The 115,343-nt window shown below is 39.8% G+C and carries 94 protein-coding genes, 1 pseudogene and 1 other annotated feature (2 of these 96 only partly in view); of the genes and pseudogenes, 45 read left to right on the top strand and 50 right to left on the bottom strand.

All coding sequences use genetic code 11. From position 1 onward, the window contains the following. The 5 genes from C9J38_RS02655 to C9J38_RS02635 all read left to right on the top strand — a co-directional run. Positions 1-507 carry the 3' portion of a PilZ domain-containing protein gene (locus C9J38_RS02655; protein WP_107205744.1) on the top strand. 78 nt of this gene lie to the left of the window's left edge, so the window shows 507 of its 585 coding nt (coding positions 79-585); its start codon lies beyond the left edge, outside the window; its stop codon occupies positions 505-507. After that, on the top strand, positions 500-3,961 hold the full coding sequence (mfd, locus tag C9J38_RS02650) for a transcription-repair coupling factor (protein ID WP_107205743.1): 3,462 nt from the start codon (positions 500-502) through the stop codon (positions 3,959-3,961). The genes C9J38_RS02655 and mfd overlap by 8 nt, the downstream gene beginning before the upstream one ends. 81 nt (positions 3,962-4,042) lie before the next feature. After that, complete coding sequence (locus tag C9J38_RS02645; protein WP_107205742.1) at positions 4,043-4,597, top strand: GNAT family N-acetyltransferase; 555 nt, start codon at positions 4,043-4,045, stop codon at positions 4,595-4,597. 106 nt (positions 4,598-4,703) lie between these two features. Next, entirely contained in the window at positions 4,704-4,943 is a 240-nt protein-coding gene (locus tag C9J38_RS02640; RefSeq protein ID WP_107205741.1) for a YecH family metal-binding protein, read from the top strand. Between the two features lie 91 nt (positions 4,944-5,034). Then, a complete protein-coding gene (locus C9J38_RS02635; RefSeq protein ID WP_005367112.1) occupies positions 5,035-5,508 on the top strand; it encodes an FKBP-type peptidyl-prolyl cis-trans isomerase in 474 nt (157 codons plus the stop codon). Between the two features lie 78 nt (positions 5,509-5,586). Here C9J38_RS02635 and C9J38_RS02630 read toward each other — a convergent pair whose 3' ends face one another. The 7 genes from C9J38_RS02630 to hinT all read right to left on the bottom strand — a co-directional run bounded on the left by C9J38_RS02630 (position 5,587) and on the right by hinT (position 11,284). Beyond that, on the bottom strand, positions 5,587-6,876 hold the full coding sequence (locus tag C9J38_RS02630) for an NAD(P)/FAD-dependent oxidoreductase (protein WP_107205740.1): 1,290 nt from the start codon (positions 6,874-6,876) through the stop codon (positions 5,587-5,589). A gap of 191 nt (positions 6,877-7,067) precedes the next feature. After that, positions 7,068-7,607, bottom strand: coding sequence for an alpha/beta hydrolase YcfP (gene ycfP, locus C9J38_RS02625; protein ID WP_107205739.1), 540 nt, complete (start codon positions 7,605-7,607; stop codon positions 7,068-7,070). A gap of 148 nt (positions 7,608-7,755) precedes the next feature. After that, on the bottom strand, positions 7,756-8,595 hold the full coding sequence (locus tag C9J38_RS02620) for a DUF6279 family lipoprotein (RefSeq protein WP_107205738.1): 840 nt from the start codon (positions 8,593-8,595) through the stop codon (positions 7,756-7,758). Between the two features lie 45 nt (positions 8,596-8,640). Continuing rightward, positions 8,641-9,549 carry a phosphotransferase gene (locus tag C9J38_RS02615; RefSeq protein WP_107205737.1) on the bottom strand — a complete coding sequence of 303 codons (909 nt, stop codon included), beginning with the start codon at positions 9,547-9,549 and terminating at the stop codon, positions 8,641-8,643. A 38-nt stretch (positions 9,550-9,587) separates the two neighbouring features. After that, positions 9,588-10,178, bottom strand: coding sequence for a penicillin-binding protein activator LpoB (gene lpoB / locus C9J38_RS02610; RefSeq protein WP_107205736.1), 591 nt, complete (start codon positions 10,176-10,178; stop codon positions 9,588-9,590). Positions 10,179-10,208: 30 nt separating this feature from the next. After that, positions 10,209-10,583 (bottom strand): YcfL family protein, encoded by a 375-nt coding sequence (locus C9J38_RS02605; protein WP_233217595.1) that lies wholly within the window; start codon positions 10,581-10,583, stop codon positions 10,209-10,211. A gap of 350 nt (positions 10,584-10,933) precedes the next feature. Next, the gene (gene hinT / locus C9J38_RS02600) at positions 10,934-11,284 is read right to left on the bottom strand and encodes a purine nucleoside phosphoramidase (RefSeq protein ID WP_005367093.1); all 351 of its coding nucleotides are present in this window, start codon (positions 11,282-11,284) and stop codon (positions 10,934-10,936) included. 377 nt (positions 11,285-11,661) lie between these two features. Between hinT and C9J38_RS02595 the strand changes: the two genes are divergently transcribed. Then, the gene (locus tag C9J38_RS02595; RefSeq protein WP_107205930.1) at positions 11,662-13,629 is read left to right on the top strand and encodes a methyl-accepting chemotaxis protein; all 1,968 of its coding nucleotides are present in this window, start codon (positions 11,662-11,664) and stop codon (positions 13,627-13,629) included. 31 nt (positions 13,630-13,660) lie between these two features. Here the strand turns inward: C9J38_RS02595 and C9J38_RS02590 are convergent, their stop codons facing one another. Then, a complete protein-coding gene (locus C9J38_RS02590) occupies positions 13,661-14,590 on the bottom strand; it encodes a DMT family transporter (RefSeq protein WP_107205734.1) in 930 nt (309 codons plus the stop codon). A 109-nt stretch (positions 14,591-14,699) separates the two neighbouring features. On the opposite strand from C9J38_RS02590, the gene C9J38_RS02585 reads away from it, so the two are divergent. The 3 genes from C9J38_RS02585 to pyrC all read left to right on the top strand — a co-directional run bounded on the left by C9J38_RS02585 (position 14,700) and on the right by pyrC (position 17,984). Beyond that, on the top strand, positions 14,700-15,641 hold the full coding sequence (locus tag C9J38_RS02585; protein ID WP_107205733.1) for a LysR family transcriptional regulator: 942 nt from the start codon (positions 14,700-14,702) through the stop codon (positions 15,639-15,641). 219 nt (positions 15,642-15,860) lie between these two features. Further along, complete coding sequence (locus C9J38_RS02580) at positions 15,861-16,799, top strand: DMT family transporter (RefSeq protein ID WP_199189211.1); 939 nt, start codon at positions 15,861-15,863, stop codon at positions 16,797-16,799. A gap of 153 nt (positions 16,800-16,952) precedes the next feature. Next, entirely contained in the window at positions 16,953-17,984 is a 1,032-nt protein-coding gene (pyrC, locus tag C9J38_RS02575) for a dihydroorotase (protein WP_005367079.1), read from the top strand. A 91-nt stretch (positions 17,985-18,075) separates the two neighbouring features. Here pyrC and C9J38_RS02570 read toward each other — a convergent pair whose 3' ends face one another. From C9J38_RS02570 to C9J38_RS02555, 4 genes are all read right to left on the bottom strand, one after another. Continuing rightward, positions 18,076-21,150: an efflux RND transporter permease subunit gene (locus C9J38_RS02570; protein WP_107205732.1), complete on the bottom strand. Its 3,075-nt coding sequence runs from the start codon at positions 21,148-21,150 to the stop codon at positions 18,076-18,078. Then, complete coding sequence (locus tag C9J38_RS02565) at positions 21,150-22,244, bottom strand: efflux RND transporter periplasmic adaptor subunit (RefSeq protein WP_107205731.1); 1,095 nt, start codon at positions 22,242-22,244, stop codon at positions 21,150-21,152. The genes C9J38_RS02570 and C9J38_RS02565 overlap by 1 nt, the downstream gene beginning before the upstream one ends. Further along, positions 22,241-23,278, bottom strand: a complete 1,038-nt coding sequence (locus tag C9J38_RS02560; protein WP_107205730.1) for an efflux RND transporter periplasmic adaptor subunit — start codon at positions 23,276-23,278, stop codon at positions 22,241-22,243. Before C9J38_RS02560 ends, C9J38_RS02565 begins: the two co-directional genes overlap by 4 nt. A 207-nt stretch (positions 23,279-23,485) precedes the next feature. After that, positions 23,486-25,000, bottom strand: coding sequence for a fumarate hydratase (locus C9J38_RS02555; protein ID WP_045083029.1), 1,515 nt, complete (start codon positions 24,998-25,000; stop codon positions 23,486-23,488). Positions 25,001-25,174: 174 nt separating this feature from the next. On the opposite strand from C9J38_RS02555, the gene pabB reads away from it, so the two are divergent. From pabB to C9J38_RS02530, 5 genes are all read left to right on the top strand, one after another. After that, the gene (gene pabB, locus C9J38_RS02550; protein ID WP_199189312.1) at positions 25,175-26,575 is read left to right on the top strand and encodes an aminodeoxychorismate synthase component I; all 1,401 of its coding nucleotides are present in this window, start codon (positions 25,175-25,177) and stop codon (positions 26,573-26,575) included. Between the two features lie 81 nt (positions 26,576-26,656). Beyond that, on the top strand, positions 26,657-27,265 hold the full coding sequence (locus C9J38_RS02545) for a CoA pyrophosphatase (RefSeq protein ID WP_107205728.1): 609 nt from the start codon (positions 26,657-26,659) through the stop codon (positions 27,263-27,265). 187 nt (positions 27,266-27,452) lie between these two features. Continuing rightward, positions 27,453-28,706, top strand: a complete 1,254-nt coding sequence (locus C9J38_RS02540) for an amino acid permease (protein WP_107205727.1) — start codon at positions 27,453-27,455, stop codon at positions 28,704-28,706. Positions 28,707-28,943: 237 nt separating this feature from the next. Beyond that, complete coding sequence (locus tag C9J38_RS02535) at positions 28,944-30,305, top strand: L-serine ammonia-lyase (RefSeq protein ID WP_107205726.1); 1,362 nt, start codon at positions 28,944-28,946, stop codon at positions 30,303-30,305. Between the two features lie 358 nt (positions 30,306-30,663). Then, positions 30,664-31,545, top strand: coding sequence for an AraC family transcriptional regulator (locus tag C9J38_RS02530; RefSeq protein WP_107205725.1), 882 nt, complete (start codon positions 30,664-30,666; stop codon positions 31,543-31,545). Between the two features lie 101 nt (positions 31,546-31,646). Here C9J38_RS02530 and C9J38_RS02525 read toward each other — a convergent pair whose 3' ends face one another. Continuing rightward, the gene (locus C9J38_RS02525) at positions 31,647-32,237 is read right to left on the bottom strand and encodes a GPR1/FUN34/YaaH family transporter (protein WP_107205724.1); all 591 of its coding nucleotides are present in this window, start codon (positions 32,235-32,237) and stop codon (positions 31,647-31,649) included. Between the two features lie 718 nt (positions 32,238-32,955). Between C9J38_RS02525 and C9J38_RS02520 the strand changes: the two genes are divergently transcribed. From C9J38_RS02520 to C9J38_RS02500, 5 genes are all read left to right on the top strand, one after another. After that, positions 32,956-33,909 (top strand): porin, encoded by a 954-nt coding sequence (locus C9J38_RS02520; RefSeq protein ID WP_107205723.1) that lies wholly within the window; start codon positions 32,956-32,958, stop codon positions 33,907-33,909. Positions 33,910-34,085: 176 nt separating this feature from the next. Further along, entirely contained in the window at positions 34,086-34,349 is a 264-nt protein-coding gene (locus C9J38_RS02515; RefSeq protein ID WP_008986743.1) for a GrxA family glutaredoxin, read from the top strand. 266 nt (positions 34,350-34,615) lie between these two features. Continuing rightward, positions 34,616-36,298, top strand: a complete 1,683-nt coding sequence (locus tag C9J38_RS02510; RefSeq protein WP_045083035.1) for an aspartate:alanine antiporter — start codon at positions 34,616-34,618, stop codon at positions 36,296-36,298. A gap of 289 nt (positions 36,299-36,587) precedes the next feature. Then, a complete protein-coding gene (locus C9J38_RS02505; protein ID WP_005367047.1) occupies positions 36,588-37,262 on the top strand; it encodes a response regulator in 675 nt (224 codons plus the stop codon). After that, the gene (locus C9J38_RS02500) at positions 37,259-38,608 is read left to right on the top strand and encodes an ATP-binding protein (protein WP_107205722.1); all 1,350 of its coding nucleotides are present in this window, start codon (positions 37,259-37,261) and stop codon (positions 38,606-38,608) included. Before C9J38_RS02505 ends, C9J38_RS02500 begins: the two co-directional genes overlap by 4 nt. A 346-nt stretch (positions 38,609-38,954) precedes the next feature. Here the strand turns inward: C9J38_RS02500 and fabV are convergent, their stop codons facing one another. From fabV to C9J38_RS02485, 3 genes are all read right to left on the bottom strand, one after another. Continuing rightward, on the bottom strand, positions 38,955-40,157 hold the full coding sequence (gene fabV, locus C9J38_RS02495; protein WP_107205721.1) for an enoyl-ACP reductase FabV: 1,203 nt from the start codon (positions 40,155-40,157) through the stop codon (positions 38,955-38,957). Positions 40,158-40,344: 187 nt separating this feature from the next. Further along, positions 40,345-42,621, bottom strand: coding sequence for an acyl-CoA dehydrogenase (locus C9J38_RS02490; RefSeq protein ID WP_107205720.1), 2,277 nt, complete (start codon positions 42,619-42,621; stop codon positions 40,345-40,347). A gap of 66 nt (positions 42,622-42,687) precedes the next feature. Next, positions 42,688-43,347 (bottom strand): TetR/AcrR family transcriptional regulator, encoded by a 660-nt coding sequence (locus C9J38_RS02485; RefSeq protein ID WP_107205928.1) that lies wholly within the window; start codon positions 43,345-43,347, stop codon positions 42,688-42,690. An 845-nt stretch (positions 43,348-44,192) separates the two neighbouring features. On the opposite strand from C9J38_RS02485, the gene C9J38_RS02480 reads away from it, so the two are divergent. After that, a complete protein-coding gene (locus C9J38_RS02480; protein WP_107205719.1) occupies positions 44,193-45,446 on the top strand; it encodes an OFA family MFS transporter in 1,254 nt (417 codons plus the stop codon). A 730-nt stretch (positions 45,447-46,176) separates the two neighbouring features. Here C9J38_RS02480 and C9J38_RS02475 read toward each other — a convergent pair. After that, positions 46,177-46,995: a sugar nucleotide-binding protein gene (locus tag C9J38_RS02475; RefSeq protein WP_107205718.1), complete on the bottom strand. Its 819-nt coding sequence runs from the start codon at positions 46,993-46,995 to the stop codon at positions 46,177-46,179. Between the two features lie 371 nt (positions 46,996-47,366). Here C9J38_RS02475 and C9J38_RS02470 point away from each other — a divergent pair, with 371 nt between their 5' ends. Further along, positions 47,367-48,224, top strand: a complete 858-nt coding sequence (locus C9J38_RS02470) for a MurR/RpiR family transcriptional regulator (RefSeq protein ID WP_005367039.1) — start codon at positions 47,367-47,369, stop codon at positions 48,222-48,224. Between the two features lie 238 nt (positions 48,225-48,462). Further along, positions 48,463-49,908 carry a pyruvate kinase gene (pyk, locus tag C9J38_RS02465; protein WP_107205717.1) on the top strand — a complete coding sequence of 482 codons (1,446 nt, stop codon included), beginning with the start codon at positions 48,463-48,465 and terminating at the stop codon, positions 49,906-49,908. Between the two features lie 66 nt (positions 49,909-49,974). On the opposite strand, the gene rimJ is transcribed toward pyk, so the two are convergent. Next, the gene (gene rimJ / locus C9J38_RS02460; protein ID WP_107205716.1) at positions 49,975-50,571 is read right to left on the bottom strand and encodes a ribosomal protein S5-alanine N-acetyltransferase; all 597 of its coding nucleotides are present in this window, start codon (positions 50,569-50,571) and stop codon (positions 49,975-49,977) included. A 75-nt stretch (positions 50,572-50,646) separates the two neighbouring features. Here rimJ and C9J38_RS02455 point away from each other — a divergent pair, with 75 nt between their 5' ends. Continuing rightward, a complete protein-coding gene (locus tag C9J38_RS02455; protein WP_181316921.1) occupies positions 50,647-51,228 on the top strand; it encodes a methylated-DNA--[protein]-cysteine S-methyltransferase in 582 nt (193 codons plus the stop codon). Between the two features lie 79 nt (positions 51,229-51,307). Here C9J38_RS02455 and tyrR read toward each other — a convergent pair whose 3' ends face one another. From tyrR to C9J38_RS02440, 3 genes are all read right to left on the bottom strand, one after another. Beyond that, positions 51,308-52,846: a transcriptional regulator TyrR gene (gene tyrR / locus C9J38_RS02450; RefSeq protein WP_107205715.1), complete on the bottom strand. Its 1,539-nt coding sequence runs from the start codon at positions 52,844-52,846 to the stop codon at positions 51,308-51,310. Positions 52,847-53,136: 290 nt separating this feature from the next. After that, a complete protein-coding gene (locus tag C9J38_RS02445; RefSeq protein WP_107205714.1) occupies positions 53,137-54,291 on the bottom strand; it encodes a DUF1501 domain-containing protein in 1,155 nt (384 codons plus the stop codon). Between the two features lie 10 nt (positions 54,292-54,301). Next, complete coding sequence (locus tag C9J38_RS02440) at positions 54,302-55,663, bottom strand: DUF1800 family protein (RefSeq protein WP_107205713.1); 1,362 nt, start codon at positions 55,661-55,663, stop codon at positions 54,302-54,304. A 189-nt stretch (positions 55,664-55,852) separates the two neighbouring features. On the opposite strand from C9J38_RS02440, the gene C9J38_RS02435 reads away from it, so the two are divergent. Further along, positions 55,853-56,359 (top strand): hypothetical protein, encoded by a 507-nt coding sequence (locus tag C9J38_RS02435; protein ID WP_107205712.1) that lies wholly within the window; start codon positions 55,853-55,855, stop codon positions 56,357-56,359. Between the two features lie 80 nt (positions 56,360-56,439). On the opposite strand, the gene C9J38_RS02430 is transcribed toward C9J38_RS02435, so the two are convergent. The 5 genes from C9J38_RS02430 to pspA form a co-directional block, all read right to left on the bottom strand. After that, positions 56,440-57,465: a YcjF family protein gene (locus C9J38_RS02430; RefSeq protein WP_107205711.1), complete on the bottom strand. Its 1,026-nt coding sequence runs from the start codon at positions 57,463-57,465 to the stop codon at positions 56,440-56,442. After that, positions 57,462-58,859, bottom strand: a complete 1,398-nt coding sequence (locus C9J38_RS02425) for a YcjX family protein (protein WP_107205710.1) — start codon at positions 58,857-58,859, stop codon at positions 57,462-57,464. The genes C9J38_RS02430 and C9J38_RS02425 overlap by 4 nt, the downstream gene beginning before the upstream one ends. Before the next feature lie 157 nt (positions 58,860-59,016). Beyond that, entirely contained in the window at positions 59,017-59,403 is a 387-nt protein-coding gene (pspC, locus tag C9J38_RS02420; RefSeq protein ID WP_005367018.1) for an envelope stress response membrane protein PspC, read from the bottom strand. After that, positions 59,403-59,630: an envelope stress response membrane protein PspB gene (gene pspB / locus C9J38_RS02415; RefSeq protein WP_006646015.1), complete on the bottom strand. Its 228-nt coding sequence runs from the start codon at positions 59,628-59,630 to the stop codon at positions 59,403-59,405. The genes pspC and pspB overlap by 1 nt, the downstream gene beginning before the upstream one ends. Positions 59,631-59,686: 56 nt before the next feature. Continuing rightward, positions 59,687-60,352 (bottom strand): phage shock protein PspA, encoded by a 666-nt coding sequence (gene pspA / locus C9J38_RS02410; RefSeq protein ID WP_107205709.1) that lies wholly within the window; start codon positions 60,350-60,352, stop codon positions 59,687-59,689. Positions 60,353-60,561: 209 nt separating this feature from the next. Here pspA and pspF point away from each other — a divergent pair, with 209 nt between their 5' ends. From pspF to C9J38_RS02380, 6 genes are all read left to right on the top strand, one after another. Further along, positions 60,562-61,587 carry a phage shock protein operon transcriptional activator gene (gene pspF / locus C9J38_RS02405; RefSeq protein WP_107205708.1) on the top strand — a complete coding sequence of 342 codons (1,026 nt, stop codon included), beginning with the start codon at positions 60,562-60,564 and terminating at the stop codon, positions 61,585-61,587. A gap of 137 nt (positions 61,588-61,724) precedes the next feature. Beyond that, the gene (gene sapA / locus C9J38_RS02400) at positions 61,725-63,344 is read left to right on the top strand and encodes an ABC transporter substrate-binding protein SapA (RefSeq protein ID WP_107205707.1); all 1,620 of its coding nucleotides are present in this window, start codon (positions 61,725-61,727) and stop codon (positions 63,342-63,344) included. A 3-nt stretch (positions 63,345-63,347) separates the two neighbouring features. Continuing rightward, positions 63,348-64,310: an ABC transporter permease subunit gene (locus tag C9J38_RS02395; protein ID WP_107205706.1), complete on the top strand. Its 963-nt coding sequence runs from the start codon at positions 63,348-63,350 to the stop codon at positions 64,308-64,310. Then, a complete protein-coding gene (gene sapC / locus C9J38_RS02390; RefSeq protein WP_107205705.1) occupies positions 64,297-65,184 on the top strand; it encodes a putrescine export ABC transporter permease SapC in 888 nt (295 codons plus the stop codon). Before C9J38_RS02395 ends, sapC begins: the two co-directional genes overlap by 14 nt. Position 65,185: 1 nt before the next feature. Continuing rightward, a complete protein-coding gene (locus tag C9J38_RS02385; protein WP_107205704.1) occupies positions 65,186-66,187 on the top strand; it encodes an oligopeptide/dipeptide ABC transporter ATP-binding protein in 1,002 nt (333 codons plus the stop codon). Next, a complete protein-coding gene (locus tag C9J38_RS02380) occupies positions 66,184-67,008 on the top strand; it encodes an ATP-binding cassette domain-containing protein (protein WP_107205703.1) in 825 nt (274 codons plus the stop codon). The genes C9J38_RS02385 and C9J38_RS02380 overlap by 4 nt, the downstream gene beginning before the upstream one ends. Positions 67,009-67,075: 67 nt before the next feature. Here the strand turns inward: C9J38_RS02380 and pyrF are convergent, their stop codons facing one another. The 7 genes from pyrF to aroA form a co-directional block, all read right to left on the bottom strand. Further along, positions 67,076-67,786, bottom strand: a complete 711-nt coding sequence (gene pyrF, locus C9J38_RS02375) for an orotidine-5'-phosphate decarboxylase (protein ID WP_107205702.1) — start codon at positions 67,784-67,786, stop codon at positions 67,076-67,078. Between the two features lie 152 nt (positions 67,787-67,938). Beyond that, a complete protein-coding gene (gene lapB / locus C9J38_RS02370; RefSeq protein ID WP_107205701.1) occupies positions 67,939-69,108 on the bottom strand; it encodes a lipopolysaccharide assembly protein LapB in 1,170 nt (389 codons plus the stop codon). A 6-nt stretch (positions 69,109-69,114) separates the two neighbouring features. Beyond that, positions 69,115-69,399 carry a LapA family protein gene (locus C9J38_RS02365; protein ID WP_005366997.1) on the bottom strand — a complete coding sequence of 95 codons (285 nt, stop codon included), beginning with the start codon at positions 69,397-69,399 and terminating at the stop codon, positions 69,115-69,117. Between the two features lie 129 nt (positions 69,400-69,528). Beyond that, entirely contained in the window at positions 69,529-69,819 is a 291-nt protein-coding gene (ihfB, locus tag C9J38_RS02360; RefSeq protein WP_008986714.1) for an integration host factor subunit beta, read from the bottom strand. 79 nt (positions 69,820-69,898) lie between these two features. Further along, on the bottom strand, positions 69,899-71,569 hold the full coding sequence (gene rpsA, locus C9J38_RS02355) for a 30S ribosomal protein S1 (protein WP_005370867.1): 1,671 nt from the start codon (positions 71,567-71,569) through the stop codon (positions 69,899-69,901). Between the two features lie 123 nt (positions 71,570-71,692). Next, entirely contained in the window at positions 71,693-72,370 is a 678-nt protein-coding gene (gene cmk, locus C9J38_RS02350) for a (d)CMP kinase (protein WP_107205700.1), read from the bottom strand. 216 nt (positions 72,371-72,586) lie between these two features. Further along, entirely contained in the window at positions 72,587-73,867 is a 1,281-nt protein-coding gene (gene aroA, locus C9J38_RS02345) for a 3-phosphoshikimate 1-carboxyvinyltransferase (protein ID WP_107205927.1), read from the bottom strand. 162 nt (positions 73,868-74,029) lie between these two features. Here aroA and C9J38_RS02340 point away from each other — a divergent pair, with 162 nt between their 5' ends. Further along, positions 74,030-74,455, top strand: coding sequence for an NUDIX hydrolase (locus C9J38_RS02340; protein ID WP_107205699.1), 426 nt, complete (start codon positions 74,030-74,032; stop codon positions 74,453-74,455). Between the two features lie 43 nt (positions 74,456-74,498). Here the strand turns inward: C9J38_RS02340 and C9J38_RS02335 are convergent, their stop codons facing one another. Next, the gene (locus C9J38_RS02335) at positions 74,499-75,638 is read right to left on the bottom strand and encodes a DUF5666 domain-containing protein (RefSeq protein ID WP_107205698.1); all 1,140 of its coding nucleotides are present in this window, start codon (positions 75,636-75,638) and stop codon (positions 74,499-74,501) included. A gap of 91 nt (positions 75,639-75,729) precedes the next feature. On the opposite strand from C9J38_RS02335, the gene C9J38_RS02330 reads away from it, so the two are divergent. The 3 genes from C9J38_RS02330 to C9J38_RS02320 are packed head-to-tail and all read left to right on the top strand — an operon-like array spanning position 75,730 to position 78,155. Further along, positions 75,730-76,401 carry a response regulator transcription factor gene (locus tag C9J38_RS02330; RefSeq protein WP_107205697.1) on the top strand — a complete coding sequence of 224 codons (672 nt, stop codon included), beginning with the start codon at positions 75,730-75,732 and terminating at the stop codon, positions 76,399-76,401. Continuing rightward, on the top strand, positions 76,370-77,620 hold the full coding sequence (locus C9J38_RS02325) for a HAMP domain-containing sensor histidine kinase (protein ID WP_107205696.1): 1,251 nt from the start codon (positions 76,370-76,372) through the stop codon (positions 77,618-77,620). Before C9J38_RS02330 ends, C9J38_RS02325 begins: the two co-directional genes overlap by 32 nt. 10 nt (positions 77,621-77,630) lie before the next feature. Beyond that, positions 77,631-78,155, top strand: a complete 525-nt coding sequence (locus tag C9J38_RS02320) for a lipocalin family protein (protein WP_107205695.1) — start codon at positions 77,631-77,633, stop codon at positions 78,153-78,155. A gap of 31 nt (positions 78,156-78,186) precedes the next feature. Here the strand turns inward: C9J38_RS02320 and C9J38_RS22145 are convergent. The 4 genes and pseudogenes from C9J38_RS22145 to C9J38_RS21735 form a co-directional block, all read right to left on the bottom strand. Further along, a pseudogene (locus C9J38_RS22145) lies at positions 78,187-80,203 on the bottom strand (EAL domain-containing protein). Positions 80,204-80,396: 193 nt separating this feature from the next. Then, the gene (gene serC, locus C9J38_RS02310) at positions 80,397-81,479 is read right to left on the bottom strand and encodes a 3-phosphoserine/phosphohydroxythreonine transaminase (protein WP_107205694.1); all 1,083 of its coding nucleotides are present in this window, start codon (positions 81,477-81,479) and stop codon (positions 80,397-80,399) included. 435 nt (positions 81,480-81,914) lie between these two features. Continuing rightward, complete coding sequence (gyrA, locus tag C9J38_RS02305) at positions 81,915-84,581, bottom strand: DNA topoisomerase (ATP-hydrolyzing) subunit A (protein ID WP_107205693.1); 2,667 nt, start codon at positions 84,579-84,581, stop codon at positions 81,915-81,917. 445 nt (positions 84,582-85,026) lie between these two features. Then, positions 85,027-85,173: a hypothetical protein gene (locus C9J38_RS21735; protein ID WP_158259261.1), complete on the bottom strand. Its 147-nt coding sequence runs from the start codon at positions 85,171-85,173 to the stop codon at positions 85,027-85,029. Between the two features lie 171 nt (positions 85,174-85,344). Here C9J38_RS21735 and ubiG point away from each other — a divergent pair, with 171 nt between their 5' ends. From ubiG to yfaE, 4 genes are all read left to right on the top strand, one after another. After that, positions 85,345-86,055 carry a bifunctional 2-polyprenyl-6-hydroxyphenol methylase/3-demethylubiquinol 3-O-methyltransferase UbiG gene (ubiG, locus tag C9J38_RS02300; RefSeq protein WP_107205692.1) on the top strand — a complete coding sequence of 237 codons (711 nt, stop codon included), beginning with the start codon at positions 85,345-85,347 and terminating at the stop codon, positions 86,053-86,055. A gap of 552 nt (positions 86,056-86,607) precedes the next feature. Then, a complete protein-coding gene (gene nrdA / locus C9J38_RS02295; RefSeq protein WP_107205691.1) occupies positions 86,608-88,875 on the top strand; it encodes a class 1a ribonucleoside-diphosphate reductase subunit alpha in 2,268 nt (755 codons plus the stop codon). A 45-nt stretch (positions 88,876-88,920) separates the two neighbouring features. Beyond that, on the top strand, positions 88,921-90,054 hold the full coding sequence (nrdB, locus tag C9J38_RS02290; protein WP_107205690.1) for a class Ia ribonucleoside-diphosphate reductase subunit beta: 1,134 nt from the start codon (positions 88,921-88,923) through the stop codon (positions 90,052-90,054). After that, complete coding sequence (gene yfaE / locus C9J38_RS02285) at positions 90,051-90,347, top strand: class I ribonucleotide reductase maintenance protein YfaE (protein ID WP_107205689.1); 297 nt, start codon at positions 90,051-90,053, stop codon at positions 90,345-90,347. The genes nrdB and yfaE overlap by 4 nt, the downstream gene beginning before the upstream one ends. A 35-nt stretch (positions 90,348-90,382) precedes the next feature. Here yfaE and adiA read toward each other — a convergent pair whose 3' ends face one another. The 4 genes from adiA to C9J38_RS02265 form a co-directional block, all read right to left on the bottom strand. After that, complete coding sequence (gene adiA / locus C9J38_RS02280; RefSeq protein WP_107205688.1) at positions 90,383-92,677, bottom strand: arginine decarboxylase; 2,295 nt, start codon at positions 92,675-92,677, stop codon at positions 90,383-90,385. Between the two features lie 66 nt (positions 92,678-92,743). After that, positions 92,744-94,060, bottom strand: coding sequence for a putrescine-ornithine antiporter (gene potE / locus C9J38_RS02275; protein ID WP_107205687.1), 1,317 nt, complete (start codon positions 94,058-94,060; stop codon positions 92,744-92,746). Positions 94,061-94,352: 292 nt separating this feature from the next. Continuing rightward, a complete protein-coding gene (locus tag C9J38_RS02270) occupies positions 94,353-95,192 on the bottom strand; it encodes an META domain-containing protein (protein ID WP_107205686.1) in 840 nt (279 codons plus the stop codon). A gap of 235 nt (positions 95,193-95,427) precedes the next feature. Further along, positions 95,428-96,648 (bottom strand): CinA family nicotinamide mononucleotide deamidase-related protein, encoded by a 1,221-nt coding sequence (locus tag C9J38_RS02265; protein ID WP_107205685.1) that lies wholly within the window; start codon positions 96,646-96,648, stop codon positions 95,428-95,430. Positions 96,649-97,072: 424 nt separating this feature from the next. Between C9J38_RS02265 and tyrP the strand changes: the two genes are divergently transcribed. Together tyrP and C9J38_RS02255 are read left to right on the top strand one after the other, a co-directional pair. After that, positions 97,073-98,287 carry a tyrosine transporter TyrP gene (tyrP, locus tag C9J38_RS02260; protein ID WP_107205684.1) on the top strand — a complete coding sequence of 405 codons (1,215 nt, stop codon included), beginning with the start codon at positions 97,073-97,075 and terminating at the stop codon, positions 98,285-98,287. Between the two features lie 259 nt (positions 98,288-98,546). Further along, positions 98,547-100,514 carry a bifunctional diguanylate cyclase/phosphodiesterase gene (locus C9J38_RS02255; protein ID WP_107205683.1) on the top strand — a complete coding sequence of 656 codons (1,968 nt, stop codon included), beginning with the start codon at positions 98,547-98,549 and terminating at the stop codon, positions 100,512-100,514. Between the two features lie 52 nt (positions 100,515-100,566). On the opposite strand, the gene C9J38_RS02250 is transcribed toward C9J38_RS02255, so the two are convergent. Further along, positions 100,567-101,757 (bottom strand): methyltransferase, encoded by a 1,191-nt coding sequence (locus C9J38_RS02250; protein ID WP_107205682.1) that lies wholly within the window; start codon positions 101,755-101,757, stop codon positions 100,567-100,569. A 117-nt stretch (positions 101,758-101,874) separates the two neighbouring features. Next, positions 101,875-102,849: an HTH-type transcriptional regulator CysB gene (gene cysB, locus C9J38_RS02245; protein ID WP_006647019.1), complete on the bottom strand. Its 975-nt coding sequence runs from the start codon at positions 102,847-102,849 to the stop codon at positions 101,875-101,877. Between the two features lie 392 nt (positions 102,850-103,241). Between cysB and C9J38_RS02240 the strand changes: the two genes are divergently transcribed. Together C9J38_RS02240 and C9J38_RS02235 are read left to right on the top strand one after the other, a co-directional pair. Then, the gene (locus tag C9J38_RS02240) at positions 103,242-104,003 is read left to right on the top strand and encodes a DNA repair protein (protein ID WP_107205681.1); all 762 of its coding nucleotides are present in this window, start codon (positions 103,242-103,244) and stop codon (positions 104,001-104,003) included. A 90-nt stretch (positions 104,004-104,093) separates the two neighbouring features. Further along, a complete protein-coding gene (locus C9J38_RS02235; RefSeq protein WP_107205680.1) occupies positions 104,094-104,873 on the top strand; it encodes a tRNA isopentenyl-2-thiomethyl-A-37 hydroxylase MiaE in 780 nt (259 codons plus the stop codon). A 102-nt stretch (positions 104,874-104,975) separates the two neighbouring features. On the opposite strand, the gene topA is transcribed toward C9J38_RS02235, so the two are convergent. Continuing rightward, positions 104,976-107,630 (bottom strand): type I DNA topoisomerase, encoded by a 2,655-nt coding sequence (gene topA, locus C9J38_RS02230; RefSeq protein WP_107205679.1) that lies wholly within the window; start codon positions 107,628-107,630, stop codon positions 104,976-104,978. Between the two features lie 623 nt (positions 107,631-108,253). Between topA and C9J38_RS02225 the strand changes: the two genes are divergently transcribed. Further along, positions 108,254-108,502 (top strand): YciN family protein, encoded by a 249-nt coding sequence (locus tag C9J38_RS02225; protein ID WP_107205678.1) that lies wholly within the window; start codon positions 108,254-108,256, stop codon positions 108,500-108,502. A gap of 59 nt (positions 108,503-108,561) precedes the next feature. On the opposite strand, the gene sohB is transcribed toward C9J38_RS02225, so the two are convergent. Next, on the bottom strand, positions 108,562-109,623 hold the full coding sequence (gene sohB / locus C9J38_RS02220; RefSeq protein ID WP_107205677.1) for a protease SohB: 1,062 nt from the start codon (positions 109,621-109,623) through the stop codon (positions 108,562-108,564). A gap of 268 nt (positions 109,624-109,891) precedes the next feature. On the opposite strand from sohB, the gene C9J38_RS02215 reads away from it, so the two are divergent. Next, positions 109,892-110,665 carry a YciK family oxidoreductase gene (locus tag C9J38_RS02215; RefSeq protein WP_107205676.1) on the top strand — a complete coding sequence of 258 codons (774 nt, stop codon included), beginning with the start codon at positions 109,892-109,894 and terminating at the stop codon, positions 110,663-110,665. A 69-nt stretch (positions 110,666-110,734) separates the two neighbouring features. On the opposite strand, the gene C9J38_RS02210 is transcribed toward C9J38_RS02215, so the two are convergent. The 4 genes from C9J38_RS02210 to C9J38_RS02195 form a co-directional block, all read right to left on the bottom strand. After that, positions 110,735-111,619 (bottom strand): DMT family transporter, encoded by an 885-nt coding sequence (locus C9J38_RS02210; protein ID WP_107205675.1) that lies wholly within the window; start codon positions 111,617-111,619, stop codon positions 110,735-110,737. A 173-nt stretch (positions 111,620-111,792) separates the two neighbouring features. Next, the gene (gene rluB / locus C9J38_RS02205; RefSeq protein ID WP_107205674.1) at positions 111,793-112,923 is read right to left on the bottom strand and encodes a 23S rRNA pseudouridine(2605) synthase RluB; all 1,131 of its coding nucleotides are present in this window, start codon (positions 112,921-112,923) and stop codon (positions 111,793-111,795) included. Between the two features lie 340 nt (positions 112,924-113,263). Then, positions 113,264-113,884, bottom strand: a complete 621-nt coding sequence (locus C9J38_RS02200; protein ID WP_005370802.1) for an L-threonylcarbamoyladenylate synthase — start codon at positions 113,882-113,884, stop codon at positions 113,264-113,266. After that, positions 113,884-114,774, bottom strand: a complete 891-nt coding sequence (locus C9J38_RS02195) for a PHP domain-containing protein (RefSeq protein WP_107205673.1) — start codon at positions 114,772-114,774, stop codon at positions 113,884-113,886. The genes C9J38_RS02200 and C9J38_RS02195 overlap by 1 nt, the downstream gene beginning before the upstream one ends. A 175-nt stretch (positions 114,775-114,949) precedes the next feature. After that, positions 114,950-115,044, top strand: a sequence feature (Trp leader region). A gap of 79 nt (positions 115,045-115,123) precedes the next feature. Here C9J38_RS02195 and aroF point away from each other — a divergent pair. After that, positions 115,124-115,343 carry the 5' end (the start) of a 3-deoxy-7-phosphoheptulonate synthase gene (gene aroF, locus C9J38_RS02190; protein ID WP_107205672.1) on the top strand. The gene runs 794 nt beyond the window's last position, so only the first 220 of its 1,014 coding nucleotides appear in the window; its start codon is at positions 115,124-115,126; its stop codon lies off the right edge, out of view.

Here is a 115,343-nt window from a genome sequence, read left to right as displayed (position 1 = left end):
GTACCTGATGAGCAAGATTTCAATGCCGAAATCCCGCCTTTATTTCGTATTGCCAGCGAGTGTTCGACGTTAGAAGACAATGCCGATCGTTTATTCGCCAGTTTCAACAAAAATGAAACCCAAGCATTGATGGATTATCTTGCAGCACAAAACAGTAAAATTAATCTATTACTGTCTTATGTTTTATCGCAGCAAGATGATCCTACCTATCGTTTTACTACCTTAACTTTTGGCGCAAGTAACCTTAGTTTTACCAGTTCATCTTCCTATCCGGTTGGCACTAATGTTAGAGTGAAACTGTTTTTAGATTACCCAGCCGCTGCTATTTTTTGCTACGCTGAAGTCACCGAAAGTATTGCTAGCGATGAGCAATTTATCATTAAATTGCGTTATACCCGTTTGCTTGAAGATGATCGAGATTTGCTGATCCGCGCCGCTTTATATAGCCAGCAAAAACTTTTACGCCAACGTGCTCAACAACGACAATTAAATAATAACGATGAATAATAAACACTTACTTTCTATACCCTTACCTAGTAAGGCTGGCGATAACCGTTATATCGGTAATATCAAGGGGGCAGCCCTTGCACTGTCTTTTGCAGAAGTGGCCGCATCGCATAAAGGCCCAGTTCTTGCGGTGGTGCCTGATACCCAAACAGCCTTAAAACTTCAGCCAGAAATCACGCAATTTTGCGATGTCGAGGTAAACGTTTTTCCAGATTGGGAAACCTTGCCTTATGATAATTTCTCGCCACACCAAGATATTATTTCAGAACGTTTAGCGCGTTTATACAAAATGCCAAGCCAAAAATCTGGCATTATTTTGGTGCCGATCAGTACCTTACTTCAGCGTCAAACCCCAAGAGAATTTATCCACCAGCATGCTTTAATCGTAAAAGCTGGCGATCGAATGTCACTTGAAAAGCTGCGCTTACAGCTTGAAGTATCAGGTTATCGTCATGTTGATCAAGTGATGGAGCATGGCGAGTATGCCAGCCGAGGCTCGCTGCTTGATTTGTTCCCAATGGGGAGTCAATCTCCTTATCGTATCGATTTTTTTGACGATGAAGTCGACTCTATTCGTCAATTTGATCCAGATAACCAACGTTCTACTGGTGAAATTGATAGTATCGATTTATTACCAGCGCATGAGTTCCCAACGGATGAAATCGCAGTTGAAAATTTCCGTATGCGCTGGCGTGAACGTTTTGAAGCTCGCCGAGAACCAGAATCTATTTATCAACAAGTCAGCAAACGTACATGGCCTGCAGGTATTGAATACTGGCAACCGCTGTTTTTCGATAAAACAGAAACCTTATTTGATTACTTACCTGATACTTCTTTGCTTATCACACTGGGTGATTTAGAGCCTGCCGTTGATAGCTTTTTAGCCGATGCTGAATACCGTTACGATCAACGCCGTGTTGATCCATTGCGTCCTTTACTTGAACCTAAAGAGCTATGGCTAACAAAAGATGAAATGTTCACAGGCTTTAAGAATCTGCCTCGTGTTCGTATTCAGTCGGAGCCTGTCGATAGCCAAAAAGCAGGCCGTTTTAATCCTGAATTAAAAACCGTCCCTAGCATCACGATTAATCATCAACTTAAAGAGCCGTTTGCTGAACTCAGACGCTTTGATGAGCAATTCCAAGGCAAAATCATTTTCTCTGTAGCCTCTGAAGGCCGCCGAGAAGCGCTGCTCGATCTATTAGCACGGATCAAAGTCCGTCCATTGGTTTGTAAAACCTTAGATGAAGCCCTTGATAATCCAACCAAACATAGCCTTGTTATTGGCTCTGCTGAAAATGGCTTTATTCTTGATGATCCTGCTGTTGCATTCTTATGCGAAAGTGACTTACTTGGTGAGCGTATTGTTCAACGCCGTCGTCGAGATGATAAAAAAACCACGGTCAATGCCGATACGATTATCCGTAACCTTGCTGAACTGCAAGTGGGGCAACCTGTCGTTCACATTGATCACGGCATAGGCCGTTACCAAGGTTTACAAACCCTTGAAGCTGGCGGTATTAAAACCGAATATGTGACACTTGAATATCAAGGTGGCGCTAAACTCTATGTTCCTGTTGCATCACTGCATTTAATTAGTAGCTACTCAGGTGGTGCTGAAGATACCGCACCTATTCATAAATTAGGTGGCGAAGCATGGTCTAAGGCTCGCCGAAAAGCAGCAGAAAAAGTCCGTGATGTGGCGGCTGAATTACTGGATGTTTACGCTAAACGCGAATTAAAACCAGGCGTTAAATTTACCCTAGATCGTGAAGCATACGCTGAATTTAGCGCAGGTTTCCCTTATGAAGAAACCTACGATCAAGCCTTAGCAATTAACGCAGTTCTGTCTGATATGTGCCAAACCAAGGTCATGGATCGCCTTGTTTGTGGTGATGTGGGCTTTGGTAAAACTGAAGTCGCTATGCGTGCTGCATTTGTGGCTGTTGATAACAACAAACAGGTAACTGTGTTAGTGCCAACTACCCTATTGGCACAACAGCACTTTGAAAACTTCCGTGACCGCTTTGCTAATACGCCAGTGCGTGTCGAGGTGCTATCTCGATTTAAAACAGCGAAAGAGCAAAAACAAATTTTAGCGGATGTCGAAGAAGGTAAAATCGACATCTTAATTGGTACTCATAAGCTACTAAATAGCAGTGTGAACTACCATGATTTAGGCTTATTGATTGTCGATGAAGAGCATCGCTTTGGTGTGCGTCAGAAAGAGAAAATCAAAGCGATTCGTGCCAATGTTGATATCTTAACCTTAACGGCAACACCGATCCCTCGTACCTTAAACATGGCAATGAGTGGGATGCGCGATCTTTCGATAATCGCCACACCACCAGCGCGTCGTTTAGCGATCAAAACATTTGTTCGCCAATCCGATGATGCTGTTATTCGTGAAGCTGTGTTACGTGAAATCAGCCGTGGTGGTCAGGTTTACTTCCTGCATAATGAAGTCGATAGCATTGAAAAAACGACTGAAGATTTAGCAAAGTTGATCCCTGAAGCCCGTATCACCTTTGCTCACGGTCAAATGCGTGAGCGTGAACTCGAAAAGATCATGGGCGATTTTTACCACCAGCGCTTCAATGTACTTGTGTGTACTACAATTATTGAAACTGGTATCGATGTCCCTACCGCTAACACCATTATTATGGATCGCGCAGATAATCTTGGCTTGGCTCAGTTACACCAGTTACGTGGTCGTGTTGGTCGTTCTCACCACCAAGCTTATGCTTACCTATTAACACCACATCCAAAGCGTATGACGAAAGATGCGGTGAAACGCCTTGAAGCCATTTCTTCTCTTGAAGATCTTGGTGCTGGCTTTACGTTAGCGACCCATGATTTAGAAATTCGTGGTGCTGGTGAATTACTTGGTGACGAACAGAGTGGTCAAATTCAATCGGTTGGCTTTAGCCTCTTTATGGAGATGTTAGAACAAGCCGTTGAGGCTCTAAAAGAAGGTAAAGAGCCTTCGCTAGATGATCTACTTAAACAACAAACAGAAGTTGAGTTACGTATTCCAGCGCTACTGCCTGATGACTACATCCCTGATATTAATACTCGTTTATCACTTTACAAACGCATCGCAAGTACTAGTGATGACAACGAGCTAAACGAAATTAAAGTTGAGCTAATTGACCGATTCGGCTTATTACCAGAAGCGGCATCGAACTTACTGACGGTAAACAGTGTCAAACTTAAAGCTGCCACGCTTGGCATCAAGAAAATCGAGAACGGTGAAAAAGGCGGCTATTTCGAATTTGATCAAAATGCAGCAATCAATCCAAGCTTCCTTGTTGGTTTACTGCAAACTCAGCCCAATGTTTTCAGAATGGAAGGCCCAACAAAACTGAAAATTATTGCTGAACAAAGTGATCGTAAAAAGCGAATAAAGTTCCTTGAAGATCTTCTTGAACAATTTCGTCAGCACATGGTGTAAGTAAACCATCCTCTAAGAGTACTGACCGAACAAGGTCAGTACTTTATATTTAGATACTCTCCGAATTTCGGCAGGATAGCTATGAAACTTGATTTCGAAATCTCTACGCCTCGGCTTATTCTTCGCCCATTTAAAAATGCTGATCTCAATGATTTTCTCGCAGCCGTACATGACTCAGTTAATGAACTAAGTCCATGGCTTGAATGGTGTGATAATCGCTTTGATCAACATGATGCCCATGAATGGATAAGCGCAAGTCGACTCAGCTGGCAAACCGATTTTAGCTATGAATTTGCCATCTTTAATCGCTTTGATGATGCGTTTATTGGAACGGTTTCTCTTAGTGCGATTATTCCTATGACCAACAGTGCAAATTTAGGCTATTGGATAAAAACAGGTTGTCATAGACAAGGATTTGCGACTGAGGCGAATATTGCAGCCGTACAATTTGCTTTTCAAATGCTAGGGCTAACACGCTTAGAAATCATTACGCATATCAATAATTATGCTAGCCAAAAAACAGCAAAAGCATGCAATGCTAAATTTGAATGTGAAGCGCGTAATCGTATTTATTATCATAATAAACCGCTTGATGGTCTTGTTTATTCGCTAGTACCAAGCGATTTATTCACTTAACCTAAAAAGCTGCATTTAAAATACACTTTATTATCACACATCAACATTTTCTTTGGGTCCTTCACTTATGCTTTATTCGTAAACAATATTGAAGGACAACTCCCCGATGAATACATACCACGCTCACGATATCCTTAATTTACTGATTGAATCTCAACAGCCGTACACAATAGAAACACTGAAAGAAAAAATTGCGAATAGCTACGGTGCTGATGCGACGTTTTACACCTGCAAGTTAAAAGATTTAACGATTGAACAATTGCTAGAATTTTTTGTTGCTAAAAACAAAGTGACCATTACAGATGGCATCGTTACGGCTAACATTGCCAATATGTGTCACCATTAAACGATTAAGCACAACATTCTTTACAGTTTCATGCTGTTAGAAAAACGACACAGTGGTAAGATGCAAGAAATTCATTTGTAAGGAAACTATTGTGTCAAAAATTGTTATTGCCGTTATTGTTGCCGTATTACTCGCTTTTTTCCTTTATCGTTCATACAACAATAAGCAAGTTGCTGCTGAAAACATTAAGCAAGGTGAAGCTTTTCTTGCGGAAAATAAATTAAAAGAAGGCGTACAAACGACGCCTTCTGGTCTGCAATATCTTGTTTTGCAAAAAGGAACAGGGACTGAACACCCTAAAGCGACAGATAGCGTAACAGTGCATTACCACGGTACTTTAATTAATGGCACCGTGTTTGATAGCTCAGTCGATCGTGGTGAAAAAATTTCTTTTCCACTTAACCGCGTGATCAAAGGTTGGACGGAAGGCTTACAACATATGGTTGTTGGTGAAAAAATGCGTTTCTTTATTCCAGCAAATCTTGCTTATGGTAATAACGGTGCAGGTAGCATTCCACCAGGCTCAGTGCTCATTTTTGATGTTGAGTTATTTAAAATCAACTAATAAAAAACAGATATAAACAAAAACGCCAGCAAAAATGCTGGCGTTTTTTATGTCATCAATTAAACCATTATGACTAAGTTAGTGCAGCTTTAAGCTTGGACGAAGTACACGGTTAATACGGCTTACTAACATAATAAGTCCTGTTTTAAACATCCCATGTAACGCCATTTGGTGCATACGGTATAGTGAGATATACACCATACGTGCTATGCGCCCTTCTACCATCATCGAACCTTTTGATAGGTTACCCATTAAGCTACCAACAGTTGAGAAACGGCTTAGTGATACTAACGAGCCATGATCGCTATACACATACGGTTTCTGTTCACGATCTGTAATTTTCGCAACGATGTTTGAGAAACAACGGCTTGCCATTTGGTGTGCCGCTTGCGCTCGTGGTGGAACAAAAGAACCATCTTCCTGCACACAAGATGCCAAATCACCAATCACATAAATATCATCATCACGGGTCGTTTGTAGCGTTGGTTTAACCACTAACTGATTAATACGGTTCGTTTCAAGCCCTGCAATATCTTTCATGAAATCAGGTGCTTTGATACCAGCAGCCCATACCATGATTTGTGCTGGAATATGATCGCCATCTTTTGTGGTTAAGCCTGTTTCATCAGCCTTAGTGACCATCGTACCAGTACGTACGGTTACACCCAATTTCGTTAGCTCACTGTGTGCCGCTTGAGAAATACGCGGTGGCAATGCCGGAAGAATACGATCGCCAGCTTCAACTAGGTTTACGTTTAGACGAGAGCTATCTAAGTCACCGAAACCGTAGTTATGTAACTCTTGTACTGCATTGTGAAGCTCTGCTGATAATTCAACACCAGTAGCACCAGCACCAACAATTGCGATATCAACGGTCTTTTGATCTTTGTTTCCATGTAACTTCATGAATTGGTTGTTCATCTCTGTACGGAAACGGTGTGCTTGCTCTGGGCTATCAAGGAAAATACAGTGGTCACGCACACCCGGAGTATTAAAATCATTCGATGTAGAACCAATCGCTAACACAAGAATATCGTATTCTAATGTACGCTCAGGTACTAACAGCTCGTTTTGCTTATCAAATAATGCAGCAAGTGTGATCGTTTTATTTTCACGATCTATCGTTTCTAACGAGCCCATTTGAAAATCAAAGTGATGGTTTTTCGCATGTGCTCGATAACTAATAGCATCTACACCTGCATCTAATGAGCCTGTTGCTACTTCATGAAGTAATGGTTTCCACAAGTGACTTGCACGGCGATCTACTAGAGTAACCTCTGCACGGCCTTTACGACCAAGGGTACGTCCAAGCTTTGTCGCAAGCTCTAAACCACCCGCACCGCCTCCAACAACAATAATTCGAGTCAAAATCACTTCCTCTCTAATTTTATAAATTTTTTAAACTGACAAATACCTTATTGCATAGCAGACTGTTTGTTGTGGTCTGTTTTGCACGCAAAATGCTAGGCAAAAAGAGATCTGAAGCCAGTAAAGCCACATATGTGTAGGTAGACGGATCTATGATCCGTCTAAGGTATAGGAGGTAATATATTTCGTTATTATTGCGCTTTAAACGCTTTTATTGTTTGTAGATGTTGCGAGATCTTTTTAAACTTATGTGTTTCATTTTCGTCCCACACTATATCATAAAATTGATCTAGCTCATCTTTTGTAGCTTGATTATCTAATACTTCGTCATTAGTTGAAAGTATGCAAAGACAATTACCTGCATTTTTTTTGCGAAAACCTTCAACGCATTTCGTCATAATGTCAGTATATTCTTCTGGACGATCAATACGTCCTTCCATGTTATTTTCAGGATGAAGGTTTGGGTTAAAAATGACTTGTTTAATACCGCATAAGAAGCCAATTCTTTCAGCCCAATAGCCCCCCAACCCAACCCCACAGATCAGTGGCGTTGTATCTTTATTCTCGTCTACTAACTTATGAACTTCTTTTAGTAAATGCTGCATATCATGCTTTGGATGCAGGGTACTGTAATTTACAAAGCGGATATCAGAATCGATAAACTGTAACTGTAATACCTTTTCATGATTACCAGGGCTTGTTGAATCAAAGCCATGTAGATAAATAATCATATCAATTCCCTCTCGCTTAATTTTAAAATCATCCGTGCCCTTGTATAGGACGCTATAAATCTACCACTTTCTATATGGTTTAACAGGATAATAATGAAAACTATGATCTTCTTTGCAAACTATGAGCATTGATAAAAAGCGTTCAGCACTACTTCTTTTGAATTAATGTCGCGATATCTTTTCTAAGTGATGTGAGTTCACCTTGTAAATGGCGTAACTGCTGTGGGCTTAAACTTTCGTTTAACTGCTTCATGATGACAAAACGCTGGCTTAAATACTCATCGAGTTGAGTTTGATAGACCGCATTTTTAAGAGAAAGAATATTTTTCACTTGTTGTTCGACACGCAATGAAAACTGCGCATTATTACGTTGTTTCAGTATCCTCTTTAATTGTGACAAGTTATCTGTCGCTATATTTTGAAAAATTGTGGATTGCTGTAATTGCAGTTGCGCTAAGCTTAGGATCAACTGCTTTTGTTGCTTCGTTAGACGTCCAATCCACTTTTGGGCTTTATCTTCAAGCTCATCATAGCGATCTTCAAGGCGTTGTTTTGGACTTTTCGATAAACGCTCTTCCCGTCGCTCAGTTATCTCTTTTTCAATCGCTTGTAAACTGGCTGCTATTTGTGAAGGGCTCATTGTTTTAACAACATCAATGATAGGTGATACAAAAACCAGAACTGATGCTTCGCCTGCTTGCGTAAAACGCTGATGATAATTGGCGATTTGTTCTGCTGTTAACGGTTTTTTAAGATCCGTTTGTAAGGCAGAAATCAACTTATGAAATACGGCTAATTGTTGCTGTCGATGTTGTGCAAGTGCAGTTTCAAGACCTTGCTCTAACTCACCCTGTTGTTGAGAGTCCAAATCAAGATAATCTGATAAGTAATAATCAATCCAGAAATCCAATGAATTGTATACCAATTTAAATGTGCAACCAGATAACACCACACAAATAAAGATTATGCTTATCGTTCTTTTCAACATCAGTACGTCTCCTTGTACAAACGTTTCACATTTACTATAACGTCTCTATGTAACCAATTGCTTTAGCTTGAGCTCTAATTGTTTAGCTTGCTGTAAATATTCATCATCATGCCAAACTTGATAACCCACCAAATACCACAGTAATGCTAGGTACTCACACCAGGGCTGCCAGTAATTTACCGCCTCTAACCATTCATCAGTAGATACCAAAGTGATATCGGACGCCTCTCTTGCCACACAATAATCTTTCACTGCTTTTTCAGGGCTAAGTGCATTAGCTAATATCGTCATGGTTAAATCAAGAGAAGGATCGCCTGCACTGGCATATTCCCAATCGATAACTTTAGCGTTCATCACATCAACTAACCGGTCACTGTCATTAGGGACAATAATATTGTAACGCCCTAAATCAAAATGACAGCAGGTATCAGGAAAGTAGTGATTAATCTTCTGATTATCAAAATAATGGTAAATAGATAGTAATTGTTTTGATTTTAAATTAGCAGCAATCGTTTGCCAGTAATGCTCAATACGTTGCTTAATATCTAATCGATGGGTAGGAAGCGGTAAAGCATGAATACGCGCTTGAAGTTGACACAGTTGCTGATTGGTAAATCGTTGATCTGCTTGTTCGCCTTCAAGCCAATCTACAATTAATACTTGTTCATTATTATTTAGATTAATGTCTAACAATGCATAGGGTTTTGGCGCTAATTTAGAACCGTCAATTAAACGTAATAACTGATATTCATGCGTTCGATTAATACCAAAAGCTTGAGCCGTGCTCGTTAATGGTCGCCACACGTAATGGGAAGATTGATTATTTGAAGGATGGTACAGGAATAATTTCCAACAGCGATTGGTTAAACCGCCCGCTAATGGGCTCGCTGTTAGAAATTGTACATCGGGTAACAAAGACAATAATGTGGGATCAAAACTCTCGTTATCTTTCATTATAATTTCAACATTGCTACCCGATTATTTAGGCTAAATTACCAACCTTGAGAATCTGATTCACTCTTAGGCGCTAAACCTGAATCAGCCCACTCAATTGAACCTGAGTTTGTATCCATCAAACGCATGGTCATTTTATAGAAAGGGACATTCTGACCATCTTCACGCTTGCTCGTATTGGTTACATGACCATACAGCATGTATTGCGCACCTGTCATTTTAGCAAATTGAATCGCAGTACCTTGATTAACAAAACGATCATTCTCACTAAAGTTCATTTGTTTACGCACCGCATCAACGCGAGACTTATCGACTAAGTTAAATTTACCTGAACGTGAAATTTTAGACTTAATTGTGTTAGTAAGCGACTTAGTATCAACATGTCCACTGGTATTGTTTTGAATATTATCAACAATCACAATCGGATGCTTACCGCCTGCTGTAATTGAAGATACAGCCGGTGATGACAACATCTTTGTTGTTAAGTCCGATGCCGTGTTATCAAGATCATTAGAGCCAAAATTTACCGATGGAGTTTCAGGTAAATGCGAATTCACATAATCGACAGTTTGGGCACAACCACCTAATAATGAAGATGCCGCTAATAATGCAAGAACGCTTTTTTTCATTGTTTTACCTTAACAATATTTTATATTAAATCAGTATACTGCTCGACGAACGTAAATACGATATTGGGTAGCTTCAACTTTATCAGCAATACCTTGTAATATTACTTTACCGTTGCCAGCCAACGCAACGGAATGCCATGGTGCCGCACTACCACTGATCTCTAAACCTTGGCCATCATACCAATAAATACGGTATTGCAAGTTCAGATCTGTGTTAACTTTGTTTATTGCCTCAACAGAGGCTTGCATTAAACCATTAACTTTCGTTATATGAGCGTCTTTAAAAACTAAGCTACGTGCAAGAAAAGCGTTACCAATAACGACATTTTGATTGCTGTTTTCGATACTAATACCAGCATGATCACTGCTACATCCAGTGATAATTAATGCTAAAAATAATGCCATTACATACTTCATTACATGCCTCTTAATAGCGTGACAATCAAATTTCTAAGTAACATTATAAGAAACTCATTTATGATCGTGCGTTTAGCTATGACCCACAAGTTCTTACTAATAAATCTAATATCGGCATTTACCGTTACATAGCAACGCGTTAGATTTTAATGTTAGTAAGCGACGATTACCAATAAAGTAATAGATAAGCTATTTGATATAATCAATTTATCGCAATAAAAAAGCCTGAATATCACACCACTTATCGTATACCCAACGAGAAGATTAAAGATACTCAAGCTTTGTGTCTATCTGGGGATAATTATTATCCATTACATAACGTTATCAGCACGTCATGACTAGCCAACTAGCATTGGCCCTAAAGGACGCCCACCTAATAGGTGCATGTGAATATGGTAAACTTCTTGTCCACCATAAGGATTACAATTGACGATCAAACGGTAACCGTCTTCTGCCACGCCTTCCTTTTCTGCTAATTTACGCGCAACAGTAAACATACGCCCCATCATCAACTCATCATCGGCTTCCACATCATTGACTGTTGGGATCAATTTATTTGGAATAATTAAGATATGGCTTGGCGCACGAGGATTGATATCACGAAATGCCGTGACTAAGTCATCTTGATACAAAATATCAGTTGGAATTTCTTTACGAATAATTTTACTGAAGATAGTTTCTTCCGCCATTTCTGACTCCATCAACTCATTGTTATTTGTTTAGTTAGTGAGTATGCGTCAGTCAACTCTATTGCGCAATATTGAACGTTGTTTTAAAGATTTAATAGAGAAAAAATTTCACGTTTTCGTGTTTTTTTGATGCAGCGATCAAACAATTGAAGCCTAAACAAATTTATCTATCAAGACTCAAGCAGAACTGACGATAGTATAGGTTAGAGTTAATTTGATAATTCGATTCGCAAATTTAGCATTGATTGCGAAATAAAGGGTTACCCCATTATCAAATTACATTTATGACTAATAGGTCAGCATTATGATGACACTGACCCTTTGCTAAATATAGGGATATTATGAAGAAATCTAGCCAAACTTCGGTCATACGTCGTATGTACTCCGGTTTTGTGGTTATGGTTGCATTGTTTGTTTTAACCATTGTGCTCATGCTTGATGGAACAAACCGTATCCATAATCAGTTAACAACAGTAACAACAGACGCACTTCCTTTAGTCTCTATATCAAATAAAGTCAGTGTTAAACTTCTTGCCGCCGACAAATCTTTTAAAGACTTTTTAACCAGTCAAGATCCTGCCGCAATGAAAACCTATGAAGCCGACTTTCGTAAAGCAACAAGAGAGTTCGCCTCTGCGCGTAAAGAGCTTGTAGCCATTGCCGAAAGTAATCCAGAATTAACGTCTTACATTAAAGCGCTAACCGAATTAGAACAGCGTTACTTCAGCGAAGCTCAAACCGCGATGGGTAATTATCGCGCGCAAATGTTAGCCGGTGATGAGCGCCAACAATCAGCGAGACGCTTTCAGCGTTTGCAAGCTGAACTCAGCATTGGTATGAAAGAATACATTAATGAGCAAGATAATATGGCTGTTAAGATGATGGCTAAAAATTTCTTTGTGAAGTTAAAAGAAACAGAAACCATTACTTCTGATGCCCTTGCCACTGACGATATCAGTAAGATTAAAGCCGCAATAAAAGCGAATAAACGCAGTGTAAACCATCTTGCCAACGCATTTCGTAGCTTAACAACCCTACTTTCAGGCTTAAAAGAAACATTCGGTAAATCCGTTACTCAATACACGTTAGATATCGGTAAAAAAGGCGGTGTGCTTGATCAACACTATGAATTCATTGAAGCGAAAACGCGCCTTTATGACAACATTGCCACGCTAACTAAAGAAGTGAATCAAGCACTATCGATTCTTGAGCAATTTAATCAGCAAGCGACCAATCAAATGGATCAAGCGATTGCAACAGCTGATGACACTTACAATCAAGGCATAACCAAAGCTGTTGGTATTGCGATTGTGGTTATTTTATTAGCCATTTCTATCGGTTGGTATTTAGCACGAAGTGTTCGTCGTCCACTGGTTTCTATGCTAAAAACGCTTGAATCATTAACTGATGGTGATATGACACAGCGAACAGAAAGCAGTCAATTCATTGAGTTTAATAAACTAAGTCATCACATCAATACGTTAGCTGGCAATCTTCAACAAATTTTAAGTCAATTAAGCAAAGCATCTGAAGATCTCACTCAAGTTGCGGCAGAAAACCAAAGTACAACTGCACAAGCAAAACAGCGACTCAATGAACAACGAGAGCAAACTGTTTCTGTGGCAACAGCAATGACAGAGATGGAACACTCAGTTACTGATGTATCGCAAAGTGCACAGAACACCATGGAACGTGTTCATGAGGTAGAACGTGCATCAGCAACAGGTCGTGAAGTGATGAGTAAAAATATTAATATTGCCCATCAGCTTTCAACTCGTTTAGATGACTCTGTAACAGCCGTTGCTGATCTTCAACAAATGAGCAGTAATATTGGTTCTATTTTAGATGTTATTCGTAATATTGCCGACCAAACTAACCTACTTGCACTCAATGCCGCCATTGAAGCAGCCCGTGCTGGCGATCAAGGACGAGGCTTTGCCGTTGTTGCCGATGAGGTTCGTGTTCTCGCTAAACGTACCACCGACTCTACCTCTGAGATTGAAGCGATGATCCAAAACCTTCAAGGTAGCTCAGGTCAAGCGATGGAAATGATGCAAAGCTGTGTAACAGAAATGGATAACAGTATTAATCAAGCATCAGATGCCAATAGCGCAATGGAAGAGATCCAAGCGATTATCATTGAAATTAGTCAAATGAGTAGTCAAATTGCACAATCAGCGGAAGAGCAGCGGACGACGACTACCGACATTGCCCGTAGTTTAGAGGATATTAGTCATATTGCTGATACGAACTACAATGCAATGGAAGAAATGGCAGAAGCCAGTACCATGTTAGATAGCTTAGCCACTGAACAAAATAAACTCGTTCATAAATTTAAACTGTAATTAAAGCTAAGCAAATAAATGAAGCCGATCATCAGATCGGCTTTTTTGTTTTAGCGAAAAATTTACATTTAGGTTTCACTGAAATGAACATAGCGGCCAATACAATCAATCCCGCCCCCACCCATTGAAGCTGTTCAAATCGTTCTCCTAACCACCAATGTGCAAACAAACCACCAAATACAGGCTCTAATCCCAATAAAAAAGAGACTTGGGTTGGGCTTGTATGCTTCACCCCATAGTTTTGAAAGTAAAAAGCAAACAAGGTACAAAAAATAACAAGGTAGCCAATATACAACCAAAACTCTGGCGCGCTAGGTATGATGAATTGTTCTACAGGGACAGTGAAAACCAATAAGCTAATACAAACAACAGTGACCACTGATAATTGGATAAATGTTGCCACCATAGGATCGCAATGTTGTTGATTCATTTTCTTTTTAGTTGTCACCACAAAAGCGGCACGCCCCAGTGCTGCGATCAAAATGAGAATATTACCGATATTAAACGTTACCGCATTCAGGCTATCTCCTACTAATAACCACACACCGGCAATCGCAATGCATCCGGCAAATAAATCTGTAACCGCAAGTTTATGACGATTAAGCAATGCATCAACAGCAGGCGTAAAGATAATAAATAGGCTAATAAGAAAAGCAGCATTTGAAGCCGTCGTGTGTTTTAGACCATAAGTTTCGGCCAAATAAATAATACTTAATATTCCCCCAGTTGGTGCTAATTGCAGCCAAACCTGTTTATTTAGTTTCTTGCTGACTAAGGGAAATATCACTAAAAGTGTGCAACAAAAACGAATCGCCAAAAACATCAACACACCAGTATAAAGCATAGATTCTTTTGCCACACCAAAACTGGTTCCCCAAAAAACTGCAGCAGCTAGCACACCTATTGTTGCTATTAATGAAGTATTTAAAAATACACTTTTATTCTGCTCGACCTGTTCCATTCACACACATCCTTTCTTACACGGTTTTGTCACTGTTCTTGTAAGATTGAATGGTATATGTTTGACTTGATGTTGATAATACCGCCAATAAGCAAAGGATTTGTGACTGATGGACAAAAATAAAATTATTCAACTTCTTCCTGATATTGCAGCCTTTGTCACGGTTGTAGAATCAGAAAGCTTCAGTCATGCCGCGAAAAAATTGGGAGTGACACCATCTGGCGTGAGTCGTCAAATAAGCCGCCTAGAAAAAGAGCTTCAAGTACAACTAATCAAACGCAGTACTCGTAGCCAGTCACTTACCACTGCAGGGCAAGAAGCTTACCAATATGGTAAAAATATCCTTCAGAAAGCCCAAGATGTAGTAAATATAGCCAGCAAGCAAAAGCAAGATATTGAAGGGATACTCACCATTGCCTCACCGAAAGCGTTTTGTCGTCAGGTACTTCAACCTCTATTACTGGAATTTGTTGACACTTATCCAAAGCTACAACTAAAAATCCAAGTTACAGACAAACCAATCGATCCGCTCTATCACGACGTAGATGTCGTCTTTAGGTTAACCAACGAGCCTCAAAATAACCTAGTGGCCAAACAGTTAGCCACTAACGATCTGGTATTATGTGCAAGCCCGTATTACCTCGAAAAGAAAGGTACACCAACACACCCTAAGCAATTAGCCCAGCATGATTGTATCTATCTAGGCGAAACAAATACTGACAACCAATGGCGGTTTAAATCTGAAGATGAAGAGCTGAAAGTGACAGTGAATGGGCGTTATATTGTTAATCATACAGAGATGCGTTTAGAAGCCGCATTAAATCACTTTGGTATTGCGGTATTACCTGCATTCGTCGCGCAAAAAGCTTTGCAATCAAAAGCCCTTACTGCGGTACTTAACGATTGGACACTTCTTGATAATTACCAAGGTACTGTGTTCATGCAATACCTGCCTAATATCAATATGCCTTATCGCCAACGTGTGTTTATTGATTTTATTAGCGAAAGGTTTTCGTCTGATTTAAGAAAAAAGCTTACCAATTGCAATTAATTGCTTGTAAGTGTTTTTTATCTCTTGTAAGTTGAGCTTAGCGTTCAATAAACAGGCAACACTATGATTTATTCAACTATTTTCACTTGTTACATTTGGCTCCTCAATTCACTACTGCCATCCGGCCGGTAGAGTTTTGCTATCTGGCTGTGAGTTATGCTCAGCCAGTGACCTTCGCATTTCTCGCAGCTTTATTTTCATTTTTAAGCGAGAAATCACATGACATCATCGAACTCAAACAACAACCCAGTTAACGAAAACGTCAGTTCCCCTCATGCTGAACTCAATAAAGGCATTGTTTATGCCCTTATCGGTACTGCTTTATTTTCTATCAAGCCCGTTTTTATCAAACTGGCTTATCAATATGGTGGAGATGCGGTATCGATTATGTCGTTACGGGCAATAAGTTCTGTGCCAATTTATATTGTTATGATGCTGTGGCTATTAAGAAAAACAGAGCATAGAGATAACCTGAAACGATATGGTTTAACGGCAAGCGCTATTGGCGTCTTAGGCTACTATGTTGCGTCATACCTTGATATTGCAGCCATGGCACATATCAGTGCGCAGCTAGAGCGACTACTCATTTTTCTATTTCCAAGCTTCGTCGTTTTAATTAGTTGGACTGTTCTAAAACAAAAGCCAGCACAAGGTACATTTAAAGCTATTGCACTTGGCTATATTGGTGTCGCTTTCATTGTTTTTCATGATCTAGGGAGCATGGGAAATAATGTCTTGCTAGGTAGTGGGTTGGCCATTGCGTCCGCATTCGTTTTCGCTTGTTACTTAATCATGAGCAAAAAGTTAATTACCCAAATGGGCAGCCAATTATTTACCTGTATCGGGATGGGATCTGCGGGGATCATTATTCTAATTCAAAGCCAATGGCAAGGCGTCAATGTGATCGAGCTAGATCCAATGCTTATCCTGCTTGGGATCGCGCTAGGGATCTTTTGTACTGTGTTGCCATCGTTTTTTGTTGCAGCCGCGATGCAAAAATTAAATCCATCACAGCTAAGTTTAACCAGCAATGTTGGCCCTGCTATTACTGCAGTTTTTGCTATCACATTACTTAATGAACCTTTTACTTTTTATCATGCAATAGGCATGCTTTTCGTGGTTTATTCAGTAATAAGCATGAAGAAAAGAGGACAATGATACACAGATTCTAGCTAAAGTGCTGTGATCATATTCTCTTTTGGCAAACGATTGCCTTTTAATTCAACAATCAAACCGATTGTTGAATTAATGACCTTTACTTAGCGCAACGATACTTTTAGAATCGGGCAAATTTTTTGGAAGGGAAACAAAATGACAACATTAACGATTACTCGTCCTGATGATTGGCACACACATTTACGTGATGGCGATGTATTAAAAGATACAGTAAGGGATATTAGCCGTTACATGGGACGCGCGATCATCATGCCTAATTTAATCCCTCCTGTTACTGATACAGAATCTGCTTTAGCTTACCGTGACCGCATTCTTGATGCTCAACCAAGCCCGACTTTCTCACCACTTATGGTTATCTACCTAACAGATAACACATCACCTGAAGAAATTAAGAAAGCCAAAGCATCGGGTCATGTATATGCTGCAAAACTCTACCCTGCTGGCGCAACGACTAACTCAGACTCTGGCGTCACTTCAATTGATAAAATTCGCCCCGCATTACAAGCGATGCAAGAAGTTGGTATGCCACTTCTTATTCATGGTGAAGTCACACATAATCATGTTGATATTTTCGACCGTGAAAAAGCATTCCTTGATACGGTACTTGGTCCTATTGTTGAAGAATTTTCATCACTCAAAATTGTACTTGAACACATTACGACAGCAGATGCTGTAAAGTTTGTTCAAAATGCAGGTGACAATGTCGCTGCAACCATTACAGCTCACCACTTAATGTTTAACCGTAACCATATGCTAGCAGGTGGTATTCGCCCACACTTCTACTGCTTGCCTATCTTAAAACGTAACACTCACCAGCAAGCATTAGTGGATGCAGCAACCAGTGGTAGCAAGAAGTTTTTCTTAGGTACCGATACCGCACCGCATGCAAAAGGCATGAAAGAAGCAGCATGTGGTTGTGCTGGCTCTTACACAGCTCACGCAGCTATCGAGCTCTATGCAGAAGTCTTTGAACAAGCTGGCGCACTAGATAAGTTAGAAGGTTTTGCTAGCTTCAATGGCCCTGATTTTTACGGCCTACCACGTAATACAGATACGATTACGCTTGTAAAAGAGTCGTGGACAGTAGCAGAAGAAATGCAATTTGGTAGCAATACGGTCGTACCTATTAAAGCGGGTGAAACCATTAGCTGGAAAGTGAACGCTTAACCACTGAAGTAAACCAAACGCTAAACAGCTTTATAAAAATAAAGGCTTCCGAATCGGAAGCCTTTTTAATTGCAGTTAATTTAATTCAGCATTAAGCAGTTTCTTTTGTCGGCACTTTTAGCTTATGAAATAAACGATATAGCACCGGAACAACGATTAAGGTTAATACGGTAGCGAAACTTAAACCAAACATAATGGTCACTGCCATTGGCTTAAAGAACACATCTGGTAATAGCGGTAACATACCTAAAACAGTGGTGATAGCAGCCATACACACAGGACGTACACGACTGACTGCCGCATCTAACACAGCTAAATATTTCTCTTTACCACTGGCTATCTCAATCTCAATTTGGTCTAACAATACGATACCGTTTTTCACCAACATACCGGATAGACTTAAGAAACCAAGCAATGCCATGAAACCAAATGGCGTATTAAGTAACAACAAACCTAATGTCACACCAATAATTGCCAATGGCACGGTTGCCCAAACGATCAATGCTTCTTTTACCTTATTGAAAAGCAATACAGTAATTAAGAACATCGCCAAATAACCCATCGGCATCGTTTGGAATAACGAGGCTTGCGCGTCTGCTGATGATTCATACTCGCCTCCCCATTCCAAGGTGTACCCCTCTGGCAGTTCAATATCTGCGATTGCTGGCATAATACGTTTTTGTACTGTCGCTGCCGTTTCTTCACCAATAGGATCTGGATCCGCCATAACCGTTAACACACGTTTGCGATTTTTACGCACCACTAATGGATCTTCCCAACGTACATTGACACCAAGCACCACTTGTTGAAGTGGAATATAACCTTGAATGGCAGGGCTCCAGATCTTCATGCCTTCTATGGTGCTAATGTCGACTCGCTCATCTTCAGGCAAACGTGCCACGATTGGCATTAAGTTTGTTCCCTCACGATAGAGACCAATGTTGATCCCTGAAAATGCCATTTGCAGTAACTCATCCACATCTTTTTTAGTAATGCCATAGCGTCTTGCTTGGCTTTCATTAAATATCGGCTCAATTACTTTGGTGCGCTCTCGCCAGTCATGACGAATATTGAATGCGCCAGGATCTGCATTCATCACATCCACCACTTGCGACGCAATACCACGTAGTATGGTTGGATCTGATCCAACAATTCGCGCTTCAATTTTAGCGCCGGATGAAGGGCCTAACATGACTAGTTTGGCTTTGTATTCAATTTCGGGAAATTGTTTATCTAATTGTTCACGGAAATTTTTCATCACCGGCACAACACTATCAAATGAGTCAACACGCACAATTAACTCACCATAAGCGGCGTAACTTTTCTCTGGTGCGTACGTCAACATAAAACGTTGCGAACCTTTACCCGCACTTGAACTAACGTATTCCACGCCCTTTTCCGCTGCAACCACTTTCTCAAGCTGTTTTAGCGTATTATTGGTTGCACGAATATCGGTCCCTTCAGGAAGCCATACATCCACCATGAACATTGGCGTTGTAGATGCCGGAAAGAACGATTGTTTCAATAATGTAAAGCCATATAAGCTAACACCTAACATCAAGATCAAAGTGATCACTGTTAGCCATGCACGACGCATACAAAACTCTAATGACTTACGGTATACGGTGAAGAAAATACCGCCATACGGATCTTTTTGATCGCTATCTTGATCCACCTTGACGTTTTTAAAGAAAAGATCGGCAAAGAATGGCGTTAACGATATCGCTGTAAACCAACTCAGCATCAGTGAGATCAGAAGCACCGTAAATAGTGTTCGACAATATTCACCCGTTGAATCTTGCGATAAACCAATTGGCGCAAATGCCATTACTGCAATGACTGTTGCCCCTAGCAGTGGCCACTTGGTTTGAGTCACAATGTCAGAAGCCGCTTGCATTCGCGTTCGCCCCTTCTGCATGCCTATCAATATTCCTTCGACCACCACAATGGCATTATCCACCAGCATACCCAGAGCAATAACGAGGGCACCTAACGAGATACGTTGTAAGTCGATCGCTAACCACTTCATAAACACAAAGGTGCCTAAAACAGTCAGGAGCAAAATTAAACCAATCAGTAAACCTGAACGAAGTCCCATAAAGAACAGCAGCACCACAATAACAATGGCTACTGCCTGACCTAAGCTAACAACGAAACCACTTACGGACTTATCTACTTCAATCGGCTGGCTATATACTGCATCAATATCGATACCCACTGGCTGTTGCTCTTTCAGTTCAGCCAGTCTTTGCATAACCCGTTGGCCTACTTCAACAACATTAACGCCAGCGACAAAAGAAATACCAACGTTCAGCGCTTCTTTGCCGTTAAAGCTAACTAAGTTATCTGGAATTTCCTTAAAACCTTTTTTGATCTCAGCGACATCTCGAAGGTAAATCAGCCCATTAGCGCCTTTATCGGTAATGATTAAATCGCCCAGTTCATCAACATTTTTGAATTCACCAGTAGGATGAACGCGAACATATTCATCGCCAATACGAACTGCGCCCGCACTCGTGACTAAATTTTGTGTCGCTAAAATGTTGTAAATTGTATCTAAAGAAATGCCGAGGCTACTGAGTCGCTGCATTGAGATTTCAATGAATACTTGCTCTTGCTGATTGCCAGTAACACCCACTTTTCCCACGCCATCAACAAGCTCAATTTCTCGGCGCAAGTAATCAACATAATCACTGAGTTCTTTATAGCTATAACCGTCACCCGTTATTGCTAACAAAATGCCATAAACATCACCGAAATCATCAATAACTTTAGGCTTTGCGACTCCTGGAGGTAAGTTAGAGGATATATCATTAACCTTGCGGCGTAATTCATCCCAAATTTGTGGTAAATCGTCAGGGCCATAATTGTTTTTCATGGTCACTGTGATTTGTGACAACCCTCGACTAGAGATAGAATTTACTTCATCAACATAAGTTAACTGCTGAATCGCTTTTTCTATAGGATAGGTCACTTCTTCTTCAACTTGCTGTGGTGTCGCCCCAGGGTAAGAGGTAACAACCATAGCGTCTTTAATAGTAAATGCCGGATCTTCTAATTGGCCTAAACCAAAGAAAGAAAAGGTGCCACCGACAAGAAATATTAGCGTCAGCATCCAGCTGATCACTTTATTCTTAATGAAATAAGTCGCGATATCTTGCTTCATTATTGTTGTCCCTCCTTAGCCAATACCACCACTTTTTGTCCCTCTCGTAAGCGGTTAACGCCTGTAACAACAACTTGTTCCCCTTGTTTAACACCCGATTTTAATCGTACCCCTTCAGGCACAACTTTATCTGTTACCACAAGGCGTTTCGACACCGTATTGTCAGGTGTCAGTATCCAAACATATTTCTGATTTGAGGCAATATCATCACCGTCTAAATTAAATAAAGCTTCAAGAGGTACGATTTGCTGCCCCACTTGATAAACTTGTAACTTTTGAGCATCGGCTTCAACTTCAACTGGCATGCCTTCCAAAATGAACTGACCTTTGGGCATCGGCATCGTTAAGGTCACGAGAAATGAACCCGATTCAGGATCAGGTTCAGTGGTAAATTCTTTTAATGTCACCACATATTTTTCATTATTGGGTAAAATGACTTTCGAGGAAGAACCCTGTGCTTTATTAACATCCAAGATACTTTGCTTGGAATAAATCATATCAGGCGCTTGGATCTCGATATCAACAGAATCAGTGCTATGAATATTCATAATCTGCTGACCTACTTTGATATTTTCAAATTGCTCAACGGGAATAGTTGAAATCACACCACTAAATGGGGCTTTTAGCGCAGTAAAACTTAATTTTAATTTGGCTAAATCAAGATTTGCTTTCGCAATACTTCGCTTCGCTTTTAATTCATCAAATTGAGACTGAGGTAAATAGCCATTTTTTAATAATGTTGCGGAACGGCGGTATTGGCTATCAATAACATTGTATTTAGCTTGAGCATCATCCACCTCTAATGTGTAATCACGTGGATCCAATCGCGCTAATACCTGCCCTTTTTTAACGGTGTCTCCTGAACGCACTAATATTTGCGTGATTTCTCCTGCAATACGGAATGATAAAATAGATTTATCAGCTGCTGATGCCACGGCTGGAAACGTTAATTTCGGTGATTGTTTGCCTGACTGTACCTGCTGTACCTTGACTCGCGGTTGCGCTTCGCGCGGCTCAACACTTGGTTTATCACAACCTTGGAGTAACCATGTTGCACTGATAGCCAATGTCAATAAACGATAACGTTTGATCATAATCCACGCTCCTTGATCCATGAGCGGACCTTCTGACCTGATTGCAATTCAGATACGCCTGATGTCGCTATAACGTCACCATCTTCTAAACCTGATATCACACGATTATTGTTATCTAATACGACTTCAGTTCTAACAACTTGCTGATTATCATCAACACGCCATACATAATCTTTATTGTCTTCAGTAATGATCGCACGCATTGGTATTGCGCCTGCATTTCCATGTGGCAGAACAATTGTCACGCTACCAGACATTCCTGGCATGATATTACTGCCTTCCGGACGTGCCATTGAGAGTGTCACTTTATAACTGGATGTTTTGCTATCTGGCTCTGTATCAATTTCTTTAAATTGTGCGGGAAAAGTTTGATTAGTTAAGGTATCAAAAGCAACGGTAGGATTTATGGCTTCAGCATGACCTTGAAAGCGCGCTAAAAGATAATCAGGAAGCTGAAATGTCATATTGATTAATTTAGCACTTTGAATATGCATTACAGGCTGTTTTGCACTGATATATTCATAGTTTTCAACCATGGATAAAGAAAGGTGCCCATCATAAGGTGCGATAAGCTTGGCATAACTTAAATTCGATATTGCTTTATCTAATGTGGCTTTGGCCTGTTTTAAGTTAGCTTTCGAGGTGTCGTAATCTAACTCTGATACTACATTTTTTTTCCGTAATTTTTTATCGCGTTTAAATTGCACATTCGCTAAATCATATTGCGCTTGCGCCTGCTTCACTAGCAGTGATAATTCATCGCTATTTAATGTTGCAAGTATTTGTCCTTTCGTCACAAATTGACCAGGATGTACATCAACGCTGGCAAGTTGACCTGAAACGCGAAAAGCTAAAACGGCTTTATCTCCCGCCTCAACAATTGCTGGGAATGCTCGTTGTGATTCATTATTACCCACTGAAACTGATTGTAATTTAACTGGTCGAGATTCAGGCTCAGCAATCGCTGATTTATCATCCTTGCAGCCAATTAATGCTAAGCATGTAAACAATGCCGCAAAAAAGCGATATCTCATACTACTCTCCATGATGTTTCATACTAAATGTTACTATTGTTAAAAACAATGTATGAAAATAAATATATACCCATGAATAGTATAGGCTTTTAAATTAACAATCTTGTTTCATATATGAAAATAGAGTCAATATCACAATCCTTTTAAGATTAAAGAGACAATAAAAAAGGAGCACAAGGCTCCTTTTCTTAGATATGCTTATATAGCTTACTTTTCCATTTCAGCGATATTTACACGCCATGTATCAGGGCCTGTTTGGTGAGCATTAGTACCATTAGAATCAACGGCTACTGTTACTGGCATATCTTCGACTTCAAATTCATAAATCGCTTCCATACCCAGATCTTCAAACGCCACGACACGTGATTTTTTAATCGCTTTGGCAACTAAATAAGCAGCGCCACCGACAGCCATTAAGTAAACAGCTTTATGCTGCTTGATTGACTCGATTGCCGCTGGACCACGCTCAGCTTTACCAATCATTCCCGTTAGACCCGTTTCACCTAACATCATGTCGGTAAATTTATCCATACGCGTTGAGGTTGTAGGACCCGCTGGACCCACGACTTCATCCCCTACTGCATCAACAGGACCAACGTAGTAAATGAAACGATTATTAAAATCAACGCCTTCAGGTAAACCTTCACCTTTGGCTAACATTTCTTGAATACGTTTATGCGCAGCATCACGACCAGTTAAAATCTTACCAGACAGTAAAACAGTCTCACCTGATTTCCACTCTTGAACATCTGCTTTCGTAACCGTATCTAAATTTACGCGACGAACGCTATCACCCACTTCCCATGTCACTTCAGGCCAATCTTCTAACTTAGGCGGTGTTAATTCTGCAGGGCCAGTACCATCTAAAGTAAAGTGCACGTGACGTGTTGCGGCACAGTTAGGGATCATACAAACAGGCTTCGATGCCGCATGTGTTGGTGCGGATTTAATTTTTATATCAAGAACTGTTGTTAAACCACCTAAACCTTGCGCACCAATACCGAGTTTGTTAACACGATCAAAGATATCTAAGCGTAATGCTTCTTCTGTTGTTTGTGCCCCACGCTCTTTCAACTCATGAATATCAATTGATTCCATTAATGATTCTTTCGCAAGCACAGCCGCTTTTTCTGCGGTTCCGCCGATACCAATACCCAACATGCCAGGAGGACACCAGCCAGCCCCCATCAGTGGTACTGTTTTTTCAACCCACTCAGCAATGTCATCAGATGGGTTTAACATCACCATTTTGGTTTTATTTTCAGAGCCGCCACCTTTAGCAGCTAACTGAATTTCAACCTTATCACCTGGCACCATATCAATATGAACAACAGCTGGTGCATTATCTTTCGTATTAATACGACGACCTGCAGGATCCGCAACAACCGATGCACGTAACGGGTTATCTTGGTTGGTATAACCTTGACGCACACCTTCATCAATCATTTGTTGTACAGTAAGATCGCTATCCCACTGTACGTTCATACCAATCTTCACGAAACAGGTAACGATCCCTGTGTCTTGACAGATTGGACGATGCCCTTCGGCAGACATACGAGAGTTTATTAAAATTTGTGCGATCGCATCTTTTGCGGCTTGGCTTTGCTCTTTGTTATAGGCTTTTTCTAAAGCTTGCACAAAATCCAGTGGGTGGTAGTAAGAAATATATTGTAATGCATCTGCCACACTACTAATTACGTCTTCTTTGCGGATGACAGTCATAGTTGCCCTCGTTGAGTTATATCATTCCATAGCGCCCGAAATTTACTTTCAATTTTGTAGGGACGATGTTCACATTAAGTACATGCACATCTTTGGGCGTCGTTATCTGAATATGATACTCTTGCACTTATTATTGCGCTACGCGCCAATCAAACTCTTGTCACAAAAAAGAAAATGATTTGTAAATCACACCCAAAATTAAGCATTACGTCGCTCGCCTACTCAAAAGATGCGGCATTGACATGGTTTGCACCACTCTCTGGTTTGCCATGGGCAATGCTATTACGCTCGGCAGCAGAAAATCATCCAGATAACCGTTTTGACATTATCGTTGCTGATCCTTTAGCCACTATTGAATCAGAAAATGGGATTAGCAAGGTCTGCTATGCAAATGGTGCAGAAGAAACGTACACCGATGATCCATTTGCATTAGTACAAACATTACAAGCGCAGTTATTACCTGCAGTTAGCCCAATGATGACACTGCCATTTATTGGTGGAGCATTAGGCTACTTTAGTTACGATTTAGGTCGTCAGGTTGAAAATATCTCAACAATTGCTGAACATGACATTCCGCTACCTGATTTAGCATTAGGGATCTATGACTGGGCATTAATTGTGGATCATCAAGAACAAACGGTAACGCTAGTAGAGCCAAAAGAGACTAAGCGTCAAACATGGCTTGAACAGCAGCTTACGACATTCTCACAACAACAACCCGCAACAGATTTAAACCTTGTTGATAGCTTTTCTTTAACATCTGATTGGTCATCCAATATGACCAAAGAGGATTACTGTAACAAATTTAACAAAATCCAAGATTATCTATTGTCTGGCGATTGTTATCAAATCAACTTGGCGCAACGTTTTTCTGCCAATTATACCGGCGATGAATGGCAAGCATATCTAACTCTTGAAACAGAAAACGGAGCGCCATTCTCTGGTTTTATTCGTTTAAAACAAGGTGCGATTTTATCGGTATCTCCAGAGCGTTTTTTACAACTTCGTGATGGACTGATTGAAACTAAACCGATTAAAGGGACTCGACCACGTAGCAAAAATACCGCTCAAGACAATGCCAATGCTTTCGCTCTTCAAAATGCTGAAAAAGATCGTGCAGAAAACTTAATGATTGTCGATTTACTGCGTAATGATATTGGTCGTGTTGCCACACCCGGTACCGTACGAGTACCACATCTTTTTAAGATTGAAAGTTTTCCTGCCGTACATCACTTAGTGAGTACCGTCTCAGGCGAATTACCAGCAGATCACAATGCGACAGATCTATTAAAAGCATGTTTCCCCGGTGGTTCAATAACAGGTGCTCCGAAAGTACGAGCCATGGAAATTATTGAAGAGTTAGAACCGCACCGCCGCAGTATTTATTGTGGCAGCATCGGTTATATCAGCCGTTGTGGCACAATGGATACCAGTATTACGATTCGTACATTGGTGGCTAATGAACAAAAAATTCATGCGTGGGCTGGAGGCGGGATTGTTGCTGATAGTGATCCAGATAGCGAATATCAAGAAACACTCGACAAATTGAGTAAGATTCTGCCAACCTTACAATAGGTACAGATAAATACATCATAATGATATTTAAAATAAAAAGTATTTAAGATGAAAGCACTTTCATTTGACTAACGAGGTTTTATGGTTGGACAGCAGCAAATTTTAAGTCGATTTCTTCTTGCACCAAGTCTTCAATATGATCAAAACCATCAAGATCGAATTCGACAGCACTGGGAAGACGCATCCCTATTTAAACAAGCTGCTGTTTTGATCCCTCTCGTTTATCGCGAAAATGGCTTTAATGTCGTATTAACGCGAAGGGCAAAACACCTTAAACACCACCCAGGACAAATTGCTTTTCCTGGTGGACGATTTGAACCGACAGATGAGGATTTAATCGCAACCGCTATTCGTGAAACATTTGAAGAAACGAATATTACTTGTTCTCGCAATGATGTACACGGTTGTCTTTCTACCTTACCGACCATGAGCGGGTATATGGTCACGCCTTTTATCGCCACAATAGATCCAGATTACATCCCTATCGCAGATCCCAATGAAGTCGATTGCATTTTTGAAGCGCCTCTGAACCATTTGCTTAACCCAAACAATATTCGCCAATATAAATTCCTACTTAATGGCAATAATCACAATGTATATAACATCCCGTTTAAGAATTATTCTGTATGGGGAGCAACCGCTCAAATGATAAAACTACTTTCAGATCAAATTTGGCATGATGATTTATAGGCTATTAGCTGTTTTTTTAGCTTCTACCAAATTTAAAACTGTGAGCTAAGTCTTCTTTATTTGTACAACAAATAAAGACAGCTTACATAACGCGATCTTTATCATTGTAATCCCGCCATAAATAACGAGAATGCACGTGTTCCTAAAACAACGTTCCGTTCCGTTCCTTTTTTTTGGATGACAAAAAATGCAAAACACATCGACCGCAGTACAAACTGATGTAGCAAAATCACGTTGGACTTACAAAGATTTCACATGGGCATTGTCTCTATTCGGCACAGCTGTAGGTGCAGGTGTTCTATTCCTTCCAATTAAAGCAGGTGCGGGCGGTTTCTGGCCGTTAGTTATTTTAGCACTGATTGCAGCACCAATGACTTGGCTTGCACACAAAGGCTTAGCACGTTTTGTTCTTTCAGCTAAAAATCCAAACGCTGACATTACTGATACCGTTGAAGAACACTACGGTAAAACAGGTGCCAACCTTATTACATTCGCTTATTTCTTTGCTATCTACCCTATCGTTCTTATCTATGGTGTAGGTATTACCAACACTGTTGACTCATTCATGGTTAACCAACTAGGTATGGATTCTGTTCCTCGTTGGCTTCTATCAGGCGTCCTTATCTCGCTAATGACAGCTGGCGTTGTATTTGGTAAAGAACTAATGCTTAAGGCAACATCAGCAATGGTTTACCCTCTGGTTATCATTCTGCTTGCTCTGTCTATTTACCTTATTCCTGATTGGAACATGTCAATGGTGTCTGTGGCACCTGATTGGTCATCAATGCCTACTGTTATTTGGCTAGCAATTCCAATCATCGTGTTCTCTTTCAACCACAGCCCAATTATCAGCCAGTTTGCAAAAGAACAACGTCATGTATACGGTGACGATGCAGTAAAGAAAACTGACATGATCACTGGCGGCGCAGCAATGATGCTAATGGGCTTTGTCATGTTCTTTGTATTCTCTGTTGTACTGTCTATGACACCAGAGCAGTTGAACATGGCAAAAGAACAAAATATCTCTGTTCTTTCTTACCTAGCAAACATTAAAGATTCACCAGCAATTTCTTACTTAGGTCCACTGGTTGCATTTGCTGCTATTACTTCAAGCTACTTCGGTCACTTCCTAGGTGCACATGAAGGTCTTGTTGGCCTAACGAAATCTCGTAGCAAAATGCCGGTTGGTAAAATTGAAAAACTATCTCTAGCATTTATTGTTGTGACAACATGGATTGTAGCAATCATCAACCCAAGCATCCTTGGTATGATTGAAACAATGGGCGCACCAATGATTGCAGCAATTCTGTTCCTAATGCCAGTTGTTGCGATGCAGAAAGTACCAGCAATGGCGAAATACAAAACCTCTGTTGCTGCACGTATTTTCACTGCTCTGTGTGGTGTGGCTGCGATTACTTCAGTAATTTACGGCGCTTTTTAATAGCACTTGAACCAGGCGCGATACAAACACAAAAATACTTCTTTTTTGAAGCATAAAGTGCAAGAAAAGGTATAGCGTTCTGGTACAATAAACGCAATCTATACGATAATTAAGAGCAGGATGCTAAGCGCCCTGCTCTTGTTTTTTAAGTACGCTCGCCAAGGAAGGGGCGAGTCATAAAACGCATACAGTCTTGGCCGGAGGCAAGAATCGCTTCCCCCGACTGAGGTAATAAACATGATCAGTGTTTTTGATATTTACAAAATCGGTGTGGGCCCTTCCAGCTCACATACTGTTGGCCCAATGAAAGCAGGTAAAGAGTTCATCGATGATTTACGTGCCATGGGTAAATTACGTGACATAACTAAAATTACCGTTGACGTATACGGCTCTCTTTCTCTTACAGGTAAAGGACACCATACTGATATTGCAATCATTATGGGTCTTGCTGGTAACAGCCCTGAGCATGTTGATATCGATAGTATTCCAAGCTTTATTGCCCGTGTTGAAGAAACCGAACGTCTACCTGTTGGTATGCATTGCCACACAGTAGATTTCCCACGTGATGGTGGTATGAATTTCCATACGACTAACCTTTCACTGCACGAAAACGGCATGTCTATTCATGCTTGGATTGGTGATGAGAACGTTTTCTCTAAGACTTACTACTCTATCGGTGGTGGTTTTATTGTTGATGAAGAAAACTTTGGTAAAACGCAAGAATCAAGTGTTGTTATCCCTTACCCTTTCAACTATGCCTCTGAACTTGTTGAACAATGTAAAGAGCACGGTTTATCAATCAGCTCTTTAGTTATGGCTAACGAACGTGCAATGAACGCTGAAGATGAGATTAGTAATTACTTTGCTAACATCTGGAAAACAATGCGTGATTGTATGGAACGTGGTATGAACGAAGAAGGTATCCTACCGGGTCCTCTACGTGTTCCTCGTCGTGCAGCAGCACTTCGTCAACAGCTAATAACATCTGAAAAGCTAAGCAACGATCCAATGACGGTTGTTGACTGGGTTAACATGTTTGCTTTTGCTGTAAACGAAGAAAATGCAGCAGGTGGTCGTGTTGTAACCGCACCGACAAACGGCGCATGTGGCATTATTCCAGCAGTACTTGCTTACTACGATAAGTTTGTTCAGTCAGTTGGCCCTAAAGAATACACCCGCTACTTTGCAGCTTCTGGTGCTGTTGGTGGTCTTTACAAGCGTAATGCTTCTATCTCTGGCGCTGAAGTAGGCTGTCAGGGCGAAGTTGGCGTGGCATGTTCTATGGCTGCTGCTGGTCTTGCAGAACTTATGGGGGGTAGCCCTGAACAAGTATGTATGGCTGCAGAAATTGCAATGGAACATAACCTTGGTCTAACGTGTGATCCTGTTGCTGGCCAAGTTCAGGTTCCATGTATCGAGCGTAACGGCATTGCAGCAGTTAAAGCAATTAATGCTACACGTATGGCACTTCGCCGCTCATCTGATCCCCGTGTTTCACTTGATAAAGTCATTGAGACAATGCTTGAAACAGGTAAAGACATGAATGCTAAATACCGTGAGACATCTCAAGGTGGTCTAGCGATTAAGGTTATTTGCTAATCTTTAAGCGTAAACTTGTTAGAAAAGCTGCTTTCAAAGCAGCTTTTTTTATGCCTTTCATCTATAACAGTAGCGTGATAAATAGCATAATATCCCGTATATAGAGCATAAGACCTAAATTACTTAGATTCACATATCAAGATGTATCCATTTTATATAGATAAACATACTCAATATGATCAATAACAAAAGTTGAGTAGATTTCATCTATTCAACCGTTTCTTTTAGTCCTATACTCACACGCATGTACCTTGGTATCAGCATATTCCAACATAGAATACCGGTACATATAGGACGGCCGCCTAATTATGGTGTGTAATGAAGGATTTATTTCCACTTTTAGAGAAGCAGTACTGGTATGAAATATAAGCGTATCCTCTCTCAGAGCCACGTAGTTCTAAAAGAGTTTTATGTCGACCACCACTTAATTGTAAAATTATCAAATGTTCAAGGTGATGTTCACATCAACGGTCATGCTATTGAATTAAAAAATAATAGTACTTTTGTCGTTCCTAAGTTCAGTCATATCTCTTGTTCTATTAATCAACTTAATAGCCAAGAAAATATTGAATTACAATTGTTGATGATCGATGAAGAATCTATCACTGAAGCATTCAAATATATCAGTGCGTTAAAACAACCCACTTTCCCAACGGCAAGTTGTTCTCCTGTCTACACGATTCCAACCCCTGCAATTGTGGATCAAAACTTCGTTCTATTTAATAAATTACTGCCTTCGATATGTGGCTCTTCCATGGAAAAAACGCTGCTAAGCCAGTGTTTAGTCTTTATTTTAATGGCATTAAATGAAGCAGGTATTGATGTATTCAACGTTTACCGCTTCAACTATGATGAGCCTAAAGAGCGAACTATTGCGCGTTTGATTACCCAAGATCCTCAACGCAAATGGAGTGTCGACGATATGGCGAAAGCGCTCTTTACAACGCAATCAACACTGCGTCGACATTTGGCAAAAGAAGGGGTTTCATTTAGCCAATTATTACTTGATGTTAGAATGGGTTTAGCCTTGAACTACCTTACTTTTTCAAATTATTCTATTTCACAAATAGGTAATCGATCTGGTTTTGGTAGTGCTGCATATTTTTGCGATGCATTTAAACGTAAATATGGCATTACGCCTTCTCAGTTTAGAACAACATCACGTCAAGAAAATGATGTTAGCCCTGAAGGCCACTTTACCTTTAAACCTAACATTCAAATTACTGAATCTTGCATCTAACTATTATTTTTCTCCCATGTGATAACGTTATTTTCATAGATTTCAGATATAAAAAAACCTCGTTAATTAACGAGGTTTTTTTGTCTCAATACTTCGCAAAATTAAGCAGCAGCTTTTAGGCTTACTTGCTCAGTCTTCAGCTCACCAACAGGTAAGATTGTACGACCGTATTCAGCATTTAATACCTGAGCCATTGCAAAGTAAATTGCACTTAGACCACAGAAAATACCTTCTATACCCGCGATGAAACCAATTGTCGTATTACCCGTAAAATCACGAGCCGCTAATAAGAAGAATAAAATAGTTAGAGAACCAAATACTACTTGTTTAGCACGAGGGTAACGTAAAGAACCGATAAACATAAATGCAGTAAATAGGCCCCAAAGTGTTAGGTACCAAGCCATGAACGGTGCAGGGCTTGCTGCAAACCCCATCTTCGGTAATGCAATAAGACCGACTAGCGTTAACCAAAATAAGCCATAAGAAGTAAACGCTGTTGTTCCAAACGTATCACCACGCTTAAAGCACATCATGCCTACAAGAATTTGACCTAGACCACCATAGAAAATACCCATCGCTAGGATCATTGAATCCAATGGAAAAAAACCAGCATTATGAATGTTTAAAAGAACGGTAGTCATACCAAAACCCATTAAGCCTAAAGGCGCTGGGTTCGCTAATTTCGTAGACATGTATTTCCCCTGCAGGAGTAATTCAACAAAAGTGATAAATTTTAAAATATAGATGCATGCTAAATGCGCCGCGAATTCTAATTGATGGTGCGATCCAGATCAATGGTTAACCACGGAAAAAGGCAATAAAGTGAGAAAAAGTGCGAAAACATTCTATTTTGTAAAGAATTTTAATAATAACATCTAATGAATTTTGTTAGAGAATATGAATTTATGAATAACTATATTCCATAATGGAATAATAATACCTTATGTAAATTCAAGATATTGATTTAATTGAATTAAATAAAGATAAAAAATTAAAAATTTCATTCCATATAATTCAACAAAACAAGCGCCATATAATTTTCCAATGCCAAACATCATCTATTTGTCATACGAATGATCATATTTAACTAGAAATAGATAACTAAATGGCACTTTCATCACGATTTATGCTTAAAAGCGATATAAATCGCATTATTAAACAATGCTTATATTCAACATCATGATGATCATATTGTTAACTTATTTAATAGTGATGAGTCTCCCCTCTCTTTTACTAAATATTACCTTTAACAAAATACGTAGCAGTTCACATAAAACACCTACTCAATTCATTGATATATGTAATAAAAGTAACTTTTTACTTACACATAACTTTAACATTCATGCACTAATCTGCTCTCATTCAAGAGGCAATGAAGCCCAAATAACATTCTTTCTAGGGGATTAGAAAATGAAAAAAGTAGCATTGGCATCGGCAATTTTAGCGTCATTAACAGCAGGAACAGTAAACGCTGCAACTGTTTATCAAGATGATGATAAATCACTTAGTATTGGTGGTCGTGCTGAAGCGCGTTTTAACCTATCTGATGCAAATAAAGGTGCAGATGGCACTGGTAATGCTTTTAAAGATAAGAGCCGTGCCCGTATTAATCTAAAAGGTAAAGCAAAGATTTCTGATCAAGTTATTGCTTTTGGTAAATATGAAGCTGAAATCTCTGATAGTAGTGACTCTACTGTTAAGAGTCGTTACGTATATGCTGGATTTGATACTCAGGCAGGTGCTTTCTCTTATGGTAAGCAAGATTCAGCACAGGTTATGCTGACAGATTACACAGATATTCTTGCTACTTTCGGTGGTGACGGTGTTGATCTTGTTGATGGTAACAAAGATAAGCGTGAAAATAACTTTTTATACGCTGGTGAATTCAATAACTTCACAGTTTCAGCTAACTACATTGCTGAAAACAATAATGCACTTAAAGATTCAGACAGTTATGGTATTGCAGCACAATATGCCTTCCCATTCGGCTTAGCTTTAGGCGCGGGTTATGTACGTGGTCATGACGGTGTTGACGTTGATGCTAACCAATACAACTTAGCAGCAAGCTACGAATTCAATAATTTTTACGCAGCTGGTACTTATGCGAGTGGTAAAAACGGTAATACCGATCTAACTGGCTATGAATTAGCAACGGCTGTTAAAATGGGTAAATTTATTGCTCAAGCAGCATACAACTTTAAGCAATCTAAAGACGGCGGCGTAAAAACTGACAATGTAAATTACTTTGCGTTAGATGGCGTCTATAAGTTCAATAAAAACCTACGTACTTATGCAGGTTACCTATTTAACCGAATTGAAGGTGAAGATAACGAATTACAAGTGGGTATTCGTTACGACTTCTAAGTTAACCTAATCGGTAATACAAGCCAAGCCTCGTGCTTGGCTTTATTCTTTGCCGTCATCACTTCTTGATATATAACCCACCATCGATTTTCTCTATTGCTCTAACAGGCAAATCCCCCTTTCTCTATCAATAAACACACGTTATAGTAACAACATAATTTTGCAGGAGAGATTTTATGTTCGTAGTTATTTTTGGTCGCCCAGGTTGTCCATTCTGTGTACGTGCTAAGGAATTAGCAGAAAAAATTAAAGCAGAGCGCGACGACTTTAACTTCCGTTACGTTGATATTCATGCGGAAGGCATCAGTAAAGCGGATCTGGAAAAAACGGTAGGTAAACCCGTTGAAACAGTACCACAGATCTTTGTTGATCAAGAGCACATTGGTGGCTGTACTGAATTTGAAGCTTACTCTAAAGAACATAATCTACTGTTCCAATAAGAAAAGAATTCAGTTTATGAAAGGTCGATATTGTTCGGCCTTTTTTTATCTCTATTTTTTACTAACTGACAACGTAAATGAACAGTATTTTTAACGTACAGTAATCCGTTATATTTCCACTTTTATCCCTTCAGATAAAGAATACACACTCAGAAGTTATTAATACTAACTTTCAACATTTTTTTAGAATATACGCTATAACAGTCTGCAAAAATCAGCTAGAATTTGACAACTCTTACTTCTCCACTATTGTCGGAAATTCTGTTGTGAACATTGATGTAGCAGCACTTCTACACCATAATGATATTCTATTACTTTTTGTTGTTCTTGCCGTAGGTTTAAGTATTGGCAAAATACGCTTTGGTAAGATGAGCTTAGGTAATTCTATTGGCGTTTTAGTCACAGCACTGCTGTTTGGTAATGCTGGTTTTACTTTCGATACTGACGCTTTAAATATTGGCTTTATGCTGTTTATTTTTTGTGTGGGTATAGAAGCGGGTCCAAACTTTTTCGGCATCTTTTTTCGAGACGGTAAGCACTACCTTTTACTTGCGCTCGTCGTTTTGCTTTCCTCCATCGCGATAACCATGACAATGGCACATTATCTACATATGGATATTGGCCTTGCGACAGGTTTAATGGCGGGGTCATTAACTGCAACCCCAGTATTAGTGGGCGCTAAAGACGCATTAAATACTGGGCTTTCAGGTATTACCGATCCAACAATGATTAAACAGCTTACAGAAAGTTTAAGTGTTGGTTATGCGATGTCCTATTTAGTAGGTCTAGTGAGCTTGATATTCCTCGCGAAGCTCATGCCTACACTACAAAAACAAAATCTAGCTGAATCATCACAACAGATCGCACGTGAACGTGGTATTGGTGAAGTGGCACAGCGAAAAGTATATTTACCCATTATTCGCGCATACCGTGTTGGACCTGAACTGATTAATTGGATTGATGGTCGTAACCTTCGTGAGTTAGGTATCTACCGCCAAACAGGATGCTATATCGAACGCGTTCGTCGTAACGGTATTTTAGCTAACCCTGATGGTGATGCAATTTTACAAGAAGGTGATGAAATTGCGCTAGTGGGTTACCCCGACAGCCACGCTCGTCTTGATCCTAGTTTCCGTAATGGTAAAGAAGTGTTTGATCGTGATTTATTAGATCTTCGCATCATTGAAGAAGAAATCGTGGTAAAGAACGATGGTATTGCCGGTAAACGTTTATCTGAATTGAACCTGTCAGAGTACGGCTGTTTTTTAAACCGTGTGGTTCGTGCTCAAATCGAAATGCCGATGGATCACAACATTCTGTTAAACAAAGGTGATATTCTGCAAGTTAGTGGCGAGAAAAGTCGTGTTCATGGTTTAGCTGAACGTATTGGCTTTATTTCAATCCACAGCCAGATTGCAGATTTATTAGCTTTTTGTTGTTTCTTCATCATAGGTTTACTGCTTGGTTTAATTACCATGAAATTTGGTCATATTGCGTTTGGTTTAGGTAGTGCTGCAGGCCTTTTAATTGCAGGTATTACACTTGGATTTTTACGTGCAAACCACCCAACTTTTGGTTATGTCCCTCAAGGGGCGTTAAATATGGCAAAAGATTTAGGCTTAATGGTCTTTATGGTTGGTATCGGCTTAAGTGCAGGTTCTAACCTTTTTGAATCCATTGCTCATATCGGTTTAACTGTTTTTGTCACCAGTTTAATGGTGAGTGTGATCCCTGTCGTATTAGCCTATCTATTCGGTGCTTATGTACTGAAAATGAACCGTGCACTACTTTTTGGTGCCATCATAGGCGCGCGTACTTGTGCCCCTGCTATGGATATGATCAACGCTCATGCGCGTAGTACTATTCCTGCTTTAGGTTATGCAGGTACTTATGCTATCGCCAACGTATTGCTCACTATTGCAGGTACGTTAATTATTATTCTAAAGTAATTATTGGCTTGAATGCTGCTCTTTCTAATAAGGGCTGGCTAATGAGTTCTCTTATGAGTCAGCCCCTATTCAGTCAAGATACCTACACTAAGACCTGTAGCGTTAATTTGTTATTAATCAAACCTTTTATTTAGTTAATAGCACACATAGCAATCTGACTTATAAATACCCATTCTGCTATAACGCTCAAATATTAAGTTTATGGCAATGATAAATAATGCGGATAATTGCAATATTTCGTACCATAGATATTTATAACTATAATCAGCAACCTTGGGTGCTTTAATTTATGCGAATTCTTATTGTCGAAGACGATGCAATCCTTAGCCATCACTTAAAATCTCAACTCAGTGAATTAGGCAACCAAGTTCAGTGTGCAAATACGGCAGAAGAAGGTTTATTCTTTGCTGAAAACTACCCCAATGATATTGCGATTGTTGATATTGGTTTACCCGACCGCGATGGGATTAGTTTAATTAAAGACATGCGTAAAAAGGGGCTTCGTCTTCCCATTCTTATTCTTACTGCGCGTTCAAATTGGCAAGACAAAGTAACAGGCCTTGAAGCTGGTGCTGATGACTACCTCGTTAAGCCATTCCAAAAAGAAGAAATGGTTGCTCGCTTAAGTGCACTCGTTCGCCGAAGCGCTGGTTTTGTAAAGCCGGAAATGACCGCAGGTGATATCCGTGTAGATCTCCTCGCGAAACAAGTTTATGTTCATGAAACATTATTAGAGTTAACCGCTTTTGAATATGACTTACTTGAATATCTCATGCGCCATAGCCGTCAGGTTGTATCAAAACAACGCCTACTCGATGTGTTATATGAAGATCAAGAAGGTGATCCAAATACAATCGAAGTTATGATTAGTCGTTTACGTAAAAAATTCACTAAAACAGGTCAAGATAACCCAATATCAACCATTCGTGGTCAAGGGTATATTTTTGAACTTAATGCCCAATGAATAAACTTATACAGCCGCGTTTAAGACGTCGAGTTTTAATCACCTCTGTCGCTATTATTGCTTTAGTCACATCGGCCTTAGCTGGTGTGATTAATAAGCTTTATTCTCAAAGCTATATGGCTTCATACTCTTCAGAGCTTGTCGCTCAAATGCCAATGGTGGTTGCTCAACTTAATCGTGCTGGCTTAATCAAAGATGTTGATAAGTGGATTGATTCTCTTGACCCATCAGACACCGATTATATTGCCGTCGTGTGTGATCAAGCTGATAACACCACATGGTTATCTCATGAAGCCAATAAAGCGAATTTAAAAAATGTTTGTCGTTATTTGCCTGAAAATATACCGACGCCTACCCTTATAAAAATGGGTGATAACAAAGGCTATATCGCTTATAACCTCAGTCGAGATAAAGAAAATGGCAACATTTATCAACTCGTTGTATTACGTTCAGCAAATGATTATGAAAAATCATTAGAAAAACTCCATCAACGTACCGCATTTTATCTCGGTCTTTTTGTACTTATTGCTGTTGCATTTCTCATTGCCGCCTTTCACTGGGGATTTCAGCCGTTACGCAAGTTAGCCTCTCAACTCGATCAAATGGCGGAAGCGAAACGAGAAAAACTCGATAATGATTACCCAATGGAGCTGCAAGAAGTCACTAAAGCAGTTAACCGATTAAACCGTATAAGTAGTGATCAAAAAGGACGTTACCGCCATGCGATGGATGATCTTGCTCATAGTTTAAAAACCCGTTTAGCGGCAACAAATGCATTATTGGATGATAAAACGTTAGAGCGCCACGAGCTAAATCAACGTATTATGGAGCAAATCAGCCAAATGGATGATCTTGTCCAATATCAGTTAAAACGGGCAATGGTAGGTCAGCAAGGGCTACAAAAAAGTAATTCTCAATTAATGCCGGTTGTGAATAGCCTTAGCTTAATGCTTGGCAAAATTTATGCGGATAAACAAGCTAAACTGCATTATCACTTCAATGAAGATATTATGTTGCCGCTAAATAAAGATGATTTAATGGAATTATTTGGCAATATGCTTGAGAACTCATTCCGTTTTTGTATCAGCCAAGTGCATATTACTGTGATAGAAACCAACACTCACTTTACCATTAAGATTGAAGATGACGGTCCAGGTGTAAAGCTTGATATGAGAGAAGCGATATTTCAACGAGGGGTACGTTCAGATCAGCTAAACCCAGGCCAAGGTATTGGTTTATCGGTATGTAATGAAATTATCGATAGCTATCAAGGAACGATCTATGTTGAAGATTCGCCATTAGAAGGGGCTGCATTTATTATTACACTGCCAAAACTTAATGACTGATAAATATTAGAAATTTATGGTAAACCGAATAATTGAATGTACATTGCTGAAACGCCAAAAATTTGACAGTCATTGGTAGACATTAATTTTATAATATTTAAAACTATCACTAGTAATTTATTAATAGCTAGGAGAGTTAATAAATGCAGTGCGAAAAATGTGCTAGTTTTGATGTGGGAAGAATAAAGCGAAAACTATGGCATAAGTTTTACATTAGAAGAATTTATCTCTGCAACCAATGTGGTTGGATGCATAAACAAAAAAAATAACAAATAGATTAACTTGATGAATCAAAACAATATAATAAAAAAACCGCCTTTCGGCGGTTTTTTTATTTTGTTGTGAATTAGATGTCTTTCACATCAAATTCAACAACCGGATTCACATCTGCATCATAATCAACAGTGTCAATACCAAAACCAAATAGCTTTAAAAACTCATCTTTATATTGCTGATAGTCAGCGACATCAAATAAGTTTTCATTGGTTACGTTTGGCCATAAATCACGACAATGTTTCTGGATATCTTCGCGAAGTTCCCAATCATCTAGACGTAGACGGTTTTCGCCATCAACTTCAGGTGCCATGCCATCTGCTTTAAATAAGCGTTGATTGAACATACGTAAAATCTGCTGCATACAACCTTCGTGTACACCTTCTTCACGCATCTTCTTAAATACCATCGCAATATAAAGTGGCATAACAGGAATTGCTGCGCTAGCTTGCGTGACCACACTCTTAAGCACAGCAACATTTGCAGAACCGCCAGTTTTCGCTAGCTTCTCGTTTAGCTCTTTTGCTGCACGATCAAGATCCATCTTCGCTTGACCTAGCGCACCGTGCCAATAGATTGGCCAAGTAATTTCAGTACCGATGTAGCTATAAGCAACCGTCTTACAACCATCGGCTAAAACACCTGCATCAGATAGAGCATCAATCCAAAGTTCCCAATCTTGGCCGCCCATTACCGTTACAGTATCTGCAACTTCTTGCTCTGTAGCTGGCTCAATACTTGCTTCGATTAATACATCTTTATTGGTATCTACTGCTGTTGCTGTGTACGTCTCACCCATTGGTTTTAAGCATGAGCGAATAACTTCACCTGTTTCAGGTAATTTACGTACAGGTGATGCAAGTGAGTAAATCACCATATCAACCTGACCAAGATCTTCTTTGATCAAGTCAATGGTTTTTTGTTTTGCTTCGTTAGAGAAAGCATCACCATTCAAGCTTTTTGAATAAAGACCTTCTTCTTTCGCAAACTTGTCAAATGCTGCTGAGTTATACCAACCTGCAGTACCTGGTTTTTTCTCTGTACCTGGTTTTTCAAAGAACACACCAATAGTTGCAGCACCACCACCGAATGCCGCAGCAATACGAGACGATAGGCCATAACCACTTGATGAACCAACGACTAGCACACGCTTAGGTGCGTTCGCAATGGGACCTTGTGCTTTTGTGTAAGCAATTTGCTCTTTTACGTTCTCTTCACAACCCACTGGGTGCGTTGTTGTACAAATAAATCCACGAGTTTTAGGTTTGATGATCATCTTCAACTTCCCTTACATAGTTGTTGATAGGATAAAAGGTTAGCGTCAAAATCGCATTAAATTTATGACAGAAAATGATAAAAACCGTAGTGGTTGGAGGTGTTACAGATATTTCTGGTCAAAAAAAGTGCCACGCTAAGCGTGGCACATGGGAGATTCCAGGTTTATATATCACTAACTAAGCTACCTAAGCTGCTTTTCCTGGTAGTATGCGAGCTTTTTTAAAATGGTCTGCACAAAAATGATCAACTTGAACCGCTTTTTGTCTTAGCTGTTCAGCATTTTCTATTTTTTTCTTCTCTGCTTCTGTGATTATTCCCACATCTAATGCAACTTGTAATTTATTTGTTAATGAAGCTTTGCGCGGGATCTCACCTCTACGTGTTGCTTTCATCAGTTTACGCTCTAAAGGTTTGATCTCGTGCATAGCTAAAAAAGCACGTTCCATAATCGCAACAGGATCATCCTCTTTATTACCAACATAGCAAAGGTGTGTTAATCGCTCACGATGTACACCAGGAGTCATTAATGCTTCTGCAATATCGATAGCTATTACATCTGATGGTGCATGGTAATGAATGCCTAACGGAAAATTAATGGTACGTAATAGACGTCCAACTCCTTTACGAGGGAAGTTATTAAACACATCATTAAAAGCAATACCACACTGATGTAAACAATGTTCTACACCATATTTCACCATTGATAAATCTTGCTGTTGACGTCCTTCGTCTTCATAGCGTTTTAATACTGCCGACGCTAAATAAAGATGACTTAAAACATCGCCTAAACGTGCAGAGACTAATTCACGACGTTTTAACTCACCACCAAGGCTTAACATCGCAAAATCCGCACTCACCGCCAATGCCTTAGACATTCTTGCTAACTGACGATAATAAGGTGCAGTTTCACCACTCACTGGTACTCGATTAAAACGAGATCCAGAAAATGCATTCAGTAATGATTTGCTGACATTACCAATAGCAAAGCCTATATGTTTTGATAGCAACTTATCGAAGTCTTTTTCACCTTGCTGTTCATCTGGATTGGCAGCGGCTTCCATTTCACTCAGTACATAAGGGTGACAACGTGTTGCACCTTGACCAAAAATCATTAGGTTTCGAGTTAGAATATTCGCGCCTTCAACTGTGATTGCAACTGGCATACCAAAGTAGTGATGGCCTAAATAGTTCATTGGACCAAGCTGAATAGCACGACCAGCATGCACATCCATTGAATCATTGAGGATCGTTCGGCCCATTTCAGTCATATGGTATTTGGCAATCGCTGTAACTATCCCAGGGGTTTGCCCCATATCTAATGACGTCGTGGTTAAGGTACGAGCCGCTTCTAGCATATAGGTATAACCACCAATTCGACCTAAAGCTTGTGCAACACCTTCAAAATTACCAATTGAAGTACCAAATTGCTTACGAACAATGGAATATGCGCCTGTCGTTTTCGATGTTAAATGGCCAAAGGCAGCCCCTAATGCTGGAAGGGAAATACCACGACCTGCTGATAAACACTCCACCAGCATGCGCCAACCTTTTCCTGCATATTCTTGACCACCTATTAGCCAATCCATTGGAATGAACACATCATTACCACGTGTAGGTCCATTCATAAAAGCCATATTTAATGGGTCATGGCGTTCACCAATTTCAACACCAGAATGATCGGCGGGAATTAATGCACAGGTGATCCCTAATTCTTTTTTATCACCAAGCAGACCATCAGGATCTTTCATTTTGAAAGCCAGACCTAATACTGTTGCAACGGGTGCCAAGGTAATATAACGCTTGTTCCATGTTAGGCGTAAACCTAATACTTGTTCACCTTCATGCTCGCCATAACAAACAATACCTTCATCAGGAATACTACCGGCATCTGAGCCAGCTTCTGGCCCTGTTAATGCAAAACATGGAATATCTTTCCCGTTAGCTAAACGGGGTAACCAATAATTCTTCTGCTCTTCTGTTCCGTAATGAGTCAATAATTCACCCGGCCCTAGGGAATTAGGAACCATGACGCTTACCGCAGCACTCAAACTCCGAGTTGCAATTTTGGCAACTATGGTTGAATTCGCATGCGCTGAAAAATTAAGGCCGCCGTATTCTTTACCAATAATTAACGAGAAAAACTTTTCATCACGTAAGTACTGCCACACCTCTGGCGATAAATCTTTATCTTCTTGAACAATCTGATAATCGTTTATCATGGCCAATAAGGTTTCTAGCTTAGTGTCGATAAACACTTGCTCTTCATCAGTAAGTTTTGGCTTAGGGTAGGTTAATAAGGTATTCCAATTAGGTTGCCCACTAAATAACTCACCGTCCCACCATACACTTCCCGCTTCCATTGCCTCGCGTTCTGTTTCAGATAACGGTGGCAACACTTTTTTAAACACCTTAAAGGCGGGATCGCTGAGATATCGTTTTCGCATTACAGATAAAGTGCTCATAGTTCAGATCCTTTTGCTTCGATTATTTTTATAATGACTACGTAGGTATACATTCGTTATTTAGTTTTAGACTTGCTTAACCAGAGAAATATTCGTTTCTATTGGCGCCCCAACCCCTGCTGCGAGATAAGGAACAAGACGATCAATTAAATCTTCAGTTTTCACATGATTCGAAAAATCGTTTTCTGCTATTTCACATAAAGCAGCGCTTGATGCCATCGTGAATACTGATGCACCTAATGTGAAATGTAAGCGCCAGAAAAGAGTTTCTGGATCTAAGGATGGATTAGCACGGCATACGGCAGTGACAAAAAGAGAGAGGACTTTGTCGTAACGGGTAACAATAAACCACCGTAAATGTCCCTGTACGTCAGTATAACCTCGCCCTAGTAATGACATAAAAACCGTCGCACCATTAGTTCGACAATCATTAAGGCTAACTAACGGTGACTTAGTACAGTGAAAGACATCTTCCATCGTAAAATCATCACGGGTTAAGAGTCTTTCTAATTCACTTTGCAACGCTGGCATAAAAATATCAAGGTAACGGCTGAGTACTGCACGTACCAATGTTTTCTTATCACCATAATGGTAATTAACAGAAGCAAGATTGACTCCAGCTTTACTTGTTATGGTCCGCAGCGACGTTTCGTTAAAACCATGCTCGGCAAATAACAGCTCAGCGGCATCTAGAATGCGACTTTTAGTTTCACCTTTTCCAGCCATTTTCATTCACCCGTATTAAACACATGTTTAAATACTACAACTCGTTAACACTTTTAACAAGTTTGCTATCTCATTTTGAGAGGTGAAATTTCAATAGCTCTTAAAGACAGATAAAGTAAAAATTAGACATTAAATATCAACAAGTTAAAACAAACCACCATAACCAAGGTTAATAATTAATAAAATAGAATCGAAAAAAGCATATATTCGCGGAACTTAAACACATCGATTGAGTCTGACTACATGCCACTACTTTTTTGTTGAAGATTTTCCTTCATAGCCTACTCCTGTTATTGGAGTAGGTTTTATTTCCTTGCTGACTTTTGCTAAGTTGCCCTCTTATTTTTTAAACTCACCTATTAATATCTAGACACATATCATTTATAAAAGCGACGAAACGACTCACTTTTACATACAACTCCACGATACGAATAATAATAACAATTACTTTAGCTACTTATATAAATAACTATCACTAAAAATAATTAATCAATTAAATTAAAACATAACAGGATATCTAAGTATCTTTATTTTTAGTTCTGTTAATTATAATTAAGAATGGTTATAGATTTTGTTTAACGATTAAAATAAACCAACACCCAATTTGTAATACATAATACAAATAGAGGTTTGCTCGCTTTTATTTCTCCGAAAATTAAACAAAAAAATCGTTTTAAATCAACCTCCTAATTTATTTAATATTTAGTTACATTTTAACTTGCCATCATTATTTTTATCGCTAGAATTCCCACACAGTATTAACGGGTAATATTTAATAAAGATATATATTACTACGATCTATTTATTTGGTTTTTCACCATATAAATATCATTTGAGAGAAATTCATGTTTGATAGAGCAAAGCAAATTCTTATTGCTGGTTTTTGTATTAATTTATGTATTGGTATTCTATTTACTTGGAGTGTATTTAAAAAAGCGCTAGTTGTTGATTTAGGATGGACAAACTCAGAAGCATCTCTTCCTTATACTGTCGCTATTATTACTTTCTCTATAACTCTTCTTTTAGCGGGTATTTTACAAGATAAATTTGGCCCTAAGCGTGTATTAATCGCAGGCACGATTTGTTCTGGTTTAGGTTTAATTGCATCCGGTTACATCACAAACCCGACTCAACTTATTTTTACCTTTGGTATTCTTGCCGGTGGCGGTATTGGTTTTGGTTATGCTTGTTTAAGCCCTGCAGCAATGAAATGGTTCCATCCTTCAAAACGCGGGCTTGTAAATGGCCTTATCGCTGCGGGCTTTGGCCTTGCTGGTGTTTATCTTGCTCCATTAATTACATCATTAATTGGAAGTTACGGTATTAGCTATAGTTTTATTATTTTAGGTATTGCTCTTTTATGTATTGCAACACCATTAGCATTTACCATTACCAATCCACCTTCTCATTACGTACCTATCGCTTCATCTAAACAGACGGATAAGAAAGTAGCGGTGCCACAAAAAGAAATGTGTTGGACTGCTATGCTCAAAACGACGCAGTTTTATAGTATTTGGGTTATGTACCTTTGTGCATCATCAACAGGTTTAATGATCATTGGTAATATTACCTCTATCGCTTCAGCACAAGCAGGTATGACGGATGCCGCTCACCTTGTTGTTATTCTAGCTTTATTTAATACATCAGGCCGTGTGCTTGCTGGCGTGCTATGCGACAAAATTGGTGGTCTTAAAACATTATCGTTATCATTTATGTTATCTATTGCCAATATGATGTTGTTCCCTCATTACACAAGCCATATTAGTCTTATCATCGGTATGGCGACAGCGGGCTTGTGTTATGGAACCTTACCGGCAGTATTTCCATCACTAACAGCAGGTTTCTATGGTTTGAAAAACTACGGTACAAACTATGGTGTCGTATACACAGCATGGGGTGTCAGTGGTTTCATTGGCCCCGTTATCGCCGCAGTTGCTGTTGATACCACAGGTAATTACAACCTCGCTTATTTCTACTCGGCAATTATCATGGGAATTGCATTTGTGTTTTCGCTGCTAACAAAGAATCCAGCAGTCAAAGCTGTGGCATCTGTCAAAAAAGAAGACAATGAAATGCTAAACACAAAAGTGACGGCCTAAACAGAACAAAGCAGTGTGGATATTATTTAAAAATCAATACATTAAGTAATCTCGATATTTTAATACTAAAAATATTCGAAAACTTAGGAACCTTTTTTAAAATCCTGAGTCTTAAATAATGTATTCAGATTGATAAAGATTTCGCAAAACAAACATGTTTCAACAATTTTTATCATTGTAAATGCCACTACTGCTTTAACTCCTAATTGTAATTTTTAGTTTGCCCACTATTTTTGTGGGCTTTTTTTTGTAAAAAAGGTCTTTGACGGCCACCATAAAAAAAGATGACTTTTTTTTCACTTTTATTGAACTAACCTTAATTTCGTTAGTCTTACTAGTATGATTCATAATAAAACCTACTATGCCTTTGGTTTTGAATCAGTATTTTAAAGTTTTTTATTTATGTTAGATGTCCACTACTGCTGAACTTTTTGTAAAATTTACGGAACTTTTTATCCCATTAAAACATTTTTAATGGGATTTTTTTTATCTATTCAGATGACTTAAGCACTCAAAACGGTATTGTTGTGTGTTTTTTTGCCTGAAAACTATTTTTTTTAAAAGTTTTGAACCAAACCTAAAATTCAAAGTCTGAATATATAGAATCCATAATATTGGTGAGAATTGTTTAACTGGCCGTCGAACTTCTTCCAATACTCCTTATTGCCACTGCAATTATCCTTTAATTGCATATTTTTACGCTGAACTGTTGTTCAGCGTTTTTTTTTATCTATTTAGACAGCATCAAATCTCTATGTTTAAGAACATAACCTAGATTCGTTAATGTCTTCGCTGCATCAATCACTTTTGCAGTACTACTTTCATCATCAGGTAAAAACTCCGGCAATGGCAATGATAATTGCTTCGCCATCTGAGTATAATACTTACTACGTGTAGGGTGAAAATCAGACGCTAAATGTAAGACAGGCATACTATCTTTGATACCAACCAACCTTACTATCGCTGCAACACAGTCTTCTAGGTGAATAAGATTAACGGGATTACTGCCTCCTTTTAAAGCGTTTCTACCCGCTAAAAATTTGACAGGATGACGGTCTTCACCAATCAGCCCCGATAACCGCACTATCGTTAATTGATCACCCCATTGAGTACGCAAACTATTTTCAATCTTCACATGTGTCAAAGCAGAATCGGTTAATGGCATCACATCATCGTCTTCAGCCACACGGCCTTTACGTCCATCATAAACTGACGTTGTACTAATAAATATAATGCGCTGACATCCTGATTGATAAGCCGCGTTAGAAAGGGATAACACATTCTGATAATGCTGCTCTTTATCAATACTATTGCGACCAGCAGCAATATTAATCACCATCACATCACTTGCTAACATCGTTGCTAAAGATGATACTTGAACATCTTCTGTTAATGGTAACTGCATTGGCACCCCATGTATGCCATATGCACTTAAAGCATTCGCTTCTCTCTCATTTCTTTTTGTACCGTAAACGTTATGGCCTTTTTTATATAATGCCTTTGCTAAGGGCAAACCAAGCCAACCACAACCGCATATAGCAATATTCATTTTTCAGCCTCAAATTACATCAAATCCATATAAGAAAAATAACACCAATGGCTTGAAGCTTTAAGTTTCTAATTAAAAATGATAACAAATTACATCAGTATAATTTTTCACTTTGTAAAATAACGCCTTAAATATGAAAGGAATACACACAAAGTTTCTGTATCCGCTCTTTTTTTGTAATTATTCATCGAATAGAGTTTCAAAACTGAAAGCCAAAAGTCGATCCCTGTCAAAAACTAATAAAATTAGCCTTAAAAAAGCGCTGATTAGCTAGGAGATAGTCAAAATTAAGTAGTATAGTTTCATTAAACAAGCATCTTGATGACAAGTTTGCTACAAATGAAATTCAATAACGAAGTGCATTATTAGCTATGAACACCATAGAAAAAATACAAAATAACTTAGAACACTTCAGTAAATCAGAGCGTAAAGTCGCCGAAGTTATTATTGCCTCCCCACAAACAGCTATCCACTCAAGTATCGCAACACTTGCCAAAATGGCGGATGTTAGTGAACCGACCGTTAACCGCTTTTGCCGTCGCTTAGATACTAAAGGATTCCCTGACTTTAAATTACATTTAGCGCAAAGCCTTGCGAATGGTACGCCTTATGTAAATCGTAATGTTGAAGAAACGGATGGGCCAGATGCCTATACCGCTAAAATTTTCGAATCAACAATGGCGTGTTTAGATGTCGCAAAAAATAGTCTTGATACAATGCAGATCAACCGCGCTGTCGATCTGTTAACACAAGCAAAAAAAATCTCTTTCTTTGGTTTAGGCGCTTCTGCATCCGTCGCTCACGATGCGCAAAATAAGTTTTTCCGTTTCAACATTCCTATTGTCTGTTTTGATGATATTGTGATGCAACGCATGAGCGTGATTAACTGCTCTGATGGCGATGTCGTCGTGGTTATATCTCACACAGGTCGCACTAAAAGTTTGGTTGAAATTGCACAAATGGCGCGTGCTAATGGAGCAACGGTTATTGGTATTACGGCAAAAGATTCACCGTTAGAACGTGAATGCTCCTTATCTATTTGCCTAGACGTACCAGAAGACACTGATATTTACATGCCAATGGCGAGCCGTGTTGTACAAATGACCGTTATTGATGTGTTAGCAACAGGGTTTACTCTTCGTCGTGGTGCAGGGTTTAGAGATAACTTAAAGCGCGTAAAAGAATCGCTGAAAGACTCCCGCTTTTCTAAAGACAGTTCAACGCTGTAACACTTTAAAAGCGAAGCCTTAGCTTCGCTTTTTTATTCGCAACGTTTTCATTACATATTTTTTGTTACAACAAAAATGAATAACAAAAGTGACAGTTCATTGTCTTTTGATATACATCATTAAGCAAAATCTGCGAGATATGGTATCAAAACTATCTCATGTTTTATTGCCGACTTGGTAATCATCACTCTCAAACCAAGTGCTCAATAAAGCTCGTTTCTATAAATTGGAGTTTCACATGACTGAACGCCTAAGACGTACAAAAATTGTAACCACTTTAGGTCCTGCAACTGATCGTGATAATAACCTTGAAAAAATCATCGCGGCAGGTGCCAATGTTGTACGTATGAATTTCTCTCACGGCAGCCCAGAAGATCATATCCAACGCACTAAGCAAGTACGTGAAATTGCAGCTAAGCTTGGTAAAAACGTAGCAATTCTAGGTGATTTACAAGGCCCTAAAATTCGCGTATCTACGTTTAAAGAAGATAAAATCCAGCTTGCTATTGGTGATAAATTTACCCTTGATAGTGATCTACCTAAAGGCGAAGGCGATCAGTTTGCTGTCGGTCTCGACTACAAAGAATTACCTAAAGATGTGACAACAGGTGACATCCTGCTATTAGATGATGGCCGTGTACAATTAAAAGTAACAGCTGTTGAAGGTAATAAAGTACACACTGAAGTGACAGTCGCCGGCCCATTATCAAATAACAAAGGCATTAACAAAAAAGGCGGCGGCCTTTCAGCAGAAGCCCTAACAGATAAAGATAAAGCCGACATTTTAACAGCTGCGGCAATGGGCGTTGATTATCTTGCCGTATCATTCCCACGTAATGGCGAAGACATGAAATATGCGCGCCGATTAGCCACTGAAGCAGGCCTAAATGCAAAATTAGTCGCTAAAGTTGAACGTGCTGAAGCGGTAGCAACAACCGAAGCAATGGACGATATCATCCTTGCATCTGACGTTGTTATGGTTGCTCGTGGTGATCTTGGTGTTGAAATCGGCGATCCTGAACTCGTTGGTGTGCAAAAGAAACTGATTCGCCGTGCTCGTAGCTTAAACCGTACGGTGATTACAGCAACACAAATGATGGAATCCATGATCACTAGCCCAATGCCAACACGTGCAGAAGTTATGGATGTTGCTAACGCTGTACTAGATGGTACCGATGCCGTCATGCTTTCCGCGGAAACGGCTGCGGGACAATTTCCTGAAGAAACTGTAAAAGCAATGGCAAGTGTTTGTTTAGGCGCAGAAAAAGAGCCTAGTATTAACGTGTCTAACCACCGTTTAGATCGATTCTTCTCATCGCCTGAAGAAACGATTGCAATGTCAACCATGTATGCTGCAAACCACATGGAAGGCGTAAAAGCGATGGTTGCAATGACTGAATCGGGTCGTACACCGTTGATGATGTCGCGCATTACCTCCGGTTTACCCATTTTCGCACTATCTCGTAACGAAAATACCTTAAACCAAGCTTCATTATACCGTGGCGTAACACCTGTATTTTTCAATCGTGATAGCGATGCTGGTTTAGAAGCGGCAAAACATGCGTTAGATGTACTTCGTGATGCTGGATTTGTTAAAGTGGGCGATCTTGTGATCATCACTCAAGGTGATGTGATGGATACCATTGGTTCAACTAACAATATGCGTATTCTAACTGTCGAGTAATCTATTTATCTCGTACAAAAACGCACTAAAAGGCAACGTTCGCGTTGCCTTTTTTATTACTTATTTTTAAGGCGCTGACCACGTAACTGGCGCAGTCCACTGCTGATTAATCAATGAAGTTAGAACATGATCTTGCCACTTTCCATCAATTAATAAGTACGCTTTTGCTAGACCTTCTTTTTCGAAACCCACTGAATGTAGTACGCTGGCACTTCTTTTGTTATGTGGCATGTAGGCGGCCATAATGCGATGAAAACCTTTTACTTCGAACATCCAGTTCACCGTCTCTTTTAATGCCCGACGCATAATAGCTCGCCCTTGGTAGTCTTGATCAAGGGAGTAGCCAACATGACACGCATGAAAAGGAAATTTCACTAAATTACTGTAGTTAATCACGCCAATAATATCGTCAGTGCTTCGGTCTTCAATCACAAAATAAAATGCCATTTCATGACGATGTAAGGTAGCTATTTGTTCGACTCTTTTTTGCCAACCCAGCTCTGAATAAAACAATTCATTACGCATCGGCTCCCAGGCTTTGAGAAAATCACGATTTTTTTGATAATACGTTGTTATCTTTGCCACATCCTGACTAGAAATAAGCCTAATTTTTATATCATCAAGCGCAATTGTGGATGAACGGTTTATAATTGAATGGAACAAACTATTACCTCGACACAAGGATGTTAATAAGAGGTGCTGAGCATTGTCGTAAGATTAGCATAACTAATAAACATATTGTTATATGTTATCAAACTGTTATCTGTTAATCTTAGCTTAGCAATGTTATTAATTACTAACGCATTTAGTGAGTTATGGATGTATTACGATTGTATAGAAACTGAACTAGGCAGCATTATGTTGCTAGCCGACCATCAAGGCTTAAGAAGGTTAACTGTCAATAGTCCTGGCTATTACCCTGATGAGTCATGGCAGCATAACCCCTCTTTTATGAGACCCTTCATTAGGCAACTAAAAGAATATCTCTTAGGCTCACGTAAACGCTTTACCTTCCCTCTCGCTCCTCAAGGAACGATGTTTCAACAGCAAATATGGCATGCTATTGCTGATATTCCCTTCGGTGAAACATCCAGTTACGAACAAATCGCGCTTGATATTGGCAATTCAGCTGCAAGCCAAGCTATAGGCATGGCAAAGAATGTAAATCCTATTCCTATCATTATCCCTTGTCACCGTGTACTTAATAGCAATCAAAATCTTTGCGGCTATCGTTATGGTGCTGAAATGGTAGAGCTATTACTTGCATTAGAGTCAGGTAAAGCCATTCTTATTAAAGAACCACAACATGAAATAGCATAACGCCAATACTAGATTGATTTTCGAGATCATAAAAAAGAGATAATAAATATTATCTCTTTTTCTTTTATATCCACAGTAATTAGCTACGCTTACTTAAACCATATTCTCGTAATTTATTAGCAACGGCAGTATGTGATACGCCTAACCGTTTCGCTAATTTGCGGGTAGATGGGTAACTTCGATAAAGATTCGATAAAATACCGGATTCATAACGTTTCATGATCTCATCAAGAGAACCATCTAATATTTCATCACTGATAATACTACTTGATTCATTTTCAGGTAACTGTACATCATCTGATGTCATGACCGTATTCTCAAGTTGTGTCATCGCACGGAATAGCACATTACGTAATTGGCGAATATTACCAGGCCATGCATATTGCTTTAAGTATTCTGCCAACTCCTCAGATAGCTGAGGTTTAGGCTGATGTAATTCTTGTGATAACTGAGTTAAAAATAATTCAGCTAACGGTACTATATCTGCCGATCTTTCACGTAATGGTGGAACAACCAAAGCAAGAACATTTAAGCGATAATATAAGTCTTCGCGGAAATCACCTGATGCAACTAAATCTGGTAGCTTTTTCTGGGTAGAGCAAATTACGCGAAGATTAACCTTTTTCTCAGCTTCCTCACCCACGCGTCGGAATGTACCATCTTGTAAAAAGCGTAGTAATTTTATTTGTAGATGTTTTGACATCTCACCAATTTCATACAAGAAAACAGTACCACCATCCGCTTGCTCAAAAATACCTTTTTTACTTGGCTCTGTTGTACTGCCAGCAAAACCAAATAGCTCAGTTTCGGCGGCGTTATCAGGCATAGATACGCAGTTTACAACTAAAAATGGTTTCTCTCGTCGTATAGAACGTTGGTGACATGCACGGGCCAACATTTCTTTGCCTGTTCCTGTCTCACCTTGGATCAATAACGGTGCATCTAATAAAGCCAACTTTTTCGCTTGAGCTAATAAATGCTTAAAACGCGATGATTGCCCGACTAAATGCTCAAAACCACTGTCGCCATCTAACTGGCGAGTCACAATCGGCATGGTTGCTTCAGACAGTGATTTTAGAAGAATAAGAGCACTGGCAAAAACAGGTATATCGGTTTCATCGTTAATATAAACAGGCATGACTTCCATTTGGTAATCTAAACCTGCAATCACCACCATCTCAGTATGTTTTTCAGCCTGTTTTGTTTCTAACCAACGCTGAACATTAAAGCCAAAGAGCGTATGAACATTTTCGTGATAAAGTGATCCCTGATGATGAGCCAATAACCTTTCAGCGGCTTGATTGGCAAAATCAATTTTTCCGTTTAAATCGATGGAAAAAAAGGGATCAGGCAAGGTTTGAAGTAATGCAGAAAGCTCTGTATGTTCACGTTCACTCGGCATGAAATTTATTTTTCTTACATCTGTTACGCCATCTAACTGTCTTATTTGCGACATTAGATGACTAAACTGTTCAAATTCAATTTCAGGACAATTGAGATAAATGATACCAATGCGATCAATTTCAATCCCTCGAAGATCAATCTCCTGACTAGTCAGAATATCGAGTAGCTCGCGAGTCATTCCAACCCGATCTTCACAAAATACCTGTAGTCTCATTCTTTACGCCTTCTCAATATAAACTTTCCATTGTTAAGTTCGAAACATTCGGCTTATCAGAATAACAACAACAAAAAGCAATGACTTAATTCTTCAATTTCAACTCATACCACAAACAAAAATATAGGTATTAATATGAGTTTACACTTAGGTGTCAACAATTCCTGACACTTTTAACAGTGTGCGACTAACGCTAAATTGAGTCAAGTCTCCCGCTCAGAATCAAGCCATTTATAATTAAAAAATAACGTTATGCTTTTAGTATCTATTGAACTAACAGCGCCTTTATCTTAAGCATGACGGATTAAATCATTCATGATAGGTAGCTCACTTGAGCTCGGAAAAACTATATCGAGTTGCTTATTTGTTGCTCCTAAATGTGAATACAATACCGTTTTACATATAGAGCGAATATCCGTCGTTGGAGCTAAATCTCTTCCTTTGTATTGCTGAGATTTCGCTAACCCTGGCCATTTTGTTATCACTTGATTACCACTCACCGCACCTCCCGCTATCAACATTGCGTTAGCCGTACCGTGATCGGTTCCCTTAGTTCCATTTTCAGCAACTGTTCGGCCAAATTCACTCGCGGCTATAACCACCGTTCGCGACCAAGCCTCACCTAACTGTGATTTTAAAGCTGAAAGTCCCTCATCAAGTTTCTTTAATTGGCTCGCTAAACGACCTTTAACCGCGCCTTCTCCTGCGTGTGTATCCCATCCACCTAGCTCTAATACCGCAATATTCGGTCCATTTTCCGACGTTAAAAATTTCCCTGCTTGTTGCGCCAAAGCATGAAATTGTTGGCCGCCTTTTACATGACCTGCCATTTTTTCAATGTCTAATGCATTAATAAAGTTGTCAGATAACGTCTGATCGCTTTGATACATATCCTGCAACAATTCAGCTTGTTGCTGCTTAATCTTCAATTTATGTGGATACCAACTATCAGCTTGGGCATTACCTTGAACAATTAAAGGTAAACCAGAATCTATGGCTATCGTATGCTGCTTGTTATCAACAGATAGAAAGCGATTTAGCCAACCATCACGATGTAACGGATCCTCAGTACCATTTTCTAATACTTTCTGCCCATCAAAATGTGAGCGCTGACGATAAGGTGATGCACACGCATGAATAAAAGCCATCTCGCCTTGTTGATACCACTGATAACAACTCTTTAGTGCTGGATGTAAACCAAAGAAATCATCGAGTTTATTAAGCTGATTTTTATGTAATCCAATCGACGGTCTTTGCGGTAAATAGTCTTTATCTCCATAGGGTACAACCACATTTAACCCATCCATTGCACCGCGCAATGTAATCCATACAAAAATATTTGCCGACTGTGTTTTCGCAAAAGCGATAGATGGCAATGCACTGCATATCCCAACCGCAGCTAAAGATTTTAAGAACATACGGCGATCAAATATATTATTATCCATCACGATCTCGCTATCGATACATAAACTGTGGGCTTAGCCATAATAAAACTAACTTCGTTATCGCACCGTTAGCCTTATTCATTGCAAGCTCTGTGTGTTGATCAAGATCTTTTCCATAAAGATTATTGACCACTTGTTTTACCAACTGAAGCGGTTTGACTTTTTTCTTCTTCGCTTCTCTTACCGCAAGCACCGCAAATGTATTTGCTACTTGCCAACGTTGTATCAACGCTGAAGAACTATTGAAATCACTATCTTGATCAGACCAACCCGCCGGAGAACCTGCCATAAATGGCTGTTGTCCCAACAACCTCAATTGTTGAGTAATTTTGTGTTCCGATGGGTTGAGATCAGCACTACGTAAAAGCGCAAATAACCATTCTTGAGGCGTTCTAAAGCGAAGAGGCGCAGCCGTATTTACTTCAGGCTCTTGCAATAATCTCTTATAAACAGGCTGTAATTCACCGTTATTTTTTAGATAAACACCGGCTAAATCATCCACTAGCTCCTTCTTGGGCTGGCCAATAAAGTGTTGAGCTAATTTAGTTGCCAAATGCCTTGCGGTTTGTTGATGCAATGCAAGATCTTTTAAGCACGCTTCTCCCTGTCCAATCCCTGTTTGTGCGTAACGCTGACCTAATAACATCACATCACCAGGTTGATGCGCCCAAGCTGCAAATTTAAACCCAGGATTTTGCTTATCAAAACTGACCATCCAGCCTGTTATCGCATGTGCTAATTGGATAACATCTTGCTGACTGTAACCGCCATCAACCCCTAAGGTATGTAACTCCATAATTTCACGAGCGAGATTTTCATTGAGTCCCTTATGGCGTTTCTTACCCAATTTAGAATCAGGCCCTATCGATAGATTATTATCGAGAAACATCAACATTGTTGGGTGCTTAATCGTTGCTTGAAGCATATCGGCAAAATTACCGTTCCAGTGTTGGCGTATTACCTCATTCTCAATCCCAGCAATAATAGGTTTTACTTTGCGCGTATCGGCAGAGACTGCAAAATGGTTACTCCAAAATTGAATTAAACGTTCTTGAAAACTATTGGAGGAATGCAATGTTTGTAGATTACGTGCAGATACTTGCTGTTCATAACTCAGATTAAAAAATTGATTAACCTGCTTTTGAACGGCACGCTTTTCATTCGGGGATTTTTTTAATTTTTTACGCTGTTGATTAAATTGACCGATCTGAACCAAAATATTATTCGTCGAAGGTAAAGACTGTAGAGCGGTATCAATATATGGTTTAGTTGAGATCTGCTCTGCCAGCGTTAATACATGCTGATCATTCAGTTTGGGGCCAAAGCCAAATCGTTGCTCAGTGATGATGGCTGCCGTTGGATAATAATTCACCTTGTTGTCCTTATCATTAACCCAAGGATACGATAACGACTCTAACGTAAATAAGCTTCAGAGAATGTAAAGTGTTGTAAAGATGCTATCTTGACGACATAACAAGAAAATAAGTATTTAATTTTCAATCTTCTAACACCCCAACTCTTATTTATGTTTAAGCTGATTCTTTTAACAATAGAGTAAATCATGAATAAACTGAGCATATTACTTCCCTTAGTCATCACTCTATTTGGTTGCGATGCACAAAGCTCAGCCAAGCAAGTCGAGACGACGGCAGAAAATCTATGTGGTAACGGTGAATTTGTTTTATCACTGCCAAAAGACATGGATCAGTACCAACAAAAAATGGCAGATTTTATTCAGGCAGGTGGTACAGATCCTTTTGATAAAACTGCCTTTACTGATACTTGTAAAAAACCTCGTAACGGTAAAATAGACTTAAAATACATTGCAGAACAAGCAGCACTTGCAACGCTCCCCTACCCCGATGCAGCTAAAGTGCTTTATTTTAAGCAACAGCAAGGCACACTTTATATTGTGCTATCAGCACAAGAAAACGGATGGGCAGGCGTGTCTACCGCACTCGGAACTTCGATGCCAGTTATAATTCGTAATATTCAACTTAATAGCACCATTAAAAATATTAAATTTGGCTATGCGCCTGGAGATGAAAGTCTCGCTATCGTTAAATAAGATGAACAAAGTGGTCAAATAGTCGTATTCTCCCTGACCACTTAACCACTTCAATTTACGCTTAATAGTGGAATATCTAGTTAATCTTTTTCTTTGGTACCAAGCTGTTTAAATAGATCGCTTCGTATTTCAGCTAATTTGGGTTGCTCTCCCGGTAACCATGGTAAAGGACGTACTAAGCTGATCGCTTTTAAGCCTAGTCTTCCGGTCAATAAACCAATACTCACCCCTTGCGCAACGCGGGTAGACATACGACCCGCTAAGTCCATTGAGAGCATATCCATCCCCAAATCAGTGATCACTTCAGATGCACCTGCAAATGCCATATTAGCCAATACCAGCTTAAGTAGCTTAATGCGAGACCAGTAACCTAATTCGACACCATAAACTCGAGAAACTTGTTCAATTAAGCGCAAATTACGCCATGCCACCAGCAACATATCAGCCACTGCTAGTGGGCTTAATGCAACCATCACCGCGGCATCTGATGAATATTTCGCCACTAATTTTCGAGCTAATTTATCTTGCTGGCTGACCACTAAGCGATCATAAAGCTCAAGTATTTCGCGATCATTGTGCGTCGCGTCTAACGAATTCGTCCAGCGATCATAACCATAGTTATCACTACTAATCTGACTATGCTGTGCCAGTTTGGTACAAAAAGCTTTACCATTACCAATGCCATTACCATCAAGTAAGAGTTGGGCTTCATCACGCTCTGTTTGACGTGATTTTAACCGTCGTAACGTCAAAAGCTCCCGCCCCAATGCACCGATACCAACTACGGCAATACTGGCAACCAATGCACTCCAGCCAAGCGATAACCAATTTGCTGTTTGATAAGCTGTCACAACATGGTCAACCGTCTGCCACCCCACCATTGCCGCGCCTGCAACCACTACCCCTTTTAAAAAGCCATAACGACGTTTTGGTTTCGCTGCTAATACTTGTTTGAGATCTTTTTCAATTTCAGTTTCTTGTTGCTCTATTGCTTCAGGTAAAAAATCGGCTTGTTGAGCAAACTCCAATTTCGACGCAATATTGCGTTGTTCTTGGTTAACTGTTGGATCATCAAAAACAATTTTACTTTTTAACGGTTCACTCATTGCAGTTTATCTCCCAACAAATACTCAAGTGCTTTATCCATTCGGATATGCGGCAAAGGCTCATCACTTTGCTGTAGCAAGGGACGGAAATTAATAAAATCAAAGCTCTGCTGCTGCCAAAAATCAACGTTTGGTAACCGTTTTGGCACTTCTCCGGGAAAGAGAGTTTGTGCATGACCTAACAAATCGGTCCCCCTTAATGCAGGGACTTGCTGCCCTTTGTGAGTCACAAAGCCAGGCTCAGTCGCTTGAATCGATGCCAAACTAACACAATCCATTTTAATGCCTTCAAAGGAAGCGGTTTGCCATGCTTCATTCACTAGCTGCTGTAATAATCCGACTAAATTCGGGTGCTGCTCAGGCGTAATATGATCGGCTTTGGTTGCAGCGAAGAGTACTTTATCAATACGCGGTGAAAATAGACGACGCAGTAACGAGCTACGCCCATATTTAAAACTTTGCATCAGCTGATCCAACGCTTGACGCATATCATTAAACGATTCAGGTCCCGAATTAAGAGGCTGTAAGCAATCAACTAATATGATTTGGCGATCAAATTTTGAAAAATGATCATTATAGAACGCCTTCACAACATGCTGTTGATAATACTTATAGCGATTTCTAAGCATCCCAATATTGGTGCTTTCATCTGCATCCATCAGCTGTTTTTCTGTGTACTTTTTATTCCACAGGAGCGGGAAAAATTGTAAAACAGGTGCACCAGCTAATTCACCGGGAAGAACAAAACGTCCGGGTTGAACCCAATGTAATCCCCCTTCTGCCTTACATTGATGCAAATACTCGGTGAACGCCTTCGATATTTCTTCAATTTGCTTTTCATCTGCGGGTGCAAAAGGATCAAACATCTCGGTTTTAGCAAGCCAATCTTGAGCTAATTCAAGACGTTTACCTTTTAGTACTTGGCTTTGTTGTGCCGACCATTGAGTAAAATCTAAATCAAGTAACGGTAAATCTAATAACCACTCGCCGGGATAATCAATAATATCCAAATACAACGTGGCGGTATCTTGAAATAGTTTCAATGCCCCTTTCTGAGGCTTATAACGAAGTGCTAAACGCGTTTGACTCACATCCCTTGTTGGCTCTGGCCATTCAGGAGGCGTCGACATAATTGATTGCATTCCTTCATCATAGCCAAATTTAGGCACATGCAGATCTAACTGAGGAACACGCTTTGCACCTAATAAATGGCCGTCACGCATCGCACTAAACATAGGTAGGCGAGCATTCGTACTTACATGCAGTAATTGATTAATAAGAGAAGTAATAAAGGCCGTTTTACCCGCTCGAGACAATCCTGTAACGGCAAGTCGAACGTGTCGATCCAAACTTCTATTAACGAGCTTATTCAACTCATTACTGATTCGATTCATGATTAACCCTAGTTGTTTTCATTTTTGTTTTAGGTTTAACAACTTTATTCTAATAATTATCAATAAAGTGATTTAACTATATTACGCCTTTATAACGGAAAAAAGCAGGCCTGACATTGATCAGCACCTGCTTCATTAGGCTAAATTTTACGGGTAATTAAAGCTTATTGAATTCGCGATCCACTTTGAATGCAGAAGATGTAACATACGCTTCCATCTGTTGTACTTTCTTTTCGGCGGTATCAAATTCTGATTCCACTTTTTGTAAAATTTGATGCGCAGAGCGACCCGCCTGCCACGGTTTCTGTTTTACGTTGTGCTCGGTATAAGTATCTTGTTGCTCTTTTCGCTGTGGTGGCATTTTATCTAAAATTAACCATGCGGCGATATAAGCAATCGTGGCAAAAAAGCCCAAACCAAGTAAGAAGGCTGAAACAGCAAGAATACGTACCAACCAAATTTCAACACCGAAATATTCAGCTAAACCAGCGCACACACCGCCCAATTTTCCTTTTTTAGGATCACGGTATAAGGTTTTACTCATTATTTTTGCCTCCATCTTGGTACTTCTGCATCAAGAATACGCTCTAACGTCACAATACGTTCTTGCATATCTTCTGCGCGTGCCACCAAGGTCTCTAACTTTTTCTGATCTTCACCTGACAGCCCTTCACCGGCTTGACGTTTACTACGATAGTGAAGGATTAACCATAGCGGTGCGACAATAATCATGAACACCACTAATGGAACGCTAATAAAACCCATTGACATTATTTGTTCTCCTTTCGCGCAGAATCAATGAAACAACGACGATAACTTAGTTGTACTTACTCTTTATCCTTGATGTTCGCTTTTAAGCGCTCAAGTTCTTTTTCAATTTCGTCTTGTGCTTGTAAATCAGCAAATTCTGACTCTAAGCTTTTGCCACGACCAAAGCTATAACTATCTGCTTCTGCTTCCATTTCATCGATGCGACGTTCATATTGCTCAAACTTAGACATCGCCTCATCAACTTTACTTGTATCTAGCTGACGACGAACATCGCGGCGAGTGCCTGCGGCTTTATGACGCGTCACTAGCGCTTGTTGACGAGCGCGTGTTTCTTGCAACTTACGCTCAAGTTCAGCGACTTCTAATGACAATTTTTCAATCGTCTCTTCTACTAGTTTGTATTCTTCATTGAGCGTTAATGCGACATCAGCCAGTTTTTGCTTTTCGATCAGTGCTGCACGGGCTAAATCTTCACGACCTTTTTGCAGTGCAAGGCTCGCCTTTTCCTGCCAATCTGTAATTTGTGATTCAATCGCTTGAATACGACGTTGTAACTCTTTTTTATCCGCTAATGCACGCGCTGAAGATGTACGTACCTCAACTAATGTATCTTCCATCTCTTGGATGATAAGACGGATCAGTTTTTGTGGATCTTCAGCCTTATCCAGTAACGAGTTCACGTTAGCATTTACGATATCAGCAAAACGAGAAAAAATACCCATCATTAAACTCCTTGATTAAACCCATTTCACAGTAATCACGCTTACAGGTTTATATAGTGATACTAACTTAATGTTCTTGTGTTACCACTTAGATATTTCAAGTACTGTGCCAACTTTTAACGTATTAAATATCAACAACTTAATTTTCAACCCACTTTTAAGCAAGCTATGATATAGTTAATTTAACCAATTAATAGTGAGATTAACCAATGCGTAAAACGGAAAACTTAATCGGTGAATCTGATGCTTTTTTAAGTGTCCTAGACCAAGCATCACGCCTCGCTTCACTCAATCGCCCAATTCTTATTCTTGGTGAACGAGGCACAGGTAAGGAGTTAATCGCCCAACGCGTTCACTATTTATCAAAACGTTGGGATCAACCTTTAGTGACACTGAACTGTGCCGCACTAAGCGAAGGCGTCATTGATTCTGAACTATTTGGCCATGAGGCGGGCTCCTTTACAGGCGCGAAAGGTCGCCACCAAGGGCGCTTTGAACGCGCAGAAAATGGCACGCTTTTTTTAGATGAATTAGCAACCGCCCCGATGGGGGTTCAAGAAAAATTATTACGCGTGATTGAATACGGTGAGTACGAGCGCGTGGGCGGTAATAAACCTTGCCAAGCGAATGTACGCTTAGTTTGTGCAACTAATGAAAATTTACCCGAACTCGTTGCTGAAGGAAAATTTCGAGCAGATTTACTTGATAGACTCGCCTTTGAAATCATCCACCTTCCACCATTACGTGAACGACTAGACGATATTTTACCATTGGCAGAACACTATGCTGTGCGTATGTGTCGCGAATTAGGATATAGCTATTTTGCAGGTTTTTCACAACACGCTAAACAACAACTACTCGACTATCAATGGCCAGGGAATATTCGAGAGTTAAAAAATGTTGTCGAACGGTCTGTATTTCGTCATCGCAATGAAGGTGAAGCTATTGACGAAATTTATACCGACCCTTTCGCTACAGCTTGGCAATCTTGTGAGCCAGCACCATCACAGTCTTTATCCATTGTAGACACCCCAGCAGTCAAACAAGAAAACTCTAGCATTCAACTTCCCGTTGATCTTCGCCACTACTTACAAGATCAAGAAATCATGTTGATCAACAAAGCACTTAAACACGCTCGCTTTAATCAAACAAAAGCCGCCGAACTTTTAAGCTTAAGTTATCACCAGTTAAGAGGACTCATTCGAAAGTATGACATTAACGTTAACGGTGATTAATCAACCAAATTCACGCGATAATTAAAGATATATAACGGTTTTAGACTAATTACTTATAAATAAAGCAGGATAGCTTGGTGACGTTAAAAGAAAAATGTTAAATTTAACGACTTAATTTCATTTAACGCCTATTAAATATGAGCGCTTACAGTCGTCTTTTGATTGCCGGCTTCACTTTACTTGGCCTTTTAGGTTGTAAAGAGCCGTCACATAATACCGCTAAGCAAAGCAATGGCTTTGTTTACTGCGGTCAAGATACTCCGACAACATTAAATCCACAGCTAACGGATGGCGGATTAACAGCAGAAACACTCTCGGCGCAAATTTTCGATCGCCTGCTGTTACTCGATCCTATCAGCCACAAACCTCTTCCTGATCTAGCAAAAAGCTGGACTGTCAGTGACGATGGCTTGGTATATACCTTTAAGCTGCGAGATAACGTTAAATTCCAACATACTGATTGGTTTACTCCAACACGTCCGCTTAATGCCGATGACGTTATTTTTAGCTTTGAGCGTATCATTAATCCACACCACCCTTTTCATAATATTTCTGGTGGTCGTTACCCATGGTTTGAAAGCCTTGGGTTTGCTGATTTAATTGATACCATCAAAGCTAAAGACCCTCTCACCGTACAATTTACCTTAAATCGACCAGATAATTCTTTCTTATCTAACTTAGCAACCAGTTATGCGGTGATTTATTCTCAGCAGTATGGTCAGCAACTGTTAAAATCAGGCCGTATCGGTCTTATTGATACACAACCAATCGGTACGGGTCCTTTTTACGTTGATCAATTTATACCCAATGATCTTATTCGCTTAAAACGTAATAAGGATTATTGGCAAGGTGCCGCACCAATGGAGCAAGTGGTATTTGATATCTCAGCCCGTGGCATGGGTAATCTTGCTAAGTTGCTAAGCTCTGAATGTGATGTTCTCTCATCTCCTGTTGCGAGCCAATTGCCTGTTATTTCAAATAACGATAACTATAAATTACTTGCACAAACGGGGATGAATGTATCCTTTCTGGCATTAAATACGGAACGTCCACCATTAAATAAATTAGAAATCCGTGAAGCTATTAATTATGCAATAAACCGTAAAACACTGCTCAATTCTGTTTATTACGGTACGGCAACAGAGGCAAAAAGCTTGTTACCCCCAATGTCTTGGGCTTATAACCACGACAGCAAAGCACTTTCTTATAATCCTAAATTAGCCAAACAACTGCTTGATGCTGCTGGCTATGATTATAACCAAGTCCTGACGATGTGGGTCCCACTTGAGCCTCGACCTTATAACCCGAGTCCTAGAAAAACAGCGGAATTAATCCAAGCTAATTTGAAAGCCGTTGGTATCAATGTGTCTTTACATCATCAAGAAACGATTGGTCGTGTTGGTTTAACTGATACTACTCAATACGATATGGTTCTTGCTGGTTGGATCGCAGATAACGGCGACCCTGATAATTTCTTAAGACCATTATTGTCATGTAATGCTAAAAAAGCAGGACTTAATGTCGCTAACTGGTGTGATCTTGGTTTTGATAATTTACTTGAAATTGCACTACGCACAAATAAGCAACAACAACGCCAAGTATATTACCAGCAAGCGCAAAATATTTTGGATCAACAAGTACCTGTGATCCCATTGGCTCATGGTGTCCATTTCCAAGCCCACAGTAAAACGTTAGGGGGGTTACAGATGGACCCATTTGGTTCGCGATCTTTTTCCAGTGTTTATCGAATTGAGTAAAGCATGTTTATTTATACGATACGTCGCCTAAATTTGTTTGTAATTACGCTATTAATACTGACCATAATTGGTTTTAGTATTTTGCGTTTAGATACCCAATTACAGTGGGCGCATCAGAGCTTTTTTAGTGGTTGGATTTTATATTTAGAGAACTTACTTTCAGGTAATCTCGGTATCACTCCCAATGGTACACCTATTAGTAGCGAAATATTAACCGTATTTCCTGCAACGTTAGAGCTATGCTTTTTTGCTTTTATACTCTCGTTAGTCGTTGGTATTCCGCTTGGCACTATCGCAGGCGTACATCGAGGACAACCCCTTGATACCATCATTTCCTCAATAACCTTACTGGGCTACTCCATCCCCCTATTTTGGTTAGCGATGTTATTAATTCTGTTGTTTTCGCTGAATTTAGGCTGGCTACCTGTTTCTGGTCGTTACAGTTTGTTATATCAATTTGATCATGTCACTGGCTTTGCTCTGATTGATATTTTGCTATCAAATAAACCATACCGTATGGAAGCATTTCTTAACGCACTACAGCATTTAGTCTTGCCAACCATTGTATTAGCGATGGCACCTACAACGGAAGTGATACGTTTAACCCGTGCCTCAATTTCAGACGTAATGACGAAAAACTACATCAAAGTAGCCCAAACGAAAGGCTTATCTACCTTTGAAATCGTCCGCCGTCATGCGATGAAAAATGCCCTTCCCCCCATTATTCCTAAATTAGGGATGCAGTTTGCAGCAATGATGACCTTTGCCATGCTTACAGAATCTATTTTTAATTGGCCGGGTATTGGTCGTTGGTTACTTAATGCGATTGCAGATCAAAATTATGTTGCTATTCAAGCTGGTGTAATCACAGTAGGTAGTTTCATCTTATTGGCTAACATTTTATCTGATTTGGCTGGTGCTATGGTGAACCCATTAGTAAGGAAGGAATGGTATGCCATCAAATAGTGTTTACCAAGAAGAAACAATCCCAACCCAATGGGAGCGCGCTTGGCAAAACTTCAGGGAAAACTCACTGGCCATGTTTGGCCTATGGTGTTTACTGTTTTTGCTCATTGTCACCCTAACAGCACAATGGCTGGCTCCCTATTCGCCGATAAAACAAGTTGGTGAGCTGCTCATGCCACCATCATGGGACAACTCTGGTCATGTAAACTTTTTCTTTGGTACTGATGATTTAGGTCGTGATATTTTATCTCGCTTGATCATAGGTTCACAGCTAACCTTTGGCTATGCCTTATTAGTCGCCTTTGCATCCAGCGTTATTGGCTTGCTGATCGGTATTCTTGCCGGAATGAGCCAAGGTTTAAAATCGAGCTTTTTAAATCATATTTTAGATACCGTGTTATCTATCCCTTCGCTTTTATTGGCCATCATAGTGGTCGCCTATATGGGACCGGGAGAAACACATATCTTACTCGCAATTTGGCTAGCTTTGATCCCTCGTTTTATTCGAGCGGTGTACACAGCCGTTCATACTGAAGTTGCTAAAGATTACGTTATTGCAGCACGATTAGATGGCGCTAATAATTTTTACCTCTTATGGAATTCAATCTTACCCAATATTTTATCAACCATCATTACTGAAATGACGCGCGCAATCTCTATTGCTATTTTAGATATTGCCGCATTAGGTTTCCTAGGGTTAGGCGCGCAAACACCACTACCAGAATGGGGCGCTATGTTAGGTGATTCTGTTGAACTGATTTACCTTGCACCATGGACAGTCACATTACCGGGTCTTGCCATTATGTTTAGTGTTCTAGTAATTAATTTAGTCGGTGATGGTCTTCGCCAAGCTCTTAATGCAGGGATTGATTAATATGCCATTACTCGATATACGCAACCTCACTATCGAAATCGACACACCACAAGGCATGGTGAAAGCGGTTGATAGAATGAGCATAACCATTAATGAAAGCGAAATTCGTGGTTTAGTGGGCGAATCAGGTTCAGGTAAAAGCCTTGTCGCGAAAGCGATTGCAGGCGTGTCTAAAGATAATTGGCGCGTCAGTGCCGATCGCATGCGCTTAGGTGATATTGACTTACTCACTCTATCTCATCGTGAGCGACGAAAAATTGTTGGCCGTGAAATGGCAATGATCTTCCAAGAACCATCAACCTGTCTTGATCCCTCTGAGACAGTTGGGGAACAATTGGAAGAAGCCATTCCCTCGTCATCATTTACTGGGCATTTTTGGCAGCGCTTTCACTGGCGTCAAAAACAAGCTATCGCACTTTTGCATAAAGTCGGTATCAAAGAGCACAAACGCGTAATGCGAAGTTACCCTTATGAATTAACCGATGGCGAATGTCAAAAAGTCATGATCGCAATGGCGATTGCAAACCGTCCACGATTATTGATTGCCGATGAGCCCACAAACGACTTAGACCCAATTACCCAAGCTCAAATTTTTCGCTTATTAAGCAGGATGAATCAATTAGGTAACACCACTATTTTATTAGTCAGCCATGATCTTACGACGGTTACCCAGTGGGCTGATAGAATTACGGTCATGTATTGTGGACAATCGGTTGAATCCGGCACCTCTAAGCAGTTATTAGAGTCACCGCATCACCCTTATACCGCTGCGTTAATGCGTGCTATGCCTGATTTTAGCTTAGAAAATATTAGCCATAAGACGAAACTAGAAACGTTACCGGGATCTATTCCTCCACTTCAGCACTTACCGATTGGTTGTCGATTAGGCCCTCGTTGTCCTCATGCCCAGCGTAAATGTGTAGAAGTGCCAAAACGTAGAAAAATTAAAAACCATAAGTTTAGCTGTCACTTCCCGCTAAACATGGAGGAAGACAGTAAATGAGTTCGTTATTGGAAGTAGAAAATCTAAAGAAAGATTACCACTATCGTTCAAGTCTTTTCCGTAGACGCACAATTGAAGCCGTGAAACCGGTCTCTTTTCATCTTGAAGCAGGTGAAACAATTGCGCTGCTGGGTGAAAATGGGTCAGGTAAATCAACCTTAGCAAAAATGCTATCAGGTGTTGTCGAACCAACCAGTGGCATTATTCGCGTAAATGGTGACACCTTATCAAGCGGTGATTACCAAACGCGCTGTAAGCTGATCCGAATGATTTTCCAAGATCCGAATACGTCGCTTAATCCTCGTATTCAAATTGGTCGTATTCTGGAAGGCCCATTAAAACGTAATACCAATATGACGCCCCAAGCGCGTGAAAAACGTATTATGGATACACTAAAACGAGTTGGCTTACTTCCTGAACATGCCTATTTCTATCCACAAATGCTGGCTACGGGTCAAAAACAGCGTGTTTCATTAGCTCGTGCTCTCATTCTTCAGCCCTGTATTATCGTTGCTGATGAAGCACTAAACGGGCTTGATATGTCCATGCGTTCTCAGATGATAAACCTGTTATTAGAACTGCAAGAAGAAATGGGATTGTCCTATATCTATGTGTCGCAGCACATGGGGGTGATAAAACACTTCAGTGACAAAGTAATGGTGATGCAAGATGGTGAAGTGGTAGAGAAAGGCCGTACCGCGAATGTATTTAACAATCCCAAACATCCATTAACGCAAAAATTATTAGATAGTCACTTTAGCTCGCCAAAGAAAGATAAAAGCACACGAATTAACAACTCAACACCCAAAATAAGCACATAACGCAAAATATAAAAATGAAAAAGCCCGCTTTTACGCGGGCTTCTCATTTACATCTATATCGAGGATGCTACACAAGCGATTTGTTTATCTGTGCCAAGACACTTGCAGGATCTTCAGCTTGTGTTATTGGGCGCCCTATCACGAGATAATCAGAACCAGCAGAAATTGCTTCTACGGGTGTCATGATTCGACGCTGATCGCCTGCATCACTCCCCTCAGGGCGAATACCTGGTGTTACTAGCTTAAAACCCTGACCTAGACTTTGTTTCAACGTATGAGCTTCATGAGCTGAACAAACCACACCATCTAAACCACTATTCTTTGCCAGTGATGCAAGGTTAAGTACTTGCTGATGAGGCTCGCAGTTAATACCAATACCCGCTAAGTCTGATGCTTCCATACTGGTTAGCACCGTTACACCAATCAATAGCGGGCGGTCTTTACCATACGGCTCTAAAATTTCACGTGAAGCTGTCATCATACGCTCGCCACCACTCGCATGAACGTTAACCATCCATACACCAAGTTCTGCTGCCGCTTTTACCGCCTTTGAACAGGTATTTGGAATATCGTGAAATTTAAGGTCTAAAAATACAGAATGACCCCGATCATGCAGTTGACGCACGAAATCAGGACCAAAAAAAGTGAACATCTCTTTACCGACTTTTAATCGGCAACTTCCCGGCTCAATACGATCGACGAAAGCGAGTGCCTCATTCTGATTATCATAATCAAGGGCTACGATTACTTTAGGGTCTATTACTTTAGCGTCTAGCATTGAGTCTCCTGTGATATCTCATTTTTCCTACTGCAGCAATCCAGCCGCACGCAAATTCTACATCAAACGCAAACGTTTACGAATAAAATTCACGCTTTATTAGGCATAAAAAAACCAGATCACAATGTCTGGTTTCTTTATTTTTTAATGCATTATTCGCCATCTAATCCACGAATTGGCTTAACTTGTCCCCAATTCTTACAAGATGGACATTGCCAATACAATGAGTGGGTAGCAAAACCACACTGGCGACAACGATAACGCGGTTTAATTTTTAATTGCTCACCAACAAGATGACGTAAGCTGGTTAAACTTTCTTTCGCACGGCCTTCTTCCGCTTCATCTAAATGGTAATCCATTAGCTGGTAAAAGCCTCTCATAGTCGGGTTCTTTTGTAGCTGACGAGTCATGAATGCTTGAGCAGACACAGCCCCTTCATTTTTCGCAATTTCGTCTGCTAACATGAGCTCTGCTGAAGCCCCCGCTTTGGCTTCTACACATTGCTGTAGATATTTCAGCCAGCCCGATTCATTATGTAATGCATCGTAACATTCTAATAATAAAGGTAAAGCTTCACCAATAAATTCAGCATCTTGCTCTAGAACACGTTCAAGCGTTTTGGCTGCCTGCTTAAAATCTTTATCTTTAATCTGAATCTTAGCCATCGTGATCGAGGCTCGGACACACTGCTTATCTGCTGAGAGCGCCTTTTTCAAACATTGAATCGCTTTATCCTGATTTTGCGCACTCATTTCAAGCATGGCAAGTTCACACCAATAGTGTGCAATATCATGCTTTAATTTTGTTTTACCTAATTTAACGAGTTGAGAAGCCATATCTATCGCATTTTCCCACTCTCGTGTTTGCTGATAGATAGACAATAACTGTTGTAGCGCAGGTTTTTTATATTCAGGTTCATCCAACAATTGTTCAAAGATACGTTCAGCACGATCTAAAAAACCCGCAACCATATAATCTTTTGCTAACTGCTGAAGCGCCAAATTACGTTGCTCTATCGTCAAGTTAGGACGAGCAATCAAGTTTTGGTGAATACGAATAGCACGATCGACCTCCCCTCGGCTTCGGAATAAGTTACCCAAAGCAAGGTGAGTATCGATAGTTTCGCTATCAACTTGAAGCAGCTCAATAAACAGATCGACGGCTTTATCTGATTGATCAGATAACAGCAAATTAAGACCTGTTACATATTGACGAGATAAGCGGTGAGACTGCTCTTGTCGATTGTTACTTGCGCTCCTGTTACCCATATACCAGCCATAAGCTGCCGCAATAGGTAATAGTAGGAACAACAGTTCAAGCATTAATACTTATTCCTTTACAGGCTGTGCGCGTAGAGAATCTAGTTCTTGTTGCTGTTTTGTCACTTTCTTCGCTAAGCGGTTTTTAGCAAAACGTGCTTTTAGATATAGCGTGCCACAGATTAACCAGCCAATGATAAAGCCAGAACCAAATGCAATACCTAATAGCGTTGATAATTGGAATTCGCCTTGAGCAACTAAATAGTCAAAGTTTACTAAAATTTGGTTTTGCGCACCGAGAGCCAATGTTATTAAGAATGCAGCAACTAAAACAATAATACCCAAAATTTTCATCGTGAATCCTCTCACTAAATCAACAATATGATAGATTGATTATGCAGTAATTTTACTCATCAGACCATGATCAAAAGACATAAAAAAACGGCATACTGAGAGTATGCCGTTTTTTTGTTCTATTCGCGGTTAAGCAGCAATTGATGCATTAACACGGTCACGTAATTCTTTACCTGGCTTGAAGTGAGGAACGTATTTACCGTCCAACTCAACTTTATCACCAGTTTTAGGGTTACGACCTACGCGAGGAGCACGGTAATGCAATGAGAAGCTACCAAAGCCACGGATCTCAATGCGATCGCCTTCAGCAAGCGTGTTCGCCATATTTTCAAGGATATCCTTGATTGCATCTTCCACTTGTTTAGCTGAAAGATGTGTTTGTTGACTACATAGTCTTTCAATTAACTCAGACTTTGTCATAAACACTCCGTTTTAGTAAGTTTCTCAATAGTATAGCCGTTTAGAGGGAAAAAGCTAAGCCTATTCCCTCTATGCTCAATTATTCGCCTTTAGCAGCTTTGAAAGCGTCAGCCATAGCATTACCGAACGCAGCATCATCTTGCTTGTTCAGAGTAGCCATTGCTTCTTGCTCTTCAGCAACGTCTTTAGCACGTACAGATAGGTTGATTACGCGGTTCTTACGATCAACGCCTGTGAATTTAGCTTCAACAGAATCGCCAACAGAAAGAACTAGAGTTGCGTCTTCAACACGGTCTACAGATGCTTCAGAAGCGCGTAGGTAACCTTCGATGCCTTCGCCTAGCTCAACAGTTGCGCCTTTAGCGTCAACAGCAGTAACTTTACCAGTTACTAGAGCACCTTTCTTAGTATCAGCAACGAAAGAGTTGAATGGGTCTTCTTCGATTTGCTTAACACCTAGAGAGATACGCTCACGCTCAGCGTCTACTGCTAGAACTACTGCAGAGATTTCGTCGCCTTTCTTGAAGTCACGAACTGCGTCTTCACCAGAAACATTCCAAGAAATGTCAGATAGGTGAACTAGACCGTCGATGCCGCCTTCAAGACCGATGAAGATACCGAAATCAGTGATAGACTTGATCTTACCAGTAACTTTGTCGCCCTTAGCTTGCATTTCTGCAAATGACTGCCATGGGTTAGCTTTACACTGCTTAAGACCTAGAGAGATACGACGACGCTCTTCGTCGATATCAAGAACCATAACTTCAACTTCGTCGCCCACGTTAACAACTTTAGATGGGTGGATGTTTTTGTTAGTCCAATCCATTTCAGAAACGTGTACTAGACCTTCAACGCCTTCTTCGATTTCAACGAAGCAGCCGTAGTCAGTTAGGTTAGTTACGCGGCCAGTAAGCTTAGTGCTTTCTGGGTAACGCTTAGCGATTGCAACCCATGGATCTTCGCCAAGTTGCTTAAGACCTAGTGATACGCGAGTACGCTCACGGTCAAACTTAAGAACTTTAACGTTGATTTCATCGCCAACATTAACGATTTCAGAAGGGTGCTTAACACGCTTCCAAGCCATGTCAGTGATGTGTAGAAGACCGTCAACACCGCCAAGATCAACGAATGCGCCGTAGTCAGTAAGGTTCTTAACGATACCTTTAACTTCCATACCTTCTTGTAGAGAAGCAAGTAGTTCATCACGCTCAACGCTGTTCTCAGATTCGATAACTGCGCGACGAGAAACAACAACGTTGTTACGCTTCTGGTCTAGCTTGATTACTTTGAACTCAAGTTCTTTGTTTTCTAGGTGAGCAGTGTCACGAACTGGACGTACGTCTACTAGTGAACCTGGTAGGAACGCACGGATGCCGTTAAGTTCAACTGTGAAGCCGCCCTTAACTTTACCGTTGATGATACCAACAACTGTTTCAGCATCTTCGTAAGCTTTTTCAAGCTGGATCCAAGCTTCGTGGCGCTTAGCTTTCTCACGAGAAAGTTTAGTTTCACCGAAACCGTCTTCGATCGCGTCAAGAGCAACGTCTACCTGAGCACCAACTTCGATTTCTAGTTCGCCAGCAGCGTTCTTGAATTCTTCAGCAGGAATAGATGACTCAGATTTTAGACCAGCGTCAACTAGTACGTAACCGTTTTCGATAGCTACTACAGTACCTTTAACGATTGCACCTGGGCGAGTTTCAACTTGGTTTAGCGACTCTTCAAAGAGTTGAGCAAAAGATTCAGTCATTTAATTAATCTTCAATATGATAAACAACCATGGGTATCCTACCGCATGGGGTTGATAATAAAGTCAGTTATCATCCATGACACTGACGTTATTTAGCTGTTCACACAACTAAATATGGATTCGTTATTTTAGCTTAGCATCAACATATGCTAAGACTTTCTCAAGTACCTGTTCAATCGATAATTCGGTTGAATCCAGTACTAGTGCGTCATCAGCAGGACGTAAAGGCGCTACAGCACGATTGCGATCGCGGTAGTCTCGTTCCTGAATTTCGCTTAAAAGGCTGGCAAAGTTAACATCTAAGCCTTTTTTTTGCAACTGATTCATACGTCGAGTTGCGCGTTCTTCTGCACTTGCATCAAGAAAGATTTTTACTTCTGCGCCTTGAAAAACAACGGTTCCCATATCGCGACCATCTGCCACAAGGCCTGGTTGCTCATTAAAGGCGCGTTGACGACGTAGTAATGCTTCTCGAACGCGAGGTAAAGCAGCCACTTTTGATGCTGTATTACCTACTTCTTCAGTGCGAAGCGTGCCAGAAACATCTTCACCTTCAAGAATAACCTTAACCAACTCACCTTCTGCAATAAACTGAACATCTAAGTGCGCAGCAAGAGGAACTAAAGCGTCTTCTGATTCGATATCAACACCATGATGAATAGCCGCTAATGCTAAAACACGGTAAATTGCACCAGAATCTAATAAATTCCAGCCCAGTTTTTCTGCTAATAGCATACATAGCGTCCCCTTTCCGGCGCCGCTTGGACCATCAACAGTGATGACTGGAGCATGAGTAGACATAGGTTTTCTCCGATGTAGTTTCCGTAACAGATGAAAGACAGAACCAAAGGTTTCTCTGTACCTTCAAACGGTGGCACATTATACGGAAAAAAAATCTCAATTTATAGTGTAATGTCCTAACCTTATGTTTCTTTTTACGCCAATAAAAAAGCCTGATGCAAGAAGATCAGGCTTGTAAAAATGTAATCTCAGTTATCAGAAAAATTTATTACAGTCTTAACAACTCAATCCCTTTAATTTATCAAAATAGTCAGGGAATGTTTTTGAGGTACACTTTGGATCATTAATCGTCACTGGTGTATCGCTCAATGCCACCAGCGAGAAACACATCGCCATTCTATGGTCATCATAAGTATCAATCGCCGCATGCTGTAAGATGGTTGGTGGCACGATAGTGATATAATCCTCACCCTCTTCGACTTCTGCGCCAACTTTACGAAGCTCTGTCGCCATTGCAGCTAAACGATCAGTCTCTTTTACACGCCAGTTATAAACATTACGAATCGATGTTGTACCTTTGGCAAACAATGCAGTTGTTGCAATAGTCATTGCCGCATCAGGAATATGGTTAAAATCCATATCTACTGCGCTTAATTCTCCACAACGAGCAATAACATAATCATCGCCCCACTCGATATCCGCCCCCATCGCAGCAAGCGCATCTGCAAATTGAATATCACCCTGAATACTCTTTTTACCAATACCAGTGACTTTTACTTCGCCACCTTTAATCGCAGCAGCCGCTAAGAAATATGAGGCTGAAGATGCATCGCCTTCAACAAGTAATTCACCAGGTGAAACATAGGTTTGATTACCTCGAACAACGAACTCTTGATAATTACGGTTTTCAACTTCAACACCAAACTGCGCCATAATATGTAGCGTAATATCAATGTAAGGTTTTGATACCAAATCACCCTTAATGCGTATAACAGTGTCTGCTTGTGCTAAAGGTGCAGCCATTAAGAAAGCGGTCAAAAACTGGCTTGAAATAGAGCCATCAATCTCAACCTCGCCACCTTTTAAACCAGTACCCATAATCTTTAGTGGTGGATAGTTTTCATTTTCGAGATAAGTAATGTCCGCGCCAGCACTACGCAACGCGTCAACAAGATGACCAATAGGACGCTCTTTCATTCGCGGCTCACCCGTTAGTACAAATTCACCGCCGCCTAAACACAATGCAGCTGCAAGCGGACGCATCGCTGTACCCGCATTGCCTAAATATAATTCAAGGGGCTCATTAGGTGAAAATGCGCGGCCCAAGCCTTCAACTTCACAAACTGTTTTATCTTCAGATAATTGGTAATTCACACCTAACTGCTTTAATCCGTTAAGCATATGGCGAATATCATCACTATCTAATAAATTAGTGAGGCGTGTAGTACCTGTTGCTAACGCTGCCAATAATAGGGCGCGATTCGAAACACTCTTTGAGCCCGGTAAATTTACTTCACCATTGATCTTAGCTATCGGCTGTAACGTTATACTTTCCATTTGATTATTCATCCAATCCTAATTCTTTAACCTTTAAGAAGATTAACGAATATTGCATCAGTTAGCTAGTACCCGTTCCTTGCTCACTATAACAATCACGATATTTGATTTATTATTTGGTAAAATCAATAGGATGCAACAGCGGATTAAAGGACAGTAGTAATGACGACAACTCCTATGGTCGGGATCGGTATCATCATTGTAAATGAGCAAAACCAGATTTTGATAGGAAAACGAAAAAACAGTCACGCTCCCTACTATTCCATTCCAGGCGGTCATATGGAGGTTGGTGAAACATTTCGTCAATGCGCGATTCGTGAAGTTAAAGAAGAAACAAATTTAACGATTTATGATCCCGAGGTTATAGCTGTAACTAACAACCTAGAAACTTATGATGAATGTGGAAAGCATTATATTAGTGTTACTTTGTTAGCAACATCATTTACAGGTGAAGTCCAACTAAAAGAGCCTGATAAATGTGAGCATTGGTTATGGGTCGATCCTCATCATGTTCCATCACCACAATTTGATGCTAGCGAACAAGCTATTCGCTGCTATTTAGGAAATCGATTTTGTGTCAGTGAATAAACTAAAAGCACCCTTAGGTGCTCTTAGTTATTAAAATGGCTAATTAGTCATCTTCACGCTCAATTTCACGTGCAACTTTCTTACCGTTAATAATGACACCTTCAACCTCAACGTATTGTCCATGTAACGTCTCTAATGTTAAAAAGTCTTCAAACTCGGTATAAGCATCAACATAGAATGTTTCACCAGCCATCCTAAAATGCTCATCCCCTACTGAGGTTACATAGCCTTCACGATCAAATTCACGCCAGTTGCCTGTTTCACCGCCAAAGCCACGTTCAAATTCAATCTCTTTAGCAACACCATTAAACGCTGTAACTTCAACCAGTTCGCCTGCAGCTAAACGTGCTTTAGTTCCGTCTTCAAAGCGCGTTAGTGCATTAACAATAAAGCGCCCACGTGCATTTAATTCAAATTGGGATTTATCACTATTTACCCAAGTGACAATACCTTCAATTTCATGATCGTTATCAAAGTCATCATACGTTTCTACTTCCACTTCACTTGCATGAAACTCATCATTAATCATGTGGCCTTTAACTTCGACCCACTGACCATTCATCAATTTGGCATTATCTTCGATGACGTAAGGGGTAAAGAAAACTTTTGTAGTCGCGCCTAGTTTAAAGGTTTGCGTGTTTTGATCTAAACCGCTCAAACGACCTTCAATTTCATATTGACCCGCAACATCTTCTTGTTCGATTTTTACAACCGACAATACTTTATATCCAAGACCATCCGCAGTGGCTTGTGGCAGTGAAGACACCATAACCCAATCATGTAATTCAATGTGGCGATCTAATGCAAAAGATAACGTCACACCATTCACTACAAATGTTTTACGATCTGCACTAATTGTTGTGACTACACCCACCATTGTCGGCTCAACAGAAACAACAGCACCGCTTCTGGATAACATTGAAACTTCAACCATCATATCAGGTTTAAGGCTAGTGATAGGTAGCACTTGAGAGCCATACTTAACTTGCTCTACCTTGTAACTATGACCATTCACATTAATAGTGTTGTAATCATAGTCCACACTCTTAATAGTACCTTGTGCTGCTGTAGGCTTAATATCAACAACAGGTGGTGGAGTCGGTTTACTCTCATCACTACCACCGCCGCCACCGCAACCAGAAAGAGCAACACCAATCACTACCGCTAAGAGCAATTTTTTCATCAACTAACCTTTATAATTATGAATGTTGTTTTATTGAAAACTATATTAATATTACCTCTGTGAAATATTCGTGAAAAACATAAGGCCAAACGTGAAAATACTCATTGCTGATGATAATGACCAAATCGTTGAAACAATCTCTGACTATCTAGAGCTTGAAGGCAATATTGTTGACTGTGCTTACCACGGTGAAAGTGCGCTTAAATTAATTAAAGATAATTATTATGACGTGATTATCATGGATATCATGATGCCTAAATTGGATGGTATTTTGACCGTTGCTAAAATTCGGAATGAGCTCTTTTGTGGCGCGCCAATTCTGTTTCTAACGGCGAAAGATACACTCGACGATAAAATCGCAGCCTTTAAAGCCGGTGGCGATGATTACCTTCTAAAGCCATTTGCGATGGAAGAACTATCTCTTCGAATAATGGCTCTTGCTAATCGAGGTCAGCGTAAAGATATTGGATTGCTAAGTTATGCTGATATTCAAATAAACAACCAAACAGATGAAGTACGTAGAGAAAACCACATAATAAAATTAAACCGTACCCAACTTAAAATATTAAAATTATTGGTTCAACATGCACCTAATGTTGTTACTAGACAGCAAATAATCGAAACCATTTGGGGAGAAGAATCGCCCTGCAGTGATGCATTACGAAGTCATATTTATGGTTTACGCAACGCCATTGACAAAGGTTTTTCCAAATCACGATTAGAGACAATTCATGGACAAGGCTACCGTATCAAAGCTGCATAAATATCCAAGTCTTTACCAAAAGGTTGGACTTAGTGTCAGTGTCATGGCATTCAGTATGTTCGTGCTCTTTTGGATCGTCATTTATATTGCAGAAAATCGATTAGAAGTAATTAGTCTTCATCACTGGTTAGATAAGGAATCTTCCCAGTACCAAATTGATTATAAGAAAATGGGCGAAAAAGCCCCTCTTCCCAACAATAGTGAATTTAAAAGTTATTGGAGCCAAAATTCGTTACCCGATTGGCTTAAACCATACCGTAGACCCGGATTTTATGAACACCTCCGCGGTACTGAAGATAAACACTTTATTGTCTTTAAACACCCATCAGGAAAAGGCTTGATGTATGTTGTGTACCAAGATGATGCTGATGATTACTTAGATGAGTTTGAAAATAGCTTACACTACTTCACTTTTATTTTCGGCGTATTGTTATCACTATTAATGGGCGGATATAGTTTTTATTTTATTCGTTCGCTATCGCATCCATTTGAACAAATTAAACATAAGATCGGTCAAATGCAGCCAGATCATACTGAGTTTACTATTGATACCCAATACAATGAAACACGCGCAATTGAACAAGCGTTATTAGATAGTAAACGTGAGATCTCACACTATTTTCAGCGAGAGCAAGAATTCAGCCGGTTTGCATCGCATGAGTTACGTACGCCTATTATGATTATTCAGGGCTCGGCAGAGCTGCTTGATAAGGTTCCTAATCAACCCATGATTGCAAAAAAGGCGATCAACCGTTTACACCAAGCCAGTGAGGATATGAAAATTCTCACAGAAACTTTTTTGTTATTAGGAAAGCAGCATATAGAGCCGCAACATTTTGTCGTTTGTGATATAGAAGACGAATTAAGTAAGCAGCTTACGGTTATGAAACCTTTATTTGCTAAACAAGATACCAATTATCAGCTCACGCTTTCATGTAACACCCCGATCAGTGCACCACTCAGTTTCATCACCATTATTATTAATAATCTAATAAAAAATGCATTTAGTTATAGCGTTGGTGACATTATTATTAAGTTAAACAAAAATACGCTAATGATTACTAACCGTCATGATGGTAATGAGATCTATAATCAAGGCTATGGGTGTGGTTTAGTTATTGTGCAACGGATCTGTGAAAGGATGAATTGGCCTTACCATATAACCAATGACAATGTCAGCTTTACCGTTAGCGTCATATTTTTACCGCCAAATAATTAAGGAATAATTAATGGCAAAATATATCAAATCGCTAAGTTTTATCATGTTAATCGCAACCATGTTTGGATGCACAACAGGTAAACCCAACAATATTGAAGCAGTAACACCTTTTGTGCTTAATAAATACTTGGGAACGTGGCATGAAATAGCAAGAATGGATCATAGCTTTGAGCGTGATTTAGACTATGTCACTGCAACTTACAGTATGAATGAAGATGGCAGTGTAAAAGTCGTTAATCGTGGTTTTAACACTCACTTAAAAGAATGGAAAGAAGCCATTGGTAAAGCCAAATTTGTAGAAGATGATAATGTTGGCTACCTTAAAGTCTCTTTCTTTGGCCCTTTTTATGGCAGCTATATTATTTTTTATTTAGAGCCAGACTATTCAACCGCGCTGATCAGCAGTTATAACCACGATTACTTCTGGTTATTATCTCGTCACAAGCAAATAAGCCCACAGCAATTAGAACGTTATATCAACATTGCTAAAAAAGCAGGTTTCGATACAGATAAGCTGATATATCCAAAACAATAAACAAAAAGCCACATAATGCTGTGGCTTTTTGTTAAATCCGGATCTTACTGTTAGCCCAAACCTGTGCCTCATCTAATGGCATAGGTTTCGCAAAATAATAGCCTTGGCAAATATCGATACCACACTGTTCAACAAACTGTTTTTCTTGTTCCGTCTCAATGCCTTCTGCAACCAGAACACAGCCCGTTACTTCACTGATCTTAGCTAACAATTGGTAAAGGTTCTTTTCTCGCTCATTTTGCGTATTCAATAACAACGATCTATCAAGTTTTACCTTATCGAAGTTAAATTTAAGTAAATGCGGGAACGACGCGTAACCCGAGCCAAAGTCATCGATAGCAACAGTGATCCCTAATGCTTGTAGTGCATCTATATTTTTAGAAATCTGCTTATCTTCAGTGATAATAGCTTCTTCTGTGATCTCAACTTCTAAATTTTCTGGGTCAATATTATAAAAGCGTAAGCGCTCCATGATCAGATAAATAATTGCAGGATCAGCAATACTCTCAGCTGAAATATTCACCGATACTTTACAGCCATTAGCTAGAGGCATACTTTGCATATCATTTAAAACGAGATCGATAACCATCTGATCCAATTGTTTAATTGCACCAAGCTGATAAAAATCATTAATAAAGATTGGCGGATTTAGTTTACCCGTTTTATCTTTATAACGAACTAGCGCCTCAAAAGATAATTGCGTCGCATTAGTTACGTTTACCTGTGGCTGATAATGCATCAAAAACTCACCGTTATTAAGCATATGATTAACCCGACGGCTTATATCATGCTTACTCACATAACTACCCATCATTTGGTTTATATCACCTAAGAAGGTTTTAAATGTTGAGCTTTCTAATTCTGACTGTCGGCTCATCGTCATGTTATTTTGACGACTTCGCCCAACATAATTCAAATAAAACGGGCGATAAATCATCACGCCAAGTGTTATCACCACAAACTGTAGAACAACGCCACCAATACTATTTTGGGTCGCAATATAGCCACTTAACAATGGCGGTGTCATCCAGTCAACAATCGTACCAACATGATTTACCAAGCCTAATGATATCGCGCTATAAACCACAACAAAACTAGCTAACGGTACACACACAAAAGGCACAATTAATATTGGATTAAATATAATGGGCAAACCAAACAGTAATAACTCATTAATATTAAAGATCACTAATGGTATCGCAGATATTGCTAACGTGATGTGGCGACGATCTTTTGAAAACAATAAAATACATAGCAAAAGGCTGATCGTGTTTCCAGAGCCCCCCCATTGATAAAAATGCATCATAAAAACCTTGCCCTAAGACATTTAACGGCGCATCTCCAGCTTGCCATGCTGCAATGTTTAATTGTGTGTTTTCAAAAAGTTGCTGCTTTGCGCGAAATAAAAAGTTATGCCCATTAATACCAACAGCACCCAATAACCCCAAGATAAATTGGTATGCAAGACCGCCTAAAAAAGTTAATGGATTTAACGTTATAAATTGGCTCGCACCTGTACTAAAAGCGAGGAAACTTTCCATTAACTTTGCGAGTGCAAGTGTCATCAATAGAAAAGCAAAAAAGTGAGCCACTTGTATATAAAGTGTTTTCACAAAATCTAAACGAGACGGATCAAGTGGAAATAAACGAAACGACACGCAACAGATTGCTGAAATAATAGCCGTCAGTAACGCAATCAGAGGATTATTAGGTAATCCTGTATTTGCCGCAACAAGATCATTAGGCACCGAAATCGCAATGTACATAAGCAATGAATACGGCACAACAACCATAGCATTGACACCATGTTTCGTTGAAATGTAATAGCTTGTGATAATACACAACGTAATAGGATAAATACCTATTAGTAAATCTGAGAAATAGAAAAACGTACTCGCAGCTTGTGTTAATCCTGCAATATTTAAGGAGTGACCAACAAATATGGTTATTGCGTTACAAATCGTTAATGGCAATAACAATAAAAAGACAATCGATATATCTTTAATATAGTTGTTGTAATATGACTTAATTGACGCCATTTTCCACATAACGATAAAAGCTATTCTAGGGGGGATAATCGCGCGATTATATATATGAAAAGCTTTTCATCAATAATAAAACTGTTAAAAATAGTAACAGAAATTAGCGTCTCTATTTATATCATTACACTACTATTTTTAAACATTATAAAAATAAAAAAAGCCATAATATCGACTACTATGGCTTTAATTTTATTTGATTTTACGCGTATTCTTTTTCAAATTTAGCCATAAAATCAACTAATGCTTGAACACCTTCTAATGGCATCGCATTGTAGATTGATGCACGCATCCCCCCCACTGCACGATGTCCTTTCAATGCTTTTAAACCAGCCAAATCTGCTTGCTCTAAAAATAAGTTATCCAACTCAGCATTTTGTAATTGAAACGGCACATTCATAATTGAACGATTATCACTGTGTACTTCGTTGATATAAAAGTCAGAGTGATCAACAAAGTCATACAGTAATTTAGCTTTCGCGAGATTACGCTCTTCCATCGCTTCTACCCCACCAACAGCTTTTAGCCATTTAAAGACTTCAGCAGCTAAGTACCATGCAAATGTTGGGGGTGTATTAAACATTGACTCTTTTTCTACCAAAACCGTGTAATCAAGAATACTTGGTAGAATAGATTTAGCTTTACCAAGCAAATCATCACGTACAATAACAATCGTTAAGCCAGCAGGGCCAATGTTCTTTTGCGCACCGGCGTAAATTACACCGTATTTTGATACATCAATCTTACGCGATAAAATTGTTGATGACATATCAGCCACAATGGGTTTATCCGTCTGAGGTAAATCACGGATTTCAATGCCATCAATCGTTTCATTTGGACAAAAATGCACAAATGCCGCATCGTCAGAGAGTGGCCATTGTGAAGCTGGTAGTACTGCCTTTTTTCCGTCTTTTTCACAGGTAATATCAAGCGCATTTGGCTGGCAATATTTCTTTGCTTCTTCAATCGCACTGTGCGCCCAGAAGCCACCATCCATATAATCAGCGGTTTCTGCATTACCCAATAAATTTAACGGTACAGCGGCAAACTGTCCACGTGCACCACCATGGCAGAACAACACATGGTAGTTAGCAGGAATATTCAAAAGATCGCGTAAATCTTGTTCTGATTGTGCAGCAACAGCAAGAAATTCTTTACTACGGTGGCTGACTTCCATCACAGAAGTACCTAAACCATTCCAGTTAATCAATTCTTGTTGAGCTTTAGCGAGAACATCTGCGGGGATCATTGCGGGTCCTGCGCAAAAGTTATAAACCTTATCCATAATTTTGACTTTGCTCCTGCTTGGGGAAATAAAATAAATGCCTATTGCTTCATAAAGCTAATAACACCAAACACATAACGTTTTTAGCATTATAAAACAACATAAGAGAAAACATTGCCACGACAGCAAATGTCAATCCTTTGTTTTTACACCTTTATTAAGCAACTTAAAAGTTTTTATTATAAATTGCTAGCTTGATGAATAAACAAAGTACAAAAAGCCTACCAACAAAAAAAATGATGCGCAGATGAATATTTGGAATAATTGAATTTTCCTGAAATATTTCGAATACGGCAACGTAGATTTATTCAAAAACTCACGTATTGAGCGTTTTAAAAACTATATTGATACATTCTTAATAAAAGCAAAATACGAGATAAAAAAATGGCGACTACTCTAGGAGTAATCGCCATCTCATCAACAAGTTAAGATAACTTATTCTTGTTCAGTTGAATCATCAGAGCTGGTATCAGTTGCTGGCAGCTGCTGTGCATTTTCTACAGCTTCGCCTTCAACTAATTCCGCATCTTCAATTAATTCTTCTTCTGGTTCATCAATACGTTGAAGGCCAACAACTTTCTCGCCTTCAGAAGTACGAATAAGCGTTACACCTTGAGTGTTACGACCAACACGACTTACTTCAGAAACACGAGTACGAACTAGCGTACCAGCGTTAGTGATCATCATGAATTCATCGCCGTCTTCTGCTTGAATAGCACCAACAACGCTACCATTACGCTCAGAAACCTTAATCGATACAACACCTTGCGTTGCACGGCTCTTCGCTGGGTATTCAGCCAGTTCTGTACGCTTACCGTAACCGTTTTCAGTTACTGTTAGTACATCACCATCGTTATGAGGAACGATAAGTGAAATCACTTTATCGCCTTCAGCAAGCTTGATACCACGAACACCTGCGGCAGTACGGCCCATACCTCGAACACCGCCTTTCGCGTTGCCTTCAGCATCAATCACAGGACTTTCGTAGAAGCGAACAACTTTACCAAATGCAGAGAACAGCATGATGTCGCAATCACCGTCAGTAACATCAACACCGATCAATGAATCACCTTCACGTAGATTAACGGCAATAATACCGGCACTACGAGGACGACTAAAGTCAGTTAATGGTGTTTTCTTCACTGTACCGTCAGCGGTTGCCATAAAGACGAACTTGTCTTCTGTGTATTCACGTACTGGAAGAATAGCGGTGATACGCTCATTTTCTTCAAGAGGTAGAATGTTCACAATTGGCTTACCACGTGCAGTACGGCTTGCTAATGGTAATTGATATACCTTCAGCCAGTACATACGGCCACGACTAGAGAAACATAAAATCGTATCGTGGGTATTAGCAACTAACAGACGCTCAATGAAGTCTTCTTCCTTCATACGCGTTGCAGCTTTACCTTTACCACCACGACGCTGTGCTTCATAGTCGCTTAAAACTTGATACTTAACGTAACCTTCATGAGATAGCGTTACAACAACATCTTCTTGAGTGATTAAATCTTCTAAATCGATGTCGTGGCTAGCAGCAGTAATTTCGGTACGACGTTCATCGTTAAACTGCTCTTTAACTAGCTCTAGCTCTTCACGGATCACTTCCATCAAGCGCTCAGAGCTTGACAGGATGTACATTAGTTCCGCGATTTCATCAAGCAGTGCTTTGTACTCTTCTAAAATCTTCTCGTGCTCAAGCCCTGTTAGCTTGTGCAGACGAAGATCAAGAATCGCTTGTGCTTGCTGTTCAGTTAAGTAGTACTGATTATCACGAATACCGAATTGCTCTTCCAGCCACTCAGGACGTGCAGCATCTGTACCAGCACGCTCAAGCATTGCTGCTACATTACCAAGATCCCAGCCACGTGCAATTAAACCAGCTTTCGCTTCTGCAGGTGTTGGTGCACGGCGGATAAGCTCAATAATTTCATCAATGTTAGCCAAAGCAAGAGCAAGACCTTCAAGGATGTGTGCACGATCACGCGCTTTACGCAATTCGTAAATAGTACGACGTGTTACCACCTCACGGCGGTGATTCACGAAGCACTTCAGCATTTCTTTTAAGTTAAAGATTTTTGGCTGACCGTTATCCAGTGCAACCATGTTGATGCCGAATGTGGTTTGTAGCTGAGTTTGTGCATAAAGGTTGTTAAGTACAACTTCACCCACAGCATCACGCTTACATTCAATAACAATACGCATACCATCTTTATCAGATTCGTCACGTAGTGCACTAATGCCTTCAACTTTCTTATCTTTAACAAGCTCTGCAATCTTCTCGATTAAGCGAGCCTTGTTAACTTGGTACGGAATTTCGTGAACAACAATGGTTTCTTTACCATTCTTCTCAACTTCAATCTCCGCTTTGGCACGCATGTAAACTTTACCGCGGCCAGTATGATAAGCGTCAATAATCCCTTTACGACCGCTGATCATTGCAGCTGTCGGGAAATCTGGGCCTGGAATATATTCCATTAGCTGATCAATGGTGATGTCTTCATCATTGATGTAAGCCAAACAGCCATTGATCACTTCACCTAGATTATGCGGCGGAATATTTGTTGCCATACCTACAGCGATACCAGAAGAGCCATTCACCAATAGGTTAGGGATCTTTGTTGGTAATACTGCAGGGATTTGCTCTGTACCATCGTAGTTTGGTACATAATCCACAGTTTCTTTATCTAGATCAGCAAGTAGTTCATGTGCGATTTTAGACATACGAACTTCGGTATAACGCATCGCAGCGGCTGAATCGCCGTCGATTGAACCAAAGTTACCCTGACCATCTACGAGCATGTAACGCAACGAGAATGGTTGGGCCATACGTACAATTGTATCGTACACAGCACTATCACCATGTGGGTGATATTTACCGATAACATCACCTACCACACGGGCAGATTTTTTATATGCTTTATTCCAGTCATTGCCTAGTACATTCATCGCGAATAAAACGCGGCGGTGTACTGGCTTAAGGCCATCACGCACATCAGGAAGAGCACGACCAACGATTACTGACATCGCATAGTCGAGGTAAGAGCTTTTCAGCTCATCTTCAATATTTATGGGCGTGATCTCTTTTGCAAGATCGCTCATGGAGCCAATATCCCTCAGGTAATTTCTGTCGTATTTTTATACGTGCAAGGCGTAAGAATATAGCATATTACAGCCCTAATAGGCACACCTTTCACGACTTATGTTGTGAGTAATTTAGCGGAAATGAAATAAAACAGAAATAAACGATGTCACAATTGTGAATTGAATATATGCACCTGTTTATAAATTACACACTATTGGAAGAACAACTCAAATCATAATGTAACTATTTTAACTTACCGAATATGTAACGATTTGTAAAAACTAGAGTGATAACTTAATTTTTTACTGTATGCGTTGCAATTGATTAATGAATCATAAGATTGAGAGTTGTCGCAACTTTTACGCCCCCAATACCCATTAAAATAGTATGGTTACTAAGCCAATATACACAATATACAATAGATAGGCAGATTTTAGGTCAAAAATCTTATTATACGCCTACTTAATGGATGTATGAGGATACGCTGATGGGTACAGCAATAAATATAATTGGACTATCAATAGTCATTGGAAAATACATATTAATGGCAATACTCGCGACACTCACTTTTCTTGGTGGCTCTGTGAGCCCAGAGCTTATTCCTGCCACCTTAACCTCCTTTAATGATTAGTTTTGCTATCAATACATAATCAAATAGCCAAACACATCTCGTTTGGCTATTTCTTTTCTGAATCAATCACCCTTTATTTTACCGCTTTGCAACCACTCAATTATTTCGCATAATGCACAGTATCAATTAAGGAAAATGGCATCAATGTAATGAGCAAACCACTAAATGTTGATCCAGCAGAGATCAGTAAATTTGAAGATATGGCCTCTCGCTGGTGGGATCTAGAAGGTGAATTTAAACCTCTCCATCAAATTAATCCCCTTCGTCTAAATTACGTTATTGATCACGCTAATGGTCTCTTTGGCAAAAAGGTACTCGATGTCGGTTGTGGCGGTGGTATCTTAGCTGAAAGTATGGCAATTGAAGGTGCTGAAGTAACTGGTCTCGATATGGGCAAAGAACCATTAACTGTTGCTCGTTTACATGCATTAGAGACAGGGACAAAGTTAGACTACATTCAAGCAACAGCAGAAGAGCATGCTGATGAGCGTCATGGATATTATGATGTTATTACATGCATGGAAATGCTAGAGCATGTTCCTGATCCAGCATCAATAATTGCAGCCTGTGCGAGAATGGTTAAGCCGGGCGGCCACGTTTTCTTTTCAACCTTAAACCGTAATCTCAAATCTTACCTTTTTGCTATTGTTGGTGCTGAGCATGTGATGCGTATCGTTCCCAAGGGAACACATGATCATAATAAGTTCATTCGCCCTTCTGAATTAATAGCAATGATTGATAAAACAGAATTAGAAGAGCGTCATATTATCGGTTTACATTATAATCCTCTAACAAATGCTTATAGTTTAGGCTCCAATGTTGATGTGAACTATATTGTTCACACCCAAAAGCAAAGCTAACCTACATAAATGACGCTTTTAGCTTCAACATTGCGTATTCAATGTTGAAGCTCCGCTCTTGTTATTCCACCTTATGCATTTCAACTCTTCTATCAATAAACATCTCAATAACATTAGACCAATAAACTGTGTACATAGTCACTCAAAAATATCTTGTCATATCAAGGGTTACTTAGTATTTGTTGATATCACTCACAACAATTTTTGAACTCCTAAAACCACTAAATTTCAACAAAAAAATATTTTTTTTCTCACTAAAATCTCACCATCCAATATTGCAATTTGCTATCTAATTGATGGCATTAGCGAGTTAAGTAAGTAGGCACTGACTTTTTTATAAAAATCCCCATCTTATCCACAGCTGGTCAAAAAATGTCATCTTGCAAAAAAAAGAAATCACCACTATCTTGTAATCACTTTGACAGCACACCCCAACATATAGTGTTTTTGTCTTACAAGAATTTTTATCAAAGATCACATTCTTTGCTAATCTATTTATAGAAAGTTGCAAAAAAAGCTCATATGCAAGGAAAACTGGGAAACTAACTAAAAATGACTCAACAACTAACAGTTACCAAGCGCGACGGCCGTACTGAAAATATCGATTTAGATAAAATCCACCGCGTAATTGAATGGGCTGCAGAAGGTTTAGAAAACGTTTCTGTATCTCAAGTAGAACTAAAGTCTCATATCCAGTTTTACGATGGTATCCGTACTGATGATATCCATGAAACAATCATCAAAGCTGCGGCGGATTTAATCTCTGAAGAGACTCCTGATTACCAATACCTTGCTGCACGCTTGGCGATTTTCCATCTACGTAAAAAAGCGTACGGTCAATTTGAGCCACCAAAGCTATATGAGCACGTTAAAAACCTTGTAGCTAAAGGTAAATACGACAGCCACTTGTTAGAAGATTACACCGCAGAAGAATTCGCAGTGATGGATACTTTTATCGATCACTGGCGCGATATGAACTTTTCATACGCAGCGGTTAAACAGCTTGAAGGTAAATACCTTGTTCAAAACCGTGTATCAGGTGAAATTTTTGAAAGTGCCCAATTCCTATACATCCTGATTGCAGCAGCTTTATTTAATAAGTATCCAAAAGAAACACGTCTTGATTACATTAAGCGTTTCTATGATGCATCATCACTATTTAAAATTTCACTACCAACACCAATTATGTCTGGTGTTCGCACGCCTACACGTCAATTTAGCTCTTGTGTACTGATTGAATGTGATGACAGCCTTGATTCTATCAATGCGACGGCAAGTTCTATTGTTCGTTACGTATCACAGCGTGCAGGTATTGGTATTAATGCTGGCCGTATTCGTGCACTAGGCTCTGAAATTCGTGGTGGTGAAGCTTTCCATACAGGCTGTATTCCATTTTACAAATACTTCCAGACTGCTGTTAAATGCTGTTCTCAAGGCGGCGTGCGTGGTGGTGCAGCAACACTGTTCTACCCTATTTGGCACCGTGAAGTTGAATCACTGTTAGTGCTTAAAAATAACCGTGGTGTTGAAGAAAACCGTGTTCGTCATATGGATTACGGCGTTCAAATCAACAAACTGATGTACACCCGTTTGATCAAAGGCGAAAATATTTCTCTGTTTTCTCCTTCTGACGTACCAGGAATGTACGATGCATTCTTTGCTGATCAAGACGAGTTCGAGCGTTTATACCTAAAATATGAGCAAGATAGCAGCATTAAGCGTGAAACAATCAAGGCAATTGATTTGTTCTCACTACTGATGCAAGAGCGTGCGTCAACAGGTCGTATTTACATCCAAAACGTTGACCACTGTAATACACACAGCCCATTTGATCCGGCGGTTGCTCCTATTCGTCAATCTAACCTGTGTCTTGAAATCGCACTGCCGACTAAGCCACTGAACAACGTTGAAGATGAAAACGGTGAAATTGCACTGTGTACGCTGTCTGCATTTAACTTAGGTGCTATTGATAGCCTTGATGATTTAGAAGAGCTAGCAGAGCTAACTGTTCGTGCGCTTGATGCGTTATTGGATTACCAAGATTACCCACTTCCAGCAGCGCGTCGTTCAACGATGAACCGTCGTACATTAGGTGTGGGTGTGATTAACTTTGCTTACTACTTAGCGAAAAATGGTGTGCGTTACTCTGACGGCAGCGCAAATAACCTGACACACGAAGCCTTTGAAGCAATTCAATATTACTTATTGAAAGCATCTGTGAGTCTGGCTAAAGAGCAAGGTGCTTGCCCTGCCTTTAATGAGACAACCTATGCACAAGGCATTCTACCTATTGATACCTATAAAAAAGATATCAATAATATTTGTTCTGCTGAATTACGCTACGATTGGGAAACATTACGTGAAGAGATCAAAACACACGGTCTACGTAACTCAACCCTATCGGCATTAATGCCATCAGAAACATCGTCGCAAATTTCTAATGCGACAAATGGTATTGAGCCACCACGAGGTTTCGTTTCAGTTAAAGCGTCAAAAGATGGTATCCTGAAGCAAGTTGTTCCTGATTACGCCAAGTACAAAGATAACTACGAGCTACTATGGAATATCGGCAGTAACGATGGTTACCTGCAACTTGTAGGTATCATGCAGAAATTTATCGACCAAGCGATCTCGGCTAACACCAATTATGATCCAAGTAAGCAAGCTGGCGGTAAAGTTCCAATGAAGCTGCTACTTAAGGATCTACTAAATGCTTACAAACTTGGTGTAAAAACCCTTTACTACCATAACACTCGTGATGGTGCCTCTGATAGTCAGGGTGATATGGCAGCGGACGATTGCACCAGTTGTAAAATTTAATTATTAAATGGGAGCCTCATGGCTCCCCTTTGATTTGAGGAAATCATGGCTTATAGTACTTTTTGTCAAACACGTAATGATCAATTAAAAGAGCCTATGTTCTTTGGTCAATCTGTAAATGTTGCTCGCTACGATCAACAAAAATTTGAAATTTTCGAAAAACTTATCGAAAAACAATTATCATTTTTCTGGCGTCCAGAAGAAGTGGACGTTTCTGGCGATCGTATTAATTACAACAAGCTGCCAGATCATGAAAAGCATATTTTCATTAGTAATCTAAAATACCAAACATTACTTGATTCGATTCAAGGCCGTAGTCCTAACGTGGCACTATTACCGATTGTTTCTCTTCCTGAATTAGAAACATGGATTGAAACTTGGTCGTTCTCTGAAACAATTCACTCACGTTCTTATACGCATATTATCCGCAATATCGTTAACAACCCTTCTGTGGTTTTTGACGATATCGTCGAGAATGAGCATATTATTAAACGTGCTGGTGATATTTCTAGATACTATGATGATCTAATTACTGCTACGAATGACTACCACCGCTTTGGTGAAGGTAATCATTCTGCTAACGGTGTACCATTCACAGTTAGCCTTCGTGAACTTAAGAAAAAGCTATACCTATGTCTAATGTCTGTGAACGCACTAGAAGCGATTCGTTTCTACGTAAGCTTCGCATGTTCATTTGCTTTCGCTGAACGCGAACTAATGGAAGGTAATGCAAAAATCATCAAGCTAATTGCACGTGATGAGGCGTTGCACCTAACTGGCACCCAGCACATTCTGAACTTACTACGTAATGGTCATGACGATCCTGAAATGGTCGAAATTGCTGCAGAGTGTGAGCAAGATTGCTTTGATCTTTTCAAAGCAGCAGCAGAACAAGAAAAGGAATGGGCGGACTATCTATTTAAAGATGGTTCAATGATAGGCTTAAATAAGCAAATCTTGTGTCAGTATGTAGAATATATTACCAATTTACGCATGGTTGCTGTGGGTTTACGCCCAGCCTATGAAGGCGCAACACAAAACCCAATTCCATGGATTAATTCTTGGTTATCTTCTGACAACGTACAAGTTGCACCACAAGAAGCTGAGATCAGTTCATACCTTGTGGGTCAAATTGACAACGATGTAAGTGCTGATGATCTTGGTGACTTCGAACTATGAGTCAATTAACCATTAAGGTTAATGGTGTGAAGGTTCATGGAAATACCCATGAGCCTTTACTCAAGCAACTAGAGCAAGCGGGGATTCAACCTGAATACCAGTGTCGAAATGGTATGTGTGGTGCTTGCCGTTGTAAGTTAAAACAAGGTGCTGTTGATCAACATGACGCACTCGCTTTTATTGCACCAAATGAAATATTAACCTGTCGGTCAGTCCCTAAATCAGATGTCGAAATAGAATTTGATTACCAAGTTACAACAAAGCAAGAAACAACAAAAAAGGTAGCTCAATAATATAGAGCTACCTTTTCTTTTAGTGCTAAATCACGTTACTTATTTTTCACACACATTACGTGGTAAACACCGTCTTCAACTTCTGTCCCTTCTGTCTCATGCTCAAAGCCTGGGAATTCTTTATCCCATACTTCAAGGCTATGAAGGTAACCAATCTGCGGGCTACTATCATCACCAAAGTTCTCACCTGACATCAACATTGGAATACCCGGTGGATATGGGATAACCGCATTGGCTGCAATACGACCTTGTAGCTTATCAGAAGGTACCATTTCAACATTATCATCAACTATCGCTTCAAACGCAGCGCGTGGCGTAATATCAGCCTTAGGTAAGGTTGAATAAGCCGCATTTAGCATTTCCGATGGCGTATGTTGTTTCAAATAGCCAAACATCTTATCACCAAGATCTTTTAAGCCTAAATGCCCATACACATCAGGATGAGCAGCAACAAGATCCGGTAAAGCATTTTTCAGTGGCGTATTATTATCGTAGTGTGTTTTAAAGCTCAATAAGGTATTAACAAGCGTTGCCCACTTACCTTTAGTGATCCCCATTGAGAATAAGAACATAACTTGGAAGTCTGTCGTTCGAGTTGGCACTATGCCAAATCGAGTAAGGTATTGTGTAACCAACGCTGCAGGTACACCTGTATCCAATAACTTGCCATCATCTCCCATACCAGGTGCTAAGATGCTGACTTTAATTGGATCGAGCATACACCAATCAGCAGGCATATCTTCAAACCCATGCCATTTATCACCAGGCTTCATCACCCAGAAATCTTGATGCGTTGCTAAAAGCTCTGCCGGCGCATCTTCAAAATCATAGACTTTACCCGTATCAGGATCAGTGATCGTTTCTGCATTCCATGGTTTGAAGAACCACTCACCATCAGCAGCAAATTCTTTATGTAAACGCCCCATCGCCTGACGATAATCAATCGCTTCTTTAATTACTTCATGAGTTAAAGATTGACCTCGAGGACCATCCATTTGTGATACAGCGATATCGTTAGATGCACTAATTGCATATAACGGTGATGTTGTTGCATGCATCATGTAAGACTGATTAAAACGCTCAAAATTAATATGATCTTTACCATAGCGTACATGGATCCATGACGCCTGTGACAATGCGTTTAATAATTTATGCGTTGAGTGTGTCGCGAACACTGTTGGTGCATCAGGATCTTCTATTGGCTCACCACGCATCGCAAAGTGATCGGTATAAATAGGATTAAAACGCGCATAGCCATACCAGGCTTCATCAAAGTGAATACGATTACTACTTTCTGCTAATATATCTTGCGCACGCTTAGCGTTATAACACAAACCATCATAAGTACAGTTTGTCACCACTGCATAAGTTGCTTGTGTTCCGGCTTTAGCTTTCGTGAGTTCGCTACTTTCTGCTGATTTCTTTAAACCTTCTGGCGACATTTGATCTGGATAAATAGGACCAATAATACCGTAACGATTTCGAGTTGGTACCATGTAAACCGGTAATGCACCAGTAAGCATTAATCCCTGCTCAATAGATTTATGACAGTTTCGATCACAGATAGCGAGAGTATTTTCACGCATACAAATTTGCATAATGGTACGGTTTGCACCTGATGTACCAGTGACTAAAGAATAGGATTTATCTGCACCAAAAACTTTTGCCGCGTATTCTTCACTCTCACCAAACGCTCCCGTATGATCCAATAACGAGCCTAAAGAACCTCGCTCGATCCCCATATCAGAGCGGAATAGACCTTCCCCATAATAGTTATAGAATCGTTGACCCGCCGGTGTTTTACGGAAACCGACACCACCTTGGTGTCCAGGTGCGGCCCAAGAATACTCATGAATATCATCATATTTCATCATCGCAGATGCGAGTGGCGGCAGTAATTGCTCTCGATAACGTTCCATCGCCGCTATGGCACGACCAGCAATAAAGTCAGCCGTATCTTCTAATATCCACGCAAACTCATCAACCTGAGACATTAACTCGCGGTTAATAGTTAAGGTCACTTTTTTTCTTTCTGCCAGTAAAAATACGGGAACCCCTTCTTGGCGTTGATTTAATTTTTCAATCAACGAAAAGAACATATCGTTTTCTTCTTGTTGCTGCCCTGTCATACTCGAGGTCAACATTAAGCAATCAATTGCTAAATTAACATTTAGAATAGAATAACAATCATCATAAGAAGAGGCGCTAAGAACGGTAATCGATTCATTTTTAAATTGTTCGACTAAACGATCAATTGCATTCGCAATAACCCCAGTTTTCTGCGAGTTATCAAAAATTAAAACTCTCTTATGTTTTCCGTAATTAAGCATATTCTGGTCCTGTTATAATAAAATTTATTTCGATAGATCATTTGTGTTTAAATTAAATGCCAACATTTATGTTTTATTAGGAACTGCATCTCGGCTAGCGATGAACCCATAGAAGAAATAACCAAATAATGTAATAACGGCGCCATAGAATACGGCTTCCTCACCTGTAGAGTACGCACCATAAATACTGTAAATAACAGCAACAGATCCGACTAATATGCCCGTGTTATATTCTTTCTGACTTACATTAGCCTGCTTCATAATTATACCAAGAGCTGTAAGTGATAGAATATATGGCACCATATTGATAAACACGGCTAAATTAACCAAGACGTTAAATTGTTTTAATAAGGTTGGGGAAATAGTCATCACAGCCAGCGATAATTCTAAAGCTAGCATAATCATCATGCCTTTAAACGGCGCATCATGCTTATTTACATCAGAGAAAATCTTTGGAAATAATCGCATATCAGCAGCAACTTTCGAGACTTGGGCATTGGTGAACTGCCAACCAAGCAGTGAACCAACACAGGCCAGAATTGCCATTGCAGTAATAATCTCCCCAACGAATGGGTTAAACATCTGAGCAAAAACAAGACCAAAAGGGGAATCTGATTTAGCTAAAATATCGTTAGGAATAATACCTTGAATAACAGTTGTAGACGCAATATAAGTTGCTGCAGAAAAAACGGTGGCGAGCATACAGGCAAGAGGCACATTACGTTTAGGGTTTTCAACAGTACCTGAGTTAGCCCCTGCTGATTCTATTCCTAAGAAAGCCCACAGCGTTAACGCCATACCAGAATAAACAGCACTACCGACCGAGACACCATGCGGGTTCCAAGCTTCCGAGAAAATTTTCGGGTCGAACCAGAACCAACCAATAAGTGATAAACCAAGTACGGGAATTATGATCCCCCATACAGTAACTGTAGATATTCGCCCTGTTATTCTTGCACCTCTAGCATTGGCAAACATAGTGATAATTAAAATAGCAATAACTCCAAAAAAAGTATGAATTGGAGTCTCTTTTAACCACGGGATAAAATACTCTAAATACCCGACACACGATACAGCAATCGCAACCGCACTAATAACTAAACACACATAGTAAGTATAAGAAGCAATAAAAAAACTGGATTTACCATGTGCTTTTTCAGCATATGCGGACATCCCGCCATCATCCGTACAATACATTCCACACTTTGCAAAAGCATAAGCAATTGCAAGTGCACCTAATGCTGTAACAACCCATGCTAATAGGGCTATACCTCCTGTTACAGCAAGACTTGATGGTAATAATATTATCCCGGATCCCATCATATTAACGGTGACAATGGTTGTTAAACCCATTAACCCCATTTTGTTACTGGTAGAACTCATAAAATAATCAACCTTCTAAGTTATTAATTATATTAAAATTTAAGTTTAAATTATTTATATAATCCTTTAATTAGTAATGAGTAAATTTAAGGTAGTACAAATAAACATAATAATAGAATAGATGTATATTCTTAGAATGCCTAAAAAAAATAATAAGTTTTTATTACAGTCTTATTTAGGATATGTGATGGTGATTTATATCACATAATAAAAAAGCGCGTAAATGTAATTAGTAATTACAATTTACGCGCTCTATCAATCTATTAAGTTTTAATATTTATTATATTAAGTCTTACTTACCATTTTTAAAGGTCGCAACCTGATTTCCTTGCTTATCTTTCACTGTAAGTACATTATCAACAATTACATAGCTTGCAAAACTAGGCATAGTTTCTAAAAATGACTTTTCTAGCTCCATACCATCCATACACATTTTACGTGTTGCAGCTGCAGGCCCCATCGTTAATGTGCCATTAGATGTTTCAAATGAGCCTTGGAAGTTATTACAGCCAGAAAAACCATGAGCCGATTTATTATCCATATCAAATTGGATAAATGCCACATTACCACCAGCACCAGGTTTTACAGTTTCACCTTCAAGCGTCACTAAATCCCATTTATGACCAACTAACGGAGTATTCTCTGTTGTTTCATTTGGCTGATGAGCAACACGGTCTAATTTAATCTCTATAGGCTGTTTTACGTCTGCTGCAAATGGGTCAATGCTTGTTGTTGAAGTCATGACTAGCTTATCACCAACCTTAATGGTTGCACGTAAGCTATAGCGATGATTATTTTGAATTTTCGCAGCGTCATATTGAAGTGCTACAGGGTATGGCGGCGCACCGGCAACGTCCATTGATTCACTTGTAATTGTCGTTGAGGGCGCATCAGCAAGAGACACATCTTCTAATGCAACTTTTAACACAGCACCTGGTGGTAGCATACGGCGATCAAGGTAAATAACATTAACATCTAATGATTTCATCTCAGCTTTCTCTGTTTTAGCCGTTGATTCTGTTTGCTGCTGGTTGTGATTTGCCGCAGTGTCAGCATCATTACAAGCTTGTAGCATGAATGCAGAAAGTACAACTGAAGTGGCTAACGCTAGCTTTTTTAATTTAAAAGTCATTTATCTTCTATCCTTTGCGATTTTCAAATCATAACCATAGCAACGAAATATGTTACTCAGTTAACTTCACTATCAGAAAGATAGGATACTGATTTGCAATTATTTTCTCTTAATATAACCTAATAATACAGCATTCAAAATAAGGCGCAATCTTTATAATCTATGCCAATATTATGCTTGCATTTTACTTGTCAACGCTATGATTCATAAACTGTAATATAGGTTAACCTAGCAGTTATAGACTATGTTTTTTCAATCTTCTATTTAACGATTCATAGTGACCAAAAACGTTAATCCCTTCCAGTTGACGACGAAGCATATCAAGAAGCACTGTGGCAATAATCGCGCGTTGATCGTTATATGTGTATTCACGCTTAAACTGTAATTGTTGGATCCACCGACCTTCCAAAGTGATTATCCCTACAGTAAAACAATCTTCTACTATAGCGCCAGAATATAAGCCAATATCAACCTTTGAGTGGCTATAAATGAGAGACAGTTGCTTATCTATTTCACTCACTAACGTTTCTAAACTGTTCTCTTCTTTCATAGCATTATGGTTGACGGTGGCAGATACAATGTATTCGCTTAACTTACATTTTTGATTAAGCCAATTGACTACAAAACCGCCTGTTGAACACTCCGACAAACCCATATTTTTCTGCTTTTTTTCAATGAGATATTCAAGGTTATCAAGTAAGCTCAAATTTTTTCCCACAATGTTATCGCCTAGCAATCGTTCCATTTTATTTAATAGTTCTAGTGCATAGCGATCATTTGATGGTGCGAATAGTTTCACCTCAATAAAGGGTAATGAAGAACGGTACCCCAATTCATAACCGTGCGGTAAAACGATATGCTTCAAGGTGTCACTTATTCCGGACTCTGACAAACCATAGGTAAATAATCGATGACAGTGCAACGATTGGATCTGAGGATAGTGTAATTGTAAATATGGCAGTATTTTCTCTTTAACCATAAACTTAAATTCACTGGGAACGCCTGGAGTAAAACATATCCAAGCACGATTTAATTTAATTGAAAAGCCACAGGCAGTGCCAACAGGGTTATCGATTAATTCAGCCCCTTCAGGTAGCATTGCTTGCTTCAAATTAGCCACAGGCATTTCTCGATTTAGCTTTTTATATTTTGCTTTCATCTCCGAAACCCAATGCTCAGATTGCTCCAAGCCAACATCAGCAGCCATTGCCGCCGCGGCAGCACTTAAATCATCACTTGTAGGCCCTAGTCCACCATTAACAATAACAATATCGCTATTAAAACTGCATGACTCAATTTCTTTTGCTATTCGCTCACAATGATCACCAACAGTTATTCGACGTGTCATTGGAAAGCCATGTTGAAAAAAAAGACGAGATAACCACGTTGCATTAGTATCTGTTATATCACCCAGTAAGACCTCTTCACCGGTACTTATCATTGTAATTTCAAGCATCCTATCCCTCTGCATCATCCACCGAATATTGACTGTTATTAGTCTATGCTTTAGATCATTTGTTATACAGCCTTCCTTTCATCAATCACACAATTAATCTCCACACCAATCAGTGTAAATATTAATTTACATTCATTAAACTAATGTTGACAGAAGAGATATCTATCGTTAATGTGACCTTGTAGTGAAATACGCTATTAAAATCAACACATCCACTAGTAAAGAACAGTTAGAGCAAATTTAATGAAGTATACCTCGACAGCACATACCTATCGATAGCCACAGTGGCTATTATCAAGATGTAATAAAAACTTTACACTCATCTCGATACGCCTCTGTGGCCTCTATTTTCATAGGGAGCAACGATAGGTGATCAATAACGACCACCTCCCGATCTAATTATTTACCTCTGGGAGCAACACAAATGGCTTTAAATAAAACACTCGGCAGTATGCTTATTATTGCTGGTACAACTATTGGTGCTGGAATGTTAGCCCTTCCTCTCGCTTCTGCTGGACTTGGGTTTACCACCGCATTAGTTGCCATGTTCGGCATGTGGGCACTAATGACTTACACCGCTTTATTGATGATTGAAGTTCATCAACATTCAGATACCAATGCGACATTAAATACTTTGGCTCAACAACTTCTTGGTCGCAAAGGACAAATCATTGCTAATTTTGCCATGATCTTTCTGCTTTATTCTTTATGTGCAGCCTACATTGCAGGTGGTGGTGGTCAGTTAAGTGAGAAGTTAAGTGGCTGGTTTAATACATCCATTCCGCCACAATTAGGCGCATTATTATTTACACTTTTAATTGCCGCGATAGTTTCTGTTGGTACTCATACTGTTGATTTAGTAAACCGCTTACTTTTTGCTGCAAAAATTATTGCGCTAGCTGTCATGCTGGGGTTATTAGTTCCGCATGTTGAAGGACAGCACCTTGTTGAAATGCCAGTACAAAAAGGCTTAATTTTATCAGCATTACCTGTTGTTTTTACCTCTTTTGGTTTCCACGGCAGTATTCCATCGATCGTGCGTTACATAGGCATTGATATAAAAACGTTAAAGAAAGTCATGATTATTGGCTCAGCACTGCCTCTTTTTATCTACGTTTTATGGCAATTAGCAAGTCAAGGTGTAATGAGCCAACCAGAGTTAATGGCAAGCACAACATTGGGCAGTTTTATTGCGAGTTTAAGCGATTTACTCCATAACCCTATGGTGAGCCAATCTGTCTCTATTTTCGCAGATCTTGCATTAGCAACATCTTTTTTAGGTGTGAGTTTAGGGTTATTTGACTTTATGGCTGATAGCTTGAAACGTTCAAGTAGTGCCAGTGGTCGTATGCAAACGGGCATGATCACCTTCTTACCTCCCCTTGCTTTTGCTATCTTTTACCCACAAGGCTTTATTATGGCGCTAGGATACGCAGCCATTGCTTTAGTTATTTTGGCGATATTTTTACCTGTTGCAATGGTTAGATCTCAGAGAAAAAAGCATAATATATCTAATGAAATTTCACCTTATAAAGTGAAGGGTGGTAATTTTGGCTTAATTATTGTGACAATGGCGGGTGTTTTAATTATATCTGCGCAGGCCTTACAAATGGTCGGCTTAATTCCAGCTGTTGGATAATCGCTAAATGAACTTGGATAATAAGAAAGTAATGTTGTTACTTTCTTATTCCTTTTCATTTAAAGAATATAATTAAACAGTAAAAACATTTTATTACAATAAGTTAAATCCGCCTAAAAGCGACTTATTTGTTATACAAAAGTTTGCATGCAAAGCATAATTTTGTGGAGTAATATCACGTATTTATAGAAAATTTTATATTCTGTTGTTTGTATGTCAGTTAAAATCACCTCACATAATAATTAAAAAGATATTGGTGATGGATATTTACTCGCCTTTTAATCATCTTCAAAGTCCTATTTGGATTTTTGATTTTGACCACAAACAAATCATTTGGGCTAACGACAAAGCACTTCCTTTATGGGAGTCTTCCTCTCACGACGAACTTCGATCGCGCGATCTTGGCAAAGATATGTCAGCCGCAGTAGAAGCAACATTAGAAGAGTACCGCGAAACATTTAAACAAAATAAAACAATCAAAACCTGGTGGCATTTAGATCCAAGAAAGGTAGGCAAAAACTTGCTTTGCATTTTCTCTGGTATCAATTTGCCTGATAAACGTATTGCAATGCTTGTGGAGGTGGTTGGTGATGAATCAAGTATTCGACGTGAACTTGCTTTTTCTGATTACTCTAATCTAGCGCTGCTATTTAATGAGCAAGGTAATTTGGTGAGTGCCAATACCGTGTTTACCAAAAACTATGGTTCAGATCTCAGTAACTTAGCATCCTTTGTTGGCGACATTGATATTGCCCAACAATGGATATCTGACGCAAAAAATAACCTAAACCTTAAACATAGCCGATTATGTTGGACAGGAAAAAGTCATATTTGGTTTAACATTGAAACTAAATGGCTATCTGATAAATCTCAACTCCTACTTCAAGTTGTTAATATTTCAAAAGAAAAAGAGAATTTACAGCGCGAACGTTATAATGCTGAGCACGATTTTTTAACTGGGCTGATGAATCGACGCGGTATTTCTACGGCACTAAAAGCTAGCCATCATTCTTCATTTCCGTACCATTTATTATTTCTTGATCTCGATAGCTTTAAACTGATTAACGATACTTATGGTCACGCTATTGGTGATAAGTTATTAAGAGCAGTTGCAATTAGGTTATTAGATACAATAAGAGGACGAGGGCTTGTCGCCCGTTTTGGTGGTGATGAATTTATAATCCAAGTTGAAGATCGATATATCCCTAATTTAGTTCAACTAACCCAAGAGATAATTTCGGCACTAAACAGCCCTTTCTATATCAAAAATATTGGTGAAATATCAATTGGATGCAGTATCGGTACTGCGCAATACCCTAAAGATGCCAATAGTTTTGAAACCTTAATTACTCAAGCTGATATGGCAATGCATTGTGCTAAAAAGCATGGTCGCAACTGTAGCTATCATTTCCAGCCGCATTTGGCAGAAACGCTGTATCGTAAAAATGCACTACGCCATCACTTATCTCAAGCACTTGAAATTAAAGACTTTGAATTATATTACCAACCTATCATTGATCTTAATACAATGTTGTTAAAAGGTTTTGAAGCGCTTATTCGCTGGCATGACGACTCTTTAGGTCATGTCTCTCCTGCTGAATTTATTCCATTGGCAGAAGAAACTGGGCAAATTATCCCTATTGGCTCTTGGGTGCTGAGAAGCGCTTGTAAACAATTGGAAGAGTGGAATCAACAATACGATACCAAGTTAATCATGAGTATTAATTTATCTCGTGCACAACTAAAAATGTCTCTTTTAGATGAGCTAAAGTTAATTATTGAAGAGTATAATATAGACCCAGCTCAAGTAGCTTTAGAAATAACCGAATCTGCCATGCTGCAAGAATTCAGTGAGGCTATGTCGTGTTTAGAGGCTATTGCTGCACTGGGCTTTGAGCTTTATCTTGATGATTTTGGAACTGGGTACTCATCGTTATCACAATTGCAAAACCTTCCAATCAGTACTGTTAAACTAGATCAAAGTTTTGTTCAAAATGAGCACGACAGTGGGAAAGCAATCGTTGAAGCAACAAAAGCCATTTGTAATAAGCTCAATCTTAAAGTGGTCGCTGAAGGGGTTGAAACGAAAGAGCAGCTAGAATATATCCAAAGCTGTAATTTCAATTATTGCCAAGGCTATTACTTTAATAAGCCCCTCTCTGTTAGCGAATTAGAGAAGGGAATTCTTTCGACTCTACTGACGAAAAAACAAACTCAGCCTCACTAATATCAGTAATACCACCGTGATTTCACGGTGGTATTATATTGCCCATAAAACATTAGCAACGTTCTGCGTGAATCAATAAATTTCTTGGTGTCATTTGTTTTTCGCAGAACGTCCCTAACGATACGTCATAGCCAAATTCTTCAAGATAGCAAACACGATCAAGCACTAACCATAATTCTAATGGTCGACGAAACAACTGACGAACTAGCTCCATCCGCTCTGTTATCGCAAAACGTTGTTCGCCCTGTTGCTGCCAATAATCGAAGTCAATGTTATCGGGTAATACAATCCCTTTCTGATCTGCAGCCCAACAGCAAAAAGATTTAAAACCTTCACCTAATAACGCTTTTTGTACATTCGGGACAGGTAAGTAAGTGCTAGATTGATTAATTTTTCGCTGTAATAAGTCAAACCCTAACCGAAAACTAACCTCAACAAACCGAAGTTGCTTAACGCGATTTCCAGCCGTCACTGTCTCTTGCAACGGTAAACGCAAGTCATGCTTAGATAGCTGAAGCTGGCTCGATTTTGCAACCGTTGATAACGGCTGATAATGTGAACCTTGGATCAAGTGATAGCAACACGGAGATAGGCTCACCGCCTTTCCTTTTTTCGCCACAACTTGTTTAATGAGTGCAACATGCAAGTCACCACACGCATGTAATGCGACAGCATGTTGCTGCTCTTTAATATATTGCTGGCTGCTTACATCAAACGCATCACCTTGAACAAAAAGGATATCTAACCCCAATTGTTTCGCTGCTGCTTCACCATCAACACATAATTGTGGTTGCCATTCTAAACTTGTTACAGGCTGTTGGTGGCTAACCGATAATACGCGCCCTAAAAAGCCTTTTCCCGCGCACCATTCAAGCCACGGTACATTCAGGCGTGGCAATACCTGATTAAATGCGGTGATTTGTTGCCATTTACGACCAGGAATACCGGTATCAAAGTTTTTAGGATACGCGTATTCTGTTTTTTGTAGCGACGGCGTTTTCGCTAAATCAGCTAATATTTTAGCATCAGAGATCCATGGTTCAAACGCTGCTAATAGCGCGTCATGATCTTGATTTAACTGCTGCAAACTTTGGTCATCAATCGACTCTAACCATTGACAAAATTCAGGGTGTTGCTGTTGCCATGTAAACCCCTCATCAGCAAAAGGAACAAACTGCCAATATTGTTTATTTTTCGTCAATAACGTATCTAATTGGTGAAAAGTGTTGGCATAGCAAGTCATAAAATAGCAACTTCAAGGTACATAAAAACAAGGGCCGTTAGTGTATACCTAAATACGCCTTCCCATAAACAACAAAACCGCCAAGAGTGGCGGTTTTAAAAATAGAGAACAAAAAAGTTATCGTACCGGTAAATCAAAAGAAGCAAACATCGCTTCAATTTCACCATTAGTCTTTAATGCTATTGCTTGATCAACTACATTACGTGTCAAGTGAGGTGCAAAACGTTCCATAAAGTCATACATATAGGTACGCAAGAATGTACCTTTCTTAAAGCCTATCTTGGTCGTACTCGCTTCAAAAATATGGCTGGCATCAATGGCAACTAAATCTTTGTCTGTTTCAGGGTCCATTGCCATACTGGCGATGACACCAACACCAATGCCTAAACGTACGTAAGTTTTAATGACATCCGCATCTGTTGCCGTAAAGACAATCTTAGGCGTCAAACCTGAACGATTAAACGCACTATCAAGCTCTGAGCGTCCAGTAAAACCAAAAACATACGTCACAAGAGAATAAGCCGCTAAATCGTGAATAGTAATGTTTGTTTTGGTTGCTAATGGATGATCACTACGAACCACGATTGAACGATTCCAGTGATAACATGGCAACATGATCATATCTTGATATAAATGCAGCGCTTCTGTCGCAATCGCAAAATCTGAACGACCTTTACCAACGGCATCAGCAATTTGAGATGGCGTTCCTTGATGCATATGTAATGATACTTTCGGGTATCGTGCTGTAAAACCTTGAATCACCGATGGCAAAGCATAACGTGCTTGGGTATGGGTTGTCGCGATGTTTAGCGTTCCCATTTCAGGGTGAGTATGTTCACCGGCTACCGCTTTGATACTTTCCACTCTTGATAGAATATCACGTGAAATACGAACAATTTCTTCACCAGCAGGTGTTACTTGGGTTAAATGCTTACCACTTCGTTCGAAAATCTGAATGCCAAGTTCATCTTCGAGCAATCGAACTTGTTTACTAATACCGGGCTGAGAAGTATATAAACTCTCAGCCGTCGATGAAACGTTAAGGTTGTGATTAACCACCTCAACAATATAGCGTAGCTGTTGTAATTTCATGGTACCGCCTGCCTACTCAATAATCCGTTACCTTTCACACCACATCCATCAAGCCCTTATGGTATTTAATGAGACAGGTATAAGAATGCAACCATGTAATTAACATTTTATATATTGAAACCAGTTAATTTCATAGCATTTGTTTGTTTTTTAGTTACCTAACTCAATGTTTTGACAATAAATCAAGGCTGGTAAAATATCTCAACATTTCAACAAGCACACATAATAAGCAACTTTCGGGAAATTTTGTTACGCCTAAATTTGCCGCACAGCACAAATTACATATCGATTTGAACAAAGCTCCTATTTAATAATCATCTCACTAGGCTGTTTTTTAGAGATAGTGTATCCTGCAATATTCAAGATTAATGCATGGAAGATAGATATATCTTATGAGTATTCCTTTAGTTATAGGCCTTGTTGGTCTGTTACTTGCGCTTATTGTTGGCTACAACGTTATTATTCAATATCGCCAGCGTTTAGAGTCGATCAAGCAACAAGAATTGGCTAAGCATATTGCGATTATTGATGCGACTGAAGAGTTAATCGGTAATGCGCATCATCTGCCTTACAGCAAAGAATTATTGGTCTGCTTAAACCAACGTATTGTTGATGCTTTACAACAAATGTCTGAAGCATCCCCTAATGATCGCTCTTTGACTCACCGTATAAAAAATGTCAGCGAGCAAATTACCCATTTAGAAGCTAACTACAGTAATGCCGACATTACCCCTTTTAAAGTGCCGAATACGGACAAACAAGCGATTGGTATGCTACAGCTTGTCAAACGTTTGAAGACAGTGATCAAAAGTGAGCACAGTAAGGGGCGTATGGGTACTCAGGCATTTGTTAATGAGAATGCCCGTTTAGAGTCGATTCAACTGCGTATTAATATTGAAAATGTCGTTAAGCGCGCGAATGAAGCACGAATTAAAGGACAAATTGGTACAGCAAAGCAATTACTTAAAAAAGGCATTGATGTACTTTCAGCTAAAAATGACAACTATGCTAACCAAGCACGAGAAAAACTGCAGCTGATGCTTGATGAAATTGATAACAAGCAATCAATGAACTATGAGCAAGAACGTCAACAACAGCTCGATAAAGACCAAGACGATCTCGATGTCTTATTCCAGCCAAAGCGTAAATGGTGATTTGATTTACTTTGGCTTAAAATAGCTTCATCTACCAAGGTCGCAGTAGCGGCCTTTTTTACGTCTTATAACAATAAAAAGATACGCCTTATGGATAACACACAACAGATGATCAATGAGCTACTAACGCCCATTAAACAATTTCTTCAATGTGAAACGCCTGATAGCTGGATTGAAGAGGCACGTAAACCAGAAAACCTAACGGCATTGTTAGTCGATCACTGTAACTGTGAACTAAAAGCCAGCCAAACGGCGATGTTCATGGTACGTAAATACGCAGTTGATAAAGCCAGTGGTGAAGTACTACTTGCATGGGCAAAGCCTTATGAAGATTTCGTTTACGGCGGTGCAAATCGCTCTACTGCGCTATTTCATAGCAAAAAAAATGGCTTGTCTGCACCATTGATCGCGCGTCCTGACTTTCCTTATGGTGAAGAACTGATTGAAAAAATGGTGCGCTTAATTAAAGAAGAATTTCACCATTTTGAGCAAGTGTTAGAGATCATGGAAAACCGTGATATTCCCTACTCTAACTTGCATGCGGGGCGTTACGCCAAAGGTTTAATGAAAGCAGTACGTACCCATGAACCAGCAACATTAATCGATAAGCTCATCGTTGGTGCTTACATTGAAGCGCGCTCTTGTGAACGTTTTGCCAAATTAGCGCCTTATTTAGATCCTGAACTCAAAAAGTTTTATATCTCGCTATTACGCTCAGAAGCTCGCCATTATCAAGATTATTTAACGCTTGCTGAAAAAATTGCGGGTCAGGATATAAGTGAGCGTGTCAATGCGATTGGCGCAAAAGAAGCACAGCTCATTCAAGCGCCTGATAACACTTTCCGTTTCCATAGTGGCGTACCTGAATAAGCTTATATTTACACTCATCACCACTATTTGATGTTTTGTTCGCTAAAAACAAAAACGCCATCAGCTTTCACTGATGGCGTTTTTATTAGCGAGAAATAAAGATTACTTTGTCTCTTTTTCTGCTTTCTCTTTCTTTGGCTTTTTACGCTTGTCCGTGATTTCCCACTTACCATCGACGTAAAGTGCAGTCCAACCTGAAGGCTTACCGTCAATCTCAGAACGCACGTAGTTTTCTTTACTCTTACGAGCAAAACGAACCACAGTTGGTAGACCATCTGGATCGGCCACTGGCGCTTCAGTTAGGTAAGTAAACTTAGGCGATAGACGATCTTTAAAGCGTACTAGCTCTTCCACTAACGGCGCACGTGTTTCACGTGATTTAGGGAACGTACTTGCTGCCATAAACAAACCAGACGCACCGTCACGAAGTACAAAGTAAGCATCAGTATCTTGCGTGCAAGGTATTTCTGGAAGATGTACTGGATCTTCTTTCGGTGGCGCAACTTCACCATTTTTCAGGATCTTACGCGTATTCTTACAGCTTTCGTTAGTACAGCCCATGTATTTACCGAAGCGACCGTTTTTCAGTTCCATATCAGAACCACACTTGTCACATTCGATAACAGGACCTTCATAGCCTTTAAGCTTGAACTCACCTTTTTCAACAATGTAACCTTCACAGCTTGGGTTATTACCACAAACGTGTAGTTTACGATCTTTGTCGATCAGGTAGGCGTCCATTGCGGTACTACAAATCGGACAACGTTTTTTGGCACGTAATGCCGCTGTTTCAACGTCTTCTTCAAGAACGTTAACAATGCCGTCTTCGTTACCTAAATTGATCGTTGTTTTACAACGCTCTTTAGGTGGTAGCGCATAACCTGAACAACCAAGGAATACACCCGTTGATGCGGTACGAATACCCATTGGGCGAGAACACGTTGGACATTCAATATCGGTTAATACGATATTATTAGGCTTCATGCCGCCTTCTGATTCATCAAGCTCAGCTTTTTCAAGCTCAGTGGTGAAATCAGAAAAGAACTCATCAAGCACTTTCTTCCAGTTTTTCTCACCTTCAGCGATTTTATCGAGATTACCTTCCATACGGGCAGTAAAATCGAAATCCATCAAATCAGGGAAACTACCATCTAAGCGATCAGAAACAATCTCACCCATCTTCTCAGCATAAAAACGACGCTGATCAACACGCACATAACCACGATCTTGAATCGTTGAAATAATAGATGCGTAAGTTGATGGTCGACCAATGCCACGCTTTTCTAGCTCTTTAACCAATGCTGCTTCTGTAAAGCGCGCTGGCGGCTTAGTAAAGTGTTGCTTAGGCTCGAGTTGTTCTAGTTTCAATACGTCGCCCACGTTAACCATAGGCAGCGTAGTGTCTTCATTTTTACCCGATGGACGCTGTACTAGTGTCCAACCTGCAAAACGTAACGTACGACCTTTCGCTTTTAAGCTAAAGTCACCCGCTTTTACCGTAATCGTGCTCGAATCGTATTTCGCTGGCACCATCTGACATGATACGAATTGACGCCAAATTAAGTCGTATAACTTAACCGCATCAGCTTCCATACCTTCAAGGTTTTCAGCTTTCATTTCTACATGAGAAGGACGAATCGCTTCGTGCGCTTCTTGGGCATTTTTCTTACTGCCATAAACATTGGCCGCTTTTGGCAAATATTCATCGCCATACTCACTACCAATAAACTCACGTGCTGATTCAACCGCTTCTTTAGAAAGGTTGGTTGAGTCGGTACGCATGTAGGTAATGTGGCCCGCTTCGTATAAACGTTGCGCTAAGCCCATTGTACGCTTAACACCATAACCTAAGCGCGTACTCGCCGCTTGTTGCAGTGTTGAGGTAATGTATGGCGCTGATGGTTTACTGCTAGTTGGACGATCTTCACGATCAATCACTTCGTACGCTGCTTTTTCAAGTAACGCTTTTGCAGCCATGGTGTCTTTTTCATTAACAGGACGGAATGTTTTACCCGCCTGTTGAGCCACCATTAAACGTAACGCATCTTTACCAACTGTTAGTGTGTCAGCGTGGATATCCCAAAACTCTTCAGGATCAAAAGCATTAATTTCGCGTTCACGTTCAACGATTAATTTCACCGCTACAGACTGAACACGACCTGCAGATAAACCACGAGCGACTTTTTTCCACAATAATGGTGAAACCATAAAGCCAACAACACGGTCTAAGAAACGACGTGCTTGCTGTGCGTTTACACCATCAATATTAAGTTCACCAGGCTCTTCAAAGGCCTGCTGAATTGCATTCTTCGTAATTTCGTTGAACACAACGCGCTTATAGCGTGCATCATCGCCACCGATGATCTCACGAAGGTGCCACGCAATGGCTTCTCCTTCGCGGTCCAAATCGGTTGCGAGATAAACATAGTCAGCATCTGCTGCTAGTTTTTGTAATTCACTAACGACTTTTTCTTTACCCGGAAGCACTTCGTAATGCGCGTTCCAATCATCATAAGGATCAACCCCCATTTTACTGATCAGCGCTTTACGGTCTTTCTCTTGCTTGATGCGTGCTTTTTCTTCAACACTCAACCCTTTGGTCGATGTTGCCGCGGCTTTCTTGCCATTACTACGTGCACCTGTTGGTAAATCACGAACGTGACCAACACTTGACTTAACAATGAAATCCTTACCCAAGTACTTATTAATCGTTTTAGCCTTGGCGGGGGACTCCACGATAACGAGAGATTTACCCATAATGACTCTATTACGTCCTCGTGCTCGCTAAATATAAAAATAAAAAATTGCTACTGTATTACGGAGTAATTCAGCAACATTCAACCAATCTCATTAAGTCACTAATCATAAAAAGATAGGAGCAGTGAATTAATATGATTGCCTATGATCTTTTTCGTAATCAAACATTTTTGCAATGAAAAATTTCATTGCCGCTACGTAAAATTCTATTTACATATTGGGCTAGAATACAAGAAGGTCAACTGCTTTTTAACGAAATCTGTCTGTTTGGTTGCACCTTCCTCAATTGTTAACAAAATGTGTAACGTAAATGCAATGTAACAAACTATCAAATAACAGTTTGATTTAAAACGATATAGTCGAATAATAATGTTGTTTTACAAAAGCAATTCGCTACCACAAAATAAATTGGGTATGAATTTACGCAGATCATTACCATTTATCTAATATCACTGACTAGCGTAAAAAAATTTTTTATGTCTTTGGTCACACAATTAAAGACATTAAAACAAAACAAACCTTAATATTGATTAAATAATAAACACTCTACACTTTTGTTTATTTGTTTTATTCAATTAAGTTAAATAGACTATGCAGGCTATTCGATTGTTTGAGACTTTACTATGAGTGATAAAAAACCAATTTCATCAACTGATTTACTAATGATTGCTAACCAAATCATTCAAGATCAAGAGTCTTATATTGACGGGATGCGTGCAACTTCTGTAGAAGAGCGCGATGGTGTATTAATTTTCAAAGGTGAATATTTCCTTGATGATGAAGGATTACCAACACCAAACACCACTGTTGTTTTCAATATGTTCAAAATGCTCGCACACAAACTCTCTCCTCAGTTTACGCTAGCAAGCTAAAACGGATGAGAATAAAAAAACCCGCATCAAGCGGGTTTTTAATCTACGAATATAAATACTTACATAAATGGACGCTGACCGCGCGCAACCCACTTCATCAGTAAACTATCCGCAGCTTCGCTTGATGCGCCTGCTAGTTTCTCGGTAAGCTTCTTACGACGTACGTATTTTACTTTAAGTACTTCACGGTCTTTACATGCTTCAGTGATCAAATCATCACTGGTTGAGATCTGATCAACCAAGCCTAATTCAAATGCTTGTTGGCCGAACCAATGCTCGCCCGTTGCCACTTTTTCAAGATCGAGATCTGGGCGGTGAGCGGCAATAAAATTCTTAAATAAGCCATGAGTTTCTTCGATTTCCATCTGGAATTTTTCACGTGCTTTATCAGTATTCTCACCAAACATAGTTAATGTACGTTTAAACTCACCAGCTGTGATTTGCTCGTAGTCAATATCGTTCTTTTTCAATACCTTATTAAAGTTAGGTAATTGAGCGATCACGCCAATTGAGCCAACAATTGCAAACGGTGCTGAAACAATTTTATCAGCAACACATGCCATCATATAACCACCACTTGCTGCTACTTTATCAACTGCAATAGTCAGCTTAATACCTGCCGCTTTTAAACGATCAAGTTGAGATGATGCTAAACCATAACCATGTACCATACCGCCGCCCGTTTCTAAGCGTAATAGCACTTCATCACCTTCGATAGCAACCGCCAGAATTGCCGTGATCTCTTCACGTAATGACGATACTTCTCGCGCATCAATACTACCGTGGAAATCAATAACAAATAAACGAGGATCACGTGATGTTTCTAAGCTGCCATTTTTAGCCGCTTGTTTCACTTCTTGTTGGCGTGCTTTATCTTTTTCTTTCTCTGATTTCTTATCCGCTTTATCGCGAGCTTTTAATAACGCTTTATCAAATAAGTGAGATTCAAGTTGGTTTACAGTGTCTTTGTATTGTTCTGTCAGATCGCTCACTTCCAGTTCACCTTTCTGCGAACCATGACGACCATTCAATGCTTTTACTAGTACCAATACACCAACAATCGCAACAACCACTGTCGCGATTTTGGCGAAAAATAGTCCATAATCAAATAAAAATTCCAATATCCAATCCTCTTTGTTGGCAGTAAAAAGTGCCAACCGTTATTGTAACTGTGTTATCACGTTTATCGCTATCTTCTCTTTCAGAAAAATGTAATGAATCGGTTTATAGATCACGTCTTAAGATGAAAGGAAATTTAATCAGCGAGTAAATTCTGATATGTTTTGTTTAGTAGTAATCTATATTGTTACCAAGCTCAATACTTGGTGGGGTTCTTCGGCGAATAATCAGCCAAAAAACAAGAAAAATCAACATTAGAAGGATGCTAACGTGGAATACCATAATGCTGCTGATTCTCTTAAAGATCGTGTCATTTTAGTAACAGGTGCCGGTGATGGCATTGGACGCGAAGCCGCTATTCAATATGCAGCCCATGGTGCAACGGTTATTTTACTCGGTAGAACAGTCGCAAAACTTGAAGCTGTTTATGATGAAATTGAAACTCTGGGCTACACAAAGCCAGCGATTATCCCTTTAGATTTAATGGGTGCGACTAAACAACACTATCTCGATATGGTGGATACCATCGAGCAACAATTTGGTCGCCTAGATGGTGTATTACATAACGCAGGGATCTTGGGCGTACTTAGCCCACTAGAACAAATTGAAGAATCGACCTTTGATGATGTCATGCAAGTCAATGTGAAAGCACAGTTTTTATTAACTCAAGCTGTTATTCCGCTTATCAAGAAATCGTCCGATGGCAGAATTATTTTCACAACATCAACCGTTGGTCATAGTGGTCGTGCATTTTGGGGCAGTTATGCTATTTCAAAATTTGCAACCGAGGGCATGATGCAAGTCCTTGCTGATGAATTAAGCAACACCAATGTAAAGGTAAATGCGATTAATCCTGGCGGAACAAGAACAGGAATGCGAGCCAAAGCCTTCCCAGCAGAAGATGCAAAGCAGCTTAAAACACCAAAAGATATCATACCGCTATATGTATATCTAATGGGCCCAGAAAGCCGCCATGTTTCTGGTAAATGTATCGATGCTCAGCCTAAGCGAACATCGTCTTACAGTCATTGTGAAGAAGAATAAAGCTGCTCATTGATGATATAAACAAAAAAGCCGACGCAATTGTCGGCTTTTTTACAGCTAAATCTAGTTTTAGTGACTTTGTGTTTTAAGTTGTTTTCGCCACTGCCAAGCAAATAAACAGGATAAGGTCAGTACCACAACCGCTGAGCCTAATAACACATTGTCTGTCGGTGTTTCACCAATGATCAACCATACCAACAACGGACCAAAAAGCACTTCCAGTAACAAGATCAAACTGGTTTCAGCTGCGGGTAAATAACGTGGCCCATGTGCAATCAAATAGAAAGACAATGGGATCACAACACCACCGAGTAAGAACATATAAATAGCATGTTGCATATCCAGTGCGAACGGTTTAGCGCCAACAGAAAGCGAAATAATCGATGTAAATACACCAGCCAGAATTATATAAATCGAGCCTAATTGCCCTTGGGTCTTACGAAGTGCTACAAGATAGACAGCTATCGCAACAGCAGAAACCAAAGCAAGCGAATCGCCTCTCAACTCGTCAACGGTGGGATGATAGCCGAACACTAACCCTATCCCACCCACAGCAATAATGATCGCAAAGATCGTTGCCTTATCTAACTTCTCTTTTAAGAAGAAGAAACCAATCACAGCCGTAAATAAAGGTGCTGTATTGGTAATAACTAACGTACTGGCCACTTGGGTATTATTCAGTGACAACACAAAACAAATGGTCGATGCGCTAAACAATCCAGCAGTAATTAAAGTTAATAGCGATGGACGCAGTAAATGTTGCGTGATCAGTTTTTTATCTGAAAACCACTGCACAATAAACAACATGGCAGCAGGTAAGAAGCCACGCCAGAAAATTAATGTCCATTCATTACTATCAATTAAACGCACAAGTAGCGTATCAAAACTTAATACCATCACGCCAAAGACCGTGATCAATCGTCCCCGTTGTTGCTCTTTCAATGCATCTAACATTGCTATACTCACTGGCTATTCGTTATATGTTTAGCATCCCTTCACAGAAAAGTGCACCACAGCAATATTCACACTTTTTACTCCGTTGCTCTTTGAGTTATACCACGTCATTTACCGGATACAAAAAAACCGACACTAGGTCGGCTTTTAATTATTCATTTAGTCTAAACCAATTACTTACGAGTACGTGGCTTAGCAGGCTTATTGGCTAAAGGATTACGGCGATTTGCTGCATTTCCTGAAGGCTTACGCTTACCTGATGATTGCGGTTTACCCGATGTTTGTGGGCGACCTGCTGATTGTGGCTTACCGTTATCGCGACTGTCACGATTATCACGACCTTTTGCTGGTTGTGAACGACCATTACCACGATGCTCGTTTGATTGAGCTTCAACTTCAGCATTACGACTAGAGCCAGGGTTACGACGATCGTTACCACGACCACGACGACCGCGAGCACCGCCCGTTTCTACACGCTCTTCGTGACGACGAACAGCACGACGGATCTGACGAATGCCTTTTTTACGCTTTTGACCTTCAACAGTTAATGCTGTTTCAGTCTCAGGCGGAAGCTCAACTGTTGCACGAAGTTCATTCACTTCTTTTAGTTCAAGCTCACTCCAACCACCACGAGGCATATCTTTCGTTAGGTAAACATCACCGTAACGAACACGCTTAAGACGGCTAACAGTAACACCTTGCGAATCCCATAAACGACGAACCTCACGGTTACGACCTTCAGTGATCACTACGTAGAAGGTATGGTTCATACCTTCACCACCAGCGTAAACAACATCTTCAAAACGTGCTAAACCATCTTCTAGTTCAACACCTTTAACAACGTTCTTTACCATTTGCTCAGTCACTTCACCAAATACACGAACCATGTATTCACGTTCAACCGTGCGGCTTGGGTGCATTAAGCGGTTAGCAAGTTCACCGTCTGTTGTGAACAACAATAAACCTGAGGTGTTCGCATCAAGACGGCCTACTGATACCCAGCGACCTGTGTTTAAGCGAGGAAGACGATCAAATACAGTACGGCGGCCTTCAGGGTCGTGACGAGTACATAGCTCACCTTCTGGCTTGTTGTAAGCAAGAATACGGCAAATTTCTTCATCAGAAGAGATCAGCTCAATGTTATGACCATCAATACGAACACTTACTGATAAATCTTCAAGACGATCACCAAGTTTAGCAACGACACCATCAACACTGACTCGACCGTTTTGGATCATTAATTCGATTTCACGACGTGATCCTTGGCCAGCTCGTGCCAATACCTTCTGTAATTTTTCACTCATTATAGACAAACCTTTGTCGCCTTCACAGGCGTCGAAATACTCATCAAAAGATTCCGGATAATATTTTCCAATTTAAAATCAGACTGTTACTTAACCAAAACCATTTATGCGAATAGCATTAATTTGGATTCTGTGTGAGGCATTAGCAACTCACTTTTTATCAGAATGTGGGCGCGCATTATGCCAAAAAACGGCAAAGTTAGCTATAAAAAGATAGTCGATTGCGAGGTTAGTTACAGGAAAATCAAACAAATAAAATAGGAATAAAAACAAAAAAGCAAACAGCTAGAAACTAACTATTTGCTTTTATTAGATTTACCTAGGTTTAGAACGTTCTAGATCATTCAAACGGTGTCACATCACCTGCACCAACTCGCACAATATTAATTTCACCTTCACTGAAATCAATCACTGTTGTTGGCTGCTCACCTAAGTAACCACCATGCATAATCAAATCAACAGCATGTTCTAACTTATCGCGAATTTCATCGGGATCCGCTTCTGTTGTTTCATTACCCGGTAAAATAAGACTGGTTGACATCAGTGGCTCACCTAGCGCTTCAAGTAACGCCAGTGCTATCGCATTATCAGGTACACGAATACCAATCGTTTTACGCTTAGCATTCATTAAACGGCGAGGTACTTCTTTTGTTCCTTTAAATATAAAGGTGTATGCGCCTGGGGTGTTATTACGTAAAAGACGGAAAGCGATATTATCAACACGGGTGTACAAAGATAGCTCAGATAAATCGCGGCATAACAAAGTAAAGTTGTGCTTTTCGTTTAAACGACGGATCTGACAAATACGCTCTAATGCTTGTTTGTTTTCTAACTGACAACCAAGGGCATAACCAGAATCTGTTGGATAAACGACAACGCCGCCATTTTTAATAATTTCTACCGCTTGTTTAATCAAACGCGTTTGGGGTGTTTCTGGGTGAACATAAAAAAATTGACTCATTATTCCTCCTTTGAGGCAGCAGGCTCAGCCTGAATTTCTACCTCTACTCGCTTTTTCTCAACTTCCCAATCATGCCAAATCGCTGGAACATCTTTAGGGAGCCACAAATTACGTCCTAATTCCGTCCAAGGTGATTGGTAATGAAAATCGGACCCTTGTGAAGCAAGTAAATTAAATTGTATGGCGTAATCCCCTAAGGTACGTCGTTCTTGCGGCCCTTGCTGAGGCTGTGATACTTCCATACCGTCACCACCAGCTTCAATGAAATGCTGGATTAATCGCTTAAGCCATTTTGCCGTCATATTATAACGGCCTGGATGGGCAATAACCGCTTTACCACCGGCGGCATGAATCACATCAATAGCATCGGCGATAGTGCACCAGTTTGGTGGTACGTAACCCGGATTTCCGCGTGTTAAGAATTTCTTAAACACCGCCTGCATGGTTTTCGCATAACCTTGTTCAACAATCCAACGGGCGAAATGTGCACGAGTGATCGATGCATCACCCGCAAGTTTAGCCGCGCCTTCAAATGCCCCTGGCATTCTGTTTTTTTCAAGTCGCGCACCAATTTCTTTAGCACGTTCAAGTCGACGCTCTACTTGCTGTTCAATAAACGTCACTAACGTTGGATTTTGTGGGTCTATATTAAGCCCAACAATATGAATATCAAAGTTTTGCCACACGGTAGAGATTTCAATACCGTTGATTAACGTAATAGGCAAAGCTTCTTGCTCTATCACAGTATGCGCTTCGTGTAGGCCTGCAACCGTATCGTGATCAGTAATTGCCAGGATGTCGACCCGCATATCTACGGCTCGTCGAACTAATTCTTGCGGCGTTAAGCGACCGTCAGACGCTGTAGTATGGCTATGTAAATCAAACAACATAAGTTTTATTCTTGACTTTATAATCGTGAACTAGTTTACTAGTACGCAGATACCAAGTATCCAATACTTACTTGAAAGGCATCACGTACATTTAGCTGATAGAAAAAATGTAACTAATACCTAATAGGACTCTTACATGTTACAGCAAATTCAAAATCAACAATGCGTTTTCTTCAATAATTGGTGGTGGCACTCCTACTTACGGGCAGTGTGAATTGCTGTAACTCAGCAAAATAGCAACGAGCCCGCCATCAATGCGGGCTTTTTTATAACGCCGAATTTAACTAAATAAAAAATAAAACGGGCACTGCACCTAGCCTTCACTGCGACCATTAACAAGGATGACCTCATGATTATTGTCTTAAAACCGCAAGCAACAGAAGCTGATGCCAAAAGCCTACTAGCTCAAATCGACAGTGTCGGATTAAAACCGCTATATATGCCTGGCAGTGAACGCATTGTTTTAGGTGCATTAGGTGATGAACGTGTTTTACAACGCTTAAATATCGAAGCGAACCCTTTAGTTGAAACGGTAAAACCCATTTTAACTAAATACAAATTAGTTAGCC

Origin of the sequence: Photobacterium sp. GB-210, from assembly GCF_003026075.1 — a bacterium.
Taxonomy (GTDB): domain Bacteria; phylum Pseudomonadota; class Gammaproteobacteria; order Enterobacterales; family Vibrionaceae; genus Photobacterium.
Note: the sequence above shows the minus strand (reverse complement) of the source record. Positions and strands in the feature narration are given on the sequence as shown.

Coding starts and splice junctions, on each gene's coding strand:
- mfd (WP_107205743.1), top strand. CDS start 500: ATGAATAATAAACACTTACTTTCTATACCCTTACCTAGTAAGGCTGGC.
- C9J38_RS02645 (WP_107205742.1), top strand. CDS start 4,043: ATGAAACTTGATTTCGAAATCTCTACGCCTCGGCTTATTCTTCGCCCA.
- C9J38_RS02640 (WP_107205741.1), top strand. CDS start 4,704: ATGAATACATACCACGCTCACGATATCCTTAATTTACTGATTGAATCT.
- ycfP (WP_107205739.1), bottom strand. CDS start 7,607: ATGATTATTTATCTACATGGCTTTGATTCAACAAGCCCTGGTAATCAT.
- C9J38_RS02620 (WP_107205738.1), bottom strand. CDS start 8,595: ATGTTGAAAAGAACGATAAGCATAATCTTTATTTGTGTGGTGTTATCT.
- C9J38_RS02615 (WP_107205737.1), bottom strand. CDS start 9,549: ATGAAAGATAACGAGAGTTTTGATCCCACATTATTGTCTTTGTTACCC.
- lpoB (WP_107205736.1), bottom strand. CDS start 10,178: ATGAAAAAAAGCGTTCTTGCATTATTAGCGGCATCTTCATTATTAGGT.
- C9J38_RS02605 (WP_233217595.1), bottom strand. CDS start 10,583: ATGGCATTATTTTTAGCATTAATTATCACTGGATGTAGCAGTGATCAT.
- hinT (WP_005367093.1), bottom strand. CDS start 11,284: ATGGCGGAAGAAACTATCTTCAGTAAAATTATTCGTAAAGAAATTCCA.
- C9J38_RS02595 (WP_107205930.1), top strand. CDS start 11,662: ATGTACTCCGGTTTTGTGGTTATGGTTGCATTGTTTGTTTTAACCATT.
- C9J38_RS02590 (WP_107205734.1), bottom strand. CDS start 14,590: ATGGAACAGGTCGAGCAGAATAAAAGTGTATTTTTAAATACTTCATTA.
- C9J38_RS02585 (WP_107205733.1), top strand. CDS start 14,700: ATGGACAAAAATAAAATTATTCAACTTCTTCCTGATATTGCAGCCTTT.
- C9J38_RS02580 (WP_199189211.1), top strand. CDS start 15,861: ATGACATCATCGAACTCAAACAACAACCCAGTTAACGAAAACGTCAGT.
- pyrC (WP_005367079.1), top strand. CDS start 16,953: ATGACAACATTAACGATTACTCGTCCTGATGATTGGCACACACATTTA.
- C9J38_RS02570 (WP_107205732.1), bottom strand. CDS start 21,150: ATGAAGCAAGATATCGCGACTTATTTCATTAAGAATAAAGTGATCAGC.
- C9J38_RS02565 (WP_107205731.1), bottom strand. CDS start 22,244: ATGATCAAACGTTATCGTTTATTGACATTGGCTATCAGTGCAACATGG.
- C9J38_RS02560 (WP_107205730.1), bottom strand. CDS start 23,278: ATGAGATATCGCTTTTTTGCGGCATTGTTTACATGCTTAGCATTAATT.
- C9J38_RS02555 (WP_045083029.1), bottom strand. CDS start 25,000: ATGACTGTCATCCGCAAAGAAGACGTAATTAGTAGTGTGGCAGATGCA.
- pabB (WP_199189312.1), top strand. CDS start 25,175: ATGATTTGTAAATCACACCCAAAATTAAGCATTACGTCGCTCGCCTAC.
- C9J38_RS02545 (WP_107205728.1), top strand. CDS start 26,657: ATGGTTGGACAGCAGCAAATTTTAAGTCGATTTCTTCTTGCACCAAGT.
- C9J38_RS02540 (WP_107205727.1), top strand. CDS start 27,453: ATGCAAAACACATCGACCGCAGTACAAACTGATGTAGCAAAATCACGT.
- C9J38_RS02535 (WP_107205726.1), top strand. CDS start 28,944: ATGATCAGTGTTTTTGATATTTACAAAATCGGTGTGGGCCCTTCCAGC.
- C9J38_RS02530 (WP_107205725.1), top strand. CDS start 30,664: ATGAAATATAAGCGTATCCTCTCTCAGAGCCACGTAGTTCTAAAAGAG.
- C9J38_RS02525 (WP_107205724.1), bottom strand. CDS start 32,237: ATGTCTACGAAATTAGCGAACCCAGCGCCTTTAGGCTTAATGGGTTTT.
- C9J38_RS02520 (WP_107205723.1), top strand. CDS start 32,956: ATGAAAAAAGTAGCATTGGCATCGGCAATTTTAGCGTCATTAACAGCA.
- C9J38_RS02515 (WP_008986743.1), top strand. CDS start 34,086: ATGTTCGTAGTTATTTTTGGTCGCCCAGGTTGTCCATTCTGTGTACGT.
- C9J38_RS02505 (WP_005367047.1), top strand. CDS start 36,588: ATGCGAATTCTTATTGTCGAAGACGATGCAATCCTTAGCCATCACTTA.
- C9J38_RS02500 (WP_107205722.1), top strand. CDS start 37,259: ATGAATAAACTTATACAGCCGCGTTTAAGACGTCGAGTTTTAATCACC.
- fabV (WP_107205721.1), bottom strand. CDS start 40,157: ATGATCATCAAACCTAAAACTCGTGGATTTATTTGTACAACAACGCAC.
- C9J38_RS02490 (WP_107205720.1), bottom strand. CDS start 42,621: ATGAGCACTTTATCTGTAATGCGAAAACGATATCTCAGCGATCCCGCC.
- C9J38_RS02485 (WP_107205928.1), bottom strand. CDS start 43,347: ATGGCTGGAAAAGGTGAAACTAAAAGTCGCATTCTAGATGCCGCTGAG.
- C9J38_RS02480 (WP_107205719.1), top strand. CDS start 44,193: ATGTTTGATAGAGCAAAGCAAATTCTTATTGCTGGTTTTTGTATTAAT.
- C9J38_RS02475 (WP_107205718.1), bottom strand. CDS start 46,995: ATGAATATTGCTATATGCGGTTGTGGTTGGCTTGGTTTGCCCTTAGCA.
- C9J38_RS02470 (WP_005367039.1), top strand. CDS start 47,367: ATGAACACCATAGAAAAAATACAAAATAACTTAGAACACTTCAGTAAA.
- pyk (WP_107205717.1), top strand. CDS start 48,463: ATGACTGAACGCCTAAGACGTACAAAAATTGTAACCACTTTAGGTCCT.
- tyrR (WP_107205715.1), bottom strand. CDS start 52,846: ATGAGACTACAGGTATTTTGTGAAGATCGGGTTGGAATGACTCGCGAG.
- C9J38_RS02445 (WP_107205714.1), bottom strand. CDS start 54,291: ATGGATAATAATATATTTGATCGCCGTATGTTCTTAAAATCTTTAGCT.
- C9J38_RS02435 (WP_107205712.1), top strand. CDS start 55,853: ATGAATAAACTGAGCATATTACTTCCCTTAGTCATCACTCTATTTGGT.
- C9J38_RS02430 (WP_107205711.1), bottom strand. CDS start 57,465: ATGAGTGAACCGTTAAAAAGTAAAATTGTTTTTGATGATCCAACAGTT.
- C9J38_RS02425 (WP_107205710.1), bottom strand. CDS start 58,859: ATGAATCGAATCAGTAATGAGTTGAATAAGCTCGTTAATAGAAGTTTG.
- pspC (WP_005367018.1), bottom strand. CDS start 59,403: ATGAGTAAAACCTTATACCGTGATCCTAAAAAAGGAAAATTGGGCGGT.
- pspB (WP_006646015.1), bottom strand. CDS start 59,630: ATGTCAATGGGTTTTATTAGCGTTCCATTAGTGGTGTTCATGATTATT.
- pspA (WP_107205709.1), bottom strand. CDS start 60,352: ATGGGTATTTTTTCTCGTTTTGCTGATATCGTAAATGCTAACGTGAAC.
- pspF (WP_107205708.1), top strand. CDS start 60,562: ATGCGTAAAACGGAAAACTTAATCGGTGAATCTGATGCTTTTTTAAGT.
- sapA (WP_107205707.1), top strand. CDS start 61,725: ATGAGCGCTTACAGTCGTCTTTTGATTGCCGGCTTCACTTTACTTGGC.
- C9J38_RS02395 (WP_107205706.1), top strand. CDS start 63,348: ATGTTTATTTATACGATACGTCGCCTAAATTTGTTTGTAATTACGCTA.
- sapC (WP_107205705.1), top strand. CDS start 64,297: ATGCCATCAAATAGTGTTTACCAAGAAGAAACAATCCCAACCCAATGG.
- C9J38_RS02385 (WP_107205704.1), top strand. CDS start 65,186: ATGCCATTACTCGATATACGCAACCTCACTATCGAAATCGACACACCA.
- C9J38_RS02380 (WP_107205703.1), top strand. CDS start 66,184: ATGAGTTCGTTATTGGAAGTAGAAAATCTAAAGAAAGATTACCACTAT.
- pyrF (WP_107205702.1), bottom strand. CDS start 67,786: ATGCTAGACGCTAAAGTAATAGACCCTAAAGTAATCGTAGCCCTTGAT.
- lapB (WP_107205701.1), bottom strand. CDS start 69,108: ATGCTTGAACTGTTGTTCCTACTATTACCTATTGCGGCAGCTTATGGC.
- C9J38_RS02365 (WP_005366997.1), bottom strand. CDS start 69,399: ATGAAAATTTTGGGTATTATTGTTTTAGTTGCTGCATTCTTAATAACA.
- ihfB (WP_008986714.1), bottom strand. CDS start 69,819: ATGACAAAGTCTGAGTTAATTGAAAGACTATGTAGTCAACAAACACAT.
- rpsA (WP_005370867.1), bottom strand. CDS start 71,569: ATGACTGAATCTTTTGCTCAACTCTTTGAAGAGTCGCTAAACCAAGTT.
- cmk (WP_107205700.1), bottom strand. CDS start 72,370: ATGTCTACTCATGCTCCAGTCATCACTGTTGATGGTCCAAGCGGCGCC.
- aroA (WP_107205927.1), bottom strand. CDS start 73,867: ATGGAAAGTATAACGTTACAGCCGATAGCTAAGATCAATGGTGAAGTA.
- C9J38_RS02340 (WP_107205699.1), top strand. CDS start 74,030: ATGACGACAACTCCTATGGTCGGGATCGGTATCATCATTGTAAATGAG.
- C9J38_RS02335 (WP_107205698.1), bottom strand. CDS start 75,638: ATGAAAAAATTGCTCTTAGCGGTAGTGATTGGTGTTGCTCTTTCTGGT.
- C9J38_RS02325 (WP_107205696.1), top strand. CDS start 76,370: ATGGACAAGGCTACCGTATCAAAGCTGCATAAATATCCAAGTCTTTAC.
- C9J38_RS02320 (WP_107205695.1), top strand. CDS start 77,631: ATGGCAAAATATATCAAATCGCTAAGTTTTATCATGTTAATCGCAACC.
- serC (WP_107205694.1), bottom strand. CDS start 81,479: ATGGATAAGGTTTATAACTTTTGCGCAGGACCCGCAATGATCCCCGCA.
- gyrA (WP_107205693.1), bottom strand. CDS start 84,581: ATGAGCGATCTTGCAAAAGAGATCACGCCCATAAATATTGAAGATGAG.
- ubiG (WP_107205692.1), top strand. CDS start 85,345: ATGAGCAAACCACTAAATGTTGATCCAGCAGAGATCAGTAAATTTGAA.
- nrdA (WP_107205691.1), top strand. CDS start 86,608: ATGACTCAACAACTAACAGTTACCAAGCGCGACGGCCGTACTGAAAAT.
- nrdB (WP_107205690.1), top strand. CDS start 88,921: ATGGCTTATAGTACTTTTTGTCAAACACGTAATGATCAATTAAAAGAG.
- yfaE (WP_107205689.1), top strand. CDS start 90,051: ATGAGTCAATTAACCATTAAGGTTAATGGTGTGAAGGTTCATGGAAAT.
- adiA (WP_107205688.1), bottom strand. CDS start 92,677: ATGCTTAATTACGGAAAACATAAGAGAGTTTTAATTTTTGATAACTCG.
- potE (WP_107205687.1), bottom strand. CDS start 94,060: ATGAGTTCTACCAGTAACAAAATGGGGTTAATGGGTTTAACAACCATT.
- C9J38_RS02270 (WP_107205686.1), bottom strand. CDS start 95,192: ATGACTTTTAAATTAAAAAAGCTAGCGTTAGCCACTTCAGTTGTACTT.
- C9J38_RS02265 (WP_107205685.1), bottom strand. CDS start 96,648: ATGCTTGAAATTACAATGATAAGTACCGGTGAAGAGGTCTTACTGGGT.
- tyrP (WP_107205684.1), top strand. CDS start 97,073: ATGGCTTTAAATAAAACACTCGGCAGTATGCTTATTATTGCTGGTACA.
- C9J38_RS02255 (WP_107205683.1), top strand. CDS start 98,547: ATGGATATTTACTCGCCTTTTAATCATCTTCAAAGTCCTATTTGGATT.
- C9J38_RS02250 (WP_107205682.1), bottom strand. CDS start 101,757: ATGACTTGCTATGCCAACACTTTTCACCAATTAGATACGTTATTGACG.
- cysB (WP_006647019.1), bottom strand. CDS start 102,849: ATGAAATTACAACAGCTACGCTATATTGTTGAGGTGGTTAATCACAAC.
- C9J38_RS02240 (WP_107205681.1), top strand. CDS start 103,242: ATGAGTATTCCTTTAGTTATAGGCCTTGTTGGTCTGTTACTTGCGCTT.
- C9J38_RS02235 (WP_107205680.1), top strand. CDS start 104,094: ATGGATAACACACAACAGATGATCAATGAGCTACTAACGCCCATTAAA.
- topA (WP_107205679.1), bottom strand. CDS start 107,630: ATGGGTAAATCTCTCGTTATCGTGGAGTCCCCCGCCAAGGCTAAAACG.
- C9J38_RS02225 (WP_107205678.1), top strand. CDS start 108,254: ATGAGTGATAAAAAACCAATTTCATCAACTGATTTACTAATGATTGCT.
- C9J38_RS02210 (WP_107205675.1), bottom strand. CDS start 111,619: ATGTTAGATGCATTGAAAGAGCAACAACGGGGACGATTGATCACGGTC.
- rluB (WP_107205674.1), bottom strand. CDS start 112,923: ATGAGTGAAAAATTACAGAAGGTATTGGCACGAGCTGGCCAAGGATCA.
- C9J38_RS02200 (WP_005370802.1), bottom strand. CDS start 113,884: ATGAGTCAATTTTTTTATGTTCACCCAGAAACACCCCAAACGCGTTTG.
- C9J38_RS02195 (WP_107205673.1), bottom strand. CDS start 114,774: ATGTTGTTTGATTTACATAGCCATACTACAGCGTCTGACGGTCGCTTA.